At 67.5% G+C, this 115,343-nt stretch carries 95 protein-coding genes, 11 tRNA genes and 1 pseudogene (1 of these 107 running past the window's edge); 51 read left to right on the forward strand and 56 right to left on the reverse strand.

What is annotated here, in order from left to right; translation table 11 throughout:
- Both ACIQ51_RS02435 and ACIQ51_RS02440 read right to left on the reverse strand, forming a co-directional pair.
- A partial coding sequence (locus tag ACIQ51_RS02435; protein ID WP_396203418.1) for a carboxypeptidase regulatory-like domain-containing protein occupies positions 1-623 on the reverse strand: 623 nt, incomplete at its 3' end.
- Positions 624-975: 352 nt separating this feature from the next.
- Complete coding sequence (locus ACIQ51_RS02440; protein ID WP_396203419.1) at positions 976-1,170, reverse strand: hypothetical protein; 195 nt, start codon at positions 1,168-1,170, stop codon at positions 976-978.
- 154 nt (positions 1,171-1,324) lie between these two features.
- Between ACIQ51_RS02440 and ACIQ51_RS02445 the strand changes: the two genes are divergently transcribed.
- The 3 genes from ACIQ51_RS02445 (at position 1,325) to ACIQ51_RS02455 (ending at position 3,494) form a co-directional block, all read left to right on the forward strand.
- A complete protein-coding gene (locus tag ACIQ51_RS02445) occupies positions 1,325-1,657 on the forward strand; it encodes an FMN-binding protein (protein ID WP_396203420.1) in 333 nt (110 codons plus the stop codon).
- A 62-nt stretch (positions 1,658-1,719) separates the two neighbouring features.
- Positions 1,720-2,619, forward strand: coding sequence for an FAD:protein FMN transferase (locus ACIQ51_RS02450; protein ID WP_396203421.1), 900 nt, complete (start codon positions 1,720-1,722; stop codon positions 2,617-2,619).
- Positions 2,616-3,494, forward strand: a complete 879-nt coding sequence (locus ACIQ51_RS02455; protein ID WP_396203422.1) for an RnfABCDGE type electron transport complex subunit D — start codon at positions 2,616-2,618, stop codon at positions 3,492-3,494. The genes ACIQ51_RS02450 and ACIQ51_RS02455 overlap by 4 nt, the downstream gene beginning before the upstream one ends.
- Here the strand turns inward: ACIQ51_RS02455 and ACIQ51_RS02460 are convergent.
- Both ACIQ51_RS02460 and ACIQ51_RS02465 read right to left on the reverse strand, forming a co-directional pair.
- Positions 3,475-4,920, reverse strand: coding sequence for a M20/M25/M40 family metallo-hydrolase (locus tag ACIQ51_RS02460; RefSeq protein WP_396203518.1), 1,446 nt, complete (start codon positions 4,918-4,920; stop codon positions 3,475-3,477). The genes ACIQ51_RS02455 and ACIQ51_RS02460 overlap by 20 nt on opposite strands.
- Before the next feature lie 47 nt (positions 4,921-4,967).
- The gene (locus tag ACIQ51_RS02465) at positions 4,968-5,417 is read right to left on the reverse strand and encodes a hypothetical protein (protein ID WP_396203423.1); all 450 of its coding nucleotides are present in this window, start codon (positions 5,415-5,417) and stop codon (positions 4,968-4,970) included.
- A 7-nt stretch (positions 5,418-5,424) separates the two neighbouring features.
- Between ACIQ51_RS02465 and ACIQ51_RS02470 the strand changes: the two genes are divergently transcribed.
- Both ACIQ51_RS02470 and ACIQ51_RS02475 read left to right on the forward strand, forming a co-directional pair.
- Positions 5,425-6,840, forward strand: coding sequence for an amidohydrolase family protein (locus ACIQ51_RS02470; protein ID WP_396203424.1), 1,416 nt, complete (start codon positions 5,425-5,427; stop codon positions 6,838-6,840).
- Entirely contained in the window at positions 6,837-7,916 is a 1,080-nt protein-coding gene (locus tag ACIQ51_RS02475; RefSeq protein WP_396203425.1) for an alpha-hydroxy acid oxidase, read from the forward strand. The genes ACIQ51_RS02470 and ACIQ51_RS02475 overlap by 4 nt, the downstream gene beginning before the upstream one ends.
- Before the next feature lie 66 nt (positions 7,917-7,982).
- On the opposite strand, the gene ACIQ51_RS02480 is transcribed toward ACIQ51_RS02475, so the two are convergent.
- Positions 7,983-9,644 carry an amidohydrolase family protein gene (locus ACIQ51_RS02480; protein WP_396203426.1) on the reverse strand — a complete coding sequence of 554 codons (1,662 nt, stop codon included), beginning with the start codon at positions 9,642-9,644 and terminating at the stop codon, positions 7,983-7,985.
- Positions 9,645-9,810: 166 nt separating this feature from the next.
- Here ACIQ51_RS02480 and ACIQ51_RS02485 point away from each other — a divergent pair, with 166 nt between their 5' ends.
- A complete protein-coding gene (locus ACIQ51_RS02485; protein ID WP_396203427.1) occupies positions 9,811-12,459 on the forward strand; it encodes a DUF5916 domain-containing protein in 2,649 nt (882 codons plus the stop codon).
- Positions 12,460-12,504: 45 nt separating this feature from the next.
- Here the strand turns inward: ACIQ51_RS02485 and ACIQ51_RS02490 are convergent, their stop codons facing one another.
- Positions 12,505-13,008, reverse strand: coding sequence for a TspO/MBR family protein (locus ACIQ51_RS02490; protein ID WP_396203428.1), 504 nt, complete (start codon positions 13,006-13,008; stop codon positions 12,505-12,507).
- A gap of 164 nt (positions 13,009-13,172) precedes the next feature.
- Between ACIQ51_RS02490 and ACIQ51_RS02495 the strand changes: the two genes are divergently transcribed.
- A complete protein-coding gene (locus ACIQ51_RS02495) occupies positions 13,173-14,507 on the forward strand; it encodes a hypothetical protein (RefSeq protein ID WP_396203429.1) in 1,335 nt (444 codons plus the stop codon).
- A gap of 170 nt (positions 14,508-14,677) precedes the next feature.
- On the opposite strand, the gene ACIQ51_RS02500 is transcribed toward ACIQ51_RS02495, so the two are convergent.
- From ACIQ51_RS02500 to ACIQ51_RS02515, 4 genes are all read right to left on the reverse strand, one after another.
- Positions 14,678-14,751: transfer RNA gene (locus ACIQ51_RS02500), tRNA-Pro, on the reverse strand.
- A gap of 147 nt (positions 14,752-14,898) precedes the next feature.
- The gene (locus tag ACIQ51_RS02505) at positions 14,899-16,218 is read right to left on the reverse strand and encodes a response regulator (protein WP_396203430.1); all 1,320 of its coding nucleotides are present in this window, start codon (positions 16,216-16,218) and stop codon (positions 14,899-14,901) included.
- Between the two features lie 251 nt (positions 16,219-16,469).
- Positions 16,470-16,922, reverse strand: a complete 453-nt coding sequence (locus ACIQ51_RS02510) for a pyridoxamine 5'-phosphate oxidase family protein (protein ID WP_396203431.1) — start codon at positions 16,920-16,922, stop codon at positions 16,470-16,472.
- Between the two features lie 16 nt (positions 16,923-16,938).
- Positions 16,939-17,838, reverse strand: coding sequence for a cation diffusion facilitator family transporter (locus tag ACIQ51_RS02515; RefSeq protein ID WP_396203432.1), 900 nt, complete (start codon positions 17,836-17,838; stop codon positions 16,939-16,941).
- Positions 17,839-17,911: 73 nt separating this feature from the next.
- On the opposite strand from ACIQ51_RS02515, the gene ACIQ51_RS02520 reads away from it, so the two are divergent.
- The gene (locus ACIQ51_RS02520; RefSeq protein ID WP_396203433.1) at positions 17,912-18,862 is read left to right on the forward strand and encodes a lysophospholipid acyltransferase family protein; all 951 of its coding nucleotides are present in this window, start codon (positions 17,912-17,914) and stop codon (positions 18,860-18,862) included.
- Positions 18,863-18,873: 11 nt separating this feature from the next.
- Positions 18,874-19,578, forward strand: a complete 705-nt coding sequence (mtgA, locus tag ACIQ51_RS02525) for a monofunctional biosynthetic peptidoglycan transglycosylase (RefSeq protein WP_396203434.1) — start codon at positions 18,874-18,876, stop codon at positions 19,576-19,578.
- Positions 19,579-19,596: 18 nt separating this feature from the next.
- On the opposite strand, the gene ACIQ51_RS02530 is transcribed toward mtgA, so the two are convergent.
- Positions 19,597-20,376, reverse strand: coding sequence for a beta-ketoacyl-ACP reductase (locus ACIQ51_RS02530; RefSeq protein ID WP_396203435.1), 780 nt, complete (start codon positions 20,374-20,376; stop codon positions 19,597-19,599).
- 192 nt (positions 20,377-20,568) lie between these two features.
- Here ACIQ51_RS02530 and ACIQ51_RS02535 point away from each other — a divergent pair, with 192 nt between their 5' ends.
- The 9 genes and pseudogenes from ACIQ51_RS02535 (at position 20,569) to ACIQ51_RS02575 (ending at position 31,433) form a co-directional block, all read left to right on the forward strand.
- Complete coding sequence (locus ACIQ51_RS02535; protein WP_396203436.1) at positions 20,569-21,699, forward strand: hypothetical protein; 1,131 nt, start codon at positions 20,569-20,571, stop codon at positions 21,697-21,699.
- A gap of 73 nt (positions 21,700-21,772) precedes the next feature.
- Positions 21,773-22,657, forward strand: coding sequence for a hydroxypyruvate isomerase family protein (locus tag ACIQ51_RS02540; protein ID WP_396203437.1), 885 nt, complete (start codon positions 21,773-21,775; stop codon positions 22,655-22,657).
- Positions 22,658-22,703: 46 nt separating this feature from the next.
- Positions 22,704-23,309 (forward strand): TonB-dependent receptor plug domain-containing protein, encoded by a 606-nt coding sequence (locus ACIQ51_RS02545; RefSeq protein ID WP_396203438.1) that lies wholly within the window; start codon positions 22,704-22,706, stop codon positions 23,307-23,309.
- A 285-nt stretch (positions 23,310-23,594) separates the two neighbouring features.
- The gene (locus ACIQ51_RS02550) at positions 23,595-23,762 is read left to right on the forward strand and encodes a hypothetical protein (protein WP_396203440.1); all 168 of its coding nucleotides are present in this window, start codon (positions 23,595-23,597) and stop codon (positions 23,760-23,762) included.
- Between the two features lie 175 nt (positions 23,763-23,937).
- Positions 23,938-24,546, forward strand: coding sequence for a hypothetical protein (locus ACIQ51_RS02555; protein WP_396203441.1), 609 nt, complete (start codon positions 23,938-23,940; stop codon positions 24,544-24,546).
- A 693-nt stretch (positions 24,547-25,239) separates the two neighbouring features.
- Positions 25,240-27,639, forward strand: coding sequence for an Ig-like domain-containing protein (locus ACIQ51_RS02560; RefSeq protein ID WP_396203442.1), 2,400 nt, complete (start codon positions 25,240-25,242; stop codon positions 27,637-27,639).
- Complete coding sequence (locus tag ACIQ51_RS02565; RefSeq protein WP_396203443.1) at positions 27,636-29,726, forward strand: Ig domain-containing protein; 2,091 nt, start codon at positions 27,636-27,638, stop codon at positions 29,724-29,726. The genes ACIQ51_RS02560 and ACIQ51_RS02565 overlap by 4 nt, the downstream gene beginning before the upstream one ends.
- Positions 29,727-29,908: 182 nt before the next feature.
- Positions 29,909-30,169, forward strand: coding sequence for a hypothetical protein (locus ACIQ51_RS02570; protein ID WP_396203444.1), 261 nt, complete (start codon positions 29,909-29,911; stop codon positions 30,167-30,169).
- A gap of 154 nt (positions 30,170-30,323) precedes the next feature.
- Positions 30,324-31,433, forward strand: a pseudogene (locus ACIQ51_RS02575) (IS3 family transposase).
- 169 nt (positions 31,434-31,602) lie between these two features.
- On the opposite strand, the gene ACIQ51_RS02580 reads toward ACIQ51_RS02575, so the two are convergent.
- The 3 genes from ACIQ51_RS02580 to ACIQ51_RS02590 form a co-directional block, all read right to left on the reverse strand.
- Entirely contained in the window at positions 31,603-32,439 is an 837-nt protein-coding gene (locus tag ACIQ51_RS02580) for an HNH endonuclease (protein ID WP_396203445.1), read from the reverse strand.
- Positions 32,440-32,674: 235 nt separating this feature from the next.
- Positions 32,675-32,747: transfer RNA gene (locus tag ACIQ51_RS02585), tRNA-Gly, on the reverse strand.
- 53 nt (positions 32,748-32,800) lie between these two features.
- Positions 32,801-34,108, reverse strand: a complete 1,308-nt coding sequence (locus tag ACIQ51_RS02590; RefSeq protein WP_396203446.1) for a spinster family MFS transporter — start codon at positions 34,106-34,108, stop codon at positions 32,801-32,803.
- A 92-nt stretch (positions 34,109-34,200) separates the two neighbouring features.
- On the opposite strand from ACIQ51_RS02590, the gene ACIQ51_RS02595 reads away from it, so the two are divergent.
- Positions 34,201-35,106, forward strand: a complete 906-nt coding sequence (locus ACIQ51_RS02595; RefSeq protein ID WP_396203447.1) for a 5'-3' exonuclease H3TH domain-containing protein — start codon at positions 34,201-34,203, stop codon at positions 35,104-35,106.
- A gap of 42 nt (positions 35,107-35,148) precedes the next feature.
- Here ACIQ51_RS02595 and ACIQ51_RS02600 read toward each other — a convergent pair.
- From ACIQ51_RS02600 to ACIQ51_RS02640, 9 genes are all read right to left on the reverse strand, one after another.
- Positions 35,149-35,220: transfer RNA gene (locus tag ACIQ51_RS02600), tRNA-Thr, on the reverse strand.
- A gap of 28 nt (positions 35,221-35,248) precedes the next feature.
- Positions 35,249-35,330: transfer RNA gene (locus tag ACIQ51_RS02605), tRNA-Leu, on the reverse strand.
- 86 nt (positions 35,331-35,416) lie between these two features.
- Positions 35,417-35,491, reverse strand: a tRNA-Asp gene (locus ACIQ51_RS02610).
- A 45-nt stretch (positions 35,492-35,536) separates the two neighbouring features.
- Positions 35,537-35,608: transfer RNA gene (locus ACIQ51_RS02615), tRNA-Glu, on the reverse strand.
- A gap of 44 nt (positions 35,609-35,652) precedes the next feature.
- Positions 35,653-35,725 (reverse strand) — tRNA-Glu (locus ACIQ51_RS02620).
- Between the two features lie 123 nt (positions 35,726-35,848).
- Positions 35,849-35,921, reverse strand: a tRNA-Trp gene (locus tag ACIQ51_RS02625).
- Between the two features lie 42 nt (positions 35,922-35,963).
- Positions 35,964-36,037 (reverse strand) — tRNA-His (locus ACIQ51_RS02630).
- Positions 36,038-36,202: 165 nt separating this feature from the next.
- Positions 36,203-36,769, reverse strand: a complete 567-nt coding sequence (gene efp / locus ACIQ51_RS02635; protein WP_396203448.1) for an elongation factor P — start codon at positions 36,767-36,769, stop codon at positions 36,203-36,205.
- Positions 36,770-36,887: 118 nt separating this feature from the next.
- A complete protein-coding gene (locus tag ACIQ51_RS02640; protein ID WP_396203449.1) occupies positions 36,888-37,628 on the reverse strand; it encodes an arylesterase in 741 nt (246 codons plus the stop codon).
- 19 nt (positions 37,629-37,647) lie between these two features.
- Here ACIQ51_RS02640 and ACIQ51_RS02645 point away from each other — a divergent pair, with 19 nt between their 5' ends.
- From ACIQ51_RS02645 to ACIQ51_RS02655, 3 genes are all read left to right on the forward strand, one after another.
- Entirely contained in the window at positions 37,648-38,379 is a 732-nt protein-coding gene (locus tag ACIQ51_RS02645; protein WP_396203450.1) for an ABC transporter ATP-binding protein, read from the forward strand.
- The gene (locus ACIQ51_RS02650; protein WP_396203451.1) at positions 38,376-41,150 is read left to right on the forward strand and encodes an ABC transporter permease; all 2,775 of its coding nucleotides are present in this window, start codon (positions 38,376-38,378) and stop codon (positions 41,148-41,150) included. Before ACIQ51_RS02645 ends, ACIQ51_RS02650 begins: the two co-directional genes overlap by 4 nt.
- 124 nt (positions 41,151-41,274) lie before the next feature.
- On the forward strand, positions 41,275-42,294 hold the full coding sequence (locus tag ACIQ51_RS02655) for a tetratricopeptide repeat protein (RefSeq protein WP_396203452.1): 1,020 nt from the start codon (positions 41,275-41,277) through the stop codon (positions 42,292-42,294).
- Positions 42,295-42,343: 49 nt separating this feature from the next.
- Here ACIQ51_RS02655 and infA read toward each other — a convergent pair whose 3' ends face one another.
- Positions 42,344-42,565: a translation initiation factor IF-1 gene (gene infA / locus ACIQ51_RS02660; protein WP_396203453.1), complete on the reverse strand. Its 222-nt coding sequence runs from the start codon at positions 42,563-42,565 to the stop codon at positions 42,344-42,346.
- 118 nt (positions 42,566-42,683) lie between these two features.
- On the opposite strand from infA, the gene ACIQ51_RS02665 reads away from it, so the two are divergent.
- On the forward strand, positions 42,684-43,574 hold the full coding sequence (locus ACIQ51_RS02665) for an NAD-dependent epimerase/dehydratase family protein (protein ID WP_396203454.1): 891 nt from the start codon (positions 42,684-42,686) through the stop codon (positions 43,572-43,574).
- A complete protein-coding gene (locus tag ACIQ51_RS02670) occupies positions 43,571-44,029 on the forward strand; it encodes a hypothetical protein (RefSeq protein WP_396203455.1) in 459 nt (152 codons plus the stop codon). Before ACIQ51_RS02665 ends, ACIQ51_RS02670 begins: the two co-directional genes overlap by 4 nt.
- 39 nt (positions 44,030-44,068) lie before the next feature.
- On the opposite strand, the gene apaG is transcribed toward ACIQ51_RS02670, so the two are convergent.
- The 7 genes from apaG to ACIQ51_RS02705 form a co-directional block, all read right to left on the reverse strand.
- On the reverse strand, positions 44,069-44,479 hold the full coding sequence (apaG, locus tag ACIQ51_RS02675; protein WP_396203456.1) for a Co2+/Mg2+ efflux protein ApaG: 411 nt from the start codon (positions 44,477-44,479) through the stop codon (positions 44,069-44,071).
- Entirely contained in the window at positions 44,476-45,966 is a 1,491-nt protein-coding gene (locus tag ACIQ51_RS02680; RefSeq protein WP_396203457.1) for a glycoside hydrolase family 10 protein, read from the reverse strand. The genes apaG and ACIQ51_RS02680 overlap by 4 nt, the downstream gene beginning before the upstream one ends.
- Before the next feature lie 191 nt (positions 45,967-46,157).
- Positions 46,158-47,348, reverse strand: coding sequence for an aminotransferase class I/II-fold pyridoxal phosphate-dependent enzyme (locus tag ACIQ51_RS02685; protein WP_396203458.1), 1,191 nt, complete (start codon positions 47,346-47,348; stop codon positions 46,158-46,160).
- 5 nt (positions 47,349-47,353) lie between these two features.
- The gene (locus ACIQ51_RS02690; RefSeq protein ID WP_396203459.1) at positions 47,354-48,547 is read right to left on the reverse strand and encodes a homogentisate 1,2-dioxygenase; all 1,194 of its coding nucleotides are present in this window, start codon (positions 48,545-48,547) and stop codon (positions 47,354-47,356) included.
- Positions 48,548-48,585: 38 nt separating this feature from the next.
- Positions 48,586-49,710: a 4-hydroxyphenylpyruvate dioxygenase gene (hppD, locus tag ACIQ51_RS02695; RefSeq protein ID WP_396203460.1), complete on the reverse strand. Its 1,125-nt coding sequence runs from the start codon at positions 49,708-49,710 to the stop codon at positions 48,586-48,588.
- A 233-nt stretch (positions 49,711-49,943) separates the two neighbouring features.
- On the reverse strand, positions 49,944-51,980 hold the full coding sequence (locus ACIQ51_RS02700; protein WP_396203461.1) for an acetoacetate--CoA ligase: 2,037 nt from the start codon (positions 51,978-51,980) through the stop codon (positions 49,944-49,946).
- Positions 51,967-52,320, reverse strand: a complete 354-nt coding sequence (locus ACIQ51_RS02705; protein WP_396203462.1) for a hypothetical protein — start codon at positions 52,318-52,320, stop codon at positions 51,967-51,969. Before ACIQ51_RS02705 ends, ACIQ51_RS02700 begins: the two co-directional genes overlap by 14 nt.
- A gap of 143 nt (positions 52,321-52,463) precedes the next feature.
- On the opposite strand from ACIQ51_RS02705, the gene ACIQ51_RS02710 reads away from it, so the two are divergent.
- Complete coding sequence (locus ACIQ51_RS02710; protein WP_396203463.1) at positions 52,464-53,273, forward strand: LysM peptidoglycan-binding domain-containing protein; 810 nt, start codon at positions 52,464-52,466, stop codon at positions 53,271-53,273.
- A 23-nt stretch (positions 53,274-53,296) separates the two neighbouring features.
- On the opposite strand, the gene ACIQ51_RS02715 is transcribed toward ACIQ51_RS02710, so the two are convergent.
- The 4 genes from ACIQ51_RS02715 to ACIQ51_RS02730 form a co-directional block, all read right to left on the reverse strand.
- The gene (locus ACIQ51_RS02715) at positions 53,297-54,283 is read right to left on the reverse strand and encodes a deoxyhypusine synthase family protein (RefSeq protein WP_396203464.1); all 987 of its coding nucleotides are present in this window, start codon (positions 54,281-54,283) and stop codon (positions 53,297-53,299) included.
- Between the two features lie 112 nt (positions 54,284-54,395).
- Positions 54,396-55,844 carry a hypothetical protein gene (locus ACIQ51_RS02720; RefSeq protein WP_396203465.1) on the reverse strand — a complete coding sequence of 483 codons (1,449 nt, stop codon included), beginning with the start codon at positions 55,842-55,844 and terminating at the stop codon, positions 54,396-54,398.
- A 139-nt stretch (positions 55,845-55,983) separates the two neighbouring features.
- Positions 55,984-56,274, reverse strand: a complete 291-nt coding sequence (locus ACIQ51_RS02725; RefSeq protein ID WP_396203466.1) for a hypothetical protein — start codon at positions 56,272-56,274, stop codon at positions 55,984-55,986.
- 148 nt (positions 56,275-56,422) lie between these two features.
- Entirely contained in the window at positions 56,423-57,394 is a 972-nt protein-coding gene (locus ACIQ51_RS02730; RefSeq protein ID WP_396203467.1) for an alpha/beta hydrolase, read from the reverse strand.
- 61 nt (positions 57,395-57,455) lie between these two features.
- Here ACIQ51_RS02730 and ACIQ51_RS02735 point away from each other — a divergent pair, with 61 nt between their 5' ends.
- Positions 57,456-58,406, forward strand: a complete 951-nt coding sequence (locus ACIQ51_RS02735) for an NAD(P)H-binding protein (RefSeq protein WP_396203468.1) — start codon at positions 57,456-57,458, stop codon at positions 58,404-58,406.
- Between the two features lie 25 nt (positions 58,407-58,431).
- Here the strand turns inward: ACIQ51_RS02735 and ACIQ51_RS02740 are convergent, their stop codons facing one another.
- Positions 58,432-59,292, reverse strand: coding sequence for a LytR/AlgR family response regulator transcription factor (locus tag ACIQ51_RS02740; RefSeq protein WP_396203469.1), 861 nt, complete (start codon positions 59,290-59,292; stop codon positions 58,432-58,434).
- Positions 59,293-59,750: 458 nt separating this feature from the next.
- Between ACIQ51_RS02740 and ACIQ51_RS02745 the strand changes: the two genes are divergently transcribed.
- Positions 59,751-60,896, forward strand: coding sequence for a sensor histidine kinase (locus ACIQ51_RS02745; RefSeq protein ID WP_396203470.1), 1,146 nt, complete (start codon positions 59,751-59,753; stop codon positions 60,894-60,896).
- 8 nt (positions 60,897-60,904) lie between these two features.
- Here the strand turns inward: ACIQ51_RS02745 and ACIQ51_RS02750 are convergent, their stop codons facing one another.
- Positions 60,905-62,092, reverse strand: a complete 1,188-nt coding sequence (locus tag ACIQ51_RS02750; protein ID WP_396203471.1) for an acyl-CoA dehydrogenase family protein — start codon at positions 62,090-62,092, stop codon at positions 60,905-60,907.
- A gap of 121 nt (positions 62,093-62,213) precedes the next feature.
- Between ACIQ51_RS02750 and ACIQ51_RS02755 the strand changes: the two genes are divergently transcribed.
- Positions 62,214-62,975 (forward strand): pseudouridine synthase, encoded by a 762-nt coding sequence (locus ACIQ51_RS02755; protein WP_396203473.1) that lies wholly within the window; start codon positions 62,214-62,216, stop codon positions 62,973-62,975.
- On the opposite strand, the gene ACIQ51_RS02760 is transcribed toward ACIQ51_RS02755, so the two are convergent.
- The 11 genes from ACIQ51_RS02760 to ACIQ51_RS02810 form a co-directional block, all read right to left on the reverse strand.
- Positions 62,937-63,530, reverse strand: coding sequence for a TlpA family protein disulfide reductase (locus tag ACIQ51_RS02760; protein ID WP_396203474.1), 594 nt, complete (start codon positions 63,528-63,530; stop codon positions 62,937-62,939). The two genes, ACIQ51_RS02755 and ACIQ51_RS02760, sit on opposite strands and share 39 nt — an antisense overlap.
- Positions 63,523-64,770 carry a methyltransferase gene (locus ACIQ51_RS02765; protein ID WP_396203475.1) on the reverse strand — a complete coding sequence of 416 codons (1,248 nt, stop codon included), beginning with the start codon at positions 64,768-64,770 and terminating at the stop codon, positions 63,523-63,525. Before ACIQ51_RS02765 ends, ACIQ51_RS02760 begins: the two co-directional genes overlap by 8 nt.
- 101 nt (positions 64,771-64,871) lie before the next feature.
- Positions 64,872-64,945: transfer RNA gene (locus tag ACIQ51_RS02770), tRNA-Ile, on the reverse strand.
- A gap of 198 nt (positions 64,946-65,143) precedes the next feature.
- Positions 65,144-65,461, reverse strand: coding sequence for a hypothetical protein (locus ACIQ51_RS02775; RefSeq protein WP_396203476.1), 318 nt, complete (start codon positions 65,459-65,461; stop codon positions 65,144-65,146).
- A gap of 175 nt (positions 65,462-65,636) precedes the next feature.
- Positions 65,637-67,475, reverse strand: coding sequence for a translational GTPase TypA (gene typA, locus ACIQ51_RS02780; protein WP_396203477.1), 1,839 nt, complete (start codon positions 67,473-67,475; stop codon positions 65,637-65,639).
- Positions 67,476-67,580: 105 nt separating this feature from the next.
- Positions 67,581-68,510 carry a 4-hydroxythreonine-4-phosphate dehydrogenase PdxA gene (gene pdxA, locus ACIQ51_RS02785; RefSeq protein ID WP_396203478.1) on the reverse strand — a complete coding sequence of 310 codons (930 nt, stop codon included), beginning with the start codon at positions 68,508-68,510 and terminating at the stop codon, positions 67,581-67,583.
- Positions 68,507-69,907: a peptidylprolyl isomerase gene (locus ACIQ51_RS02790; protein WP_396203479.1), complete on the reverse strand. Its 1,401-nt coding sequence runs from the start codon at positions 69,905-69,907 to the stop codon at positions 68,507-68,509. Before ACIQ51_RS02790 ends, pdxA begins: the two co-directional genes overlap by 4 nt.
- Positions 69,908-70,026: 119 nt before the next feature.
- Positions 70,027-71,454 (reverse strand): peptidylprolyl isomerase, encoded by a 1,428-nt coding sequence (locus ACIQ51_RS02795; protein ID WP_396203480.1) that lies wholly within the window; start codon positions 71,452-71,454, stop codon positions 70,027-70,029.
- Between the two features lie 75 nt (positions 71,455-71,529).
- Positions 71,530-74,841, reverse strand: coding sequence for a transcription-repair coupling factor (gene mfd / locus ACIQ51_RS02800; protein ID WP_396203481.1), 3,312 nt, complete (start codon positions 74,839-74,841; stop codon positions 71,530-71,532).
- Between the two features lie 209 nt (positions 74,842-75,050).
- Positions 75,051-76,967, reverse strand: coding sequence for a BatA domain-containing protein (locus ACIQ51_RS02805; protein WP_396203482.1), 1,917 nt, complete (start codon positions 76,965-76,967; stop codon positions 75,051-75,053).
- Positions 76,968-77,035: 68 nt separating this feature from the next.
- Positions 77,036-77,944: a DUF58 domain-containing protein gene (locus tag ACIQ51_RS02810; protein WP_396203483.1), complete on the reverse strand. Its 909-nt coding sequence runs from the start codon at positions 77,942-77,944 to the stop codon at positions 77,036-77,038.
- Positions 77,945-78,622: 678 nt separating this feature from the next.
- On the opposite strand from ACIQ51_RS02810, the gene lepA reads away from it, so the two are divergent.
- The 14 genes from lepA to pckA all read left to right on the forward strand — a co-directional run bounded on the left by lepA (position 78,623) and on the right by pckA (position 92,940).
- Positions 78,623-80,419 carry a translation elongation factor 4 gene (lepA, locus tag ACIQ51_RS02815; RefSeq protein WP_396203484.1) on the forward strand — a complete coding sequence of 599 codons (1,797 nt, stop codon included), beginning with the start codon at positions 78,623-78,625 and terminating at the stop codon, positions 80,417-80,419.
- A gap of 4 nt (positions 80,420-80,423) precedes the next feature.
- Positions 80,424-81,461, forward strand: coding sequence for a glycosyltransferase family 9 protein (locus ACIQ51_RS02820; protein ID WP_396203485.1), 1,038 nt, complete (start codon positions 80,424-80,426; stop codon positions 81,459-81,461).
- A 22-nt stretch (positions 81,462-81,483) separates the two neighbouring features.
- Positions 81,484-82,494, forward strand: coding sequence for an ROK family protein (locus tag ACIQ51_RS02825; protein ID WP_396203486.1), 1,011 nt, complete (start codon positions 81,484-81,486; stop codon positions 82,492-82,494).
- 2 nt (positions 82,495-82,496) lie between these two features.
- A complete protein-coding gene (locus ACIQ51_RS02830; protein WP_396203487.1) occupies positions 82,497-83,534 on the forward strand; it encodes a PfkB family carbohydrate kinase in 1,038 nt (345 codons plus the stop codon).
- Positions 83,531-84,478 carry an ATP-binding protein gene (locus ACIQ51_RS02835; protein WP_396203488.1) on the forward strand — a complete coding sequence of 316 codons (948 nt, stop codon included), beginning with the start codon at positions 83,531-83,533 and terminating at the stop codon, positions 84,476-84,478. Before ACIQ51_RS02830 ends, ACIQ51_RS02835 begins: the two co-directional genes overlap by 4 nt.
- Positions 84,478-85,053, forward strand: a complete 576-nt coding sequence (locus ACIQ51_RS02840) for a hypothetical protein (RefSeq protein WP_396203489.1) — start codon at positions 84,478-84,480, stop codon at positions 85,051-85,053. The genes ACIQ51_RS02835 and ACIQ51_RS02840 overlap by 1 nt, the downstream gene beginning before the upstream one ends.
- Positions 85,050-85,418, forward strand: a complete 369-nt coding sequence (locus tag ACIQ51_RS02845) for a hypothetical protein (protein WP_396203490.1) — start codon at positions 85,050-85,052, stop codon at positions 85,416-85,418. The genes ACIQ51_RS02840 and ACIQ51_RS02845 overlap by 4 nt, the downstream gene beginning before the upstream one ends.
- Complete coding sequence (locus ACIQ51_RS02850) at positions 85,419-86,378, forward strand: PLP-dependent transferase (protein ID WP_396203491.1); 960 nt, start codon at positions 85,419-85,421, stop codon at positions 86,376-86,378. It abuts the gene before it with no gap.
- 12 nt (positions 86,379-86,390) lie between these two features.
- Positions 86,391-87,092, forward strand: coding sequence for a cell division ATP-binding protein FtsE (gene ftsE, locus ACIQ51_RS02855; protein ID WP_396203519.1), 702 nt, complete (start codon positions 86,391-86,393; stop codon positions 87,090-87,092).
- The gene (locus ACIQ51_RS02860) at positions 87,092-87,949 is read left to right on the forward strand and encodes a cell division protein FtsX (RefSeq protein WP_396203492.1); all 858 of its coding nucleotides are present in this window, start codon (positions 87,092-87,094) and stop codon (positions 87,947-87,949) included. Before ftsE ends, ACIQ51_RS02860 begins: the two co-directional genes overlap by 1 nt.
- Before the next feature lie 14 nt (positions 87,950-87,963).
- Complete coding sequence (locus tag ACIQ51_RS02865; protein WP_396203493.1) at positions 87,964-89,190, forward strand: murein hydrolase activator EnvC family protein; 1,227 nt, start codon at positions 87,964-87,966, stop codon at positions 89,188-89,190.
- 20 nt (positions 89,191-89,210) lie between these two features.
- Positions 89,211-90,215, forward strand: a complete 1,005-nt coding sequence (locus tag ACIQ51_RS02870; protein WP_396203494.1) for a deoxyribonuclease IV — start codon at positions 89,211-89,213, stop codon at positions 90,213-90,215.
- A 197-nt stretch (positions 90,216-90,412) separates the two neighbouring features.
- Complete coding sequence (locus tag ACIQ51_RS02875) at positions 90,413-91,117, forward strand: hypothetical protein (RefSeq protein ID WP_396203495.1); 705 nt, start codon at positions 90,413-90,415, stop codon at positions 91,115-91,117.
- A 203-nt stretch (positions 91,118-91,320) separates the two neighbouring features.
- A complete protein-coding gene (gene pckA / locus ACIQ51_RS02880) occupies positions 91,321-92,940 on the forward strand; it encodes a phosphoenolpyruvate carboxykinase (ATP) (RefSeq protein WP_396203496.1) in 1,620 nt (539 codons plus the stop codon).
- Positions 92,941-93,019: 79 nt separating this feature from the next.
- On the opposite strand, the gene ACIQ51_RS02885 is transcribed toward pckA, so the two are convergent.
- Both ACIQ51_RS02885 and ACIQ51_RS02890 read right to left on the reverse strand, forming a co-directional pair.
- The gene (locus tag ACIQ51_RS02885) at positions 93,020-94,627 is read right to left on the reverse strand and encodes a hypothetical protein (protein WP_396203497.1); all 1,608 of its coding nucleotides are present in this window, start codon (positions 94,625-94,627) and stop codon (positions 93,020-93,022) included.
- 62 nt (positions 94,628-94,689) lie between these two features.
- Complete coding sequence (locus tag ACIQ51_RS02890; protein WP_396203498.1) at positions 94,690-98,457, reverse strand: carboxypeptidase regulatory-like domain-containing protein; 3,768 nt, start codon at positions 98,455-98,457, stop codon at positions 94,690-94,692.
- A gap of 281 nt (positions 98,458-98,738) precedes the next feature.
- On the opposite strand from ACIQ51_RS02890, the gene ACIQ51_RS02895 reads away from it, so the two are divergent.
- Positions 98,739-100,019 (forward strand): HD domain-containing protein, encoded by a 1,281-nt coding sequence (locus tag ACIQ51_RS02895; protein WP_396203499.1) that lies wholly within the window; start codon positions 98,739-98,741, stop codon positions 100,017-100,019.
- A gap of 10 nt (positions 100,020-100,029) precedes the next feature.
- Here ACIQ51_RS02895 and ACIQ51_RS02900 read toward each other — a convergent pair whose 3' ends face one another.
- From ACIQ51_RS02900 to ACIQ51_RS02915, 4 genes are all read right to left on the reverse strand, one after another.
- Positions 100,030-100,719 (reverse strand): thioredoxin family protein, encoded by a 690-nt coding sequence (locus ACIQ51_RS02900; protein WP_396203500.1) that lies wholly within the window; start codon positions 100,717-100,719, stop codon positions 100,030-100,032.
- Positions 100,716-100,952 (reverse strand): hypothetical protein, encoded by a 237-nt coding sequence (locus ACIQ51_RS02905; protein WP_396203501.1) that lies wholly within the window; start codon positions 100,950-100,952, stop codon positions 100,716-100,718. The genes ACIQ51_RS02900 and ACIQ51_RS02905 overlap by 4 nt, the downstream gene beginning before the upstream one ends.
- 55 nt (positions 100,953-101,007) lie before the next feature.
- Positions 101,008-101,787, reverse strand: coding sequence for a Stp1/IreP family PP2C-type Ser/Thr phosphatase (locus tag ACIQ51_RS02910; protein ID WP_396203502.1), 780 nt, complete (start codon positions 101,785-101,787; stop codon positions 101,008-101,010).
- A gap of 65 nt (positions 101,788-101,852) precedes the next feature.
- Positions 101,853-103,745, reverse strand: coding sequence for an ABC transporter ATP-binding protein (locus ACIQ51_RS02915; protein WP_396203503.1), 1,893 nt, complete (start codon positions 103,743-103,745; stop codon positions 101,853-101,855).
- A gap of 55 nt (positions 103,746-103,800) precedes the next feature.
- Here ACIQ51_RS02915 and uvrA point away from each other — a divergent pair, with 55 nt between their 5' ends.
- The 3 genes from uvrA to ACIQ51_RS02930 all read left to right on the forward strand — a co-directional run bounded on the left by uvrA (position 103,801) and on the right by ACIQ51_RS02930 (position 107,851).
- On the forward strand, positions 103,801-106,641 hold the full coding sequence (gene uvrA, locus ACIQ51_RS02920) for an excinuclease ABC subunit UvrA (protein ID WP_396203504.1): 2,841 nt from the start codon (positions 103,801-103,803) through the stop codon (positions 106,639-106,641).
- A 117-nt stretch (positions 106,642-106,758) separates the two neighbouring features.
- A tRNA-Asn gene (locus tag ACIQ51_RS02925) sits at positions 106,759-106,831 on the forward strand.
- A gap of 72 nt (positions 106,832-106,903) precedes the next feature.
- Complete coding sequence (locus tag ACIQ51_RS02930) at positions 106,904-107,851, forward strand: alpha/beta fold hydrolase (protein ID WP_396203505.1); 948 nt, start codon at positions 106,904-106,906, stop codon at positions 107,849-107,851.
- A 37-nt stretch (positions 107,852-107,888) separates the two neighbouring features.
- Here the strand turns inward: ACIQ51_RS02930 and ACIQ51_RS02935 are convergent, their stop codons facing one another.
- Both ACIQ51_RS02935 and ACIQ51_RS02940 read right to left on the reverse strand, forming a co-directional pair.
- On the reverse strand, positions 107,889-108,764 hold the full coding sequence (locus tag ACIQ51_RS02935; protein ID WP_396203506.1) for an MOSC domain-containing protein: 876 nt from the start codon (positions 108,762-108,764) through the stop codon (positions 107,889-107,891).
- Positions 108,761-110,158 (reverse strand): APC family permease, encoded by a 1,398-nt coding sequence (locus ACIQ51_RS02940; RefSeq protein ID WP_396203507.1) that lies wholly within the window; start codon positions 110,156-110,158, stop codon positions 108,761-108,763. The genes ACIQ51_RS02935 and ACIQ51_RS02940 overlap by 4 nt, the downstream gene beginning before the upstream one ends.
- 70 nt (positions 110,159-110,228) lie before the next feature.
- On the opposite strand from ACIQ51_RS02940, the gene ACIQ51_RS02945 reads away from it, so the two are divergent.
- The 5 genes from ACIQ51_RS02945 to purK form a co-directional block, all read left to right on the forward strand.
- A complete protein-coding gene (locus tag ACIQ51_RS02945; protein WP_396203508.1) occupies positions 110,229-111,605 on the forward strand; it encodes a M16 family metallopeptidase in 1,377 nt (458 codons plus the stop codon).
- On the forward strand, positions 111,605-113,068 hold the full coding sequence (locus ACIQ51_RS02950) for a M16 family metallopeptidase (protein ID WP_396203509.1): 1,464 nt from the start codon (positions 111,605-111,607) through the stop codon (positions 113,066-113,068). Before ACIQ51_RS02945 ends, ACIQ51_RS02950 begins: the two co-directional genes overlap by 1 nt.
- Positions 113,069-113,082: 14 nt before the next feature.
- Positions 113,083-114,063, forward strand: coding sequence for a sulfurtransferase (locus ACIQ51_RS02955; RefSeq protein ID WP_396203510.1), 981 nt, complete (start codon positions 113,083-113,085; stop codon positions 114,061-114,063).
- 73 nt (positions 114,064-114,136) lie between these two features.
- Complete coding sequence (gene purE / locus ACIQ51_RS02960) at positions 114,137-114,622, forward strand: 5-(carboxyamino)imidazole ribonucleotide mutase (RefSeq protein ID WP_396203520.1); 486 nt, start codon at positions 114,137-114,139, stop codon at positions 114,620-114,622.
- 12 nt (positions 114,623-114,634) lie between these two features.
- Positions 114,635-115,343 carry the 5' portion of a 5-(carboxyamino)imidazole ribonucleotide synthase gene (purK, locus tag ACIQ51_RS02965; RefSeq protein ID WP_396203511.1) on the forward strand. Its footprint extends 497 nt past the window's final position, so the window shows 709 of its 1,206 coding nt (coding positions 1-709); the start codon lies at positions 114,635-114,637; the stop codon falls past the right edge of the window.

Consider the following 115,343-nt stretch of genomic DNA (forward strand, 5'->3'; position numbering starts at 1 on the left):
GTGGCCGTCGAGAAGCTCGCATTGTTGCTCGTCATGCGGATCCCGTCGATGATCCAGATCGGCTCGTTGTTCAAGCTGACCGAGTTCATGCCGCGGATACGGATACGGGCACCGGTCCCGGTCTGCGTACCGCTGGTTACGGTCACGCCCGCGGCGCGCGAGTTGAGCAGGTCGTTGAGGTTGCCGAGTGGCGCGCTCTCCACGACCTTCGCAGCATCGATGTTGGCGGTCGCGTTCCCAATCTCTACGCGGCGCTGTTCACCAGTGGCGGTGGTCACGACGGCCGCGAGATTGACCGCGGCGGCAGTGAGCGCCACGTCGAGCGACGCGCTGCCGCCCGCCGTGATCGTGATCGGCTTCGACTGCTCGGTGTACCCTACGCGAAGGATGCGGACCGTGTACTGGCCCGGGTTGATCGCCCGCAGTGTGATGCGCCCCTCGGGCGTCGTCTGCCCCGCTACGTTCGTGCCAACCAAGAACACCCTGGCCGCTTCGATGGGCCGTTGATTGGCCGTGTCGGTCACTCTTACAGAAAGCGTTCCGGGTTGCTGTGCCGCGGCCGGCGGACCGGCCAGGGCGAGCAGCACCATCAGCGCCATCGCTGGGCGCCATGAGTGAGACATAGATGTTTCCTCGACGGGTAAAGGGGCGAGCAACGACCAAGGGACAGCCGGGACAGACCTCCCCGCGATATACGCGCGGTCCCGCCCCGAATGTTGCCGTCCCGTTACCAAGCCGCCAGTCTCTCTCCGGCGTGGTGTCCTGGCTGCACGCTGGCGCCGGCGTCAACGCCCACCGCCCCCCGCGCGTGTATTCTGTGCGCGGCACCGTCTTCCACCTCACCCTCCTCGCGTTGCCAGATCCCGCCGCCTCCCCAGAGGCTCGTCAATCCGTGTCTCACCCTACCTCGGGGGCCTCTCCGAGGTTGCTGGCCGTCAGTGCCGCGGCCATCGTGGCAGTGTACGGTGCGGGGTATCAACGAACGCTAGCCGCGGCAGCGAGCCATGCCGAACGGTCGGCCCCATCCCGACGTCCGGCGGCAGGCAGAGACACCCGCGTGACCACCGCGACCACCGCGACCACCGCGACCACCGCGACCACCGCGGCCGCCCCAGTTACGCCGGCCGCCGTATTGGCGCCGCGGGGCCCGACGGCCACCGTTGAAGGCATCAGCCCAGAGATGGCTGCCACACCACGAGCAATGGCTCAGCCCAACGATTCGGCCGTCACCGCACCATTCGCAATTGGAGAGGCGAAGTCGGCGGCAGCAGGCCCCCCTCTTCCGGCGCCGGCGCCAGCACCCCCCGCGCCACCCACCCCGGTGGTGACACCACCTGCCGTCACCGCGCCGACCACCGCCGCGCCGATCACCGATGCCAGTGGCACGGTGCTGAAGTGGCGGGATGGCACCTTTTCGGGATGGGGCACCTCGCGACACGGTGACGTGGAAGTCACCCTGATTATCGAGCGCGGCCGCATCACCACCGCGGCCATCAGCCGCTGCCTCACGCGCTACTCCTGCTCGTGGATCGCCCATCTGCAGCCGCAAGTGGTCGAACGCCAGAGCCCCGAGGTCGACAACGTGTCCGGCGCCACCGAGAGCGCGAACGCGTTCTACTTCGCCGTGGTGGAAGCGCTGAAGAGCGCGAAGCCGTGAACGGCGCCCCGCCGGCGGCGTGCCCTGCGCCGCACACAAGCTACGAGTTGGCCACGACGGCGATGAGCACCGCCATCTCGATCCAGTTGATCGACGCCGGACCGGATGCGGAAGCGCTTGCGCAGCGCGCCCTCGAGTGGTTCGCGGTCGTCGAAGCGTGCTGCTCGCGGTTCGACCCCAACGCCGAAGCGCTGCGCGTGATGAACACCGTCGGTGCGCCCCAGCCCGTGTCGCCCCTGCTGTACGAACTCCTGCGCGTGGCGCTGGCGGTGGCGGAGGCCTCCGAGGGCGCCTTCGATCCGTGCGTGGGGCACCACCTGCACGCGCTGGGCTTCGATCGGCATTGGCGCTCGGGCGAGCCGATTCCCGCGTTGCGCGCCGGTGCAGCGGGCACGTGGCGCGACGTGGAACTGCTCGAGCGCGAGCCGCAGCTCCTGTTGCGTCGTGCGGTGCACCTGGATCTTGGCGCGATCGCCAAAGGGTTCGCGCTCGACCTCGCCGCACGCGCGCTGGCGGCGCACCCGCACCTGTGCGTGTACGCGGGCGGTGACCTCATCTGCCGCGGTCACAACGGTGCCGGCCGGCCGTGGCGCACGGGGATCCGGGACCCGAATGATCCATCGCGACTCGTGGCGTCGGTTTCGGTGGCGCACCAGCGCGACGTGGCGATCTGCACCAGCGGCGCCTACGCGCGACGGACCGAGCGCGGACATCATCTCATCGATCCACGCACGGGAGACGCGGCGATCCAGATGCACAGTGCCACCGTCGTCGCCCCGCAGGCCGCCATTGCCGATGCACTGGCCACGGCCGTCTTCGTGCTGGGTGTTGAGCGCGGCGCGGCCCTCCTGCGCGAGCAGCAGGTGGACGGCTTGCTGATCGATGCGCACGGCGCGCTCACGATGGTCCATGGGTGGGGCGCCTCGGAGTGGCAGCTCCCGTCGGAGGTCGCCTGGTCATGACGACTCGCTGGTCCGCGAGTGATTCGCCGCAGCACCGACATCTCCAGCGTTGGCTGCGATCTCCCAAGGGCCTCTTCACCGGGATCCTGCTGCTGCTCACCATCCCCGCCGCGACCGTGAGTGGCTGGGCGCTGGTGCTGCCGAACCTCACGATTGCCATCGTCGTTGCGGCGCTGCTCGATCTCCCGCTGCTGCGGTGGCGCGACGGCTCGTGGAGTCTCCCCGACGGGGCGATGCTCACGGGCTGGCTGGTGGGACTGATCCTCAGTCCGCACGTACCGATGGCGACCGCCGCGGCCACCGCGGCGTTTGGCATCGTGGCCAAGCACCTCCTGCGCGTGAAGCGTGCCAACGTGCTCAATCCGGCGGCCGCAGCCCTCGTGGCGAGCTACCTACTGCTCGACACGGGCCAGAGCTGGTGGGGCGCGCTCCCCGACCTGCCGCCCGCCGCTCTCGCCCTCGTGGCCGCCACCGGCGCGTTCATGGCCTGGCGGCTCCACAAGCTGCCGCTGGTGCTCACGATGCTCGGCGTGCACTTCCTGCTGGCCACCCTGTCGGCCTTCATGGGCGACCCGGCCCGCGTGGCGGAGCTGTTTCGCACGCCGGACGTGCACATGGCACTGTTCTTCGCGGGCTTCATGGCAACCGACCCACCCACCTCGCCACCGCGCGCTGGCGACCAGGTGCGCTACGGCGCCATCGCGGCCGCCGTGTCCTTCGGATTGTATCTGTGGATCGGTGCCGTGTATTTCCTGCCCGGCGGGCTGCTGGCGGCCAACCTGTGGGAAGGATGGCGCAAGTGGCAGCGTACGAGCCGCCAACGCCCGCCGGTTCCGCCACGCGTTGAGGCCCGCCTTACTGCCGCACCACGTTAGTGCTGAGCGCCTTCGTCAGGCGGTAGAGGAACTCCTGCCCTTCGTAGAAGCTCTTGACCGCCATCCGCTCGTCACGGCCGTGCGCGCGCGCATCCACCGTGGGATCGCTGAACAACCCCGACACGCCGAACGCGGGCACGCCGAGGGCGCGGAAAAAGCGCGAATCCGTGGCGCCGGTGCTCATGGTGGGAATGATCGGCATCTTCCCCCACAAGTCGGCGGTGATGCGCGTCACGTTGTTCATGACCTCGGGGAGCAGCGCCGATGCCGGCGTGGAAGGACGCTGCGAGCGGATGATCACCTTCACATTCGTATCCGCGATCGTCTTCTCCAATTCCGCACGCACCGACTCCGCCGTTTCGGAGGGATAAATCCGGCAGTTCACGTTGGCTTCGGCCAGCTGCGGCAAAGCGTTGGTGGCGTGGCCGCCCTTGAGCTCCGTGGCCACGCAGGTGGTGCGGAGCATGGAGTTGTAGCGTGGGTCCGCCGTAACCACGCGCATGGCGGCCGCATCAGACGGGTTGGCCACCAGCGCCTTCATCGCCTTGCCCATCGCCGGCTCCTCGAGCGCCGCGGTCTGTGAGAAGAAGGCCGTGGTGACCTCGTTGAGCTTCACGGTGAACTTGTAGCGCCCCACCTTGCTCAGCGCATCGGCGAGTTGCGTGATGGCGTTGTCGTCGCGCGGCACCGATGAGTGGCCGCCGCGGTTGGTCGCACGCAGCGTGAAGTTGGTGGTGACCTTCTCGGCGGCCTGAATGCCGTTGAAGAGCGGCTTGCCGTCACGCAGGGTACCGCCGCCCCCTTCGTTGATCACGAGGGCCCCGTCCACGAGCGCCTTGTGGTTCTTGAGCAACCAGTCCACGCCATTGGCGGGGCCGCTCTCCTCGTCGGCTGTCAAGGCGATGATGATGTCGCGATCGGGGACGAACCCCTCCTGCTTCATACGGAACACGTTGGCCACGAAGATCGAGGCCATCGCTTTATCGTCGGCGGTGCCGCGGCCGTAGTAGTAGCCGTCACGCTCCGTGAACACGAAGGGATCGAGATCCGGAGACCAATCGGCCTTGAGCGCTTCCACCACGTCGATATGCGCGAGCAGGAGCAGGGGCTTCGCGGCGCCCGCACCCCCCTTGCCGCGAATGCGCGCCACCACATTGTGCTTTTCCGGGCGCGGGCCACCCACAAAGATGTCGGCCTCGGGAATACCAGCCGCCTTGAAGCGCACCGCCATCGCGCGCGCAGCCGTGGTGATGTTTCCCGTCTCCACACCGGTATTGATCTCCACGAGCTCCTTGTAGATCTCGCGGGTGAGCTGCTGATGCGGCGTCAGCGCGCCAGCCTTGTAAACCGCCGATGCCGGCTGCGCGGCAACCCCCGACACGCCCGCCACACTGCCAACAACCAGCGACGCCACGGTGGAGCGCATCACCAACCGTAGCGACCGAGTGGACCTGAAAGACATCTCGTACTCCTTCAAAGAAACGTGAGGGGAAGGGAAGCCGGCAACGCCTCGTCGGCCACGTAACGCTGCACCACTTCTTCGGCAGCTGGCAAATAGGCCTCGACCGGCGGCAGACCGCCGTCGAGCAGCGGGCCGGTATCGCGTAGCACCGCCGCGATGCCGTCGGTCAGTGCCATCAGATCGCGATGCTCGTGCACGCAGGCATCGAGCAACAGGACCAGGTGACTGGCCAGCTCCTCGACGGTTGGCTCGCGCACGGCACGCCAGCCGATCTGAGCGAGTGCCCGCTCGAGCGCCGGCGCCGCACCGGTCCCACCTGGACGGGTATCGGCGACATAGCGGTCCCGCAGACGGGTATAGGTGACGATCATGCGCAGACCATCGGGCCGCAGGCTCGGTGGCACCGAGCGATAGGCACGAGAGAACGGGCGGAAGGCGAAGAACGTGGGCGGACGATACAATATGCGGATGAACCCCACTCTTCGTGCATGGCGCCCGTTGGGCGCCGCCCTCCTGCTGGCCGGCGCCTCCGTGGCCGGCGCATCGCTCGCAGCCGGCTCGCCGAGCACCCCGCCCCGCGCCGTCCCGCGCCCCGCGGCCGGTGTCCAGCGCGCCACGCTCGCACTGGTTGGCGGCACCCTCATCGACGGTCACGGCGGCGCACCGATCCCCAACAGTGTGGTGCTCGTGGACGGGGCCCGCATCGTGGGCGTGGGGCGCGTGGGCTCGCTCGCGGTGCCGGCCGGCACCACGGTGGTGTCCACGGAGGGGCAGTACGTGCTCCCCGGCCTCTGGGACATGCACGTCCACGTGATGCTGGTGGGGCACGGCAACTACGCCCACTGGGACAGCGTATCGCCACCGGAGTGGGAGCGCGCGATCATCCCCGCTGCCGCCAAGCAGAGCCTTATGAACGGCGTCACCAGCATCCGCGATCTCGGCGGACCGCTCGAGCAGATCATCGCCGTGCGCAACCGGATTGCGCGTGGTGAGCTGCAGGGCGCCACGATCTATACCTCAGGGCCCTTCCTGCAGCACGCCCCCTACCCCGGCACTGAACAGTTTCGCTGGGGGATCGACGGGGTGGCGGATGCCCGCGCCAAGGTGAAGAAGCTCGCCGATGCCGGCGTGCACGTGATCAAGCTGATTGATCAGGACCAGATGACGAAGGACGAGATCCGCGCGATCGTCGACGAAGCGCATGCGCGCAAGCTGCCCGTGGTAGCGCACGCGCACCGACCGGAGGAGGTCCGGCTTGGGCTCGAGGTGGGCGTGGACGACTTCGAGCACACCGGGATGCAGGCATCGCCGCGCTACCCCGATGACGTGATGCGCCTGCTGCACGAGCGCACAGCCCAAGGGGCCCGCGGTCCGCTCTGGTGGACGCCCACGATTGATGTCCTCACCAACTACACCCGGCGTCGCGACGACGACGAGTATCTCGACGATCCCCGCTGGTACCAGTATCTCCCCGACGCGATCGTGCGCGACATTCGGGCGTCGCTGCGCCGCCTCGACACGTTGCAGTACTACCGACTGGTGCCCGACCGTGGCCCGACCCTCCAATCCAAGTTCCGGCAGCTGCGCGAGAGCGGTGCGCGCCTGCTGATCGGGACCGACGCCGGTGTGCCCGGCAACTTTCACGGCTATGCCACGGCCGAAGAGATGATCACGTGGGTCCGCCAGTACGGCATGGATCCCATGGAAACGATTCGCGCCGCCACGTTCTGGCCGGCCATGTCGCTCGGCCTGCAGGACAAGGTCGGGACGGTGTCCGTCGGCAAGACCGCCGACCTCATCGTGGTGCGCGAGAACCCGCTCACCACCATCGAAACATTCCGCAACGTGCAGACGGTGATCAAGCACGGAGTACGGGTGAAGTGACGACCCCACTCGTCAACCTGCAGCAGTACGAGGCCGCCGCCGCCGAGGTCCTGCCGCGCATGGTCTACGACTACTACGCCGGCGGCGCGAACGACGAGATCCTGCTGCGCGCCTCGCGCACCGCGTGGGACGACATCGCCGTGCGGTATCGCGTGCTGCGCGATGTTTCCGCGCGCTCGCTGGGCGTGAACATTGGCGGCCACCACCTGGACTGGCCGGTGATCGTGGCGCCGATGGCATTTCAGCAGATGGCGACAGCCGATGGCGAGGTTGCCACGGCACGCGCCACGGCTGCGATGGGGTGCGGCATGATTCTCAGCACCCTGTCCAACCGCACGATCGAGGATGTGCGGGCCGCCTCCAACGGCTTGCTCTGGTTTCAGCTCTACATCTATCGTGACCGCGAGGTCACGCGCGCCCTCGTACAGCGCGCCGAGCAGGCCGGGTGTACGGGGCTCGTGCTCACGGTCGACACACCCATTCTCGGCCGGCGCGAGCGGGACCTGCTGAACGGCTTCCACGTGCCGTCGCAGTTCGAGGCCCCCAATCTGGGCGTGGACATGCGTAGCACGCTGGCCAGTCAGCAGGATACGGCATCGGCGCTGGCCACCTTCATCGCGCATCACTGGGACAGCGGTATCGCCTGGCGCGACCTGGAGTGGCTGCAATCCATTACCACGCTCCCGATCTACGTGAAGGGCGTGGTGCGGGACGACGATGCGCTGCTGGCGCTGGAGCACGGCGCTGCGGGCGTGATCGTATCCAACCATGGTGGCCGACAACTCGATACGGCCTTGCCCACCGCGCGGGCACTCCCGGCCATCGCGCGCACCATGAATGGGCGCGGGCTGCTCCTGGTGGACGGCGGCATCCGCCGCGGCACCGACGTCCTCAAGGCCTTGGCGATGGGAGCCAACGCGGTGCTGCTCGGTCGCCCGGTCCTGTGGGGGCTCGCCACGGGGGGCGAGCAGGGGGCGCGCACCGTCCTGCAGCTGCTGCGCAATGAAATCGACCTCGCCTTCGCGCTGGCGGGGGTGCGCACGCCGGCCGAAGCGACGGCCGACCTGCTGGCCTAAGCGCACAACTTCGTAGGGCGGCACGACACTCGGGCCGGGCAATTTTGCCCGGCCCGTGGTGGTTCATCAGTGCTTGCCGGCGCCGCCGGACACCTTGAACGGATCGCGCACCGGATCGGCCGCTGGCGCAAGCGTGCGTGACGCCTTCACCATGCGTTCCACTTCGCGCATCAGGTTGGCGTTCTCGAGCACCACGCCGTCCTTGATGGTGTGCACGATCCCCTTGGTGCGGTACATCGCGCCGTTGCGGTCGAGGGTGAGATCGCCGAACGAATACAGGAACTTGAGATTGGCCGCCGGATTGCCGTCGACGATCAGCAGGTCCGCCTTGTAGCCGGGACGCACGAGCCCAAGCTTCGGCTCACCGAGGGTAAGGGCCGAATTGTAGGTGGCCGACCTGATCACCTCGAGCGTCTTCATCCCCGTCTCGCGCCCCAGCTGCAGCTCACGCACCGTGGAGAAGCCCGGGGTCGCCCAGATGTAGTTGTCGTCGGTGCCGAACGCCACGCGACCACCACGCTTGTTGAACTCGTAGATCAGATCGCCCCAGAGGCGATAGGCTGCGGTCCAGTTGTACTCGTCATCGCTCGTCCAGTCGTAGTGGTACGCCCCATGGAAGGCAGGATTCGGCAGGTTCCAGTTCCACAGCGCCTGATGGGTGTACTTCTCCGTCCACGGCAGTGATGTGGCACGGATCACGTCGCGGTTGGCCTCGTACACCACGCGCGTCGGGAGCATCGTCACGCCGCACTTGAGCAGCGAATCCACGACCGCACCGAGCAACCGCTCCTTGTTGGTATAGGTCCAGACACGCCCCGCCTCGCGGAAGCGGTCGTTTTCGTTGCCGTACTCGTAATTGCGCGGGAAGTCCTGCGTGTGGTTGTCGAGTGCCGACTCGGCATAGCCGTAGTGGTGCTCGATCATCGTCACGCCGGCGCAGGCGGCACGTACCGCCTGCGTGACGGCCGTGTTGGCCGGCTGCAGATGGAACGAGGTGATCATGTTGTTGGCCTTGGCCGCCTTCGCAATGGCGGCGACCAGGTCGAGCGACCACCCCAGCGGGTCCATACTGATCACGCGGTTGCCGTTACCGGCCATCGCCTTCACCACCTGCGGCGCGAGCGCGGGATCATCGAGTTGCAGGCGCGTGAAGCTGGTCCCCGCGCCGTAGCTCACGAGCGGATACATGCGCGGGGCGATGATCTCATTGGCCTCGCTGCGCTTGGCCTCGCGCATGCCGTCGGCGTAGCCACGGTCCGCCGCGTTGACCATGGTCGTCACGCCCATGGCCAACTTGAGGTAGTAGACGTACTCGATTTCCTGCGGCAGCGTGCGGATGTGCGTGTGCAGGTCGATCATGCCAGGCATGACGAACTTGCCGGCGGCATCGATCACACGGTCGCCGGTCATCCGCGGACGGGCACCGGCGCGTTCGGCGGTGACGGGATCGAACGGCACCATCTCGGTGATGGTGGTGCCTTCGATGCGGATGTCGTACGGCCCAGCCGGTGGTCCGCCGTGCCCGGGGATCACCATCGCGTTGCGGATAACCAGCGAGCGATAGGGTCCTTCACCGAGATCGCCGAACTTCTTCGTCACCACGGACGGGGCGGCAGCCGCTGAGGTGGCGGGGGCCTTCTGTGCGCCGAGCCGGCCAGAGACGCCGACAGGCGAAAGCGAGGCCACGGCGGCCAGCGCGGCCGTCGTACGGATCGCAAAACGGGACATGGAGGGCGGATGGAGTGTTCGCGGGGAAGTGCTGCTCGTCGCGTGAGAATACGCCTCGCCCCGGCAACCCGTAAGCCAATCATCAGAGGAACATCGGCTCACGAACACCGGACGGGGGTCGTGCGTAACCTCCTTCTGTACGTCGTCCCCTCCCCTTGCCTCTCGCGTGTCCTCTCTCGCTGCCCCCTCCCGGTCACGGGTCCCGCTGGTCCTCGTGGCGGTCGTCACCGTCCTCGCCGCCATGGGCGCGCGTGTGCTACGAGCGCAGCCGTCGCCCAAGGTGGCGCGCGCGCAGCGGGTGAGCCGCGCCCCCCGGATCGACGGCCGCCTCGACGACGCGATCTGGTCCACGGTCTCCCCAGTCTCCGACCTGGTGCAGCGCCAGCCACGCGAAGGCGCAGAGCCGACCGAGCGCACCGAGGTGTATATCGCGTACGACGACGAGGCGATCTACATCGGTGCCCGCCTGCACCGTCAGCGCCCCGAGGAGATTTCCCGCACGTTCACGCGGCGCGATGGCTTCGGCAATGCGGAACGGCTCAACATCATCTTCGACACGCAGCAGGATCGTCGGACCGCGGTGGGCTTCGGTATCTCCGCCGCAGGGGTGCGCTCGGACTTCCGGCATACCCAGGACGACGACATGCGCGGGCGCGAGAGTCAGTTCGATCCCGTGTGGAACGCCTCCGCCGTGGTGGACTCCGGCGGGTGGACGGCAGAAATGCGTATTCCGTTATCGCAACTGCGCTTCCCACCGGACGCCCAGCAGCGCTGGGGATTCCAGATCGATCGCTGGATGCCCGACAAGAACGAAACCGTGCAATGGGCGATGATCCGTCCACGCGAGACGGGATTTATCTCCCGCTTCGGCACGCTCGAAGGGATCGCCGAGGTGCGCAACACGCGTCCCGTGGAATTCGTGCCGTACGTGGCCGGTGATGCCACGCGCACGGCAACGGCGGCGGCGGGCAATCCTCTCGCGCGCCCCTACGCCAGTCGGGTGGGGCTCGACACGAAGCTCGCCGTTGGCAAGTACCTCACCCTCGATGCCACGGTCAATCCGGACTTCGGGCAGGTCGAAGCGGATCCCGCCGAAGTGAACCTCACGGGATTCGAGACCTTCTTCGACGAACGTCGACCGTTCTTCGTGGAAGGCAGTGAGATGGTGCGCGGCAATGGGGCGCAGTACTTCTACCCGCGACGCATCGGCGCGCCCCCGCGCGGGGCGGCCAGCGGTGATTTCGTGGATCGCCCGCGCGCCAGCACCATTCTCGGTGCCACCAAGCTCACGGGGCGCCTGCCAAGCCGCCTGTCGATCGGCGGCATCGCGGCCGTGACCGCGGCTGAAGATGCGCGCGTGTACCACGTGGACTCGAGCATCACGCGCACGGTGGCGATCGAGCCGCGGACGACCTTCGGCGTACTGCGCCTACAACAGGACGTGGGGAACCAGGCCTCGACGATCGGCGCCGGCTTCACCACGGTGCAGCGCCACTTCGGTGGCGTCGAGTCCCTCTCGTCGCTGTTGGCGCGGGAGTCGTATTTCGGCGGGCTGGATTGGCGCCTGCGCTTCCAGCAGGGGAAGTACGCCATCAGCGGCTTCGTGGCGGGGTCGCACATTGCTGGCGACACGGCCGCGATCCGTCGGGTGCAGACGGCCAACGCGCATCTCCTGCAACGCCCCGATCGCCGCCGCGCCCTCTATGATCCCACGCGCCGCAGCCTCTCTGGCTACTCCATGCAACTGCGCGCCGACAAAGACGCCGGCCGCTGGGTCCTCTGGGGCGCCGAGGTGAAGGCCGAATCCCCAGGCTTCGAGGTCAATGATCTCGGGCGTCTGCAGAGCACCGATGACATCGAGTACAACGCCGACCTGCAGATCCGCCAAACGATACCGGGGCGATATCTGCAAAACTGGCGCCTCGGCTTCGAGACCCGCGGCGCCTGGAACTTCGAAGGCGCGCACCAACTCAACACCTGGACGCAGAACAGCTCGGTCACCTTCCGGAACTTCTGGAACGTGAACGTGCGCTCCACCATCCAGCTGGCCGCGATCGACGATGCGCTCACGCGCGGTGGGCCGTACATGGGCACCCCCCGCGAATTCCGCCAGGAGCTGCGCGTCAACAACAACTTCGGCGCAAAGACCGGGTGGCGGCTCAACGCCGGCTGGGAACACGACGAGTTCGGTGCCGCCCGCTACAATGCCGGCGGCCAGCTCACGCTTCGGCCTACGCCGCGCCTCACCGTATCCGCCGAACCCACATATCAGACCGGCGCCGATCCGCGTCAGTACGTGACGACCATCGCCGGCGGTACCGCCACGTACGGCAAGCGCTATGTGTTTGCATTCATCGATCGCACCACCATTTCCACCAAGCTGCGCGCGAATGTCGGGTTCTCCCCCAACCTCACGCTCGAGGGGTACGCCGAGCCGTTCGTGGCCAGTGGCACGTATCGCCGCTTCGGCGAGCTGACCGCGCCCCGCAGCAGTGCCCTGCGCGAGTACGGCACCGAGGGCACCACGATCGTGCGCGACAGCGCTGGGGTCCGCACCGTGACCGATAACGGCAGTCGCTTCACCATTGGCAACCGCGATTTCCACGTGCTGTCGTTCCGCTCCAACCTGGTGATGCGTTGGGAGTGGACGCCAGGGAGTACGCTCTTCGTGGTGTGGCAGCAGAACCGCCGCTCCGACCTGATCTTCGGGGACCCGGCCCGCACCTCGGAACTGCTGCGCACCACACGTGCCGCCGGGGACAACTTCCTGTCGGTCAAGTTCACGTACTGGCTGCCGGTCCGGTTCGGCCGCTGAACGGCCGACGCCGTGCGAGCGGCCACCAGCCGCTCACCGCACGCGCTAGAGCAGTGACGGATTCCGCTGCCAGACCGCGATCGTGAGCGCCGTCGCGAACGACACCCACAGCAGGTAGGGCGCCAGCATCGTCGCGGCCACCCGGTCATGCCGGCGGAACAGCACGATGGTGGCCACGATGCTCCCCCACAGCACCAGCACTTCGGCTGTGGCCCACGCGCCGTCGCGCCACACGAAGAACAGCCACGTCCACAGCGCATTGAAGGCCAGCTGCACCAGGTAGAGCGCGAGCGCCGGCCGCGCCGCGCCGAGGCCGCTTGCGCGCCACACCCGCCACGCCGCCACGGCCATGAGCAGGTACAACACGCTCCAGACCGGACCGAAGAGCCACGCCGGCGGTGCCCATGACGGCTTGTCGAGGATGCCGTAGAACTGCGCCGAAGTGCGCGATGCGACCGCGCCCCCGAATGCTGCCAGCCCCGTGACGGAGAGGGAGACGAACAACGCGGGGAGACCCGCTCGCGGTCGGGGGGTTGTGGCAATGGTCATTCACTAAGCTCACGCACCGCCCCATGATGCGATAGCCCGGACGTTCACGTCGACCACATTGCCGCCGCCCTTCCCAAGGCACAGCTTACCGTAAGGCCGCAGGCCCGCCACCCCTCCACGGTCCCTCGACCCTTCATTCGGGAGCAGCAGTGCCATTGACGCGATTGGCTCGGCTTTTCCTGCTGGGCTTGCTTGCCGCCTGTGGCGGCAGCGACCAACAGGTGGGGACACCGGTTTCGCCGGATGGCACGTTTGCGCGCATTCAGCGGACGATCTTCGAGCCGCAGTGTGCGGGGTGTCACCGAACGGGAGCGAGCGATGCACGGTCGTCCCAGCTGGTGCTCACCGCCGATTCGGCCTACCAGCAGCTGATCGGTATCACCTCCGCGCAATCACTCGCGCGCGCCGATGGCCTGCTTCGCGTGAAGCCGTATCGGGCCGATAGCTCCCTGCTCTATCACAAGGTGGCGTGGACGCCCGGACACCACAGCCGGGACTACGGCACGCTGATGCCGATGGGCACCACGCGCGGGCTCACGACCGGGCAACTGGAATACCTGCGTCGCTGGATCGAGGCCGGCGCGCCACGCGCGGGTCACGTGGTGGACACGCTCGTCCTGGCCGATGCGCGGATGCAGTCGGCCACCTTCACGCCCTTGGCGCCACCGGCGGCGGCGGCAGGCATGCAGCTCGGCGTCGACAGCTTCGCCGTGGCGCCCACATCCGAGCGCGAGCTCTTCGTGTACCGCGGCCTCGGCAATGCGAATGCGCTCTTCGTGAACCGCATCGAAACGCGGATGCGGCCCGGCAGCCATCACCTGCTGCTGTACACCTTCGACGACACCAAGACCGCCTTCCCCTGCAACGTGCGTCCACCGCTCAATGCGGTGCGCGACCTCCGCGACACCGACGGCTCGCTCAATCTGGTGAACATGCTGCCCATGGCCTGCCACGTGTTCTTTGCGGGGGCGATGACCCCGGATCTCGACTTTCGCTTTCCCCCCGGGGTTGCCCTGCGGCTGCCACCGAATGCCACGCTCGACTTCAATGTGCATTACGTGAACCGCTCACCGGCGCCGCTGCCCGGACAGGCCACGGCGAACCTCTACACGGTCGACGCAGCGCAGGTCGCGCGCGTGGCGCGCACGCTCAACCTCGCCAACACGAATTTCTCGTTGCCGGCGAGACAGCGCACCACGGTGCGCACCGTCTTCCCGGTGTCGGTGCGCACCACCGTCCTGGCGCTCACCTCGCACATGCACAGCCTCGGCGAGCGCTACGAAATCCGCGTGCGCCGGGCCGACGGCACGGAAACGTCGGTGTACATGAACACCGACTGGGAGCATCCGGCGTTCACGAGCTTCGACACCCCGCTGGTGCTTGCCCCTGGCGATGCCCTGGTCTCCGTGGTGACGTGGAACAACGTGACCGACCGAACGGTGGCGTTCGGGCTCTCGGCGTCGGACGAGATGAACATCATCTTCGGGTACGCCTATTGAGGCGCCGCGGTGGCCGCTGCTCTGGTGGCCGCTGCTACGGAGGCGGCACCACCGTGACAGGGGCCGCACCTGTTCCGCATGGTGCCCACCTGGTTCCCACGCACGCCACCACCGAAAACTCAAAAGCCTCGCACCGACCGAAGTCGGTGCGAGGCTTTTGTTTACGACCATCGGGATGACAGGATTCGAACCTGCGACCCCCTGAACCCCATTCAGGTGCGCTACCGGGCTGCGCTACATCCCGTCACGGCGCAGTCGTTTCCGACCACGCGGTGAACAGTCACGGATTGTAAACCCGCACACGCCACCAGACCAGCCCCCTGTACCCCCAAACGGCCACAGACCGTCGTTTCCGGTGTACCGGCATCCCCACCGACAGCCGCCCCCACGGTCAGCACGGCCGTGCCAGCGCCTCGTCCACCCGACGCTTGAGCTCCACGAGTTCTACCGGTTTGAGCAACACCGCGTACGGGCGCGCGGCCTCGATCCGCTGGGGCGTGAGGCCGTGACTGAACCCGGTGAGTATGAGCACCGGCAGGTCGCCGCGCACCGCATGCACCGCCTCCGCCAGCCGGTCGCCGGTCATACCCGGCATCGTCTGATCGGTTATGAGCAGGTCCGCCGCGAGCGGCTGCTGCTGGATGAACCGCAGCGCCTCGGCAGGCGCATTGAACAGGTGCACGACGTGTCCGTAGTGCTGCAGCACGCGTTGCAGCACCTGTGCCACGGCCGGCTCGTCGTCGACCACCACGATCGTCACACCGACAACTGGACGCTCGGCCGGCACAACCTCTGGCACCGCCATGTGCGACTCCTCCACGCCCGCCGCCTCCGGCAGGCCAGCATCGGCGGTGGGGGCGAGGCCCTCGTCCCACAACCCGTCAATCACGGCCAGCGGGAAGCAGACCTCGACGGTTGTCCCCTGCCCTGGTCCACTCCGGGCCTCCATGCGCCCCTCGTGCGCCACCACGATCCCCTGCACCACCGCCATCCCCAAACCGGTCCCCTTACTCGCATGCTCGCTCGTCCCCTCACCGGTATCCCGCACCTGCAACACCACCAGATCGCGTGGTGCCGTGCCGGGTTCTGCGACCGTGCGCGAGGAGAGCGCAAGCGTCAGGACCCCGTTGGTTGTGCTCCGCATGGCGAATACGGCATTGGAGGCCAGGGTGAGCAGCAACTGCCGTAGCTGGATGGGATCACCCTTCAGCAGATGCGCCGCGTCGGCTCCCTCGACCGTGAGCTGGACCGTGCGCGGGACCAAGCGCCGCAGCAACGGCCGCAGGTCGAGCAGCAGCTGCGACAGGTTCACGTACTCACGCGTGGGCATCGAGCGCTGCGAGAAGGCGAAGATCTGTCGCACGAGATCACTCGCGCGATCGGAGGCCTCGAGGATCGCGCCGAGGTTGTCGGCATGACTGTGGCCGCGCGTGAGCGCCGAGCGCGCCAGTTCGGCGTTCCCACGAATCACCCCAAGGAGATTGTTCAAATCGTGGGCCACACTACTCGCCACGTCCCCCAGCAGCTCGAGCTTCTGCGCCTCACGCACCTGCGCCTGCCACCACGCGCGCTCAGCGTCGGCCATGCGCCCCTCATCGTCGCGGTCGCGCGGCTCGCTGACTAGACGCGCCGCGTCGCGCTGCCGACGGGCGCGCCGGCGCCGGCCAGCGGCAATCGTGAGCACCAACACGATCCAGACTACGATGCTCACCCCCACCGGCCGCATGCTCCACGCTGAGACGACCGCCAAACTGCGCCGAGCGAAAACAGTCTGCGCGGACGAGGTGCGAGGGACCACGAGCGAAAACGGCGCCGAAGAAGCATCAGGTCAGGTGAAGTGGCGGGCCGCGTCGCGGACGGCGGGTAGAATGGCTGGATACACGGGCTCCGTGTTGCCCGGTGGTACGCGGTGCGCCGCGTCGACCGGGTCGACGCGCAGGGTATCGACCGCCCCGATGCCCATCAGCCCGGCCCCGGCCGCGCCGCCCGTCCCTCAATCTCCGCCGCGGGGATCATGAATACGAGCTCCCGCGAGGGCGTGGGATCGCCCACGGCGAAGGCCTCCGGAACGAGGGTACGGAACGCCTCCACGCCGCGCGCGAATCGCTCCTGATCCTGCATGGAGCCGTCGGGGTCAGGAAACTCCACCCGCCCGTGCACCACCACACTCTGCCAGGTGAACAGCGCGTCCACCCGGTCCACCTCAAAGGCGACCCAGGGGTGGTGCGCCAGCATCTCCACCTTGGTGCCGTACTGCGTGCGCCCCCAAATCCACCCGTCGCGATAGACGTAGTGAATGGGCTCGATATTCACGCGATCGCGAAACGTGAAGGCCATGCGTCCCACGTGCTGCGATGCCAGCAGGGTCTCGCACTCCGCGTGCGTCAGCACCGTGAAGACCGGGTTCGCTCCCATGCTGCCTCCCTCCGAGTCACTGCGGTTCGTAGGGTTCCATGTGAATGAGCACACCGGCGGCGGCCGGGATTTGCCGACGGATCGACGTTTTCACCCGCCCCGACAGTATGTGCGCCTCGTGCAGCGACATCGCGGGATCGGCCTGCACGTGAATGTCCACGTAATAGGCGGTCCCCGTTTTCCGGATCTTGAGCTTCTCGATGGCACGCACCCCCTCCGTCTCCAGCGCAGCCGTGGTGACGGCATCGTGGATGACCGGCGCCGGGGCCCGGTCCATGAGATCGCCGAGCGCGGTGCGCAGCAGGAGCGTGCCATTCACCACGATGACCGCCGCGGCCACCAGCGCCGCCCAATCGTCGGCCGGCTCCCAGCCCGGCCCACCAACGATCGCCACGGTAATGCCCACGAAGGCGGCCGCCGAGGTGATCGCGTCGGCGCGATGGTGCCACCCGTCTGCTGAGGCCGCCACACTCCCCGTCCGTTCACTGGCGTGGAGCACCTTCTTCGCCAGCAATTCCTTGACCACGATCACCAGCCCGAGCACGGCGAGCGTCCACGGAGCGGGCGCATGATGCGGCGTGCGGATTTCGCGGACCGCCTCGATGGCGATGCCGGCGGCGGCACCGAGCATGAGCGCCGCCACCACCGCCCCCGCGAGTGCTTCGGCGCGACCGTAGCCAAAGGGATACCGCTCGTCCGGATCGCGGCTGGCGATACGCAGTCCACTCCACACCACGAGCGAGCCGATCATGTCGGTCGCGCTTTCGATCGCGTCGGCCACCAGCGCGTAGGCGTTGCCCAGGATCCCCGCCACCAGCTTCACGACGGCCAGCAGCGCGTTGATCACCAGGCCGACTTGCGCCAGGCGCTGCGAGGCCTGGGTGCCGGGAACGATCGTGGGCGGTGGGGCGGTCATGCCACAATATGAACGCCGGCATGGCCTCGCGTGGCGGGGAGAATGCCGTCGGGATCGGTTAGATTCCCTGATCATGAGCACGGCCGTATCGACTCCGGCGGCAGACCCCGCCCCCACCTTGTCCCACCGCCTGGAGTATCTGGCGACCCGCACCGCGGTGTTCGCGCTCCGGCTCGTAGGCTGGCGCGCCGCCAGCTGGATTGGTGGGCGGCTGGCACGGCTGGCGTACCGTCCATTGGGCATCCGCGCCGGTGTGGTCGAGCGCCAAATCGCCGCCGCCTTCCCCGACCGCACGCCCGACGACGTGCGCACGCTGGCCGGTCGCTCCTACGAGAGCCTCGGCCGCACTTCGATCGAGACGGCCATTCTACCCGGCACGCCGCAGGCGGAAATCCTGGCCCGCGTGGAACGTGTGGAGGGATGGGAGCACATCGAGGCCGCGCTCGCCAAGGGCCGAGGGATCGTTGCCGTGACCGGGCACCTCGGCAACTGGGAACTCGGTGGGGCCTACGTGGCGGCGCGCGGCGTGGGAATCGATGCCGTCGTGCGCGGCGCCGCCAACAAGCTGTTCGAAGCCTATGTCACCAAGGCCCGCACCGACATCGGCGTGGAGGTGGTGCACGATCGCGATGCGGTCCGTCGCACACCGCGCGCGTTGCGGGCCAATCGCATGGTGGCCCTCCTGGCCGACCACGATGCGCTCGGTCTGGCCAGCACCTTCGTGCCCTTCTTCGGCCGACCGGCGAAGACGCCACGCGGGCCGGCCGTATTCGCGCTGCGCTTCGAGGTGCCGATGGTGTTCATCGCGATCGTGCGCCAGCCGAGCGGCCGGTATGCATTTCTCGTGGAGCCGGTGGAGATCACGCCTACCGGTGATCGGGAGCACGACGTGGACGCGATCGTGCTGCGCTATACCCAGATGCTCGAGGAGCGGGTGCGCGAGTATCCCGACCAGTACTTCTGGCAACATCGGCGGTGGCGTCGACAGCCGCCGGATACACCGCCGCACCTGCGCGAACCCTGAGCGTGATGGCCGTGACGACCTCTTCCTCTCGTGGTGTGCGCTTCTGGCTCATACGGGCCTTGCGCATCGCCACCGTCGCCGCGCTGGCGCCCCTGCCCTTCATCCTGCTCTTCGCCGTGGTCGACCCGCCGGTGACGATGGTGATGCTCGGCCGCGTGGCGTCGCGACTGGCGGCGGGGGAATCACCCGTGTGGCCGGAGCATCGCCCGGTATCGCGCCGCGAGATGGCCCCAGCGCTACGGCGCGCGGTGCTGGCCTCGGAGGACGATCGCTTCTATCTGCACCACGGCATCGACTTCGTGGAGCTCGACAAGGCCCTCGACCGTCGCAAGCGCGGCGGGAAGCTGCGCGGTGCGAGCACGCTGTCGCAGCAGGTGGCCAAGAACATCTTCCTCTGGAACGGCCGCTCGTTCGTGCGAAAGGGGATGGAGGCGTATCTCACGCTGTGGCTCGAGTTGCTGCTCTCGAAAGAGCGGATCCTCGACCTGTACATCAATCTGGCGGAGTGGGGCCCCAATCAATTCGGGGCTGAGGCGGGGGCGCGCCATCACTTTCGCAAGAGCGCAGCCAAACTGACGCGCGAGGAGGCGGCGCGCATGGCGGCGATCCTGCCGGCGCCGCGCCGCTGGTCGCCACGTGGCAGCGTGGCCACGCGACGTATTCCCGCGATCCTGCAGCGCATGCAGTACGCGGCCCCGAAGACGGAACCCCAATAGCAGCGCCGTCGCTCGTGATCAGGTACCGATCACGAGCCCGCCATCCACGGGCAGCGTGGCGCCGTTGATGAACGCGGCGTACTCCGAACAGAGAAAGCAGTAGGCATTGGCCACGTCGTCGGGCGTGCCCAGACGTCCGACCGGCGTGTGTGCCATCATGCCATCGAGGACCTGCGGCGGCATCTTGGCGGTCATGTCGGTCGCGATGAAGCCAGGGGCGATGGCATTCACCGTGATGCCGCGCTTGCCCAGCTCACGTGCCCACACCTGCGTCATGCCAATCACCCCGGCCTTGCTGGCCACGTAGTTGGTCTGCCCGAAGTTGCCATGGCACGCCACCACCGACGAGGCGTTCACGATCCGGCCGCCGCCACGCGCGATCAGGTGCGGCACTACCGCCTGCGTGCAGTGGAACACCCCCTTGAGGTTGACCGCGATCACCGCGTCGAACTCGGCGTCGCTCATCCCGCCGCTGGCCACCCCATCCTTCACCTTTACCAGCTGCGCATCCCGTGTGATGCCGGCGTTGTTAATGAGGATGTCGATAGCCCCGTAGTGGGACACCGTGCGCGCCACTGCCGCGTCAACGCTGGCCCGATCGGTGACATCGGTGGCGACGAACAGTCCGGCGTGACCGTCAGCGGCGAGTCCCGCCACCGCCGCCTCGCCGGCGTCCTCCACGCGATCCCAGATCGCGACTTGCGCGCCGCTCGCAGCCAGTCGCCGTGCCGTGGCGAGGCCGATGCCGTTGGCGCCGCCCGTGACCACGGCCACCCGAGACGTCAGATCGATATGCATGGGGCGGGAAGCTATGGAGCAACCCTTGGGGGGCAACTCTTGGGGGCAACCGTTGGGGTCACGCAGACGGCCGCCGGCATGGTGCGCCACGACCGTTCCCACCCTTTGTCGTGCGGGATTGCCCGTTTACACTCCCACGCAGCCCTCCCGAGTGCGCCGAATCCGCGAGCACTTTTCCAATTGCCTCCTTCGATGACCACCATCGCTTCGTTGTTGCCGGCGCTGCGGCGCCCGGCCCTCATGCTCGCCGTCGCGGGCGCGCTGTTTGCCTCCCAGACGGCGGTGCCATCGGCGCACGCGCAGAGCAGCGACGGCGCCCGCACGTCGGCCCAGCCGAAGGCCAAGGCTCCGTCGAAGGCAAAGGCCAAGGCCGCGTCATCCAAGAAGAAGCGATCGGCGGGGAAGACGGCGGGCGCCGCCGACACCACGAAGAAGCGTCCCGTCGGCTCGCTCGGCCCCTCGTCGGGTGACCGTCACCTTGCCTTCAGAGGAACCGGCAGCGATCTCGACTCGCTATGGCCACCGGCCATGCCGGCGACCCTTCCCGGATCGATCCTCCCCGCCAAGCGCATCATTGCCTACTACGGCAACCCGCGGTCGGTGCGCATGGGCATCCTGGGCGAGTTCGCCCCGGACGAGATGCTGCGCAAGCTCGATGCGGAAGTCGCGGAGTGGAAGCGGCTCGATCCGCAGCACCCGGCGCAACCGGCGTTACACCTGATTGCCGTGGTGGCCGCCGGCGACAAGGGGTTCGACGGCAAGTATCGCAACCGTATGGACAGCACGTTGATCGAGAAGGTCTACGGCTGGGCGAAGAGCCGGAACGCGATCATGTTCGTGGATGTGCAGGTGGGGCTCAGCACGCTGCAGGACGAGCTGCCCCGGCTCGAGCGCTTCCTCAAGCGCCCCGACGTGCACCTCGGGATCGACCCCGAGTTCTCCATGAAGGACGGCACGCGCCCCGGCAAGAAGATCGGTACGTACGACGCCGCCGACATCAACTATGCCTCGCGCTACCTCGCCGAGCTGGTGGACAAATACAAGCTCCCCCCCAAGGTGCTCGTCATTCACCGCTTCACGCAGCGCGGCGTGACCAACGCCAGCAAGATCCGTCTCGATCCGAAGGTGCAGATCGTGATGCACATGGACGGCTTCGGGCCGCCGTATCTCAAGCGCGATTCGTACTACAGCTACATCAAGAAGGAGCCGGTGCAGTTCGCGGGCTGGAAGCAGTTCACCAAGGCCAAGAATGACAAGCCGCGCACCTCGCGCGAGGAAATCTTGCGCTTGTGGCCGCAGCCGCTGTACATCCAGATCCAGTAGCCCCAGCGGCCACGCCCACCCGACCCGCGGAGAGACCGTGCCAGAGCCGACGCCGATCCCTGCCCCAGCCTCCGTGCACCGTCGCACGGTGCTCACCACCCTCGGCGCCTCGGCGGTCGCCGGCGCGATGGGGGTGATGCAGCCATCGGTGCTCGCTGCGGCCGGGTCGGCGGCAGCGGGATCGGACCGAGCGGCTGTCGGTGCTGGGCGCCTTCGGCAGTCCGTGGCGCGCTGGTGCTACTCGCGCACGCCGATTGCTGACCTGTGCAGGCTGGCCAAGCAGGTGGGGCTCATGGGCATCGACCTCCTGGGTCCCGAGGAGTGGGACGTGCCGAAACAGTTCGGCCTCGCGTGCACCATGGGCAACAGCTTCGGCACCATCCCGGTGGGCTTCAACCGCGTGAGCCATCACGACAAGCTCGTGGCCGACGGTGAGCCGTACATTGCTCGTGCCGCGGCTGCCGGCGTGAAGCAGATCGTGGTGTTCAGCGGCAACCGTGACGGCATGAGCGACGGCGAAGGCATCGCCAACTGCATCACGGGGCTCAAGCGGCTCATGCCCACCGCCGAGCAGCATGGCGTGGTGCTGTGCATGGAAATGCTCAACAGCAAGGTCGATCACAAGGATTATCACGCCGATCACACCGCGTGGGCCGTGGAGGTCGCGAAGGGCGTGAACAGTCCGAGCTTCCGCCTGCTGTACGACATCTATCACATGCAGGTCATGGAAGGCGACGTGATTGCGACCATCAAGGCGCATCTGCCGTGGATCGCGCACTTTCACACCGCGGGCGTGCCTGGACGCAACGAGATTGATGCGGCGCAGGAACTCAATTACCGCGGCATCGCCGAGTACATCGCGAGCACGGGGTTCACCGGGGTGTTTGCGCACGAGTTCATCCCCAAGCGAGACGGAGCCGCCTCCCTCGCCGAAGCCGTTCAGCTCTGTACCGTCTAGTCCGTTAGCCCGAAGCGCCACTCATCTCGAACGGAGACACCGCACCATGACCGTACGCGTACGACCGGCCTCCCACCGTATTGCCAGACGCACCATTGGTCTCGTGGTCGCATCGGCCGCCCTACTGGCCGGGTGCGGTGCCGAATTGCCGACCAGTGCCGAACTCGAAGGCATGGATGTAGCGGCGGCTGAGCGGCGACTGGGCGTGCTTACGTCGAATCCGACCTCGGTGACGTACATGCTGAACGGCAAGGAGATTTCTGCCGAAGAAGCGCGGGCGCTGTCTGCCGTCAACATCGCGAGTCTCGACGTGAGCCGGCTGGATGGGAAGCGCAACGTGATCAGTATCCGCACCAGCGCGGCAACGTCCACGAACTCGGCCACCGCCGTCGCCGAGCGCATCGTGGTGACCGTGAGGCCCGATGGCGCCGCCGACACCACGCGTCGCATCACGCTGTCTGCCGCGGGCGCCCCGTCGAAGCCGTTCGAGGGCCTCATCTTCATCGATGGGGTGAAGAGCTCGAGCGCCGCAATGAACGCGCTCGGCCCGAACAAGATCGCGGGCGTGGAGGTGATCAAGGGTACCGCCGCCGAGACGCTGTACGGTCCCGAGGGCGCCAAAGGCGTGATCAAGATCACGACGAGGAAGTAGGGACGAAAGGCTGGGACGACTTGACTTTCTGCAGGGACATTCCGAGACTTCATGCGATGACCGCGCCGCATTTCGCCTCGGCCCGACTTACCAGCCTTATTCCCGCCGTCGCTACGATTCGTGTAGCGACGGTCGTCGTAGTACGTAGCACTCGGGAGCAGGGCCGCACCGTCGCCATGATGTGACGCAACCGCAGCCCCTCCCGAGACCAACGGGAGGCGGCGACCTGGTCCACACGACAAGGCCCCTCCCACGGAGGGGCCTTCTTCGTATCGGGAGGTTCCCATGTTCATGCCCTTCGATCGTTCCCAGCAGGCTGGCCGGCAGAGCCAGTTCACCCCGATGGCCGATGCCACCGGCACCCCGTTCGTCACCCGCACGATGGCCAATGGCGGCCGCCCCAGCACGGCCGAGCGCCGCGACTACCGCGAACAGGCCGACGGCGCGCCCTGACGCGGCCGGCCATTGGCCACGCCGGTGGCGGGAGGGCGGAATCCACCGCATCGTTGTTCGTGGACACGCGCGTCACGAGGAAAGAGCCGTCCGTGCATCAGCCGGCGGCCACGCGGCCACGGTGCGGGTCGAGTTGCTCGGCCATGGCACCCCGAAATCGCTCCAGGACTTTTCAATGCCTCGCCTTCACAAGTACGTCAATCGGGATGCCCACTATGTCCTGACCAGCATCAATGACTCGGTCGTCACGTATCAACTCACGCCGAACGGCGAGCGGCGGCTAGCCGTCGCCGGGATTGAGGCGGGCCAGAATTTCGAACGCGCGCTCCTGCTGGACCTCTATCGGACAGGGGACGCGTATTCCCAGGGGCATGAGTTCCCCGAGGCCGTCCTCGCGAATCAGTTGGTGATGGACTTCGCGGGCGACCCGCATCCGGAGAGCGCCTTCCCGGTTTGTGATGCATGCCGGCGCCCCACTGACCTGCACCTCACGCTCACGGGGACAGCCGCCGACTTCTCCGCGCGGCTCCTCTGCGGGGTCTGCCGCGCGACACCCGGTGGCCACGCCGATACCAGCATTCCGGTGTCGCTGCTTTCCCGAACCCTGCTGGGGAGCCTCTACGCCAGTAAGCCGGTGACTTCCAAAGCGGAGAATGTGCTGCGCCACGAACGGTTGCTCGATGCGGCCTTCACGCAGCGATGGGAGGCGGTGCGCTCGCAGCGCACGATCGCGCAGGCACAGCTCTTCGGCGAGAGTGACCTCGGCGGTCTGGGGCTCGGCTGAACGTCGTCTGCACGTGAGATAGCACGTCGAACGCACGGCACCACGAAGGCGCTGGTGAGCTCGACGCGACGATGGGATTCAGGCTGGGCCAACGACAACCATCAACCTGCCGACGTTTCCCGTCGCTCTCGTTGACGCCTGAGGATGTGCCGCCCCCTCGGCCACCGTTTCTCACGCGCTGAGCGCGCAGCGGTCGCCGCCTCCCTCAGGAGGCCTGCTGGTGGCGCAGGCACCTGCGGACAAGGGCGGCGAGCGCCGCGCGCTGGGTGATCGCACCCCGGCCAAATTTGCTGCATCATTCACCAACACGGATCACCCTACTCCATCTCTCACATAATTGCTGGACCTGAGATGGGGGAACGCCGAACGCTGAACTTGGGAGAGGCTAGGTACCGAGTGGTCAATGCAGAGCGACCCACATCAGGAACAAAGAAAGGCTCCAAAAGAGCCGTCGTCGTCGCCAGTGTCAGTAGCTGTTGCATCGCTTCTGGCGTCCTAGGTAGATGGCGGCTCATATCCCAGGCTCAATCGAGAGCACCACCAAGCTGGGCTACGATCCTGCAGCGATCACAGGCGCCGGGCTCGGCGGCAGCCGTTCTGCTTGCCGTAACGGCACAGGACGCGTACATCATTGCACACGAGTCCGCTTCTGGTCAGCCGAACGCATCGTTAAATGCATCTAGGAGCAAGTTAATGGGTCATTCATTCCGCCCCCCGTCACTCGCATTCGCACTCTTTGCCCTCGTCGTGACCGGGTGCGGCAGTGGTGGGGGTACCGACAATCCAACGCCGATCACGGCCCCGCCGGTACCGGTACTGACTACAGTCTCGGTCTCGCTGCCGTTCACAACGATCGAGGTCGGCCAAACGGTCACTGCTAGTGCCTCGGGGTTCGACCAGAATGGTGCGGCGATCGGCATCGGAACGGTGACGTGGTCAACGGGTTCGCCAACCATCGCCACGGTCAGCGGCGCGGGGGTTGTCACCGCGGTCGCACCTGGCCTGGTGTCCATCAACGCGACTGTGAACGGGCGCTCTGGCTCCGCATCGCTGACGGTAATCCTTGTGACGGTAGCCACGGTGTCACTCACGCCGGCAACTATAAACAACTTAGAAGTCGGTGCCACGCGCCAGTTCTCGGTGACGGTGACCGGGACCCAGGGATCGACGTTGACGGGTCGCTCCATCACGTGGAGTTCCTCGAGACCTACCGTGGCAACGGTGAGCGTGGACGGAACAGTCACGGCGGTGGACGCGGGGAGCACCACTATCCGGGCGGCGGTCCAGAATGCCGACGGCAGTGCGGTGACCGGATCGGCCGAGGTGAGCGTGGTGCGACCGCTGGTCGTGGGGGTCGCCCCACAGGTTGGGACGATGCAGCTGCCGAGCGGCGTGGTGGGGAGTGTCTACCGGCAGCAGATACTGGCGACGGGAGGCGATGGGCGATACAGCTTTGCGACGTCGCGGGGGCAGTGGCCAGCGGGGGTGACGATGGGGGGCGACGGTGTGGTCTCGGGGACACCAACGGCAGCGGACAGTGTCGAGGTGATGGTTCGGGTGACGAGCGGGGGGCTCACCAGCGAGAGGGGCATCCGGCTCGTGGTCTACCCGCGGGATGTGACGGGGAGTGCGGGAAGTTGTGCCGACGTGTGGGTGGTGACACCGGCGACGGGGGGCGCTCTCACGCTCGCTGCCCCCGCCTCGGGAAGTCGCGAGCTGTGCGTGCGGCTTCCGCGATCGACCACCGGTCGCACACTCGTGGTGCTGTCGCCCGATACCTGGGCGGGTTTCATCGGCTCAAGTGGGGGTGATATCACCCCGGCACGGCTGAGCTATGAGCTGGTACCGGCGCGCATCGATGCACGAATCATCGGGACGCTCGACGCCATCCCGAATCCGGCGACGCGTCCACCACGAGTTTGGCAGCCGATCGTGTCCCCGGGAGGGGTGCGTGAGCCTCCCTCGGAGTACCGTTGGCAGTGGATTACGGAGACGGTCCCCTCGCGGCTGGTGTACCGGGGTACGTATGTCAACTACTACGAGGACACCACCGCGGCGCCGTCACAGCGCGGCACGATATCAGAATGGCGCGCGATCGACTCGATTTTGACCATTCATTGGACCCGATTGGACACGCTCTATGGTCCGCTGGTCGATCTCGACCGGGACGGGAAGTTTGCCATTCTTTCGAAGTTGGGGATCTCCGGAGCGAATGCCTACTACTCGGTCTGCGCGCTGGCGCCAAACTGGCTTGGTACCGTGGCAGATACGGCTCGCTACAACTGTGGATCGGAGAAGACGCGGGACCATGCCGTAATCCCGGTAGTCGGAAACTTCCGTCAGCAAAATCCAACAGCGACCGCCCAATTCATTGTTTCGCAGGTGCTCCACGAAACGGTCCATGCACGACAGCACATGCTGACGTTGCAGGTGGCCGGACGCGATGCGCGAGAGAATCCGTGCGGTATGGTGATGTTTTTCATGGCCAAACCCGCTGTCCCGCCGGTAACGTGTGGCAACTACGCGCCGTCGATCCAGTCCACGCTCCTGTTGGAGGGGATGGCCAATTCGCTCCTGCCGATCCTCCTGAATACCAACTGGACCAACGGTTGCCTATTTGGTACGCTGTCGGGGCAGTGCAACCTGAATTTTGAGCCGTACAACAACGGCCAGTTTTTCGGCGCCTGGATGATCCTTCGCGCGGGGCGGAGCATCTGGCCGGAGATGTTACATGCCGGGCTGTCCTCCACGACGGCGGTGGACGGGTTGCGGCAGGTAACTGGCGTGGCCGAGGGGACCTGGTTTGCCATGTTCCTCGCGTCACTGATGCTTGATGACACGGCGCTCGGAGAGCGACTCGGGCTGCATTGGCCCGGGATCCCGCTGGCGTCACGCATGGGCTTTGCCTCAAGTGCAGCCCAATGGAGTGCGCATCCGGCACTGGGCAGCGGGGCCTATGAAGCCATGAAGCTCCGTTATGGCGGGGGCACCGTGTTGCGCGTGGATCACACGGGGGAGCTAGCGCTGCGGCTTCGCAGCTTCGCCGGCGGGAATGCCGCAAGCGTGCTGATCATTCCCGAGGTGGCCAAGTGATCGCGCGAGGACCGTGGACCAGACCGCTTTGGCAAAGTGCCTGGAGCGCTGCCCTGGTATTGACGGCGGCGGCCTGCGCCGGCTCCGATCAGGTCGGGGCGCCACAACAGCGACGGCTGGCAATTGCCGGCGTCAGCAACGGAGAGCTCCCGCTCGCGACGGGAATCGTGGGCGAGCGCTACGAGCAGCAGCTCACCGCGACCGGTGGCGACGGGAGCTACCGGTGGACATTGATCAAAGGCACGCTGCCTCGCGGCATGACGTTGTCGAGCACCGGGGGCATTACAGGAACGCCCTCGGACACCGGGACCACGCGCGTGACCGCCACCGTGGCCAGTGCGGGCGTTACCGCGGATGCGAACCTGATCGTCGCGGTGCTGCCCCGTCTGACGATCATCCAGCCCACACTCCCTTTCGGCATTACCGGCCAGCCGTACCGTGTACAGCTCGAGGCCACGCGGGGAGCGGGGAGCGTGCGCTGGTCCGTAGTGCGAGGGCAACTCCCTACTGGTATTGCGCTTTCAGCGGATGGGTTGCTCGATGGGACCCCTACCGTGCCCGACTCCATGCTGCTGACGATCGAAGCGGCCGGCAACGGACAGGTGGCACAGGTGACGGTGCCGCTGGTGATTCAGGGCCAGGGCGCGATTTCCGTCCTCCAGCAAAGCGGGGTCACCTTTCATGTGATGAGTGACAGCCGCCGGAGTCGTCGCTTCCTCCTTTCGACCGGCACGGCACCGGTCGACAGCGCCCTCTACCTCGGCCTCTCGGCGGACGCAGCATCCGATTCGCTCGATCTGTACGGGGCCAACAGCACCGCCGTCTCGATCCTACTCCGAGAGCTGCAGGGGACGCTGACGCTCGGGGACACGATCGCCCCATACCGGGCAACCCGCCTTCCCACCACCACCTTCACTGCTCCCTATCAGGTTCCCTTTCGTGGGGTGGCCGATTCGTTGCAATTCTGCGGTTACTACTGGGTGGCACCGACCTGTCTCACCGGAGTGCTGGTCCATGCCGACAGCCATTACGCCTACTACGAAGACACGGCGCTGGGGTCGGGACAGCGGAACAGCGCGAGTTGGTATCGCGAGGTCGCGCGCTGGAATGCGGTCACGGAGCCGATTCTCCGCCGCATCTGGGGGGTCGCATCCGATGTGGATGGCAATCGCCGGATCAACATCTTCGTGACGAACAATATCGGTCCGGGCGGATTCATGTGGAACAACTGCGTGGGTCCGGGTCCCATCGACGTGACGCTCGCCCTCGATGGGTGGATCTGTCTCCGATCGGCCGTTCAGGAGCTGTTCAATGCCGGTCCAATGGCCGTGGTCACCGCCCAGACGGGCGAAAAGGCAAGTGCAGGCTTCTTCGCGATCACCCAGACCACCGACGCGCAGGAATACGTGTTGTGGACCCAGGGGAGCCGCTTCGCGGGCTCCACCCTATGGGGGGGGATCTGGCGGTCGGAGACGTATAGTCGACACAACCGCTATCGTGGCGGTTGGGACCCGACCCTCGGCAACGGCATTTCCAACATGGTGCGCTACATCGTTACGAAGGCCGTTGATACCCTCCCCGATGGCACCAACATCGGCGGATACTTTCAGGCGGATGGGTGGCGATACTCCTGCCTTGCGTCCCTGCGAAGCTGTCGGGTACACAACGATACATACGTGACCCCCGGCATGTTCGGCTACTGGCTCTGGCAGCACTTCGGTGACGGCATCGGCGACCGCTATACGCGCGCCAAATTCGGCGACTACTACGGCGATGTCTGGGAGCAGGCCGTCGGTCTCCGCGGCGCACACCTCTTCAACATGTTCTTCCTGTCCACGGTCCTCGACGACACTCCGATCGGCCGAGCGAGTGGGCTCGAGTGGCCGGAGACTCCGGTTCCGCAAAAGCTGCCCGGCGTCCGCTCGCAGATGCATGAGCTACCGCTCGGTACCACCGGCACCTACTTCGCCACCTACAGTGGCCCGGAGATCGTCCGAATCAGCAAACTCAAACCCAATACCAGCTACATCCTCGACGTGGAGTTCCTGAGCAGCACGCGGACGGCGCTGACGATCGTAAAGCCCTAATGCCCCCCGTACAACCCCGTTGGCTTCCTGCTTCCTGAGGCCCTGCTCCCTGTTTCCCGCGCGATTCTGGAGCCTGACGACGACCAACTGGCGCGGAGCGCTTCCACATCCCAGGAAACGGGGAGCCGGATTTCCGGAGGCGGGGAGCCGATCAGGATATCAGCGGAGGACCAGATTCTCGTTTGTCACCCGAGCCATCCGTTGAACAGCGCCTAATCGACGCCGATGCACAGCTGGTGCTGCATCCGCACCAGCGGCTGCCCCAGGATCAGCGGCTCATCCGCCAGAATGCTCCGCCACCTCTCCTCGCCATAGAGAGCCGTCCGGAGTCCCAGCTCGGCGAAGCGTTTCGACTAGCGATGGAGCAGCGCCTCCACGCCGAACTTCTGCGCGAATTGGCGGAGCTCGTCCAGCGACGCCGCGCGTTCAGCGAGATCCACTAAATGGGTCTTAACCCTACGCTCCGCTTACTGTGAAGGATTGCTGTTCAAGTAGCAACGAAGGTTCTTTGAATTTTCTCTGTTTCACGAAGCGGCGTTCCCACCGTAATGAGATCCAGAAGATATGTGAGTCAGACCCCGGCAAGCAGGAGGACTCATGCGGAAATCGCGGTTCACGGACGAGCAGATCATTGGCGTGGTGCGCGAAGTTGACAGTGGGGCGAAGCTGAAGACGGTGTGTCGTCGGCTCGGCATCACCGAGACGATGTACTACCGCTGGAAGGCGAAATTCGGCGAAATGCAGGTGCCTGAGGCGCGGCTCCTCCGAGCGCTCGAAGAGGAGAATCGTCGGCTCAAGCGTCTCGTGGCGGATCATGCGTTGAATACTCAGGTGCTCAAGGATGTCGCGGGAAAAGACTGGTGACTGCCGAGCGGCGGCGCAGTGCGGTCACCTATGTCCAGGAGAGCGCCGCGGTCAGTGAGCGCCGCGCCTGCCGCTGGCTTGGCGTGCATCGGACCCCGGTGCGCTACGTCGCCATGCCACGACGCGACGACGGCCCATTGCGGGAGCGCCTGCAGCAGCTGGCCGGCGATCATCCACGGTGGGGCACGCCGTTGCTGACGTGGCAGCTGCGGCGCGAGGGCTGGGGCGACAATCACAAACGCATTGAGCGCGTGTACCGGCACGCCGGTCTCGCGGTCCGAAAGCGGGATCGTCGAAAGCTGACGCGGCCGCGGGTACCCCACGAAGTGGCGACCAGCCCGAACACGCGATGGTCGATGGACTTCATGCGTGATACCTGGCGACTGGCCGCGTGTTTCGGTTGTTCAACGTGGTCGACGATTGCACGCGCGAGCCGCTGGCCATGGAAGTGGATACGTCGTTCCCGGGTACCGCGGTCGCCGCGGTGCTAACGCGTCTAGTCGCGGCGCGCGGACGACCGAATCGCATCGTCTGTGACAACGGGCCAGAGTTCATCAGTCGTGCGCTCGCGGCCTGGGCGGCGGCGCACGGCGTGACGTTGCACATTTAATCGGGTAAACCGAATCAGAACGCATTCGTGGAAAGCTTCAATAGCCGCGTGCGCGATGAGTGCCTGAACCAACACTGGTTTCTTTCACTCACGGATGCCCGTCGCACGATTGCAGCCTACCAACACGAATTCTGCACGGCACGTCGACACAGCGCGCTTGGGATCGCACCCCAGCCAAATTTGCTGCATCATTATTCACCAACACGGATCACCCTACTCCATCTCTCACATAATTGTTGGACCTGAGATGCGGGGGAACGCCGAGCTAGTCTGCGCCCAAACCCGTATCGGCAGCGTTGATGCGCCCCGAGCACGCGTGATTTATTTAGTTAGCATTTCGTATTTTCCCATCCGTAGCCAGTCATGACTCCGGCGCAAAACCGCGCCCCACCAATACCGCGCTTACGTAGCGTCCGACTGAGCCTCAAGCGCGGCAATGCGTTCAGCAACACGGCGATTCAGCTCATGGCCCTTCTGCCCGTGATGAATACACCGATGGCACGCTGGGCATAGCGCGGCGACTGAAGCGATGTGATCGGGACCGCCGTCAGCCATGCGCAAAATGTGGTGTGGCTCAAGGTACGGCGATCCATCGTGCCGGAGAAACGGTGCAGCATCACCGCACCCTTCGCAGATTCCGTTAGCACGAGCGAGGACGTAGTCTCTCACCGCTATGCTTCGCTCATACACGCGACGACTCCCCTCTGCCGGTTGCTTTCTTGGCCGCGCAGCATCTGCGAGGGCGATGTCTTTCAGCTCGGCCAGTGACCGAGACCGGCGTTGACGACCCTCCTCCCTGACGCCCAAATCAGGCACGTCGGCGCTGCGGACCTCACCCGTTGCGAGCTCGAATTCAAACACGAAGATCCGGCGATCAGTCTCATTTCGATCGGGGCCCCTAGTGCTGTGATATCCAATGCAGCGAGCTTCCCCTTCATAGCGCACGATGGCCTTACGCACTTGACTGAACAGGTGAATGGTCTTGCCGGATACCTCCGCGTCAGCCAGCGCAAGATTCCCTGCCGTCATCTTCTGGTCGCCTACTTGGCCCTCTCCTGAGTAGAAGAAGACACCATTCGGTTGCGGGCCATCTCGATATCCGTGTTTCTCGCCGCCTTGACCAGTAAAGACGAAAATCAATGTGGAGCCGCGAGGAGTGCTTATCCCGCTCTGCGCCTGTCCACCGAATGCTGCGTGAATCTCTGCCCGCCGATATTCACGGCCTAGAACGAATTCCATAGCACCCATCTCCGTCAAGATTCTTCGCCCGTGCACGCGTACTATGATGTTATTGGCGATTTGCTTTCCGGGTGATCGCTAGGCATTCCACCGTACTCGCCAGCGATGAACCTCACCCAAAGTCATTCCCAAACTGCGCCAAGTGGTTACCGGATGGTTACCCACGCAACCCCAAGGAGCACGAACAAAAAAGCCACCACAACCTAACTCGTTGCGGTGGCTTTACTTGTATCAGAGCGGGCGACCGGACTCGAACCGGCGACGTCCAGCTTGGGAAGCTGGCATTCTACCAACTGAATTACGCCCGCGATGTGAATCGGTAAGGTAGTGCCGTGCGCGGACCAAGACAACGGGTCCGCCTCTACGCCGCCACTTCCACCCCGTCGCGCCCCGGCCGCTTCGATGCCAGCCACAGCAGCAGTGCCGCCAGCAGGTAGAAGCTCGACCCGTAGTAGATCGCCCACCGCATGCTTTCGGCACCGTACGTGGGCGCCAACAGGTCCGACAGGTAGCCGAAGATCCACAGCCCCACCGCCAGGCCGAACAGGTTATTCACCAGCAGGAACAGCGCACTCGTTGTGCTGCGCATACTGGCCGGCGCGAGCTGCTGCACCGCGGTCACCACAGGGCCCAACCACGCCAGGTTGAGCCCCGTGGGCACGAGGAACAGCACGAACGCCCAGCCAAGGTGCGACGTGTTCATGGCCAGCAGAAAAATCGGCAGCGCCACGAGAAAACAGACCGCCGGCGTGAGCGCGTACGCGCCGCGATGCGTCTTCCCCAACCGGTCAGCGATCGCGCCGCCCAGCCAGATGCCGGCCACTCCGCCGATGAACTGAATGAGGCCGTAGTACATCGAGGTCTGGGCCAGCGTGAGCCCGAAGCTGCGCATGAAGAAGCTGGGGAGCCAGAACGCCACGCCGTATCCGCACACCGACGCGCAGGCCGCGCCGATCGCCAGCAGCCAGAACGTGGGGGTGGGGAGCACCGTGCGCACCACCGTCATGAACGTGGGGGCCACCGTCGGCGGGACCGACCCCCCGGCCCCATCGAGGGCCCCGCGCAGCGGGTCGCTCACGACCCACTTGAAGACGGGCGCCAGCAGCACCCCCGCCCCACCCACCACGAAGAAGGCCCAACGCCAGTCCACGTAGGCGGCAATGAGACCGCCGACAACGAGCCCCAGCGCGGAGCCGAGGGGAATGCCGAAGGAATAGGCGGCGAGCGCCCGCGCGCGCTGCGCCGGGGGGAAGTAGTCGCTCACCAGCGAATAGGCGGGCGCCACGCCACCGGCTTCGCCGAAGCCCACCCCCACGCGCGACAGAAACAGCGACCAGAAGCCCGTCGCCGCGCCGCACAGCATGGTGAAGCCACTCCACAGCGCGAGCGCCAGCGTGACGATCCACGTGCGGCTCACGCGGTCGGCGAGCCACGCAATGGGCACCGCGAGCGTGGTATAGAGCATCGCGAAGGCAAGGCCGCCCATGAGCCCGAGCTGGGTGTCGGTGAGCCCGAGATCGTGCTTGATGGGTTCCTTGAGAATGCCGAGGATCTGGCGGTCGAGGAAGTTGAACGCGTAGGTGAGCACGAGCATGGCGAGTACCACATAGCGGTAGCGCGTGCTCGGGGTGGCGACGGCAGACGGCGCAAGATCGGTCGGGGAGGCCATGCGGGGAATGTGCATGGTCGGGCGCGTTCGCACAGGGCCGACAGCGGGGCCACGGTTTGCCACCGTGCTGGCGGCATCGCTACGTTCAGCGCATGGCTGCCCCCCACCTGCTCGTGATCGATGCCCAGTCCCTCGCCGCCCGTGCCGTGCACGTGGCCGGCGACGATCCGGTTGCCGGTGTCCGGCTCTGGTGTCAGATGGCGCGCGGGTCGGCCAGCGATCTTGGCGCCACGCACCTGATTGCCGCCTGGGATCACGACGGCCCCACGTTCCGCCATGCCCTCTTTCCGACCTATAAGCATCGGCGAACGGGCGAGACGCGGGCCCGGGTGGCGCCCATTCGCACCGCCCTCGAAGGCGCCGGCGTGATGAGCGTGAGCGTCGAGGGGTTCGAAGGCGACGACGTGGTGGCCTCGATCATGGCCGGCTTCCGCGCGGCACTGCCCGTCACGCTGCTCTCCAACGACTCGGACCTGCTGCAGTTCGTCGATGCGCACGTGCAGGTGGTGTCGTACGTGGGCGTGGGGAAAGGCACCGAGGGGTTGCGCGTGCGGAAGTGGCAGCCGGCCGACGTGCACGAACGCTTCGGCGTGCAGCCCGCGCAGCTTCCCGACTTCAAGGCCATGTGCGGCGAAGACGGCGACGATATCCCTGGCATCAACCGCATCGGCAAGGGCACGGCGGTCAAGCTGTTGCGCCGGTGGCAGTCGTTGGAGAAGGCGCTCGAGGCCAGCGAGTTCGTGAGCCATCGCGACGAAACCGCCAAGCTCGCGGGGCAGCATGAGCACGCGCGGCTCATGCGCCGGCTCACCACCATCCGCCAGGATGCGCCGCTTCCGCTTTTCGATCTGGCGCGCTGCGCGATCGACGCGGTGGCGTGGCCGGCGGGGAGCGTGTCGCGCGCGCGCGCCGCAGCCAACGGCGCGGACAGCGCCGCGGGACCGGTCAGGCGCACCGCCGCAGGCCCTGGGCTGGAAGCGGTCCCCTGGCCGGAGTGAACGCACAAGTCCCCGGCCAGCGAGGCTGACCGGGGACTGAAGAGCCACAGATCGGGATTGAACCGATGACCGCCCGATTACGAATCGGGTGCTCTACCACTGAGCTACTGTGGCAATGCTGCAACTGCACTGAGGACCTGCATGCTCTGGCGCGGACTCGAACCGCGACGCCTTGCGGCACCGCCCCCTCAAGACGGCGTGTCTACCAATTTCACCACCAGAGCGAGGGGCTCGGCTTGCGACCGAGTTCCTGCGTACTGCAACCGCGTACAGCACCACCACCTGCAACCTGCTGAGCCCGATACTACGACGGGAGCGACGGGGCTCGAACCCGCGACCTCTCGAGTGACAGTCGAGTGCTCTAACCAAACTGAGCTACGCCCCCCAACTACAGTTGCCCTGCCTCCTGCAACGACTCTGGCGAGTCGAGTAGCTCCAACGGGAATCGAACCCGTCTCTCGACCTTGAAAGGGTCGCGTCCTAACCGATAGACGATGGAGCCGTAGATGTGACCTACACCATCTGCCTGCAGCAACGTCCAGCGAGTAGCGGTAACGGGATTCGAACCCGTGTTCCAGCCTTGAGAGGGCTGTGTCCTAGTCCCCTAGACGATACCGCCGAGGCGTTTGCCAAGGCGCATGCCTCAGCGATGAAACCGTTTCCTGTCGCGAGCGCTGCTTGCGCTCGCTCCCCGTTCGTACCAGTCCGCCGGGAAACACAGCGAACCACGGTCACGCAGAAGCAGGCCCGGAGGGAATCGAACCCCCAACCGCCGGTTTTGGAGACCGGTGCTCTACCAATTGAGCTACGGACCTCCGGAGAGCGGCGAAAGACTCGCTGCCCGCCAGTGTGTTCAGGGTGACCGACGGGAATCGAACCCGCAACCCCCGGAACCACAATCCGGTGCTCTAACCGATTGAGCTACGGCCACCATGGACGAGAGAGCGACTGCCAGTTGCTGCAGCATCTCACCCGCTCCTCCAGGCGGCCCACCGCGTTGCCGCGGTTTTCGCCGGGAGACGCCAATTGTAACCGACCGAAAGATCGATTTCAAGTGGCGGCCTCGAACGGGTGTCCGCCCGAGGCCTACTCCGCCTCAGTCCTTCGCGCGATCGAGGTATTCACCCGTGTTCGGATTCACACGAACCCGCGTGCCCTGCTCGACGAACTCCGGCACGTTGACCGTGACGCCATTCTCCAGCTTCGCGGGCTTCGACGACGCGGTCTTGGTGGCACCACGCACAACCGGCGCCGTCTCCACGATCTCGAACACGAGCGAATTGGGCAGCTGAATGCCGATCGGCCGGCCGTTGTAGTACTCGGCCAGGATCTTGAGCCCCGACTGCATCCACGGCGCCGAGTCGCCCAGCGCCTCTTCGTCGAGCTCGATCTGGTCGTAGTTCTCCGCGTTCATGAAGTGGTACGAATCACCACCCTGGTACATGAACTCCAGCTCGTGCGTTTCCATGTCGGCCTTCACGATCGTGTCCGCCGCACGGAACCGATGCTCGAAGCTCGAGCCGGTGCGCAGGTTCTTGAGCTTCGCCTGCACCATCGCGCGCAGGTTGCCCGGCGTATGGTGACGGAACTCGATGACTCGGCACGGGTCGCCCTCGAACACGAGCACCATGCCACGGCGGATCTGCGTAGCGGAGAAAGCCATATTTGCGACACCTGCAAGCAGGGATTTGGACACGGACAGCACCGGGATCTCCGGCACAGCCTCGGAAGCTAACCGGACGGTTGGTCCGCTGGAAGTGATCCCGGGCGATCGCGCGCCGTCAGGGCGAGGGGAGGGCGCGCAGCGCCGGCTCCATCGACGTCCACATGGTCGCGGCGACACGGCGCGATCCCTGAGGGTTGGGGTGAATGCCGTCGGCCTGATTGAGCCGCGCCACCCCTGCCACGCCGTCGAGCAGGAACGGCCAGAGGGGCACCGCCGTGGCCTTCGACGCCCGGACGTACGCCTCGTGAAAGCGTCGGGTGTACGCGCGCCCCAAGTTGCTGGGTGCCTCCATTTGGACCAGGGCAATGCCGGCCTCGGGTCGCTGGGCCCGCACGGTTTCCACCAACTGCACGAGGTTGGCGTAGGTGGAATCCGGGTCCACGCCGCGGAGCCCGTCGTTGGCGCCCACCTCCAGAATCACCAGGGCCGCCGGCTGTTCGAGCACCCACGCGGCGCGGCGGAGTGCCCCGGCGGACGTTTCCCCGCTGAGCCCGGCATTGACGATCGTGACCGGTAACCCCGCCGAGTCGGCCTTCGCCTGCAGCAGCGCCGGATAGGCGTCGTCGGGGTCGAGCCCCAACCCCGCGGTGAGGCTCGTCCCCAGCACCACCACCCGCCGGGTGCTTCCCCCGGCCGCGGTGCCATTCCCCGCCGCGGGTGTATTCTCCGCGGTCACGGCCGATGCGCCCACCGGCCCGCCGGCCCCGCTGGCGGAATCCGATGGCGACCCGTTTCCGTTGGTCCCGGTGGACCCGCACGCTGCCAGCAGCGCCAGACCGGCGATCCCCAGCCACATCCTCTCTTTCTGCACTCGCATGCTCGTTGCCCGTGGGTTGACCAAGGAATATCTGAGCGGCACCGAGCCGCTCACCGTGCTGCGTGACGTGTCGTTCGAAGTGCCGGCCGGCGCCTTCGTGTCCATCGTGGGCCCGTCCGGCAGCGGCAAGACCACGTTGCTTGGCCTGCTCGCCGGACTCGATACCCCGTCACGGGGCTCGGTATCCCTCGACGGCCGCGACTTCGGCAGCCTCGACGAAGATGCACGTGCGCGCCTCCGCGGGGAGAAAGTTGGGTTTGTGTTCCAGAGCTTTCAATTGATCCCCACCCTCACGGCGCTCGAAAACGTACAGGTGCCGCTCGAACTGGCCGGCGTGGTGGGCGTGAAGGAGGCCGCGGCGCGCGCCCGCGACCTGCTCACCCGCGTGGGACTGGGGGACCGAGTGCACCACTTTCCGCAGCAGCTCTCCGGTGGCGAGCAGCAACGCGTGGCCCTAGCGCGGGCCTTCGTGAATGATCCGCGCATTCTTTTCGCCGACGAACCCACCGGCAATCTCGACGGCGCCACTGGCGAGAAGATCGTGGAGCTGCTGCAGCAACTCAATCGCGAACGCGGCTGCACGATCGTGCTGGTCACGCACGACGTGAGCCTCGCGGCCCGCACGCAGCGCACGATCCGCCTGCGCGACGGTGTGATCGTGGAGGACGTCATGCACGGCGCGTCGCTCCCGACGCCCCCGACTCCCACCACCTCCACGGCCCACGCATGACGGCGCAGGCCCTGCTCCGCCTCGCATGGCGCGAGAGCCGCACGGCGCGGCGCCGACTGGCGCTCTACATGTCGAGCATCGCCTTCGGGGTGGCGGCGCTCGTGGCCATCGACTCCTTCGCCGGCAACGTCACACGCTCCATCCGCGAGCAGTCCCGCACGCTGCTGGGCGGCGACATGGCGCTTCAGGCGCGCGCCGCCTTTCCCGCCGTGATCGACACGCTCGTGGACTCGCTCACCGCGCGCAACGTGGTGGCGTCGCGGGTGACCACCTTTGCGTCGATGGCGCTCGCCGAGCCGTCGGGCGGCACCCGTCTCGTGCAGGTGCGTGCGGTCTCACCAGGCTTTCCGTTCTACGGCGCGATCGAAACGGTTCCCGCCAACGGCTGGCAGCGCGTCCACGACGACACGGTCGTGTTCGTGGACCCATCGCTGCTGATCGCCCTCGATGCGCAGGTCGGCGATCGGCTCGCGCTGGGGCAGCTCACCTTCACCATCGGCGGTACGCTGGGCAACGTGCCCGGCGACGCGGGCATCACGGCGGTCATCGGGCCCCGCGTGTATGTGTCGGATCGCTGGCTCGCCGCCATGGGACTGCTCACATTCGGCAGCCGAGCCGAGTATGACATCGTGCTGCGGCTTCCGGCGGCACTCGAGTCGCCGAAGGCCGCCGCGCAGGTGGCGCGTGCCCTCCGGCGCCGCATCGATCCCGCCGAAGCGGCGCGTCTCGAGGAGCGGGAAGCCCGCGGCGAGCGAGAGCGCAGCGGCCCCGGCGGCGAAGGCAGCGAGGCGCAGGACACGCTCGCCACGCTGCCGGTCACGGCGGCGCTCTCCGCCGCCGACTCGTCGGCCGGCGGTACCCCCGACAGCACCGCTGGTCCCACCACGCTCTCGGCACCACGCACCCGCGTGCGCGTCCGCACGGTGGCCGACACGGAGCGGGAGTTCACCGAGGCGGTGGCCCGACTCGCCGACTTTCTCAGCATCATTGGCCTCATCGCGCTGCTACTGGGCGGCATCGGCGTGGCGAGCGGCGTGAACGCGTTTGTATCGGCCAAGATCGATACCGTGGCCGTGCTGCGTTGTCTCGGCGCCACGAGCCGGCAGGTCCTCGCACTCTACGTAGTGCAGGCAGCGGCGATGGGGCTCGTGGGCGCCACCGCTGGCGCGGCGCTCGGTGTGGGGGTGCAGTTCCTGCTTCCGCGCGTGATGGGCGAGTTCCTCCCCGTCGACGTGGCGATCATGCTGGAGCCGCGCCCGCTGCTCTTGGGACTCGCCACCGGCGTGTGGGTCTCGCTGGTGTTCGCGCTGCGACCACTGCTCGCGCTGCGCCGCGTGTCGCCACTGCAGGCCATCCGTCGCAACGCCGACCCGAGCGCCATGCCACGCGAGTGGCAGGATGGCGCACGGCTGCTCGTGGATGCGCTGCTGCTGGCCAGCATCGTGGGGATCGTGCTCTCGCGCATCGGAACCGTGCGCGAGGGCTTGGCCATCACCGGCGGCATCATCGCGGTCGTGGCGGTGCTCTGGGTGGCCGCCACGTCACTCATTGCGGTCGCCCGACGCACCACGCGCCCGTCGTGGCCGTTCCCGTTGCGTCAGGGGATTGCCAACCTCCACCGCCCGGCCAACCAAACGCGTGCCGTGACGCTGGCGCTGGGCTTCGGGGCCTTCCTGCTGAGTACCGTGTACCTCGTGCAGGCCAACCTGTTGAGCAAGGTGCAGACAAGCGCCGACGCTGCCGCGGGCAACTTGCTGCTCTTCGACGTGCAGGAGGATCAGGCGGCCCCCCTCGACTCCATCTTGCGCGCGCGACAGCACCCCGTCGTGCAGCAGACGCCGATCGTCACGATGCGCGTGGATGCGATCAATGGCAAAAGTGTGGTCAGCATGCAGCGCGACACCACGGTGCGGCGCGCCGGCTGGGCGTTGCGGCGCGAGTATCGCTCGACCTACCGCGACGCGCTGCAGCCATCGGAGAAGATCACGGGCGGAGCGTGGTTCGCCTCGGCGGACGAGCGTGCGACCGCGCGCGCTGCACATCCCGAGGCCCCCTTCGAACTATCGCTCGAACAGGATGTCGCCCGCGAGATGGGCGTGACCCTTGGTGACACGATCACCTGGAACGTGCAGGGCGTGCCGGTCACCACCGTGCTCACGAGCACGCGCGAAGTGAACTGGGGGCGGTTCGAGGCCAACTTCTTCGCGGTGTTCGAACCGGCGGCGCTGCGCCGCGCCCCGCAGCAGTTCGTCATTGTGGCCAGCGTGCCGGCGGGAGCACCGCTGGCCGCCATGCAGCGCGACGTGGTGCGCCGCTTCCCGAATGTGTCGAGCCTCGACCTCACGCTCGTACGGCAGACGATCGGCGCGATCGTGGATCGCGTGACCCTCGCCATTCGCTTCCTCGGACTCTTCTCGCTCGCCATGGGTGTGCCCGTGCTCTTCAGCGCCGTGGCCGCCACGCGGCGTGCACGCCTGCGCGAAGGCGTGCTGCTGCGCACCCTCGGCGCCTCGCGCGCGCAGGTCGCACGCGTGCTGCTCGCGGAGTACGGCGCACTCGGGGCGCTCGGCGCCCTCACCGGCATGCTGCTGTCCTTTGCCGGCGCGTGGGGGATCACCCACTTCGTGTTCGAGGACCGCTTCGATCCCGCCGTGGGCCCCACCGTGTTCATCGCGGCGGGGATGCTGTTGCTCACCATGACGATCGGATTGCTCACATCGCGCGACGTGTACCGGGAGACCCCGATGATCGCGATCCGCGAGCCGGGCTAGGACCGGCTGTGGCATATTCCTCCGGCAACCGGGTCGCCGCACATCCGTGGGCACCGGCGTCACATTTCCGGCGTGCAGGGGCGCCCCCCGGTGACGTCGCCTTCCACGACGCGTCAACCAACGCATGACTGATTTCTCGACAGGGCCCACCGATCCCCCCCCAGGGCGCGACGCCTGGCAGGACGACAACGACCGCGGTCTGAGGCTCGCGGCAGACGGCGACTGGAGCGAGGCCCTCGACGCCTTCGCGTCGGCCGCCGATGTTCTCGGACGGTCTCCGTCGCCAGGCGCTCAGGACCCACTGGCGCTGGCTCTGGGCAATCTCGCGCAGGCGTGTTTCCGCGTGGGGCGGCTCGACGACGCGATCCAGTACCAACAGCGCGCGGCGGCCTTGCGTGTGACGCTCACCGACGAGGAGAGCATGCCGGTCGCACGGGCCCGCATGGACCTCGCGGTGATGCTCGCCTCGGCCGGCCAGCACCACGAGGCCTGGGCGCTCATGCAGCACGTGATCACCTCGGTCGAGCATCATGTGGGCGCGGAGGATACCCGCCTGGCCATCGTGCTCGAAAATGCCGCGCGCATCGCCCTCGCGTCGGGCAACACCGCCGACGCCAGGCCGCTGCTGGTGCGCCTCCACGCACTACTCACCCAACACCAGCGACCCACGGCGCCCGCGGACTCTCTGCTCGCGGAGATTGCCTCGGGCCACGCGCCGTTGGCGCAGACGCTGCGGGTCCAAGCGTTGCAGACTGAGGAGCAGGCGCCGGTCACCGCGCTGGAGGAGTGGGAGGACCAGCCGTTACGCGATGCGGTATCGGTGACGGACGGGCTGCTCCGCGCCACGCCGTCGGGGGTGCCGATCATTCCACCAACGACGGTGATCGAGCCGCCCCTCCTCGACGCCGAGGTGCTGGCACCGGCAGCCGACGGCCACGATGCGGCCCTCGATCGGTCGGTGGCCGAGGCACCGCGGGACGACAGTACGCCCGTGCGTGCCGCCGCACCGGTCCGCCGCGCGCGTCCGCCGGCGCGGCTGCGTCAGCCGCCGACCCAGACGGGCGACGGCTCCACGCTTTTGTATTTCCTCACCGGGGTGGTGGTACTCGGCGGCAGCGTAGCGGCGTACGTGCTGCTCCGCTGACTTCTCGTGCGCGTGACTCGCGTGGCGACCGCGTGGCGACCGCGTGGCGTCAGTTCTTGTGGCGGAACGTGATGCGGCCGCGGGCCAGATCGTACGGGGACACTTCGACCGTGACACGATCACCGGCCAACACGCGGATCCGATTGCGACGCATATTTCCGGCGAGCGTCGTGAGTACTTCGTGGCCGCTGTGCACGGTCACGCGAAACATGGCATTCGGCAACAACTCGGTGACGGTCCCTTCGAGTTCGATCGCGTCCTGCTTCCCCATTGTATGCTTCGATCCTGTCCCCTTAGGTGGGACCGGCGCGGGAGTCGTGCCGGCCAAGGTGCCCCAATGTATATGGCCGCCCCGCTGGGCGGCCAGCGCATGTGCGGGGGAGTGACTCGTGACTGATGTGCTGGTGGTAGGCCCCGGTTGGCTGGGGTCGCCCGTGGCCGTCGCGCTCGCCGAAGCGGGGCACCAGGTGTGGACGCTGTCCCGTTCGGGGAGTGCGGCTCCCGCGGGGTGCACGGCGGTTGCCGGTGACATCGCGCTCGCTGTGACGCGGGAGGGGCGTGCGTCCCTGCTGGCACGACTGCCGCATACGATTCGCCATCTGGTGGTGTGCGTCGCGCCGTCGTCGTCACGCGGCGACAGCTACGCCATCTACCCTGCCGCGGCCCGCGGTGCGGCGGCCCTGGCGGAGGCACTCGGCGTCACGTCGGTGGTGTACGTGTCGAGCACCGGCATCTACGACCGTCAGGATGGGAGCGAGGTGAACGAACACACGCTGATTGAACCGACCAACGATCGGGTACAGGTGCTCTTCGACGCAGAACGCCTCATGCTCGCAGCGGCCACTGCGTGCCGGGCGGTGCACGTGCTGCGTGCGGCGGGGCTGTACGGCCCCGGGCGCGACCCCGCCGCGCGCTTCGCCGCTGGCGCCACGCCGTCCCGGATCTGGTGCAACTTCTCATGGCGTGATGATGTGGTATCGGCCATTGCGCATTGCCTCGCGCTGCCGCCGAGTGGCGCAGGGGCGGTGTTCAATTGCACCGACAACACGCCCGTGCGAGCCGGCGACATTGCGCAGGCGTTGACTGGTCGTCCCGCTGACGACACAGTGACCGCGGGTGCCGCCGGCGCCGTCGCTGGGCCGGTGCGCGCCGGCCGCAGCAACCAGCGGATCAGTAGCGCGGCACTCCTCAACGCCGGGTGGCGCCCGGAGGTACCGGATGTCTATGCGGGGCTGCGTCGTCTCGGGCATGCCCTGCCCGGACGGGATGGTGTGTCGTGAGGGCGCCGCTCTCGCCGGGCCCTGAGACGTATGGCCCCAACACCGCGGCCATTCGTCGGTTTCTCGTACGGCTGGCGGGGCTGGGTATCGAGGCGCGCTCGCGGGTGACCGACGCCTATGCGGCGGAGGTATCCACGCGCGCCTGGGTGCTGGCCGAAACGGCGCTCGCCACGGCGATCGAGCGGAGCGGGCGGGAGCCGCAGCGTGACGCGCTGAGTGGGCCGCTGTTGCAGTTGGTGCAGCGGGACCGCGGAGCGGCGGCCACCGCCACGGCGGCCGAGGCGACCGACGAGGATCGGGTGCTCGACACGCTCGATCCGGTGGCGGAGCCGGCGCTGGCCGCGCTGCTGGCGCTGCTGGTGTGCGACCTGCTGGATGGGGCGCAGCTGGCGCGGCTGATGGCGCCGTTCGAGGGCGTCATTGCCCTCACCGAGGTAACGACGGGCGCTCGGTGATCGACCGGCGCCCGGCGCGCGACCGTGTCGCCCGTGCCCTTACGACACGGTGTCGGCGCGCGGCTCGGCCGCGAGCGTGAAGCGCGGGATCGCGGCGAGGAAGCTCGAGCCGTCATCGCCCACGAAGCGGTAGGTCCCTTCCATCCAGCCATTCGGTGCCTTGAGGACGCAGAAGCTGCGGTACTCGTGCACCTGCCCCGGCAGGAGATGTGGCTGTTCGCCCACCACGCCTTCGCCTTCGACCTCGGTGTCACCGACGGCCTCGTCGTGAATGAGCCAGCGGCGCGTGCGTAGCTGCGCCGCCTGATCTCCCACGTTCTCGATGCGGATGTGATACGCGAAGACGAACTGCCCGAGCATCGGATTCGATCGCTCACGCAGATAGGACGGGCGCACCGTAATGCGGATGCCCGACGTGATACGATAGTAGAACGGGACGCGTTCGGTCATCGGGGCCGTTCGGCAGGCGACGAAGTGGAAGCGGATGGCAGGGACAACGACACCGGGGCGCTCTCAGTGCCCACGCGGTTGAGGGCGGACACCGTGACCTTGGTGGGCGACAACGACGCAGGGATGGTCCATCGGGAGGTCGCCCCCGGCAATAGCATGGTAATCCATGCCGTGTCCGTGCGCAGCCGCACCAGCCACTGCCAGGGCGCGGACCGTCCGTCCGGGGTGAGTCGCAGGGCCATGCCGTCGCGTGCCTGAACCACGTGGGGGGTGGGCTGCGGCGGTGGCGGCGCCTTGAGCCACGGCGTCGCCGGCGGCAGCGCCGCCGCGCGATACGGTCCGACCCGCAGGGTGTCGTTCATCCCCGCCTGATTCTTCAGGAACGACGTCATGCTGAAATGCACGTTCCCTGACGCCAGCGGCTGCAGGCGGGTGAGCCGGATCTGCTCGAGCAAATCACTCACCGGGAACGCACTGGCTCCGGGCATCCCCGCCCGCGACGTGAAGTTGCCAGGCCAGAGGTGCCGCTGCCGTACGTTCTCCTGGGCCCACCAGTCGAGCAGCACGGGATAGGCCTGCCCCTGCTTGGTGGTGGGCCAGTAGAGCTGCGGGACGACGTAGTCCACCCACCCCTCGCGAAGCCAATGGCGGGCATCGGCATACAGCTTCTCGTACGCATCGAAGCCGCGCACCTGCGCCGGGAATCCGGGCCGCCAGATGCCGAAGGGACTGATGCCGAAGCGCACCCACGGCTTCGTCTTGTGGATCTGCTCCTCCAGCGCGCGCACGAGCACGTTGACGTTCTCCCGTCGCCAGTCGGCGCGCGACAGCCTGCCGCCGGCGCGCCGATACTTCTGCCAGCTCCGGGCATCGGCAAATGGGAGCTCGCGACCGCGCCGGTCGTTCTCCGGATACGGATAGAAGTAGTCGTCGAAGTGGATGCCATCCACGTCGTAGCGCTTCACCACATCGAGCACCACCCGCACCGTGCGCTCGCGCACCGCCGGCTCCCCCGGATCCATCCAGAGATAACTGCCGTACCGGCTCACGAGCGCGGGATGGGTGCGCGCCAGATGGTTCTTGGCGAGCGGTGACTTGCCCCGCGTGAAACCGGCGCGATACGGATTGAACCACGCGTGCAGCTCCATCCCGCGCGCATGCGCCTCGTCGATCGCGAACTGCAGCGGATCCCAGAAGGGGTCGGGGCGCTTGCCCTGGGTGCCGGTGAGGAACTCGCTCCACGGCTCGATGCGGCTGTCGTACAGCGCATCGCCAGCCGGTCGCACCTGAAAGATCACGGCGTTGAGGCGCAACGCCTCGGCCCGATCGAACAACGCCCGCAACTCGGCCTGCTGCTCCGCGGTCGAGAGCGTGCGCTTCGAGGGCCAGTCCATGTTGCCCACCGTGGCCACCCACACGCCGCGGAACTCGCGGAGCAGCGGCGGCGCCTCCGCGCTCGCCACCGGCGGCGGCACCGGCGGCGGCACCGGCGGCGAAACCGGTCGCGGTGCCGGTCGTGCCGCCCCTCGGGCAGGAGCTGGCCGAGCGGGCTCGCGCGACGCGCTGGCCACAGCGGCCGGACGTGGCGCAGGATCCGGGGCGCCCGACGACACCGGGCCGCGACACGATGCGACCGCTATCGCCAACGCGGCGAGCCATACGTGTCGCGCCCGGACCATCACGCCGTCACCGGCTCCGCCAGCATATCGCGGAGCACGAGCCCCGCACGACGGGCGGCTTCGGCGATACGCGCGCCGGACTGGATGAACGAAATCCGGAAGAAGCCTTCACCACCGGCCCCGAAGCCCGACCCGGGCATGGCAATGACCCCCTGCTCTTCGCGCAGCCGATCGCAGAACGCCGCACTCGCGATGCCGTCGGGGAGCGGAATCCAGAGGTACATCGTGGCCGTGGGGCTTTCGCAGGCAAACCCGTGGGCGCGGAACGCCGCCACCGCCGCATCACGACGCTCGGCGAACACCGCGAGATTGCGCGGCACGAACTCAGCCCAGCTTTCGATCGCGGCCACGCCGGCCGCTTGAATGCCCATGTACTGCCCCGTATCGGTGAACGACTTCACCTTGGTGAGGGCCCCGGCGATCTCCGGCTTCGCCACCGCCCACGCACATCGCCAGCCGGTCATGTTGTACGTCTTGGACAACGAGTGGAATTCGATGGCCACGTCGCGTGCGCCGTCGATCTCGAAGATGCTGGGCGGCACGTAGCCGTCGAAGCCCATCTCCGAGTACGCGTTGTCGTACACCAGCAGGATGTCACGTTCCCGGCAGGTACGCACCACGCGCTCGAGATAGTCGCGGGGCGCGATCGCGGCGGTGGGGTTGTTGGGGTAGTTGAGGTACAGCACCCGGGTCCGCGCCATCACGTCTGCCGGGATCTCATCGAGATCCACGAGAAAGTTCGTGCGTGGACGCAGCGCATACACGTAGGGGGTCGCATCGCTCATGAGCGTGCCCCCCAGATACGCCTGATAGGCCGGATCGGGGATGATGGCCACATCCCCCGCGCTGAGATACGCGAACGCGATGTGGGCGAGTCCCTCCTTGCTGCCGAGCAGCGGGACGATCTCGGCCATCGGATCGACGCGCTGGCCGAACCGCGTCTGCATCCAGCTACTGATCGCCTCGCGGAACGGCACGTACCCCATCCCGAAGCCGTAGCGCTGCATGGCCGGCACGTCGGCAGCCTCCTTGAGCGCGGCCACCGCCCGTGGCGGCGGCGGCAGGTCGGCATCGCCGGCGCCAAGATCGATCACGTCCACACCGGCGGCGATGAGGGCCTTCTTGCGGGCGGGGATGTGCGCCAGCGGATAGACGGGAAAGGCGGAGAATCGCGACGAGAAGCGCGGCATGCCGATTACGACGTGGGCGGGCTGAACTGCGCGTGCTGCGCGTCGATCCAGCTCTGGTGGTACTTCGGGTCCTCGATGTCGACGGCGGCCTTCGCCACCTTGAGCGGGCGAAAACTGTCCATCATCACCGCCAGCTCATTGGTGTACTTGGCCCCGATGGAGGCTTCCGTGCGCCCCGGGTGCGGCCCATGGGCCAGCCCATCGGGGTGATGCGTGATGGACCCGTACTCGATGCCCTTGCGGCTCATGAACTCGCTCGAGGCGTAGAAGAGCACCTCGTCGGAATCCACGTTGCTGTGATTGTACGGCGCGGGGATCGCCTCGGGGTCGAAGTCGTACGGACGCGGACAGAAGCTGCAGATCACGAAGCCGTCACCCTGGAAGGTCTGGTGTACCGGTGGCGGCTGGTGAATGCGCCCGACGATCGGCTCGAAGTCATGGATGTTGAAGATCCACGGATAGAAGTAGCCATCCCATCCGACCACATCGAACGGATGGTGATCAAGCACAAGCTCATTGATCGCATCGTACTGCTTCACGTAGATCGGGAACTCGCCCTTCTCATCACGTGGCTCGAGCCGCTGTGGGCGACGGATGTCGCGCTCGGAGAACGGCGCGCCCTCCAGCAGCTGACCGAATTCGTTGCGGTAGCGCTTGGGCGTGCGCACGTGGCCGCGGCTTTCCATCACCAGCAGCTTGGTCGCCCCCTGCGCCGCATCGAGATGCCAGCGGTGGGTGATGTTGCGATGAATCACCACGTAATCGCCCGGCTTGTAGGGCAACGCACCGAAGACCGACTCGAGCACGCCGTGCCCCTCCACCACGTACACCACTTCGTCCGCCTGGGAGTTGCGGTAGAAGTGCGCATCGGTCACATCGGGTTCCACGTACGACATGCCGATGTCGCTGTTGAAGAGCAGCGGCAAGCGGTCGAGCGAGGCGGATCCCCCCTTCGTCGCGCGCGACGTGAGGAAGTGGCGATGCCGGAGCGAGGTGTCCTTGTCTTCTACCCAGGCACAGTCGCGGATCTTGCGCGCGGCGATGTACGTGGTGGGTGGGTGCGTATGGTACAGCAGCGAGGACGTACCGACGAATCCTTCGTGCCCCATGAGTTCTTCGGCGTAGAGACCGCCGTCGGGGCGTCGGAAGACGATGTGGCGCTTGCGCGGGATGGAGCCGAGCTGGTGATAGTTGGGCATGGCGTCTTTGGAGGATGCGAAGAAGGGGAGCTGCCAGCCTACAGGTTGCCGCGGCGCTCCTGCTCGCGCTCAATGCTTTCGAACAGCGCCTTGAAGTTGCCTTTGCCGAAACTCGTGGCGCCCTTGCGCTGGATGATCTCGTAGAAGAGCGTCGGGCGGTCTTCGACGGGCTTGGTGAAGATCTGCAGGAGATAGCCGTCGGGATCGCGATCCACGAGAATGCCGAGCTTCGCGAGCTCCTCGACCGGCTCGTCGATCGTCCCCACGCGCGCCTGCAGCTCGTCGTAATACGACGTGGGCACCGACAGGAACTCCACGCCGCGATCCCGCAGCGCCTGCACCGTCGACAGGATGTCATCCGTGGCGAGGGCAAGATGCTGCGCCCCCGGTCCGCGATAGAAATCGAGGTACTCTTCGATCTGCGACTTCTTCTTCCCCGAGGCGGGCTCGTTGATCGGGAACTTGATCTTGTCGTTGCCGTTGGCCATGACCTTCGACATGAGCGAGGAATACTCGGTGCTGATATCGCTGTCGTCGAAGGTGATGAGGTTCCGGAAGCCGAGCACGTTGGCGTAGTACGCCACCCACTCGTTCATCTTCCCGAGCTCCACGTTCCCCACGCAGTGGTCGACGAACCGGAGTCCCACGTCGGCCGGCTGATAGTGCGGGGTGACCGGCACGAAGCCCGGGAGAAACACCCCGCGATAGTTGCGGCGCTCTACGAGCGAGTGGATGGTGTCGCCATACGTCCCGATGGCGGCAATCACCACCTCGCCGTGCTCGTCCTGCAGGACCTGCGGCTCCTGCACGGGGATGGCGCCGCGCGAGAGCGCCGTCTCGTAGGCAAGGCGTGCATCGTCGACCCAGAGGGCATAGTCCTTCACCCCGTCACCATGCCGGTGCACATGCTGCGCGATGGTCGACTCGGGGGCCAGCGGTGTGGTGAGCACGAGCCGGATCTTGCCCTGCTGCATCAGATAACTGGCGCGGTCACGCACCCCGGTCTCAGGGCCGCGATAGGCCACGAGGGAGTAGCCGAACGCCGAACGGTAGTAATGACTCGCCTGCTTGGCGTTGCCAACGTAGAACTCGACGTAGTCGGTCCCGTTGATGGGGAACGCGTCCTGGTCGGCCGCCGATTCGGGGAGCGTGAGTGTGGCCATGCGTGCACCTGGAGTGTAGATCGTGAGGAGGGAAACAACGCGGACACGCGTGCGCCCTGACCGGACGTCACGCGGCGTACAGCGACCTCACAACTCTCAGATGTGGGACCTGGGCAGCGCACCGATCCACGCGCGCTGCCGCTGATCCGCTGCCGGCGGGGAAAGAAGCATGTCCGAAAGCTATCGACGGGGATACGGCTTGGCGATGACCCTGACCACCCGGGCGGCGGGGCTCACTGCAACTCGGGGCGATTCCGGAAGTGCTCGAGCGCCTGGGGGTTCGCCAAGGCATCCACGTTGCGCACGGGACGGCCGTGGATCACCTCCCGAACCGCCAGCTCGGTGATCTTGCCGCTGATCGTCCGGGGAATATCCGGCACCGCCACGATGACCCGCGGCACATGGTGCGGGCTCGTGTGCTCGCGGATGCGCGTGCGAATCACTCGTTCCAGCGCCTCGCCAAGAGGTATGCCGGCCCGGAGCCGCACGAAGAGCACGATGCGCGAATCGGTTCCGGCCGCTTCGCCAACCGTCTGCTCCACCACCAGCGACTCGACGATCTCGGGGATCTGCTCCACCTGCCGATAGATCTCCGCCGTCCCGATGCGCACGCCCCCGGGATTGAGGGTGGCATCGCTGCGGCCGTGGATGATCAGGCCGTCGTGTGGGGTGATCTCCGCCCAGTCACCGTGCCGCCAGACACCCGGGATCTGCTCGAAATAGGCGGCGCGGTACAGGGCGCCGGTGGGATCGTTCCAGAACGCCACCGGCATGCTTGGGAACGGGCGCGTGCACACAAGTTCTCCCGGTTCACCACGGCACGGCGCACTGTCCTCGCCGTACACCTCGACGGCCATCCCGAGCCCGCGTAGCTGCAGTTCTCCGCGATACACGGGACCCGTTGGATCGCCAAGCGCGAAACAGCTGACGATGTCGGTCCCGCCGCTGATGCTGCACAGCCGCACGCGCGGTGCGATGGCGCGGTACACGAAATCGTAGCTGTGCGCGGCAAGCGGGCTGCCAGTGGAAAGGATCGTGTGCAGCGCCGACAGATCGGCGATCTCAGTCGGCACGATCCCTTCCTTCTCCAGCATGGCGAGATACTTGGCACTGGTGCCGAACACCGTGATGCCCGTCTGCTGCGCCATGCGCCAGAGCAGCGAGGGCTCCGCGGGCGGCATCGGGGAGCCGTCGTACAGGACCACTGTCGAGCCGAGCGCCAGCCCGGACACGAGCCAGTTCCACATCATCCACCCGCAGGTGGTGAAGTAGAAGAGCACGTCCGATGCGTGGACATCGGTGTGCAGGGCGAGCTCCTTCCAGTGCTGCAGCAGCGTGCCACCCGCACCGTGCACCATGCACTTGGGCAGCCCGGTGGTGCCGCTGGAGTACAGGATGTACAGCGGATGATCGAACGGGAGACGGGTGAACGTCGGCGTGTGCACCTGGGCGTACCGTGCGAGCACGTGATCGAAGCGCTCGGCATGCACGATCCCATCCAGCGACGGCTCGGCACTGGTGTACGGCACGACCCACACCGCGCGCAGCGCCGGGAGCGAGGCAACGATCTCGCGAAGCCGAGGGAGGCAGTCCACATGCTTGCCCGCATACCAATACCCATCGGCGGCAACGAGCACCGTGGGGGCGATCTGACCGAAGCGATCGAGCACGCCCTTGGTACCGAAGTCGGGCGAGCAGCTCGACCAGGTGGCCCCGAGTGAGGCGGCAGCAAGCATCACGATCACCGTCTCGGGGAGATTGGGCATCCAGCCGGCCACCCGGTCGCCCTCCCCCACCCCGGCCGCTTCGAGCGCCGCCCGACAGCGGGCCACACGGACGGCTAGCTCCGCGTAGGTCATGCGCGACTGCTCGCCGCCTTCGTTCCACGCAATCAGCGCGACGGTGTCGTCGCGCGTGCGCAGCAGATGCTCTGCGAAATTGAGTCGTGTGCCGGTGAACCAGCGCGGCCCCTCCCAGCGATCGCCGTGCCGATGCGGCGGGCGCATCGCCTGCCCGTTCTCCAGCACAGTGCGCCACGGTGCCGTCGGTTCGCCGGGCCCGTCGGCCATGATGTCGGCGGCCCGCCACACCTCGGCCCAGAACACCTCGAGCTCCTGCACCGACCATCGCTGCAGGGCGTGGGCATCCGTCACGCCGTCGGGAAGAATGCCACGCGCACGCAGCGACCGAAGCAACTGCCAGAGGCGTGTGGCCTCAGTCTCCTGCGCGGTCGGCGCAAACAGCGGCCCCGTCGTGTCAGCGTGCGGCATCGTCGAATCCGATCTGTTCGTCACGTCCGTCTAGGCGTACCTCGTCCACCCGGACCTCCTCGCGCGCCAGGGTGACGGTGTGACAGGTGGGCCCGTGCGCTTCGCAGTACCAGCCGTGACGATCATGGAAGATCAGGTGCGGCGCGTCGTTGGGCCGGAGCCGTACGCGCACGAGATGCTCCACGCCGGTGCGCGGCCCCACCACAGCGCGCGCGTCGAGGACGTCTACGACCGGCTTCACGGGGAAGAGGTCGAACTGCGTCGGGGCGAGCGCCGGATCAGCGGCCGCCTTGCGGGCCGACTTGGCGACCGAGGCAGGTGGGCGGCGGGGGCCGCTCATGAGCGGTGGGGCTGCGGGCGCAGTGGCGCGGACATGCCCAATCCTCGCAAGGTCACGCGTTTGGCGCCAGAGCCGCATCGATAGTCCGTGCCAGCCGACCGGGCCGCTGCATCCGGCGCTCCCTGCTCCGCTAGCTTTCGCAGATGCACGCCCCCCGCGCCTCCAAGGCATGGCTGACTGCCGCCGCCCCACCAGCGCGCCGGCAGCGCTCACTGTGGGTGCGGCTGCTGGTGAGCCTCACGTCCACGACGGCGGTGCTGGCCACGGCCGGGCTGGTGGCCGCGGCCGCGATCGTACCGCCGATCGGTGCGCGCCGCACGGCTCGCGAAGCAGCGCTCCGCGAGGTGGCGGCGCAAAGGCAGACGACCGAACGCATCGTGGCACAAGCCTATGTGTCCCAGCGCCGCTGGACCGACCTGTGGCGCGAGTCGTTCGGCGTGCTGGTCGCCACGGATCGTCGGTTGCTGTATGTCGGCGCACCGCCCACCCCACTGCTGCGCCCGCGCGATGAGGGGCCTCTCGAACTGCAGGTCGAGAGCTTCCCCCACGACGCCGCCTTCACGCTCGAACCACGCACGATCGTTCGCGACCGCGACCGCGACCGCGACCGCGGACTCGTATTGCGCACCCCCGCCGAGCAGCTGGACTTCATCGTGGACGACGCCACGTGGCGCGCTGCGCTGTCGGTCGCTCAGGCGAGTGCCTCCGCGCGCGCCGCGGTCACACGCGAACAACTGGCCCTCGATCGCACGATCCGTACGGCCCCAACCCGCGCCGAGGAACACGTGCTCTACCAAGTGCGCCGGGGCGAGACCCTCACCGGGCTGGCGCGTCGCTTTCGCACCTCGCCCGACGTACTACGCCAGCTCAATCGCCTCACCTCAGACGAGATCGAGGTAGGCCAGCGCCTGCGGGTCCCGAAGGTCGCGGCACCCGACTCCGTGGAGCGCTAAGGCTCAGGGGCAGGAAGCCGCGCTTACTGCCCCAGCACGATCGCGAAGACGAGCGGGGCCACGATGCTCGCATCGCTCTCGATAATGAACTTGGGAGTGTCGATCGCGAGCTTGCCCCACGTGATCTTTTCGTTGGGCACCGCGCCCGAGTACGAGCCGTACGACGTGGTGGAGTCGCTGATCTGGCAGAAGTAGCCCCAGAGCGGGACCTCGGTGCGCTGCAGATCCTGATGCAGCATGGGCACCACGCAGATCGGGAAGTCACCCGCGATGCCGCCACCGATCTGGAAGAAGCCGATCGTTGAGGTCTTGGTCATCTCGGTGTACAGCTCGGCGAGGTACATCATGTACTCGATGCCGCTGCGCACGGTGTGGACATTCTTGATGTCCCCTTCCATGCAGTGGCCCGCGAAGATGTTTCCGTTGGTGCTGTCTTCCCACCCCGGAACGATGATCGGGATGTTCTTCTCCGCCGCCGCCACCATCCAGGAGTCCTTCGGATCGATCTGATAGAACTCCTTGAGCTTCCCGCTGTTCAGGATGCGATACATGAACTCGTGCGGGAAGTAGCGCTCCCCTGCGCGGTCAGCCGCCTGCCACTCCTCGAGCACCGCCTTCTCGATGCGACGGATCGCTTCGGCTTCGGGGATGCAGGTGTCCGTCACACGGTTGAAGTGTTGCTCGAGCAGCTTCTGCTCGTCTTCGGGCGTGAGGTCACGGTAGTTCGGCACGCGCGCGTAGTGATCGTGCGCCACAAGGTTGTAGATGTCTTCCTCGAGATTCGCGCCCGTGCAGGTGATCATGTGCACCTTGTCCTGGCGGATCATCTCGGCGAGCGAGATGCCCAGTTCGGCGGTGCTCATCGCGCCGGCGAGCGTGACCATCATCTTGCCACCCTTATCGAGGTGGCTCACGTACGCATCGGCCGCATCGATCAGCGCCGCCGCGTTGAAGTGCCGGTAGTTGTGGCGGAGAAACGCCGTCACCGGCGCGGAAGTGGACTGGGCCATGGGAAAGTCGGTGTCTGACGGTCAGCGCGCCCACGGGACGGAACAGCCGTTCTGCATCCGGCGCGATCGGGGAATCTAATCGGTTCCGGGCGACCGGCGTGGCAGCCAGCGCTCAGGGTTGACGACCGGAGGCCAGCCAAAGCGCGCCCCCCACCAACAGCACCGCCAGGAGCGGCACCGCCAGGAACGGCACCGCCAGGAACGGCACCGCCAGGAACGGCACCGCCACGGGGCGGCTGGCCGCTACGCCGCGCGGCGCCTCGCGGGAGCCCAGCAGCGACAGCCCGAGGCGCACGGGGATGAGCGGATCGGGCGGAGATACGTGGCGATCGAATGCGAGCGGCTCCGGCGATACAGAGACACTGGCGCCTCCCCCATCGCCTGCACCGTCGTCCGTACCAACTTCGACACCACCCTCGACACCACCCTCGACACCATCCTCGGCACCATCCTCTGCATCATCGTCTGGCCCCTCGTCCGCACCATGGTGTGGGGCCCCCGCGCTCGCGACCACGAGGACCTCGAGCAGCCGTCGCACAGACGCCGGCACGGCGCCGCCCTGGCGTCGCAGCAACCGTACGGCGTCGCGCCGTCGTCGAGCTGGCCCGCGTTCATCATGCTCGGGCGCCGACGCCTCCTCTGCAACGCCGCGCAGCAATGGCCAGAGTTGCGCCACGAGCGGTGTGACGGCTGACGGGGGCCCGAGTTCACCCTGCACGACTACAATGAGCGATGACAGCACGGAACGGGCTGCGTGCGCCTGTTCCGGTGTGCAGGCGCTTACCAGCGCCCCGCCGCTCGAGCAGGCGCGCATCAGGAAGCGCGCTGTGCGCACCACATCGTCGGGCTCCATGTCCGCCAGACGCGCGCCAAGACGGCCGACGGCCGACTCCAGGATATCCCCGCTCGCCTCGCACGCGTCTGCCGGCGATGGCCACCAGGTGATCGGACCATCGTGGACCACGCTGCGCGCCCAGTGGAAGGCCGGGTGATCAGCATGGAGCACCGACAGGCGATCGAGGTGGCCGATGGCCTCATCAGCGTGTCCTAGCCCGGCGAGCACCACAGCCTGTTGGGCGCCAAGCACCGGATCATCAGGCGTCGCGTCGAGCGCAGGCGCCAGCGACGCGCGCGCACCGGACAGATCCCCCATGAGCGCCCGCGCCACCGACTGCACGAGACACAGGGCACAGGACGCGGGACGGCTGACCAAGGCCTCTGCCGCCACTCGATCCGCTTCCCCGGGAAGTCCCAATACCGTGAGCCCCCCCGCACGGAGATACCAGCCCTCCTCGGTGTGCTGCGCACGCGCCCACACGGCGTCGAGCGCCGCCAGCGACGCGTTCGGCAGCTGACGCAGCAGCAGTCCACGCGCCTGCTCCAGCCCCATCGCCATAGCCACCCCGCCAACGGCCCCCCGCCTTTCGCGCACGTCGGGGCGGAACAGCAGGTCCACGAGCGACACACCACTTCGCCCGAGCGGCGCGTGTGCGCCGCGGACGGCACTGGCGTCAATCCCGTCCACCGGGACCGGCGCGCGCGCCGGCAGGACCGGACGCACGGGGGCGGACGGCGGTATGTGGACGCGTGCTGCGCCCCCGTTCACCCCGGTGACATCTGACGGCATACCGCCAGTATCGGCGGATCAGCGGTGGCGCTGCAGTCGGCCAATGCCCGTTCCCGGGGTCCCGCCGGTGGTGTCAGACGAGCGTCTGGACGAGTGCTTCTTCGTCGTCGATGCGCACATACGCGCGGACGGAGTCCATCCAGTGGTACGCGCCGCCCTGCGCGTCCAGCACCAGCATGCGACGCGTGGCGCTGTGCTCGTACAGCCGGAGCGCTCCCACGTCCACCGGCCCTCCGGCGAACCCCACGAACCAGAACGCGGCCGACGCATCGGCCGCGGCTGCACCGAAGACCGTCGTCAGCGCGCGCTCGAGCGGAGACCAGTCCGGCGGTCGGTACGGAGGGAAGGCATCGTCTGATGACATGGGCACGGTCGTTGTGCGCTGGACGCGTCGTGCCAGCGCACGTCACGAATCGTCACGACGGGGGTCGTGCCTGTTCCCTCGTGTCAGTAGGCGCCGGGCGTGACACGAATTCCCCGGTCGGCATCCGGCGGGCCGGGCGCGCGACGCGTCACCCGAGGTGCCGAGCCACGAACTGGCGGGTGCGTTCCAGCGAATCGCGCGCCTCGGGGATGACCGCCGCGAAGAACTGCCACACGTGTGGCACCCGCTGCCATAACGTGAGCTCCACCGCTACACCGTGCGCCCGCGCACGCTCCGCCACGCGCACTGCGTCATCGCGCAGCACCTCGTCGGTGGACGCGTGCACCAGCAGCGGCGGCAGCCCCCGAAAGTCACCATACAGGGGCGAGACAAGTGGATCGCGGGCGTTCCCCGCCCCCACGTACAGCGGGGCGGCGCGACGAATCGTCTCACCGGCAAACATGGCGCACCGTTCACTGTTCTCGTCGAGTGATGGTCCGGTGGCCGCCATGTCGGTCCAGGGCGAATAGGTGACCACAGCCGCCGGGAGCGGCCATCCACGATCGCGCACGGCCAGCATGAGTGAGAGCGCGAGCCCACCGCCTGCCGAATCGCCCGCCACGACCAGCCGCGCCGGGTTCACGCCCGCCTCGGCGAGCAGGTAGTGGTAGGCGCCGAGCGCGTCGTCGAGTGCGGCAGGATAGGGGTGCTCGGGTGCGAGGCGATACCGCGGCACCCAGGCCCGTGCGCCAAGGCGCCGCACCAGCGACCCTACCAGAGGCCGGTGCGTTTCCGGCGAACAGGCGATGAAGCCCCCGCCGTGCAGGTAGAGCAGCGCCGGGGCATCACCGTGCGGCAGGCGCGCAGCCCGCGGACACACCACCGTCTCGCCACCCGGCCAGGTCCCGGTCGCCGCCATCCGGCCGAAGTGGGCCCCCGTGGCGTGCGCCATCAGCCGGCGCGCCGCCTGTGGCCTCCCCATGTTGGCCCGCACCCAGAGCGGATCGATCGGTTTGCGGGCATGCGGACGCATGCGGGCCGCAACCAGCCGATGCACAAGCCGGGTCTGCCAACTCGGGCCGGAGTTCGGTGTAGGGGAAAGCGTGATAGCCGAGGTCATGGTCCGATGAGACACTGTCATCTGTCAACGCGCCGCGCAGATCGCATCTGAGGAGTTCTCTATGATACTCGTGACCGGTGCCATGGGTCGCATCGGTACCGCCGCCGTGGCCGCCCTGCATGCGCGCGGCGTCCCGACCCGGGCACTCGTGCCTTCCCGCTGCCGAGTCCCCTGGCTGGCCGCATACGACCTCGAATACCTCGAGGGGGACTACGACGACGGTCGCACGCTCGAGCAGGCGCTGACTGGAATCTCGGCGGTGATCCTTATTGCGCGCCCCACGGCCGACCAGGTGGAATGCCAGCAGCGGGTGATCGATGCCTGCGCGGCGCGCGGCATCGGTCGCGTGGTAAAGCTGTCGATCGCGGGCGCTGCCGACGAGACAGCACTCACGGCGGCGCAAACGACGGCCGCACGCTGGCACTGGCGGACCGAGCAGTATCTGCTGCGCACGGCAACCGAGCCCTGTATTGCACGCACCGGCCGCACGATGCAGGACCTGCTCTTTCAGGTGCCGCTGATCCTGGCCCATCATATGGTGGTGGGGTGCCAAGGCACCGGCCTTACCGCCGACGCCGATGCGCGTGATGTGGGGGCCGTGTTGGCGGGCCTCGCGACGACCGCCGTGCCCCCCAAGGATCCGGTGCTGGTGACCGGCCCGGTCGCCCTCTCCCGCGCCGAGATGACCGCGCAGCTGAGCCAGGCGCTCGGCTTGGCCCTTCGCTACGTGCCGTGTACGTCGTTGGAACTCGAGCAAATGCTGCTGGCGGCCGGCATCAGCCGATGGCAGGTGGAGGATCTCGTGTCGTACGAGACCTCGGCCCGGGACGGACGTTGGAGCAGTGTGACCGACGCGGTGCTGCAATGGACGGGGCGCCCCGCGCGCCGTCTCGACGCATTTGCCAACGAATTGGGGATGTCGTTGCGCTACCAGCATGGGATCGGCACGCCGGACCCGCTCGTCGGCACAACCGGTGGCGCCCTCCCCACTCCGGCGGCGCCGCTTCGCTGACACCGCACCGACGCGCGCGGGCCGATTACACGCCGACCTGCTTCTCCACGCGATCGCGGTAGTGGCGACTGAGACGCAGACGCGTGCCGTCCTCGAGAATCACCACGTAGTCCCCCGAGAACCACTGCTGCATCTCGCGGACGCGATTGAGGTTGACGATCGTGGAGCGATGAATGCGGGCGAACATTCGCGGATCGAGCGTTTCCTCGAGATGGCTGATCCGCTCGCGAATCACGTGCGCGGTCTGGCCGACATGCAGGCGCACATAGTTGCGATCCGCTTCGATCCAATCAATCTCGGCGGTCTTCACGAAGAACATGCGGCCGTCCTGCTTCACGAGGATACGGCTGGCATGGCGTCCACCGCCATTGGCCGCAGCGGCCGCGGCCCCCGCGGCGCCAGTGGCGCCGGCGACGGCGGTGATCAACGACGCGGAGTCGCCGCGGGGATCGCCGCGACCGTCGGCAAGACGGCGCACCGTCTCGAGCAATTCCCCGAGCCGCTCCGCCGCCACCGCATGCGCGCGCTGCTTGCGCGCCTTGTCGAACGCCGCACGGAAGCGATCCGCATCGACCGGCTTCAGCACGTAGTCGACGGCGTGCACATCGAAGGCCCGCTGGGCGTGCTCGTCATACGCGGTGACGAACAACACCATGGGAACGTGGCCACCGTCGATCTCACTCAACACGCCGAACCCATCGAGCCCAGGCATCTGCACATCGAGGCAGACCAGATCCGGCTGCAGCTCCCGAATCATCGCCACCGCTTCATGCCCGGACTCGGCCTCGCCCACCACATCAACGTCGGCTTCGTTCTGCAAGAGCCGGCGCACTCGCTGACGGGCCAGCGTCTCGTCATCCACGATCAGGACTCGCACTCGTTCCATCTCCCCTCCCGTTGACAAAGCGGAGACGCTCGCGGAATCACGCGTGGAGGCATGGCGTGACGAGCGGACTCCGACCATCTGGCATCTTGCATCGAGCGACCTCGTTACCCGCCACGGAACAGACCATCCTGTACTTCCCTGCCCGGTGGGTTCATCGTGGGGCACATGACCGAGCCGAGCCGTCCCGTGCTCATGGGACCCAACGCAAAACGCCGCAATGTGGTTGCCGCAATTGCGAAGTCGGCAGCATTCGCCACGTTTCACCAACGTCAACAGTACCCAACGCCCTGCGTCAGAAACATGACGTGTCTCGAGTCCGCCGCAATCGCTGCGCTGCTACCGTCGGGCTCGCCAAATGTTCCGTGTGCTCCTCGTTACGATCGTCGCGGTGACACGCCACTCGGTGCCACCGCCCGCTGCCGCCGCTTGTCGCGCTCAACCTGCGTCTTGTCTCATCCATGGCCGTTCTGTCACACTCCATGACCTTCGCCGATGAGGGTCAGCGCATTCGCCGGCTCACTCGGTTGTTGTTTTCCATTATCTGGGTCGTGCCCGCCACGTTGGCCGCACTCCAGATGACGGTGGTGGGCGATGCCTCCGGAACGCACTACGGCATCGGAACAGCCATCGTCTGGCAGGGCTCGGCTTGGATGCTCTGGGGCCTGTGGGCGCAGCTGATCCTCACGCTCGTCGATCGTGTGAAGCTCGACACGGCCCGCGTGCTCCCCTGGCTCTTGCTCCATGTTGGAATGACGGTCCTGCTGAGCGCCGCCAACGTGCTGGCGATTGCCTGGCTCGATCATGTGTTCGGTGCCGTCGGTCAGGTCACGAGCTATGCCTTCGCACTCCGAGTGGTCCTGGTCAACCATCTCGACATTCAGGTGGTCCTCTACTGGGCGGTCCTTGGCGTGGCGTACATGGTCGAGTTCGTGCGACGCTACCGCGAGCGGGACCGCGCCGCCACTGAGCTCGAGCAGAAGGTGGCGCGCACGCAGCTCGAAGCGTTGCGCATGCAGCTTAATCCGCATTTCCTCTTCAACGCGCTCAACTCGGTCGCCGAGCTGATGGAGATGGACGTCAAGGAGGCGCAGCGCATGCTGATCCGCGTGAGCGACCTCCTGCGCCTTTCGCTGCGCAGTGCCGGGCACTCACTCATTCCGGTGTGGCAGGAGGTCGAGCTGGTGGAGCTGTACCTCCAGATCGCGCGGGTACGCTACGGCGCGGGGCTGGACGTGGACATCGAGGTGGACCCCAACGCCGTGGACCTCATGGTGCCGAGCTTCCTGCTGCAGCCGCTGGTGGAGAATGCCCTCAAGCATGGCCTCGCTCCGGGGCATCCGGACCAATCCATCGCCCTGCGCCTCGTGCGCGTGGGGGACGGACTCGAGATTGTGGTGGAAGACAACGGCAAGGGGCTCGATGGGCTGCTCACCACCAGCGGCAGATTCCTCGCCGCGGTGCCCTCGGTCGATGGGCTCGGCATCGGGCTCACCAACACCCGCTCGCGACTCGCGATGCTCTACGGCGATCGCTATGCGTTCCGCATGAGCAACATGGCGACGGGCGGCTGTCGGGTGGACATCCGGTTACCGGTGGAGGACTGACTACCGGGTTACACGAAGGCCGAGTGCCCGGTGATGGCGCGCCCCACGATCATGGTGTTGATCTCGTTGGAGCCTTCGTAGCTGTAGATCGCCTCGGCATCGGCAAAGAGCCGCGCCACATGGTACTCCAGCAATACGCCATTGCCGCCGAGCGATTCGCGCGCCAGGGCGACGGTTTCGCGGCACTTGGCGGCACAGAACTGCTTGGCCAGAGCGGAGAGTTCGTCGCGCGGCCCGAGGCGGTCCTGCAGCTCTGATGCCCGAAGTGCGAGGCCAATCATCGCGGTCACGTTGCCGAGCATCTTCACGAGCATGTTCTGCACGAGCTGGAAGCCGGCGATCGGCTTGCCGAACTGTGTGCGCTCCCCCGCATACCGCAGCGCGTACTCGTACGCGCCCATGGCACACCCCACGCCCTGCCATGCGGTGCCGCAGCGGGCCGTCACCAGCACGCGCTGGGTGTCGGCAAAGCTGTGGGCTTCCTGCAGGCGGTCGCGCTCGGCCACCCGCACGTCACGCAGCGTGATGAGCCCGTTGTGCACCGTACGCTGCGCAATCTTCCCCTGCATCATGTCTGCCGAATAACCGGGGAGCGAGGTGCGCACGATGAAACCCTTCACTTGCTGATCCGCTTCGTCGCGGGCCCAGATCACGACGATATCGCACCACGTGGCGTTGCCGATCCACTTTTTCTGGCCGTTGAGGATCCAGGTGTCTCCCTCACGGCGACAGGTGGTGGTGAGGCCACGCGCCACCCCGGAGCCCACGTCGGGCTCGGTGAGGCCGAAGGCCCCCATCACGTCCCACGAGCGCATGCGCGGCAGCCACTCCTCTTGCTGCTCGACCGATCCGCAGAGTGCGATCGACCCCATGCACAGTCCCGCGTGCACGCCGAAGAAGGTGGCAAGTGACGGGTCCACGCGGGCGAACTCCATACTGAGCAACCCATCGCCCACGGTGGCCATCGGGGCGCGCACCGGTGTGTAGACATCGCGCAGCAGGTCGAGCTCCTTCATGCGCGCGATCAGATACGCTCGCGGAAACTCGGCCCGCTCCCAGAAGCCGTTGGCCTGCGGCTCCCACTCCTCGCTCATGAAGCGCCGCAGCCGCAGCCGATCCTCGTTCACCACGTTGGGGAGCGTGGAAAACCAGTCATAGAAGTCACCGGTGGTGATCGCGGAGCGCTGACGGGACATGAGGCGGGCGGGAATCGGGAACGGCGAGAGGACAGGCCACGGACAACGTGCGGCGTGCCGGACGGCGGGAGTATAATGCGCAAGGCCGCATCCCTGCTCCCTGTTCCCCTTCCCGGCACCGGTGTCACTCGCCCGCTACCTCGCCCGTCTTGGCTACGGCACTCGCAAAGAGGCCGAACGGCTGCTCGTTTCGCGTGCGGTGACGACGGCCAGCGGCGCGCCGCTCACCGATCGCGACCAACCGCTGCACGCCGATATCCGGGTACGCGGCGAGCCACTCGATCCACCTCCCGGGTCGGTCGTCCTGCTCAATAAGCCCGTGGGCTACGTGTGCTCCACGAGCGACCGGCCTCCGCTTGTGTACGAGCTGCTGTCGCCCCGCTTCCTCCAGCGCGATCCCGTGATGGCTACCGTCGGACGGCTCGATGCCGACACATCCGGGCTGCTGCTGCTCACCGATGACGGCGCCCTCAACCACCGGCTCACGTCGCCGAAATCACACGTGGCCAAGGTGTACGAGGTGGAACTCGCCACGCCCCTCAGTGGCGACGAGGCCGCGCGCTTTGCCGCGGGCACCCTGGTGCTGCAGGGGGAGCGCGACGCGCTGCTCCCGGCGCAGCTGGCGGTGCGCGGTGACCGCCTGGCGCGGCTCACCATTCACGAGGGGCGCTACCACCAAGTGCGGCGCATGTTCGCGGCCGTGGGTAACCACGTGACCGCGCTGCGCCGGGTGGCCATGGGCCCCCTCGCCCTTGGCGATCTGGCCGACGGGCACTGGCGCGTTCTCTCGGATGAGGAGAAGGCCGCCCTCGTGCAGGCGTCCACGAAAGCGGCAGCCAAGCCCTCAGCGAACGCCTTCCGCCACAGTGCTGTCGGCGAGTAATCGCCGGATCGCCGGCCGCAGGGTGAGCGGCGCCACCGGCCCCATCACGGTGTGCTGGACCACCCCCTGCCGATCCACCAGAAAGCTGGTGGGGTAACCACGCACACCGCCAAAGGCGGCGATGACCTGGTCGTCCACGATGGCTACCGGGTAGGTAATCCCGCGCTCGGCGAGAAACGCATCCACCTCACCAGCGGACCCGCGATCCACCGACAGCCCGAGCAACACCATGCCCTCGGCGGCATAGGCATCGGCCAGCTGCTGCAGCGCCGGCATCTCAGCGCGGCAGGGCGGACACCACGTGGCCCACACGTTTACCAGGACCACCTTGCCGCGCAGCGACGCACTGGTGAGCAGCTCGCCACTCCTCGTGGTAACCATGTAGTCCGGGCGACGCGCGTCACGGGCGCGCACACCGACCAGCGCCTCTACATGCGGCCAGCAGCGCGGTACAGCCCAGACCACGACCGCCACGGTGATGGCGTTGGAGAGAGTCAACCACCGCGACCAGCGCCGCGGTGCGGGGAGCGTGCTCTCCGCGGTCGGTTCAGCCACCGCGGACCGCGCCGATTACCTTGAAGCGTTGCCCGTCGTGGGCCGTGCGCACCTCGCCAAACGTCTCCTCGATGAGCCACTCGTAGGGAAGCGTGCGGTTGGCCACGAGATACAACCGGCCCCCAGGCAGCAATCGATCGTAACTCTGCGTGATGAAGGCCCGCGGGATGTGCAGATCGGTACCCTTGCCCAAGTGGAAGGGCGGGTTGGTCACCACCACATCGAAGCGCTCGTCGCCTGCGGCCTGCGCCACGTCGCTGGCCCGCACGTCGATCGCCGTAGCACCCGCCTGCTGGGCCGTGCGGGTCGCACACCGCACAGCATCAGCATCGGCGTCGAGCAGCAGCACGCGCGAGGCCCCATGCCGTGCAGCGACCACGCCCAGTGCGCCAGCACCGCACCCCAGGTCGAGCACCCGCTCGCCCGCATCGATACGCATGACGCCAGCCAGCAGATTCGTGGCCTCATCGAGGTGCTGCCACGAGAACACCCCGGGGCGGGTGTACAGGGTGAAGGCAGCGCCGCCCGTGCGTACTGGCACCTCATGAAAGTGCCCTTCGTCGAGCCAAGGCGAGGCAATCGCGTCGGGATCACGCGGCGCGTCCACCAGTTTGCGAGCCGTCAGCAGACGATGGCTGCTGTGCTGGGCATCGAGCCGGGCGTGACCGAAGACGCGTTCGAGCATCTTGGCAGCGGGCTTGGCTCCCTCGTCGTTACCGCCAGCCAACATGCAGGTACCGCCCGGTGCCAGCACGCGGAAGGCCTCGGCGATGGCCAGCTGTACGCTGAGCTTATCGGTGGGAATACGGATCGTGACGAGCGTACAGGATGCATCGGGCACGAGCGCCCCCGCGAGCGCGGCATGCGCGACGACCGCGCCCTCGCGGTCGTGCAGCGTGCGCTGCGACGCTTCCACATTGCTTTGATACCGGTCGAGCGCCATCGGCTGGTAGCCGCATCGCGCCGCGACGGCCGGCACGAAGCCATTGCCGCTGGACAGGTGAAGCGACCGGCCGCGCGCGCCCATCTGTGCAGGGGCCCCATCCGCGACCGTTTCGCCCACCGCCACGATCGCCTCGGCCAGCATGCTGGCGGCCGGATCGAGGTGCCCATGGGCGAACACCCCGGGCTTGGAGGCCACCAGTACCACGCAGTCGCCAGCGCGTGCGGGGCCCATTTGCCAAGTCGTGTACGGCGACGCGGGCAATGCGGCAGAGCCGCGGGAGTCGGAGGCAGGCATTTGCGAAAGCTACCCACGTGCGAGGCGGGTGTCCCCTAGCTCCACCACCACCCGCAAACAAAACGGCCCCGCCGAAGCGGAGCCGCTTTGTTGTACTGAAGTGGGCCTGAGAGGAGTTGAACCTCTGACCTCACGCTTATCAGGCGTGCGCTCTAACCACCTGAGCTACAGGCCCAGTGCACGGCAGCAACGTCGAGAATGCGCCGCCGATCCACCAGAGCCGCATAATGTATCGGCCCAACGTCCCTGAGTAAAGGGACCCCGCCCAATTGGTTTCCCCTGCAGGGCCGTGCGCTGCCGGCGGGGGGTGAAACGCGAAACGGACGGCCCGCAAAGCAGGAGCCGTCCGTGACCGGATTATGCGGGCATCCACTCAGGCGTCGGGATCATCCTCTTCGCCGTAGCCGAGATCTTCCTCGAACTCGTAGTCCTCATCGTCTTCGTCGTCGTCCTCGTCATCCTCGTCGTCGAAGTCATCCTCGTCGTCGAGGTCATCGAGGTCGTCATCGTCATCATCGAGATCGTCGTCGTCGAAATCGACGTCGTCATCCTCGTCCTCGTCCTCGTCGAGATCATCCTCGTCGAAGCCCTCGTCATCGAAATCTTCGTCGTCGGCCGCCATCATGACTACCGAGGACTGCACCTTCTCTTCGAGCGCGTCCATTGACGACGACCCGAACCGCTCCAACATGGGACGATTCTCCTGCGAGTGTTTGAAAAAGGCCTGCAGTTACTAGTGTGCGGGAGTATCGGCAGGACCACCGTTTGGCGCAAGCCGACAGCGTGCACCGGTGCCGAACAAACGAGACCCCCGCAGCGCCAACCGGCACTGCGGGGGTCTCATCACACGGAATTGCGCGGATCCGTCAGGCCGATGCAGCGCGCTCGCGCTTGACTTCGCGCGTGACACGCTTGCGGTCGCTGGCGGCAAGCATGCGCTTGCGGAGGCGAATGCTCTGCGGCGTCACCTCGATCAGTTCGTCATCCTCGATGTATTCGAGGGCGATCTCGAGCGTGATCTGGCGGGGTGGCTCGAGGGTAATGGCTTCGTCGGCCCCCTTGGAGCGCATGTTCGTGAGCTTCTTTTCCTTGCACGGATTCACGTCCATGTCGCCCGGACGCGAGTTCTCGCCGATCAGCATGCCTTCGTACACCGCGTCGCCCGGCGTGACGAAGAGCGTGGAGCGCTCCTGCAGGGAGAAGAGCGCGAACGCGATGATCGTACCGTTCTCCATGGACACGAGCACGCCGCGCGAGCGCCCGGAGAGCGGTCCCGCCCACGCCCCGTACTCGAGGAACCGGTGGTGCATGATGCCGGTGCCGCGGGTATCCGTGAGGAATTCCGAGCGGTAGCCGAACAGGCCACGCGCCGGCACGCGGTACAGCAGGCGCACGAGCCCCTGCCCCGGGTTCTTCATCTCGATCATCTCGGCCTTACGGGGACCGAGCTTTTCGATGACCACGCCGAGGTAATCCTCAGGCACGTCGATGGAGAGCTCTTCGAACGGCTCGAGCCGCTGGCCGTTTTCGTCGAGGCGCGTAATCACGCGCGGACGCGACACTTGGAATTCGAAGCCTTCGCGGCGCATCGTCTCCATGAGGATGGAGAGGTGCAGTTCGCCGCGGCCGCTCACGCTCCACGCGTCGGTCGTGTCGCTGTCTTCCACGCGCAGCGCCACGTTACGCTCGAGCTCCTTGTACAGACGCTCACGAATCTGGCGCGACGTGACGAACTTCCCTTCCTTGCCGGCGAAGGGCGAGTTGTTGACCACGAAGTCCACGCTGATCGTGGGCTCTTCCACGCTGATGCCGGCGAGCGCCTCGGGGGTGTTGGGATCGGTGAGGGTCGTGCCGATGTCCACGTCTTCGAAGCCGGCCAGCTGCACGATCTCACCCGCCGACGCTTCCTGGATCTCGACGCGATCGAGCCCTTCGTAGCCGTACAGCTTCGACACGCGGCCGCGCACCGGCGGCGCGCTGTCGTCCGGGGTGACGAGCGAGATGCTGTCACCCATGCGCACCGTGCCGCGCTCGATACGCCCGATCGCCAGACGGCCCAAGTAGGCCGAGTAGTCAATGGTCGACACGAGCATCTGGAACGGACCGTTCGCATCAGTCGGCGGCGGCGGCACGGTCTTCACGATCGTGTCGAAGAGCGGCTCGAAGTCCACCGCTTCCTTGTCAAGATCGAGCGTGGAGATGCCGTTCTTAGCCGAGCAGTAGACCACGGGCGAGTCGAGCTGCTCCTCATTGGCTTCGAGCTCGATGAAGAGCGACAGCACCTCGTCGTGCACGCGCAGCGGATCGGCACCCGGACGGTCGATCTTGTTGATCACGATGATCGGGGTGCGCCCGAGTTCGAGCGCCTTGCGCAGCACAAACCGCGTCTGCGGCATGGGGCCGTCGAACGCGTCCACCACCAGCAGCACGCCGTCCACCATGCGCAGGATGCGCTCCACCTCACCGCCGAAATCGGCGTGCCCCGGCGTGTCCACGATGTTGATCTTCGTGTCCTTCCACCGGATGGAGGTGTTCTTCGCGAGAATGGTGATTCCACGCTCTTTTTCGAGCGGATTGGAATCCATCACGCGTTCTTCGACGACCTGATTTTCGCGGAAGGCTCCAGCCTGGCGGAGCATTTTGTCGACGAGGGTGGTCTTCCCGTGGTCGACGTGCGCGATGATGGCGACGTTGCGAATTTCCATAGCCTTCTAAGATAGCGGGGTCAGGGATGGCAATACAACGGCTCAGGAGTCCGGAATGATCCCTCCGAACCCGATGCCCCCTGCCAGCCGGTCACCGGGCGTGGGTCAGCCCGCGCGCCCCCGCCGGCGCCGCACCATGTCCACGGCCACCTGCATCGCCAGAATCAGGCTCTCGGCGCTCGCCACCCCCTGCCCCGCAATGTCGATCGCCGTGCCGTGATCGGGGGACGTGCGCACGAAGGGGAGCCCCAGCGTCACGTTCACGGCGCTGCCGAAGCTGGCCACCTTGATCGCGGTCATCCCCACATCGTGGTACGGCGCGATCACCGCATCGAATTCGCCGCGCAGGGCGCGCACGAACACCGTATCGGCGGGAAACGGCCCGTCCATGCCGCAGGCGCGGGCGACGGGGCCGAGGAGGTCGTCGTCCTCGTGGCCGAAGCGGCCGTGATCCCCGGCGTGAGGGTTGAGCGCGCAGAGCGCGATGCGCGGCGACGCAATCCCGAAGTCACCGACAAGGCCGTCGCGCGTGGTGACGAACGCCTGCTCGAGTGCCTCGCGCGTGACCGCGGCCGGCACGTCTCGCAGGGCGATGTGCGTGGTGGCCAGCACCACCCGGAGCCGGTCACTCGCCAGCATCATCGCTACCGGTACGCCGGCAATGGCCGCCAGCATCTCGGTGTGGCCGGGGAAATCGTACCCGCCCGCCTTGAGCGCCGCCTTGTCGAGCGGCGCGGTCACGATGCCATCGAGATCGCCGGCCAGCGCCAGGCGCGCCGCCGTCTCCACCGCGCGCCCGGCACAGCGTCCGCCGGCGGCCTCATCGGCCGCGGCATCCCCCGACGGTGCCCACTCTCCAAGGGCGTCGTCCACCGCCACGCCGGTGCCGCGTGGCCCCACCACGCGCCAGCGCACCTGCTGGTCCTCGTCGCGCGAAGCGCCCAGTGCCGCGATACGCGGATCACTGAGCGCCTTGGCCACGATTTCCGGACCGATGCCCCGCGGGTCGCCGAGGGTCAGTCCTAGCCGGATCACGGCTGCATGGCCTGCTTGGCCGGGTCGTACCGCACGCTCACGTACGTCTGCTTCTTCAGGTTGTCGATCAGGCGGCGCATCTTGCGCTCCTCCGACAGCTGGTCGCGGATCCGGTCGCGATACTCCGCCAAGGTCCACTGCCCCGCTTCGTCGAGGAAGGTGACCTGCGCGACCACAAACTTCGACACGCCCGCCGACGGGTCGGGCATCGCGAACGGATCGACGATCTGGTTGATCGTCGCCCCTTCGAGCGCATTGCGGTACGGCTCGGGGAGCTCGCTGCGCGGGTACTCGGGGATGGACTTGTCTTCGCCGCTCCCGTTGTCGTGATACTTCACGCTGAGCGAGTCGTAGCTGCCGCCGGCACGCCAGACGGTGGCGATGCTGTCGGCGAGAAGCTTCGCGCGCCGCTCGTCGGCGGTGTCGACCCGGGGACGGATCAGGATGTGCCGCGCCTTCACCTCGGCCGGCTGCACGCGGTCCACCCGGATGATGTGGAAGCCGAACGCGGTTTCCACCACCGGGCTGATCACGCCCGGGTTGAGCGCAAACATCATGCGGTCGAACTCGGGCACCATGCGCCCGCGGCGATTCCAGCCGAGGTCACCCCCGAGCTCGCGCGAGCCGTCCATGGACTCCCGCTTGGCGATGAGCTCGAAGTCCTCGGGGCGCTTTTCGAGTTCCGCGTGCAGCGAGTCGATCTTGTCGCGCGCCTTCTTCTTGGCGTCTTCGCTGGGGCGTGTGGCCACCACGATCTGCCGCAGGCCGATGCGCGCTTCCTTCTTGGGGAGGCGGTCACGGTACGCATTGAACGCTTCCGTGATTTCCTCCTCGGACACATTCACCGAGGTGACCTTGCCGTCGCGCTGCAGCTTCTGCATGACGCCCTGCTGCAGCTTGGTGCGCTTGACCTGCTCGCCCTGCAGCTTGCGCCATTCTTCGAGCGTGCCCATGCCGGCTTCCTTGAGCGCGGTCTTGAACTCGGCGTCGCTCTTGAACTGCTGTCGGATCTTCTTTTCCTGATCATCGACCGACGAGAGCACCTCGGCGTCCTGCACCTCAACCTTCTCGAGCTTGGCCTTTTGCACGAGCAGTTCGGCATCGATGAGCTGCTCGAGGACGTCGGCTTCGAGCTTGGCGAGATCCTTCGCCGACTCGACCTTGGCACCGCTGGCCCGCGCCTGATTTACGGCGGTCACCACCTCGGAGACGAGGATGACCTGATCGCCCACCACCGCGGCAATACCGTCGAGCGGCAATCCTTTCGCGGTGGTATCGACGGCCGGCTTCGCGTCGGTCTTGGCGGCGGGCGGCGTGCCCTGCGCGAGAACGAACGAAGGCGCCGCGAGGAGGGCGGCGCCGGTCAGCAGGAGGGTGGGAGCGAGTCGCAGCATCATCCGGGTCAGTACCCGATTCTCGGAACAGGGTTGCACAAGGGCGTGTGGAGCATCCGGGGGCGGAACGACACGCCCCGGCCGTCTAACGGGCCGGGGCGTGCACTCCTCCACTGACTGCCTTACTTCTTGACGGAGTCTGGCGCGGGGGCCGGCGCGGCCGGAGCCGGGGGCGTCGCCGGGGCCTGCTTGGCCTTGAGCGAGTCGGCCGTGGCGCGGACGGCCTTGGCCTTCTCGATCACCTTGTCGAGGGCGACTTCGTTGATGCCGAACGAATACTTCTTCTGCACCGCGCGGGCGACCGGGTACGGCACGTCCACGAAGGGCGCCTCGTTCTTCACCAGCTTGCCGAAGAACTCCTCGATCTTGGCGCCGGCGATCTTTTCCTTGTCGGCCCCCGCCTTCGTGCTGTCGACGAGCGCGGCGGGCTCCACGCCGAGCTGCGTCCACGTCTGGGTGACGGCGTTCTTGAAGTTGAGGAACAGGTTCGACATCTCGGCCGTGTCGACCTGCGCCTTGGCGCTGTCGGCCTGCTTGAGCACGAGCTCGTTGCGCACGATCTGCTTCACGAACTTCTCGACGAGCGTATCGGGCGCCTGGGCCAACTGCGGACGGATCTGCGATGACGGCGGGTAGGCCGCGATCCACTCGGCGAAGCGCGACGCGGTGAGCTTCCCGCCCTTGTAGGTGGCGATGGCGTCGTTGTTCTTGGCGTAGCCCATCGGATTCTTGGCGATCGCCTTGGCCGTGATCATGGCGTTGCTCTCGAGCTTCACCTCGTTGCCGGTCTCGAGCTTCGCCAGGTAGGTGCTTTCGGCGATGGCCACGTTCCGCTGCTTGGCGATCGGCGCGAACTTGTCCTTCACCTCGGCAAACGGGCTGCGGTAAATCACGTGGAAGCCGAATGACGTCTGGCAGACGTCCTTGCTGATCTCGCCAACCTTCAGGGCCACGACGCACTTCTCGAACTCGGGCACCATCATGCCCTTGCCGAAGATCCCGAGGTCGCCGCCCCGCTCCTTCGCGCCGGGCTCGTCGGAGCGGGCCGCGAGGGAGGCGAAGTTGGCCGGGGTGGCCTGCTTGAGGATGCCTTCCGCCTTGGCCTTGGCCGCGGCGAGCTGTTCCGGCGTGGCGCCCTGCTCGGTCTTGATCAGGATGTGGCGGGCCGCCATGGCTTCGCCGCCGTTGTAACGCTCCTCATCGGAGCCCGGCGACTGCTCCGCCCAGCCCTTCGACACGTTGTCGTAGAACTTCTTGACGCGGATGTTGTCGAGGTTCGACCAGAGCGCGTCCTGCATGACCTTGGGGTCGTTGAGGCTGTCGCCCTTGGCGGCGGCCACGGCCACCAGCTGGTAGTTCACCCACAGTTCCGCGATGGAGCGCGCGACGTCCTTCTCAAGCGGGGCCTGGGAGGTGCCCAGGACCTCGGCGAGACGCGTGACCGAAAGCTGCTGATTGCCGGCGGTCGCCGCCACATCGGGGTTGGAGGCCGCACCACAGGCCACGGCAAACGCGACGGCAGCGAGCACGGACAAACGATACGATTTCATCAGGTCAGACTCCGGCAGCGGAGTAGAGGGTGATTGAGAACTGCGAGGCCCCTGTACGACACGACAGGGGGACCGTCAGGGGACGAGGGCCTTGAGTGCACGGATTAACCCCTCGAGCATCTCCGCGCCCCCTAATCGGGTGAGCTTGAGAGCCAGTGGCTGCGCGCGACGGACATCCACCTGGAATTGTACCCCGTGGAATGCCGCCGACAGCCCCTTGAGGCGCGGAACAGCGTCAGCCCTGAAAGTAATACGTGCCTCAGAGGCGCGCACAAGCACCCCCTCCACGCCGAGTTCGGCGCCGATCACCCGGAGCATGGCGCTGCCGAACAGCGCGTCGGCCGGCCCCGGGAGGGCCCCGAAGCGGTCGCGGACCTCGGTCCTGAGCCCCTCGATCGCCGCCACGTCGCGCATGTTGGTGAGGCGACGGTATACGTCGAGCTTCGCCTCCTGCGACAGGATGTAATCGTCGGGGAGGTACGACGGGAAATCGAGGGTGACGTCGGCCGGGATCCACGCCTTCCCCCCGCCCCCGTCGGACAGCTGGCGGACGGTTTCGTCGAGCAAACGCAGGTACAGGTCGAAGCCCACCGAATGCACAAAGCCGGACTGCTCGGGGCCCAGCAGGTTGCCGGCCCCGCGCAGCTCGAGATCCTTGAGGGCGACCCGGTACCCGGCGCCCAATTCCGTATGGTGCTCCAGCACCGCCAGGCGACGCTCGGCGTCGTCGTCCACCCGGTCGGGCACCAGCAGGTAGCAGTAAGCGCGCCGGTGGGAGCGCCCCACCCGGCCGCGCAGCTGGTAGAGCTGCGCAAGCCCCAGATGGTCGGCCCGGTTCACGAACATGGTGTTGGCGTTGGGCACATCGAGCCCGCTCTCCACGATCAGCGTGGACACGAGGATGTCGAGCTCCCCCTCCACGAACTGCTGCATGATCTTCTCGAGCTCCCGCTCCTTCATCTGCCCGTGCCCCACCCCCACCCGGGCGCGGGGGACGATGCGGCGCAGGTGGTCGGCGATCGCCTCGATGGTCTCGATGCGATTGTGCACGAAGAACACCTGCCCGCCACGATCGAGCTCGCGGCTCACCGCTTCCTCGATCAGCGCGTCGTCGAACGGCTCCACGAAGGTGAGCACCGGCGACCGATCGCGCGGCGGGGTCTGCATGAGCGTGAGGTCGCGCAGCCCGGCCAGCGACTGATGCAGCGTGCGCGGGATGGGCGTGGCCGTGAGCGTGAGCACGTCGGTGCTGAGCTTGAGCTGCTTGAGCCGCTCCTTGTGCTTCACCCCGAAGCGGTGTTCCTCGTCGACGATGATCAGTCCCAGGTCGGCGAACGCCACGTCGGGGCTCAGCAGGCGGTGGGTGCCGATGATGATGTCGATCTGCTTCGTCTTGAGCTTCTCCACCACCACGGCCTGCTGGCTGGCCGACTGGAAGCGGCTCATGACTTCCACCGTCACGGGAAAGTCGGCGAGGCGGTCGCCGAAACTGCGCGCATGCTGCTCGGCCAGAATGGTGGTGGGCACCAGCACCGCCACCTGCCGACCGCTCTGCACCGCTTTGAACGCGGCGCGGATGGCAATTTCGGTCTTGCCGTAGCCCACGTCGCCCACGAGCAGGCGATCCATGGGGCGTTCGCCCTCGAGGTCGCGCTTCACATCCTCGGTCGCCTTGCGCTGGTCGGGCGTATCCTCGAAAAGGAAGCTGCTTTCGAGCTGGCGCTGCCACGGCCCGTCGCTGCCGTGGGGCGGGCGCGTGGTCACCTTGCGACGCGCATAGAGCTGCAACAGCTCCTGCGTCATCTCGAGGATAGCCATGCGCGTTTTCTCGCGCTGCGCCTTCCACTTGTTGCCGCCCAGCTTGTGCAACCGCGGCGCCGGCATGTCGTCCGACACATCGGTGGCGCTGCGATAGCGCTCGATCTGGTCGATGCGATAGAGCGGCACATTGAGGCGGTCACCGCCCTCGTACTCGATGACGGCGCTCTCGATGGTGCTCTCGCGTACGAATACCTTCTCGATGCCACGGTAAATGCCGATCCCGTGTTCGAGGTGCACCACGTAGTCGCCCGGCTTGAGCGCGCCCAACGCATCCAGCGAGGCCCCGGTGCTGTAGCGGCGCGTGCGACGCAGCCGCCGATCGCGGCGGAAGATCTCGTGGTCCGTGAGCACGCGCACCACGTTGGGCACCACGAAGCCGCCGCCGAGCACCCCAATGGCGAGCGACGCGGCCACGGGCCCGTCTTCGCCGAGCAGTTCGTCGAGACGCTCGGCCTGGCCGGCATTGTCGCAGAGGATGACCGTATGCAGCCCGTCGCGCTGGAGGCGGCGCAGCACGCGCAGGTCGCGCGAGATCGTTTCCGGGTTGCGGATGGGGAAGGCCACATCCGGCTCCGGGCCCACGGGCGCGAGATCGGCCGCGTTGGTGCTCGCCGCCTTCTGCGGCGGCGGGTTGACGCGCACGGTGCCGAAGCGCGCGAGGGTGCTCGCCATCACGGGCGGCTCCACGAAGAGCCGATCGCGATGGGTGTACTCCTCGCCGCGGCGGAGCGCGAGCTCGATGTGGTGCTTCGCCTCATCCCAGGTGCGCACGAGCTCCGGTAGCACGCTGGTGCCGGCGGGCATCACCACGAGGGTGTCGGCGGGCCAGAGCTCCGGGAGCGTGACGCGCTCGTCCGTGTCCTCGGCGGCCTGCACGCGGCCGTCGACGGGGAGGATGAGCGCCACGTCGGCGTCGCGTGTGCTGCGCTGGGTGTTGAGATCGAAGTGGCGGAGCTCGATGATGTCGTCGCCCCAGAACTCCAGGCGCACGGGCTCGGCCATACCGAACGAGTAGATGTCGAAGATGCCGCCGCGCACGCTGAACTGCGCCACGTCTTCGACCATGGGCACACGCTCGAAGCCGATGCTCTCGAGATGCGCCGCGAGTTCCTCGGGGCGCCGTACGTCGTTCTTGCGGAGCTCGAGGCGGGCGCCGCTCAGGGCCTTGGGGAGCGCGGTCTTTTCGAGGACGGCGCGCGAGGTGGTGAGCAGGATACGCACGCCGCTGCGCCCGAGCCTTTCGAGTGTCTCCACGCGCTCACCGGCGACCTCGGCGTGGGGCTCGACTTCGCCGAACCCTTCGCGCGGCGGGTAGAGCGCCACGGGCACGTCGTCCACGAGCGACTGGAGGTCGGCGAGCCACCGTTCGGCGTCACCCACCTGATCGGTGATGACGACCACGAGCCGCTGGGGGATGGCGCGCGCGAGGGCGGCGACGAGGACAGCGTCGGAGGAGCCGGGAAGGCCCCCAACACGAAGAGACCCACCCGGACCGGGGAGGGTCTTGAGCACGCGATCGAAGGCCTGGAGGCCGGCGACCGCGTCGAGCAGACGTGGGAGTCCCATCTTTCCTTCTGGTTCTGACCTGAACGGCGGTCCTGCGGTGGCACTACTACCTGAGCGGGGTGAACGGCCGAGGTGGGCGTTCGGGTCCCGTTGGGGTGGAAGGTAGTGGGGGAGGCGCGGAGTGGGGGGAACCGCGGAAGCCCGCGGACACACACGGGAACGCGCGGATGTCCGTCACGACGGCGACCATCGGCTCGCGGGCAGCGCGGTCACCGCCCGCTGATCCACGCCTCCGCCAGCAGCGCCGCGAGGGCGAGGGCCACGAGGGGGAGGAGGAGCGCCTGCCCTGCCGCCCGAGAAAAGACCGCCTGCTGCCACGCGCTCGGCGTGGGCTCCACGTTCACATCCTTGCCGGTCACGAGTCGGGCGAGCAGCGCGTTTCCCGCGGCGGAATCGGCGGCGGTGCCGGTGCCCAGGCCGACCACGTCGGACTCGGAGGGTTCGCCGTTTACTACCAGCGCGCCCACGCGCGCGGTCTGGCGACGCAGGAAGTACACGCCGGCCTGACCGGGCACGGTGAGGCGGTCGGTGCTCACGGGGAGCACGGTGCCGTCGGGGCGTTCGAGGCCGGTCACGCCGCGCAGACCGTCGATGGTCTGGCCCGGCACTGACTCGATGTAGCGGCCGTCGTCGCCAAGCCGGCGCGCGAGCGCTTCCTGCAGCCAGGGCACAAACGCGGCGTCGAGCGGGAGGTCGGTGGCGTCGGGGTCGATGGGGGAGCCGATCAGCACGTAGCCGTCGCCGGCCACCACCCACGGGGCACCGCCGGCGGTGGCGATCGTGTCAGGGGCGCTCGCGGGCGTGGCGCCTGCGCCTGGCGAGTAGAGCAGCGGATACCGCAGCCGCACCGGCGTGCCGTCGAAGGCGCGGGCCGAGGGGGAGGTGGTGTCGACCGATGCGCCGCGCACGGTGGGCACGCGCGCGAGCACCTGCGCGCGCGCGATCGCGCCGAAGCGCCACGGGATGCCGAGGCGTTCGAGCTGCCGGTTGGCATCGCCCACGCGAAGAGGATCGCGCGGGGCGGTGAGCAGCACGGGGCCCTTGAGCGCCGGGGCATCGGCGCCGGCGACCGTGACCGCGCGCGGGTCACCTTCGCGGCCGCGGGCGAGGCGCTGTTCGTCCACGAGGGTGGCGAGCGCAGCGCCGAGGAACGGGCCGCCTTCAGGGCGCACGCTGACCATTGGCGGCGGCGCCACGCGCACGGCGAACCAGCGCGTGTCGTCGGCACGGAGCGCGTCGGCGTCGAGCTCCACGCTGCCGCGCACCCACCCGCTCGCAGTGCTCGCGAGCTTCTGCGTGATGCGCGTGGGCGCGTCGAGCGTGGCCGGGGCCGCGGTGCCGCGCGCGACGGTGCGGCCGTCGAGCGCGAGGCGCCAGGCGGCGCTGTCGGGCGACGTGACCGCGAGCGTGACGGCGCCGCCGGGGGTCCAGCGGACGGGATCGGCGCTCGCTTGCAGCACCGCGCGATTGCGCGTAAGCGATGCGCCGTGACGGAGCAGCAGTACGGGCACGTCGCCCGCCTTCACCACACTGTCGCTGCGGAAGGTGCTTTGCTGGCCGTCGCTCACGATCGCCACCACGGGGGTGCGCGGCGCGCCGCTGCGCGCGAGGCCGATCGCGCGTTGCGTGGCGATGGCGAGATCCCCGCGGCCGCCGAGGGGCGTGAGCGCGGTGAGCCCTGCCTCGAGGGTGGCCGGCGTGCCGCCGATCACGCGGCCGTCGGCGGTCACGATCCACGCGCGGTCGTCGCTGGTGAGTTCGCCGAGCAGGCGGCGCGTATCGGCGCGGAGGCTGTCGAATACCACGCGCCCGTCCTGCACCACGCCGCTGCTGAGCGAGTTGTCGAGCACCACCGCCACGGCGATGGGCGCGTGCCCCACGCCGATGAGGCGCATGATGGGGCGCGCGGCGGCGAGTGCGAGCGCAATGACCGCGAGCAGGCGAAGCAACAGCAGCAGCCGGTTGCGGAGCTTGAGATCCTTGCTGTGCTCCTGCTCCATGCGCTCGAGGTAGCGCACGGCAGGAAAGTCGATCGTGCGCGCCACTCGGCGGCGCAGCAGATGGACCAGCAACGGCACCCCCGCGAGGGCGGCGAGGGCGAGGAAGGCGGGGGCGAGGAACGCCATGCGTGCAGGGTAATCGGTGAACTAAGGACGACGTGTCGCGCGCGTACGCCTGCGAAGCGGGACGCCCGTCAAATCAATGCCCCGCGCCCGTTCGCCCCGATCAGGTGGCGCAGCGGCCGGCCGAACGGTTCGTCGGTGTACGCCAGCGCATAGCGGGCGCCGGCGCGGCCGAGGGCGCTCTTCCATTCTGCCAGCGCTTCCTGCACGGTCGTGCGGTAGGTGGCGCGCACGTCGCCGGGGCTGGCGGGCACTTCGTGCAGCGACTCGGGGTCGCGGTACAGCGCCTCGCCGGTCTCGGGAAAATCGCGCTCGGCGGGGTCCATCACGTGCAGCACCAGCACCTCGTGTCCACGCGCGCGCAGGGTTCGCGCGGCATCGGCAGCCGGCGCGGGATCGGTGAGCAGGTCGCTCAGCAACACCACGAAGCCGGGGCGGCGCACCAGCTTGCCCGCGGCCAGCAGCGCGTCGCCCACGTTGGACGCCGTGCCGCCACCGGGCTCGCTGAAGGCGGCCATGAGCCGGCGCCACTGGGTGCGCTGCGAACGGGGCGGCACTACGTCGCGAAGCCCCGCATCGAAGCGCACGAGCCCCACCGCATCACGCTGCCGGAGCAGGAGCAGCGCCATTGCACTCGCCAGCCGCTCGGCATAGGCGAGCTTGGTGAGCCGCGCGGGGTCGCCGGCCCACTGCATGGAGGCGGACACGTCGAGCACCAGCATGGCGCGGGCGTTGGTCTCCTCCTCGAACTGCTTGACCACCCAGCGGTCGGCGCGGCCGGCGATGCGCCAGTCGAGGTAGCGGAGGTCGTCGCCCGGCATGTACGGGCGGTGCTCGGCGAACTCCACGCTGAAGCCTTTGCGGGGGGAGCGGTGGAGGCCGGTGATGAAGCCGTCCACGACCCAGCGGGCGACGAGCTCGAGGTGGCCGAGTGCGGCGAGGACGGCGGGATCGAGTTGGTCGGCGCGGGGCTGGGACATGCCACAAGCTACGCGAACGGCGCGAATTTCGTTCTTCGTGTTGGGGCGGACGGGGTGGGTCGGGGTTCAGGGGTCGGGGTCGCGGTACTGCCACCACGGTCGGAGTACGGCCACGACGGTCTGGGCGCGGCCACCACAGTCGGGGTCTTCCTGCGGTCGGAGTCGCTGCCCGGGCTGGCGCGGCGCTTCGCTGGCGCGGTCGGGGTCGCAGTCGGGGGCGGGGGCGGAGGTGCTGGGTCGTGAGTCTCGCGTCATCGTCCGGCTGGCCGGGGGTGTCGCTGGTGGCGGATCGGGACGCGCACACGGTCGTCGTGGCGGTCACGCGCGGCCCCCGGCAGACGGCGATTCAGGTGTTGTCGCCGGGCGAACCCACGCGGGCGTCGGCCGTCCGGAAGGGCAAGCGGCTCCCGGTCCGCTCGCTCGCCGCGAACGCGCTGACGCACCGACTCCGACCCCGACGCGCCAGCGAAGCGGCGCGCCAGCCCACGCAGCGACTCCGACTGTGGGAAGACCCCGACCGTGGTGGCCGTGCCCAGACCGTCGTGGCCGTACCCCGACCGTGGTGGCAGTACCGCGACTACGACCCCGACCCTCGAGCCCCGACCCGCTTGGGCACCACCGACTGCCCTGCTATGTTCAGAGGTTATCCCCGTATCGGTACTCAAGAGGACGGCCCCGTTGCATCTCAGCCACATCCGCAATTTCTGCATCGTCGCGCACATCGATCACGGCAAGTCCACGCTGGCGGACCGCCTGATCGAGAAGACCGGCACCCTGCAGAAGCGGGAAATGAAGTCGCAGGTGCTCGACACGCTCGACCTCGAACGTGAGCGCGGCATCACCATCAAGTTGAACGCCGTCCGCATGAGCTACACCGCGGGCGACGGGCAGAACTACGAGCTCAACCTCATCGACACCCCCGGCCACGTGGACTTCACGTACGAGGTGTCGCGCTCGCTGGCCGCCTGTGAGGGCGCTATCCTCGTGGTCGATGCGTCGCAGGGCATTCAGGCGCAGACGCTGTCCAATCTCTTCCTCGCCATGGACGCCGGGCTCGAAATCATCCCGGTGCTCAACAAGATCGACCTGCCCGGCGCAGAGCCCGAGCGGCGCCGCCAGGAAGTGGTCGATCTCATTGGCTGCCTGCCGGAAGACGTGCTCTGTGTGAGCGGCAAGGAAGGCACCGGCGTCCCCGAGCTGCTCGAAGAGATCGTGAAGCGCGTACCGCCGCCGAAGGGTGAGCTCGACGGCCCGCTGCGCGCGCTCATCTTCGACTCGTACTACGACAAGTACCGCGGCGCCATTCCCAGCATTCGCGTGGTCGACGGCGAGATGCGCAAGGGAATGAAGATCACCTTCGGCGTCTCCGACAACGTCTACGAAGTGGCCGAAGTGGGGTATCTCCAGCTGCGACAGGTCCCCACCGACGTCCTGCGCGCCGGTGAAGTGGGCTACGTGCTCGCGGCTGTCCGCTCGGTGCGCGAAACGCGCGCCGGTGACACGATCTTCGATAAGGACAATCGCGCCGCCGAAGCCCTGCCCGGTTATCAGGAAGTGAAGTCGTTCGTGTTCGCGGGCATCTACCCCACCGACACGACGCAGTACGAGACGCTACGCGACGCGCTCGAGAAGATGAAGCTCAACGACGCGTCGCTGCAGTACGAGCCGGAAACCTCGACCGCGCTCGGCTTCGGGTTCCGTTGCGGCTTCCTCGGACTGCTGCACATGGAAATCGTGCAGGAGCGGTTGGAGCGCGAGTACGACCTCGATCTCGTCACCACCGTGCCGAGCGTGGAATACCACGTGACCAAGACGGACGGCACGGAGCTGCTGGTGGAGAACCCGGCGCTCATGCCGGCGGCGGTCGTGATCGACGACGTGCAGGAACCGTACGTGCGCGCGCGCATCATGTGCCCCGCCGAATACATCGGGCCCATCATGACGCTCGGCATGGAGCGTCGCGGCATCTACAAGAACACGCGCTTCCTCGACACCGTGCGCGTGGAGCTCGACTGGGAGTTTCCCCTCGGCGAAATTATTCTCGACTTCTTCGACAAGATGAAGACGGTGAGCCGCGGGTACGCCTCGCTCGACTACGAGATGCTCGAGTACCGCTCGAGTGATCTGGTGCGCCTCGACATGCTGATCAACGGGGACGCGATCGACGCGTTCTCGGTGATCGTGCACAAGGACAAGGCGTACGAGTGGGGCCGCAAGGTGGCGGAGAAGCTCAAGGAGCTCATTCCTCGCCAGCTGTTCGAGGTGGCCATTCAGGCCACGATCGGCCAGAAGGTCATCGCCCGCGAGACCGTGAAGCCGCTCCGCAAGGACGTGCTGGCCAAGTGCTACGGCGGCGACATCTCACGCAAGCGCAAGCTCTTGGAGAAGCAGAAGGAAGGCAAGAAGCGCATGAAGCAGGTCGGCAGCGTGGAAATTCCGCAGGAAGCGTTTCTCGCGGTGCTGCAGGTGGACTGACGGCGTGATCTCCGCCGTCCTCCAGACCAGCTTCTTGGGCGACATGGTCCTCACCACCCCGCTCCTCGAGCGGTTGGCTGGTGAGGGCCTTGTGCATGTGGTGGCCACGCCGGCGAATGCCGCGGTGCTGGCCAACCATCCGGCCGTGGCGAGCGTGATCGTGTTCGACAAGCGTGGGGCCGATCGCGGGATCGGCGGGCTGCGTCGCGTGGCTGCGCGCCTCGCCGCGACGGGCGCGCAGCGGGCGTTCCTGGCGCAGGGCTCGAGCCGCACCGCGGCGCTCGCCTGGCTGGCACGAATCCCCGAGCGCGTGACGTTCGACACGAGTGGCGGCCAGTGGCTCACGACCCGTCGCGTGCCGTACGACCGCACACAGCACCATGCCGTGCGGCTCTGGCAGCTCGCGAACGCGCCGGGCGACCGCACGGTCCCGACGGCGCTGCGGCCGTCGCTGTATCCCGGCGGCACAGAGAACGCCGCGGTGGATACGCTCCTCGCGGCACATGGCGTTTCGGAGCAGGAGCGACTCATCGCCCTCGCCCCTGGCAGCGTGTGGGCCACCAAGCGGTGGCCGTCGTACGCCGACCTCGCGGCGGCGCTGGTGCGCAGCCACACGTACGCCAGCACCCGTCTCGTGATCCTCGGCGCTGCCGGTGATGCGCCGCTCGCCGCGGCCATCGTGCAGGCTGCCACCGCCGCGCGCCCCGATGCGCCGCCGCCCATCGATGCGACGGGGAAGCTGTCGCTGCTCGGCTCGGCCGCGCTGCTCGCCCGCTGTGCCGTGCTCGTGACCAACGACTCCGCGCCGCTGCACCTCGCGAGCGCGATGAACACGCCCACGGTCGCGATCTTCGGCCCCACGATTCCGGCGTTTGGCTTCGGCCCCCTTGCGGAGCGCGCGAGGATATTGGGGCGCGAGACCCTGCCCTGCCGGCCATGCCATGCGCATGGTCCGATGCAGTGTCCCATGGGCCACTGGCGGTGCATGCGCGAGCTCACGGCGACGGACGTTGTCGCGGGGGTGGCGGGGGTGGTGGGGTAGTTCACGCTGTTACCTTTGTGGCATGGCCTCGCCCTCTCCGGAATCGCATTTCATCATCGGTGTCGACCTTGGCGGCACCAACATCGTCGTGGCGGCCATGGCCCGCGACGGCTCGCGGCTGTTCGGTTCCCAGACTGAACCCACGCTGGCGCTCGAGGGAGCCGACGCGGTTGTCGGCCGCATGGCGCGCATGGTGAACACGACCGTGGCGATCACGATGAAGGAAGCCGGCGTCCCGCGCAGCGCCTTCCTTGGCGTGGGAATTGGGGCCCCCGGCACGGTGGACCGCGGCGCGGGGCTCGTGCTCGCCGCCCCCAATCTCAAGTGGTACGACTTCCCGCTTGTTGCGCGCATGACCGAACTCACCGGCCTGCCGGTGACGCTCGACAACGACGCCAACTGCGCCACGTACGGCGAGTGGTGGCTCGGCGCCGCACGCGGCGGGCGCAACGTGATCGGTGTGACGATCGGCACCGGTGTCGGCGGCGGCATCATCGTGGACAAGCACGTCTACCATGGCTCGAGTGACGCCGCCGGCGAGATCGGGCACATCACGATCGATCTCCATGGCCGCCGCTGCGGCTGCGGCAACTACGGCTGCCTCGAAGCGTACGCGTCGGGCAGCGCCATTGCCGAACGCGCGCGCGAGGCGCTGCACAACGATGAATCGTCGATCCTGCCGTCGCTCGTGGGCGGCGATCTCGCGAAGATCACGGCCGCCAAGGTCTACGATGCCGCCGGTCAGGGTGATGCCCTCGCGCTCGAAATCGTGCGCGATACGGCCAAGTACCTTGGCGCTGGTCTCGCCAACTTGCTCAACGTGTTCAACCCCGACGTGGTGGTGATCGCGGGTGGGGTCACGCAGGCCGGTGAAGCCCTGTTCGCGCCGCTGCGCACGGAAGTCCGTCGGCGCGCCTTCAAGAGCGTGTCCGATGCCTGTCGCATCGTGCCGGGCACCCTTCCCGGCACCGCCGGCGTGGTCGGCGCCGTGGCCTCATTCATTTCGCAGACCACCGGCCACCCGCCGGCGTGAGCATGACGGCAACCACGGGCACGCCCCGCAAGCGCCGCGTGGGCGTGATCGGATCATTCGTGTGGGATGTGCTGCACGGCCGTGACGGCCGCAGCGTCCCCATCGAAGAGTGGGGCGGCATCACCTACTCATTGTCGGCGCTCGACGCCGCGCTCCCCGACGACTGGGAGATCGTGCCGCTCGCGATGGTTGGCCACGACCTCGTGGAGCGCGCGCAGCTGTACATCCACCGGTTGCGCCGTATGGCGCCCGATGCGCAGCTGATCGGCGTGCCGTACCCCAACAACCGCGTCGAGCTGCGCTATCTCGACGACGAACGGCGCACCGAGCATCTCACCGGTGGGGTGCCGGCCTGGACGTGGCTGGGACTCAAGCCGGTGCTGGAGGCCGCCCGGCTCGACGCCCTGTACATCAATCTGCTGAGTGGCTGGGAGATCGACCTCGAGACGGCGCAGCTCATTCGCGCGCACTTCCAGGGACCGATCTACTGCGACCTGCATATGCTGGTGATGGCCGTGCAGACCGACGGGCTGCGTACCCCCCGCCCACTCCCCAACGTGGCGGAGTGGTGTGCCTGCTTCGACGTGATGCAGGTGAACGAGGACGAGATGCGACTCATGGCCCCCGATGCCATGGCCCTCGCCGCCACAGCGATGGCCGCAGGCGTCTCGGTGCTGGGCGTGACGCTCGGCAAGCGCGGCGCGGCGTACTTCGCGGCGCCGGGGATCGAGCAACTGAGCGACCTCCCGTCCCGGCGAGGTCACAACGTTGCCCTGTCCACATCCCCCCGCGGCGGGGCCGGGGCCCTCGGCGCGGTGCGCACCGCGCTCGTGCCCGGCGTGGCGCCGCGCGTGGATGGCCCGGGTGATCCCACCGGCTGCGGCGATGTGTGGGGTGCGACCCATTTCTCCAGACTGCTCGCCGGTGATAAGTTGACGGACGCGATCGCTGCGGCGAATCGCGCGGCATCACGCAACGTCGAACATCGAGGGGCCGCCGGCCTCTCGAACCATCTCCGCGGAGAGCTCAGCACCACGTGACGACTGTCATCAGCGTGCCGCATTCGCTCGACGAGCATTCCTTCGAGCAGGTGATCGAGCAACTGGCCGCCGTGCCTGAAGGCTCGAAGATCCTGCTCGACGCGCGTCATGCGCGCTGGGCGTCGCCGTACGGGCTCACCGCGCTGCTCTGCGTGCCTCAGGCGCGCCCCGAGAAGCTCGCCTTTGCTGTGCCCGAACATCCGGACACGGTGTCGTACTGGTCGCGCGCAGGCTTCTTCCGGCATGCCGCCGAGCTCTACGAGCTGCACGGCAGCGTGCCGCGCGCTCGCGACGCGCACGAGAGCGACGTCCTGCTCGAGATCACGCCGATCACCAAGAGCGACGACGTGCACGGCGTGGTTGGGCGCATCCAGAGCAAGGCCGCGGATATCCTGCATGGTCAGCTCAATCTCGACACCGCGGTCACGGGCGTGTTCGGGATGACGTTGAGCGAAGCCTGCCAGAACATCGTTGAGCATGCCGGCCAAGGCGGCTGGGTGGCGGTGCAGACGTACAAGTACACGCGTCGCCTTGGGCGTCGCGTGGTGGTGATTGCTGTGTGCGACGCCGGCGTGGGCTTCCGCAAGTCACTCGAGAGCGCGCCCAATCATCGCAAGAGCGATCGCTGGGACGATGCCATGGCCCTCGAAGACGCCGTGCTGCGCGCCATCTCGCGCTTCCGTCACGGCGACGCCGGGCGCGGTCAGGGCCTCGCCGGCATCCGCCGCTTCGTGGGGCGATGGCACGGCAAACTCACCGTGCGGAGCGGCACCGCGCGCATTGCGATCACCCCCGAGTGGGACGAAGACGTCCCCATGACGGAGCAGCTGCCGTATTTTCCTGGCGCGCAGATGCAGATCATCATCCCCGAGCGCATCGGGGACGCTCCGGCGCGCCCGCGGGGCGCGGCTCCCGCGTCGCCGCGCTCACGGAGCCGGTTCTGATGCACATCGATGTGGGCACGGTCCTGCGCGGCACGGTGTGTGACTTGTATTCCAACCTGGTTACCCGCCCCACCGGGGCCGCCGTGCGCACCGCGATCGAGCAGCAGGTGCGCGATGTCGGCGCGCCGCTCCTGACCACGATCGACTTCTCGCAGGTCAACCTGCTCGACTTCTCCTGCGCCGACGAGATCGTCGCCAAGCTGCTGTTGCGCTACACCGCCGACGGCGGTCCGGACGGGTATCTCACCTTCCGCGGGATCCACGAGGGCCACATCGATCCCATCGAAACGGTCCTCGAGCGTCACGCGCTCGCGTTGGTCTCGTGGCACGAGGGCGAGGCGGAGCTGTTCGGCTACGTGGACGATGAGGAGCGCGCGCACTGGTGCATCGTGCGCGATCATGGGCCACTGCAGGCCGAGCAGGCGGCGGTGCTGCTGGGCGTGGCGGCGGCCGTTGCGGAGGGGCAGCTCGAGCGGCTCGTCCGCCGGCGCCTCGTGATGCGACGCGATGACGGCTATCTGGTCCCCGGCGTGGTCCATGGCCATCTCCCGGGGCCCGGCACGGGGGTGCAATGAGCGACGACAAGAAGCCGTTGGGGGGGCCCGGCGCGGGCACCCGCAAGCTCGGGATGTTCAGCGGGTTCGCCCCGCCGCTGCAGGTGGTGGGCTTCATTGCCACGCGAAAGGGGGATCCCGATCGGGGGCCCATGGTCCGCCTGCGCCCAGACGACGCCCTCGTCCGCCTCGTGACGGCGGGGGAACTGGTGCGTGTGGTATCGGAGCGCCGCTCGGAACTGGCGGTGCTCGAGGTGGACGAGAGCCTCCCACGGGGGGGCTGCGTGCTCCGTGACGTGGCGGGGGCCTCTCCCTCGGAGGTCATCCGGGTGCTCCGGGTGGACAGCCAGCCGCGTAAGCCCCAGGACCCTTCCCCCGCGCGCTGAGTGCCTGCCCTGCTCCATCGCCGCCTGGCCGATCTCGAAGGGGCCGAGTCGGCGCTGCTGCTCGCCAGCGGCCGCGCCGCCGTGGCCTGCACGTCGCTCGCCCTCCTGCGCCCGGGTGATCACCTCCTCGCGTGCAGCTGGCTGCGCGACGACACCCGTCGCTTCTTCGAGGAGGAGCTGCCGCTCCTCGGCGTGCAGGTCACCTTCGTGGACCCGCGTGAAACGCGCGGCTGGCGGCGCGGACTGACCCGCACCACGCGAGCGCTCTACGTGGAGTCGCCGGTCCTCGAATCGGGGCGCATCGTGGAGCTGCAGGCGCCACGCACGCTCGCACAGGAACTCGGATTGGCGCTCATCGTGGACGCCAGTGCCGCATCACCGGTTCGCTTCAGACCGATCGCGCACGGAGCCGACATCGTACTGCACGATACGGCGATCTTCCTCGACGGGCAGCCCGACGGCAGCGGCGGGGTGGTGGCGGGCACGGACGGGCTGGTCGAGGAGGTGCGCCGCAAGATGGAGCGGTGGGGCGGCGTGCCACACGTGCTGGCCAGCACGCAGCTCGAGCGCAGCCTCGCGACGCTGCAGGTGCGTGTGGAGCGCCAGACCGAAACGGCGGGACAGCTCGCCTGCTGGGCCCAGCAACATCCCGCCGTCCGTGCTGTCTCATACGCGGCCCTCCCCTCGCACCCGGACCACGACGTGCTGCCCGAATACATGACCGGCGCCGGCGCCATGTTGCAGTTACAGCTGGCCGGCGGTCACGACGACGTGCGCGTCGCCACCGTCGCGACCGCTCGCATGGCCGGCGCATCGCGCCTGAGCTCCATGGTCACGCAGGTCACGCCTGGCGCCGTGGCCGGGTGGGTGCGCGTGCATGTGGGGCTCGAACCCCTCGACGCCATCACGGCCGCCCTTTGCGCGGCCCTCCCTGCCACGGCCAACCCGACCGAGGCGTAATCGATGTCGGGCATTCTCCGGGTGTCGAACGTGTCGAAGGAGTATCCGCGGTCGGGGATGGCGCTCCGCGATGTCTCCTTCGAGATGCAGCAGGGTGAGTTCGTGTTTCTCGTGGGACATTCCGGTGCCGGCAAGAGCACGCTCCTCAAGCTGTTGACGATGGCCGAACGCCCCACGACCGGCGAAGTGCGCGTCTCGGGGTATTCGAGCCTGTCGATCAAGGCGCGGGACATTCCGCAGCTGCGTCGCCGTCTGGGGATCGTGTTCCAGGATTTCCGTTTGCTCCCCGACCGCACCGCCGAGCAGAATGTGGCCTTCGCCCTCGAAGTGACCGGCGTGCCGCCGTCAGCCATCGCCCCCAAGGTCGCGCGACTGCTCACCCAGGTGGGGCTTGCGTCGCGCGCCACCGCCTACCCGCACGAATTGAGCGGCGGCGAGCAGCAGCGGGTGGCGATCGCGCGGGCACTGGCCAACGATCCGTTCCTGCTCCTCGCCGACGAACCCACCGGGAACCTCGATGACCGCACCACCCACGCGATCTACCTGCTGCTTCGCGAGATCAATGCGCGGGGGACCGCGGTGCTCATGGCCACCCACGACGTGGCGATGATCCAACGTGCGCAACAGCGGTGCATCGAGCTCGATCACGGACAGGTGGTCTTCGATGGCACCGATGTCGGCATGCTGGTGGCCAACATGCGGGGGCGTCGCTGATGCGCCTGGCGTTTCGCGAGGTGGTCCTCGCCTACCGTCGTGCGCCCCTGCTGGGCATGCTCGGCGTGATCACGATCGCTTTTTCTCTCTTCGCGTTCGGCCTGTTTGGCCTCGTGGCGATCAACATCCGCGCGGCGCTGCGTGACGTGGAGGCCCGCGTGGAAATCCGGGCCTTCCTCGTGGAGGGTGCGCGCGATGCGCAGATCGACGACCTCATGCAGCGCGTGGAGCGCAATCCGGCGGTCGCCGCGGTGGGCTATGTGTCGCCCGACTCGGCGCTCGCCCGCGCACGCGCCGAACTCGATGAGTTCCGTGATGTGTTGAACGGCGCCTTCCTCCCTGCGTCGGTTGAACTGCGACTCAAGGAGGGGCAGCGCGACCCGGCCACCGTGGAGGAGATTTCCCAGAGCCTGCGCACCTATCCGATCGTGGAAGACGTCCGCTACGGTCGCGAGTGGGTGGAGAAGCTCTATCGCATCCGCAACATCGCGGCGCTCGCCGGCACCGTACTGGGTGGTGTGTTCGCGCTGATCGCCGTGATCATCATCGGCAGCACCATCCGCATGGCGATTCTGGCGCGCACGCGCGAGATCGAGATCATGCGCCTCGTCGGTGCCACCAACGGCTTCGTGCGCCTGCCGTATCTCCTCGATGGCCTACTCAAAGGGGTGGCCGGCGGAGCGCTGGCTCTGGCGATGGCCTGGGGCACCACCGCGCTGCTCACCGCGTCGCTGATGCGCACCCAATTCTTCACCACCGAGCAGATGCTGCTCGGCGTGGCCGCCGGCGGCGTGATCGGGCTGCTCGGGAGCTGGTTCTCCGTGGGGCGGCACCTGCGTCGGGTCTGGCGCGACTGACGCCGGGACAGCGCGTGCCCCGTACCCTGTCGATTGGCGCATGCCTTGCCGCGCTGAGTTTTGCGGCCCCCCTTGAGGTCGGCGAATGGTCGCCGGTGCCGGTGGCCGCCGCCCAGCAGCCGCCCACGTCGGCGCAGCGCCTGCGCCAGCAGCAGGATGAGCTGGACAAGATCCGCCGTGAGCGTAGTGACCTCGAAACACGCATGAGCGCGTTGCAGCGCACGGCACGCACGATCGCCGACGAAGTGAACAACCTCGAGGCGCAGCGCCGCACCACGAAGCGACTGGTGCAAGCCCTCGACCAGCAGCTCGAGACGATCAACGAGGAAGTCGTCACCGCCAGCGCAGAGCTCAGAAAAGCGGAGAATGAGCTCAAGAGCAAGCGTAACGCCCTGCAGCGGCGCATGGTCGAGATCTACAAGCGCGGGAGTCTCCGCGACGTGGAAGCGATGCTGTCGGCGCAGTCCTTCGCGGGCCTCATGGCACGCTACAAGTACCTGCACGAACTCGCGCTCAACGACCGCACGCTGGTCCGCCGCGTGGAAGGCCTGCGCGACCAGATCAACCGCCAACGCCTCCTGCTCGTGCGCCTGCAGGAAGAGGTGCAGCGCAACCGGCAGGAGAAGGATCGCGAGGCGCGTCGTCTCGCCGAATTGGAATCGCGGCGGCAGCAGAACCTCACGGCGGTGCAGCGGACGGCGCAGCGGACCCGCGAGCGGCTTAAGCAGCTCGTGCGCGACGAGTCACGCATCGCCAACGCCATCGCCACGCTCGAAGCCGCGCGCCGTCGTGCGGCGATGGCTCCCAACGCCCGGCCGGCGGCCCCCTCCACGATCCGCACGTCGGATCTCGGGAAGTTGAACTGGCCCGTGGACGGGACGATCCTCTACCGCTTCGGGCGCGTGGTGAACCCCAACAACACCACCACCCGCTGGAACGGCATCGGTATCGGCGCCACGGTGGGGACGGCCGTACGCGCCATCGCGGCGGGGGAGGTCGTCCTGGCCGACAACGTGGGGACCTACGGTCCCACCGTGATCGTGCAGCACGGTGGCGGCGACTATTCGGTGTATGGTTCGCTCCAGCGTATCGACGTGCGGCGCGGACAGCAGGTGACCAACAGTCAGGTGCTCGGCACCGTCGGCAACACCGACCCGGAGTTGCCGCCACACCTGCACTTCGAGATCCGCCCCAAGGGGCGTGCGATCGACCCACTCGAGTATCTGCGCGCAAAGCGCTGATCGCTCTCACTCCATCGTTCATGCCTGCCAAGAAGACCGCGCCCGCTGGCTCGACGTCGTCGGTGCCCACCGCTCCGGCCAAGACGCCGAAGCCGAGTACCCGCAAGGCCGCCTCGCCGCCGGCACCGTCGATCAGTGCCCCCATCACCGTGGATGCCGGCGACTGGACGGTCGATGTCGCGCCGCTCGGCGCGCATGTGTCGATCGCCGGTGGCACCTGGGAAGCCGCCGCGCGTGCCCGAGAGATCAGTGCCACGGCCGCGCAGCTATTCACCAAACAGGCCAACCGCTGGGCCGAGCGTGAGATCGAGGCGGAGGAAGCCACGCGTTTCCGCACGGCGATGGCGGAAACGAATGTGCGCTGGCTCTGCGCGCACGATTCGTATCTCATCAACCTCGCATCGCCCGATCCTGACCTACGCGCCCGCTCGATCGACAGCTTCCGTGCCGAATTGCGACGGTGCCACGCGCTGGGCCTCGATGCCGTGGTGTCACACCCTGGCAACTTCATGGACGACCGCGCGAGCGGGCTTGCGCGCAACGCCGACGGGATCGTCCAAGCCCTCGAACTGGAACAGGGCCCCACGCGGCTCCTCATGGAGCTCACCGCCGGTCAGGGGACGGTGCTGGGCTCCACGTTCGAAGAGATGGCCGACCTGCTGTCACGCATTCCGTCGCCCCTGCGCGCGCGCGTGGGCGTGTGCCTCGATACCGCCCACATCTGGGCTGCAGGCTATGATCTCGTGACCGATTACGACGGCGTGTGGCAGCGCTTCGGTGATGAGGTGGGCTTCGAGCACCTCGGCTGTCTCCATCTCAACGATTCCAAGGCCGCGCTCGGATCGCATCTCGATCGCCACGAACTGATTGGCGAGGGGACGATCGGCGGGGAGGCATTCCGGCGCATCATGACGGACGGGCGGCTGGCCCACGTTCCGCGCATCATCGAAACGCCCAAGGGCGACACACCGGCGGAGCTCGACGGCCGCATGCTGCGCACGCTACGTGGGTACCGCGCCGCCTGACCGGCGAACGGCGCCGGGTCAGAACAGCCGGCGGAGTACCACCGGAAGTGCGCCACCTCCCGTGCCGCGGTCGCGCCATGGCCCTGCCCGTACTCATATTGCGGCGGGCGCCACGTGTGGTGGCCCCTGCGGGAAACGCCGAGCCTCGGACCATCTACCCAATGCCCTGGCAGTCATGCTGGCGATCAGTCGGCCGGATGATGCAGTACGTGTCGCGCGGCCGGCGCTGGTCGCCGCCGCTCGTGCCCGTGGCGTTCGCGGTCTCCGGCCTGTTGCTTGCCGGCGGGTGTGACGCGCCGTCCACGGCGCCCACCAGCTTCGCCTACGACCCCACCGCGCTCACGGCGGGGCAGCGGTACCGGTGGAGCAATGGCCGCCGGGTCAACGTGTACGTGGTGCCGACCAGCACGGGCCCGTACGATCTGTCGGCGACCGTGAATGGCGCGATCGCCCGCTGGAACGCGGTACCAGACCGCGAGCGCTTCACGCTGCAGCGGACCACGAATATCGCGCAGGCTAACGTGATCGTGTTCGAGCGCGGGAGTGCCATGCCCGTCACGCCCCCCCCCGCCTGCCCCTACTCGACCACGGGGGCGTCGGGGTACACGTACCTCTGCCCGATCAACGGGAGAGCCGCCCTGCTGCCGCTCACGACCGACGGTCCGAGCGGCACGGCGACCGTCCTGATCCGGATCGATATGGGGCGCATCACCCTGGCACCGCTCTTCGACGCGGTCGTCACCCATGAACTCGGGCATGCGGTCGGTATCGGAGGACACAGCGACTCCGAAGCGGACGTGATGTTTGCCTCGCCGCGAACATCAGCCATCAGTGGCCGCGATACCCAGACCTTGCGGTGGCTGCTGGCGCAGACAGCCGACGTCTTGCTAGAGCGGATGTAACACCATGAAACAGCAGAGCTTCGTCTGATTCCCCAGCGCTTGAGACGAAGCCGCCACGGGTACATCTTGTTCTATTGGCGCGGCCGCAGCCGACTTTCGGCTCGGCCGCCTCTCCTTCGTTTGCTGTTCCGTTGCAGGGTGACCTCGCGCCTCGTGGGCGCCCGGGGTCCCCTGCTGAACGTTTATTTCATGAGGGTCGCACCATGGCGACACAGATCACTCCGTCGTCCCCTGCTCGTGAGAGCGCCGACGGTCTTGCTCCGCAGGGCATTGCCCCCAAGGGCAGGGTTCACTGGAACTATGTCGCCCCTGAGCTGATCGAGAGCGCCATCCGGCGTGGCGAAGGGACACTCGCCGACATGGGCCCGTTCGTCGCCGTCACCTCGCCGCACACCGGCCGCTCCCCCAACGACAAGTTCGTGGTGAAGGAGCCCGCCAGCGAAGCCGACGTGGATTGGGGTAAAGTCAACCAGCCCATCTCGCCTGAGCATTGGGCCACGCTCAAGGCCGATGTGCAGCAGTACCTCAACGGCCTCGACGACCTGTACGTGCAGGATCTCTACTGCGGTGCGGACCCGTCCACGCGCCTGAGCGTGCGCTACGTCCTGCCCAACGCGTGGCATGCGGCGTTCGTGCGCAACATGTTCATCCGCCCGGACATCGCCGAGCTCGCACAGTTCGCGCCGAACTTCACGGTGTATCACGCGCCGGAGATGCAGGCGGATCCCGCCAAGCATGGCACGCGTACGGGCACGTTCATCGTTTTGAACCTCGCCGAACGTGCCATCCTGATCGGCGGGACGCGCTATGCCGGTGAACTCAAGAAAGCGATGTTCACCGTCATGAATTACCTGCTGCCGAAGCAGGGTGTGCTCTCCATGCACTGCTCCGCCAACATCGGCGCGGACGGTGATACGGCCCTCTTCTTCGGTCTCTCCGGCACCGGCAAGACGACGCTGTCGGCCGACCCTGAGCGTGGCCTCATTGGCGACGACGAGCATGGCTGGAGCGCCGAGGGGACGTTCAACTTCGAAGGCGGCTGCTACGCGAAGGTCATCAACCTCTCGCCGGACAGTGAGCCCGACATCTTTGCGACGACGCAGATGTTCGGCACGATCCTCGAGAACGTGGTGCTGCACCAGCCGGCGCGCACCGTCGATTTCGGCAGCCAGAGCATTACCGAAAACACGCGCGCGTCGTACCCGCTGCCGTACATCAAGAACCATGTCCCGAGCGGCCGCGGCGGACACCCCAAGAACGTGGTGTTCCTCACCGCCGACGCCTTCGGCGTGCTCCCGCCGATCGCGCGTCTCACCCCCGAACAGGCGATGTACTACTTCCTGTCGGGCTACACGGCGAAGGTGGCCGGCACGGAGCGCGGGGTGACCGAGCCGCAGGCCACCTTCTCGGCGTGCTTCGGCGCCGTCTTCCTCGTGTGGCACCCCACCAAGTACGCCGAGATGCTCGGCGCGCTGCTGCGCGAGCACGGCTCGCAGGTGTGGCTGGTCAACACCGGTTGGAGCGGTGGCCCGTACGGCGTGGGTAAGCGCATGAAGTTGAGCTACACCCGTGCGATGGTGCGTGCGGCACTCGGTGGCGCAATTGATGGCACCGAGTACCAGGCCGATCCCGTGTTCGGCCTGCAGATCCCCCAGTGGATTCCCGACGTGCCCGGTGAAGTGCTCGACCCGCGCGGTACCTGGGCAAATCCCGGCGAGTACGACGTGCAGGCGCAGAAGCTCGCCGCGATGTTCCGCGAGAACATCAAGAAGTTCGGCGACGCGGTGTCGCCCAGCATCCTCGCGGCCGGCCCGCGGGGCTGACACCACGGCGACCGCATGAACGAGACGAGCCCCCTGAAGTGATTCAGGGGGCTCGTCTCGTTCCGGGATAGCGCCGCCGTTACTTGGCCTCAGCCAGCCTGACGGTTTCGAGATACATCTGCCGCCCCTCGCGAGCCGCGAGGAAGATCAGGCCGTTCGGGCCGAAGCCCACGAGCTGCCGGCCGCTGGGGAGCTTCACGCGCTCGCGGAGTGTGCCGTCGGGACCGATCACGTCGTACACCAACGGGGGCTGATTCATCATGGCGCCCATCATCGCCATCATGGCCGCCGGCGGCGGCCCTTGGCGCGTGCTGTCGCGCGCCGCGCCGCGCTGCCCCGGCTGGCCACCGGCTGCCCCGCCCATGACGCCTGGCGGCGGACCGCCGCGCCCGCCCATGCCGCCCATGCCGCCCATCATTGTCTGCGCGAGCTGCGAGGCAAGGTTCGAGGTGGAGGGCACCACCCAGAGGTTGCCGCTGCGATCAGCGATGCTCGAGCCCTGACGCACCGGCGGGTAGTAGTCGGGAAACTTGTCGGCCGCGATCGGTTCGAACGACATCCGGAAGCCGCCCCCACCACCCTGACCCGCCCGTTGGCTCGCCGCCTTGGCGAGCGTGGAGAGCGAGTCGACCAGCTTGGTCTTCTCATCGTCGGTGATGCGCTTCCAGTCGAACGGCAGCTTATCGGACGCGGCGTGGGTGCCATCCGGACGATAGAAGTCCACGTGGTAGTCCAGCACGCGCATCACCGCCACCGTGCCGTCGCTCAGGAGCGCCCAGTCATCGGCCTGCGGGAGGGGATTGATCTTGATGGTGAGACGGGTGCTCCCGTCCTCGCCACGCGTCATCTGCGACTCGCTCTTCGGCACCTTCACAAAAGTGACCGTGTCGGCCCTGCGGGTGTCGAAGTCCACTCGAACGATCGGTACCGAATCGGGCTGGTTGGCGGGATTGAATCCGCGACCGCCCGGGCCGCCGAACGGCTGACCACCCTGCCCGCCGCCGGCCGGCGGACCACCGAAGTCCCCACCGCCGCCGCGATTGTTGGGCTGCTGGCGGTTGTTGTTGCCGCCCTGGCCGCCGCCACGGTTGCCACCGCGATCGTTGCCGCCACCGAACATCATGGCCATGCCAGCGCCGCCAGGACCTCCCTGTCCCCCCTGCCCGCCCTGCCGATAGTACAGCCGGCCTTTCGCGTCGAACGCGTGCGAGCCGAGGTTCATGTTGCTCAGCGTATTGATGTCGTTCGGCCGCGGCGACGCCATCACGCGCACGATGCGTCCATCCTTGTCGAGTACCACCAGCGACAGCGTGGACGCATCCACCACGATCGTGGAGTCACCACCGCCCGGAATGAGTCCGATCGGACGCTGGCCGTACGGCATGAGCGCCCCGGGAGCCGTGTCGGCCACCACCGTCACATTCTTGAGCGAGGCATCGAACTTGAGCAATTGACGCCGCTGCACGTCGTTCACGAACACGGAGCCGTCGCTGAGCGGGCGCACCATATTCACCCCGGTTACTGGCTGCGCTGCACGCGCGACCACCGCCGTCACGTCGCGCAGCGGCACCGTGGCCACTGGCGACGTGGGTACGCCCTGTGCGAATGCCGTGGAGGCACTCAGCACCACGCCCGCCGCGCTCCAGCGCAGGGCCGACGCGATTGATCCACGCGATGTCTTGGTCATGCCTGCGGCCCCTCGGCCATCAGTGAAGGTCGGCTTCACGAGCGTTCGCATCGGAATCATGATCAGCGCCCCCGACCCATGCCCATGCCGCCGCCGAAGCGGTTGTCACCCTGCGTACCCGAGCGGATACCCTGCAGGTTCCGCTTGTCCATGAACGTGACCAGCGACGTCGGCAGAATGCGAATCTGTTCGGCCGTCAGCATGTCCTTCACGCCCGGGGCAATCCGGATGAGAATGTCGACTGTCTGTTCACGCGCTCGGCGATAGCGCTCGTAGGCCGCGTCGTGATTGAACTTGTCCGGCAGGTCCGCGAGGAAGCGCGCCACCGGCGTCCAGATGCTGTCGCTCTTGAGCACGTAGAGGCGGTTGAGCGTGGCGAGGCTGTCGGCCTGCTTACGCGTGAGTTTGAGCGTATCCGCCTGCTGGAGCAGCTGCTGCATGGGATTGATGAGGCCCACGTTGGCCGTCTGGCGGAGCTGCTGCAACGTGGGCTTGTTGCCCGGGCGAGACCGGCCACGATCGAGCTGCTGCAGGAGTTGCTGCTGCTCACGCGACGGCGCGAGATCCCAGCCCATCTGCAACGTGAAGGTGACCGGCGCCGAGCGCTGCGTCGTCTGACTCGGGCGCGTGCTACCGAAGCGTTCGTTCACCTCGTACTTGTAGCCGTTCGTAACCGGATCGAAGCCGCGCACGAAGAGGAGCGCGCCGTTGGACTGCGGGTTCACGAACGAGCCCCATCCCTTCAGGCCGCTCTCACCATTGAGCAGTCGATCGAAGCCGTTGAGGGGATTGGCGATCTGGAAGGAGATATTGGCGCGCTGCGGGAGCCCCAGTTTGAGCGAGTTGAACGACACGTTCAGGTTGCCCGAGAAGGTCCACGGCCCCTGGCAGCTGTTGCGACCGGCAAAGGCACCGAGCTGACTGCGCACGCAGGCCACCGCCTCACTCGTGCCGGTCGCCAGGAAGTTCTCGAGGCCCGCCTTGAGCGCGGGATCAGACACCGTCGCCGGATCGAAGATGAACGCGCGGTCGTTGCCGTAGCTGTCGCCGTTCACGTCCTGATTGATCGTTGGCGTGTAGTAGATGCCCGAGCGCACGTTGCCGAACCATGAGATGCGCACGGCGTCCCACGCGTTGTACGACAGCGAGTACTGGATCTGGTGACGGGAGAAGTTCCCGCCGCGCGACCACTCGCTCCCCACGGGCGAGCCCACGGTGCTGTTGAAGCCCAGGAACTCTTCACGCACGTCGGCCAGCACATAGGTGGTGTTCCAGAACCAGCGCGAGTTGAAGACCATGGGGCGGAGGCTCACCGAGACCTGCTTGCTCTCCGACTCGAGTTGTGACGTCTGCGCCGTCACGCGACCGTACGCATCCACCACGCGGGCCTGGCGCCACGCCACCTGACCGGTGGTCGGTACGATCGCCGAGGGCGTCACGAACATGGGGCGGCCCCCCTCGCTGGCCAGCGTGAAGCGCTGGAGGTCGGGGAAGTTGAGATCCACGCCACCCTGCTGCCGCTGGTTGCGCGACATCGTCGCATCGAACGAGAGGCTGAAGCGGTTCTTCAGCACCGGTCCCTGCCACCCGAGATTGCCGCGCAGGGAGCGCTGGGCGTAGTAGTCGGGGAGGAACAGGTTCACGTTGGGCGCACTGTTGGAGAACACCGTGCCGTTGGTGCCATCGACGCAGGTGCGCGGGATGTTGTTGGGATTGTTGGCGTACGACTGCCAATCCGGGAGCGGTGTGGCCGCGCCGAGGCAGGTGAGCTGCTGCAGACCGGTCGGGAGACCGGTGTTGTCGATCGCGCCAGAGATGAGCTGTGTGCCGGGGGTGTTCTGGAACACGCCCACACCGCCGCGGACCACGGCGCGCGGCGCGCGGATCATACCGGGGAGCAGGGCCATCTGGTCGGCCTGCCCGATCGTCCACGAGAAGCCCACGCGCGGGCTCACGTAGAGACGGTTCGGCACCTCGGCGTTGTCATGTCCAAACTTGGCTTGGACGTCGGGATTCTGGTTCGGCCCCATGCTGAAGTGGTTGCCATCTACCCGTACGCCGTACTGGACCTGCAGGTCATTGGTGGGACGCCACGCGTCACCGAGCGACACCGCGCCCACGATCTGGCTGCCCTTGCGCGTGCGCGGTGAGAGCAGCCGCGTGAAGGACGCCGGGCGATTGCCCTCGAGATCGGCAAGCGTATTGTACGAATACGATCCGAACTCGTTGAAGTTGAAGAGCGACGTGAACTCGTCGCGCCGCAGTTCACTGGTGAGCTTCACGCGATGGCGATTATCGCTCGAGAACCAGGACAGGGTGTTGTTGGCGGCGAGCGACGCATTGGAGTTGGCGTTGTTGAGCGCCGTGCTGCCGGCGAACTGCAAGTTGGCCACCGAGGCGCCGCCGGTGGCGAATTGCGAATTCACGCGCACGCTCCCCGAGGGGAGGATCGTGAGCGGATCGCCTTCGCTGCGGTTGGTGCTGTAGCCGATCGTGGTTTCGGTGAAGACGCCCTTGAAGCCCAACAGGCCACTGTGGCGCGCCTGGGCGGCACCGCCCCAATTGGTGCGCGAGCCGTCACGCGAGGGCGTAATGAGACTGGTGCCACCGCCGCCGAACCCACCGAAGCCACCAAACCCGCCGCCACCACCAACGGGCGAGGTCCGATTGAAGTTGCCCGACAGCGTGAAGGTGTACGTGCTCCCGCGCGACGAATTCTGCGGCACCCAGTCGAAGCTGTTGAGCGTGTTGAAGCTCGTGCGAATGCGCTGCGGATCGTAGCCGGCAACCGTGAAGGGGATCTGGTCGGAACCAAGAATGTCGAGCAGGCGCGCCACGGAATCGGCCGACACACCGGCCGCCTCGAAGCCCGAGGCATCGCTGTTGATGAGCGTCTGCAGGTCCTGCAGTCGCCGGTCGAATTGAAACGACGTGTTGTAGAACATCTGATCGGGCTTGATCGGGCCGGAAGCCGATCCCCCCATCGACATGTTCGTGTACTGCTGGCCGGTGGCGATACCGATGCGGTCCACCCACTGCAGCTGCGGTGACACGAAGTTGCCACTGAAGCGACGGCTCAGAAAATTCGAGCCCGAGCGCGTACGCACCTGCAGCTGCCCACCGGAGAAGCCGCCCCGTGATACGTCGTAGGGGGAGGTGGACAGCGACGACATCACGTTGGCGTCACGCGGCAGCTGCGAGTCGCCGAAGTTGAGGCCATTGAGCTGGGTGCTGTTCTGATCGCCGCCAAGCCCGAACACCGAAAACGCATCGGCGGCGCCATCAGCGCCAAGGAGGAGCTGCACGCCGGGGATCGCCGACGCCATGGCCGCGAGGTCGCCCATCTGCTCCGCGGAGAGGAATCCCGCCGTTTCGTCACCCACCGACTTTTCCGTGCCCGACACGTCGGAGACGGTGTCCGTGCGGGACGCGGCCACCCGCTCGGTCACATTCACGGCGTCGAGAGTGATCGCCGCCGGCGACATGCGAGCGTCGGCAATCAGGATTTCCTGATCGGCAGTACGCTTGACCTGATAGCGGCGCGGCGCGAGCCCGATCCCGGAAAAGGTCACCCAATAGTCACCTTCGCCACCCGGGAAGGAGATGGTATACCGACCATTTTTGTCGGTGCGCTGGGTGCGACTCACATTGCCGGTGAGCGTGGTGGCCGTCACCAGCACATTGGGGATGGGAAGCGAATCCGTGCCGACGACACGTCCACGGATGATATCCACCTGCTGCGCCATGGCCGACGACGCACTGGCCACGATCGCCAGGCACATCGTAAGCGCGCACGCGAGGCGGCGAAACACGGGCGATGAAATAGTCACGACGATTGAGACGAGTGTACGCCGGCATTCGTTAAGTCGGGCGCCGACGGCGACCGTGCCGGCCCGTGCTGCGGGCCGCATTGCCTGTGCTCTTTATGCGGCGTGGGCGTGTTTCGTTGTGATCGCCCGGGATGCGAGCCCGTCCGTAGTTGCGGGCCAGCCCCGTCACGCCCATTCCGCCCCCCTCAGCCCCTCCAGGCGGCCACTCGGCGCTCCGCGACGGCGTGTCGACGGGGATGCGGCTGATGGAGCAACAACCGAGGCAGTGCATATGTTTCAGCATGGAAATTCTGCGCGATCCGCTCTGGAACAACATCCGCCTCGACCCCCTGGCGCTGTCGCTCCTCGAAACGCCCGTGATGCAGCGCCTGCGGTATGTGCGGCAGCTGGGGCTGGCCTTTCTCGTCTATCCCGGCGCCACGCATTCGCGGTTCGAACACGCGCTCGGGGCTTGGCATCTGGCGGGGATGGCACTCCGGCTGCTCGATGAGCGCGGAGCGCTGACCGGTGTACCGCTCCGCGAGCAGCAGATCGTCCGGGCCGCCGCACTGCTCCACGATGTGGGACACTACCCCTTCTCCCATGCGCTTGAGGAGATTGGCGTTACCGACCACGAGGAGGTCGCCCGCCCACTCATCACGGCGGGGGAGATCGGCCACTGCCTGCGCGCCCAGCTCGGCGACACGGCCCCCGATGAGGTGTTCGCGCTCATCACGGGCCGGAGCACGCATCCGCTACAGGGGCTGATCTCCGGCTCCATCGATCTCGACAAGATCGAGTACCTCAAGCGCGACGCCACTATGTGCGGCGTGCCGTACGGCGAGATCGATGTGGACCGGCTGCTCAATTCACTCGTCGTGGTCACGCTGCCCGAGCATGGCCCGGCGGTTGGCGTGCACGAAAAGGGACTCTCGGCACTCGAGTCGCTGCTCTTTGCCAAGTACCAGATGTACCGCAACGTGTACTGGCATCATGCCGTGCGCAGTGCCACGGCGATGTACAAGCGGCTGGTTGCCGTAGCGCTCGATACGGGAGCCGTGGCCGCCGACCGCGTGGCCCGCTTCACCGACGAAGGGCTGCTGGTGCACCTCGATACCCCCACGCTCGTCCCCGAGGCGCGCGCGCTCCTCGACGCCATCCGCGTGCGACGGCTGCACAAGCGCGCATACGAATGCCCGGCCGCCATCCTTGGCGACAACGTGGGAGAGTGGATCGCGAGCGACTACGCGCTCACGCGCCGCGTGGAGAACGCCTTCGCCGAGGAGCTTGGGCTAGCGGAGGGGGCCGTGCTGCTCGACTATCCGGCCAAGACGCAGATGCTCGGGGTCGATATTCCGCTCCAGCGCCGCGACGGGCGTGTGGTGCACCTGACCGCCGAAGGGTGGGAGGGCGCGATCAACCTTCCACGGCTCAGCGACGAGCTGTATCGCAGCGCCAGGCGGTTGCGCGTCTTCACCGCGAATCGCGCGCCGGTGCCCTCGGCGGCGGTGCTGCACACGCTACGCCTGGAAGCTGATGCGGTGCGCGACCGGCTGGACCGCGGGGCGCCCCTTCTGCGCTGAGCGCGGACGGTTACTTGGCCACGCCGCGGTCGCACATCGTGCGCCCGGCCAGAGCGGCCTCCAGTAGCTCCACGACTTCGAGGGCCATCGAGGCACCCTGGTCTTTGGCATAGAAGGCCCGGATACCGGCGTGGACCGAGTCGAGCGAGGCCCGGCTCCGCTCCGCCGACGACCACTCCCGGAGCGCGCGGGGCTGTTCCACGAGACATCCACGTTCAGCGCCGGATGGGTCGAGCAGCACGTAGGTCGGGGTGGCCGTTCGGCCGTCGAGCGAGCGGTGCGCCTCCTGCACCGCTCGTCCCTCGCGGGGGTGCACAATGCGAAGCGATACGCCTGCCAGAGCGGCCACCTTGGCGGCGTACGGGACCGTGTTCATCGAATCGCCGCAGGAGTCCACCGCCACCACGAGGAGGCGCCAAGCACCGGCCCCGGCTGATGCCAGCGCCCGCGCCCGTGTCGCGAGCGCATCGGAGACCACGGCACTGTCGGCAAGGCGAAGCCACCCCTCGCGGCGTGCCTTGGCGGCCGCCACGAAGTCGGGGAAGCTCATCCCTGAGGCGTGCAGCGCCGACAGCGTGCTGTCGGGGGCCGCCGCACAGCGCCCCCCGCGGGGCACCACTGGGTCGGGCGTCGCGGCGTGGGCCGGGGCAGCGCCAACCAGCGCGAGCAATACCACGAGCGAACGAAGGCGAGCGGTCATCTCTGGAGTCCCGGATCGGGGTCGGTGGACGGCGGCGACCCGGCGGCCGCGCGGTCGCGGTCGCGGTCTCGATCGCGGCCACGTGCGTCGGCCAGTTTACGCCCGATCCCCCGGTAAAAGGCGGCGTCGAGCGGCTTCCCTTCGGCGTCGAGCGACAGCGCACACCGCTCCAGCGCGTACAGCAGGTTGCCCAGATACAACTCGGCCACCGGGCCGACCGATTCATCCGCCATGTGTCACCTCATCAGAGTGCGGACGGGACAACGCTGACCTGCCGCGCACGGCCGCTCAGGGTGCGAGAATCGCCGGCATTTCACCGGTCGCCACGCCGGTCACCTTCACGACCTGCACCACGATCGCGGTGATGTTGTCGAGCCCGCCCCGCCGGTTCGCTTCGGTGATCATCGTGTCCACCATGCGCCCGGGCGTCTGCTTCGACTCGAGGATCTTCTTGAGCTGGGGATCTTCCACCATGCCCGTGAGACCGTCCGAGGCCACAAGGTACAGGTCACCTGCCTGCAGCTCACCGGTCAGCACGTCGGCCTCGACGGCCGCGTTGGCTCCCACGCAGCGGGTGATCACGTTGCTGTAGGGGTGATAGCGCGCCTGCTCCGGCGTCAGGAAGCCGGCGTCGACCTGCTCCTGCACATAGGAGTGGTCCTTGGTGATCTGGCTGAAGATGCCGTCGCGCAGGCGGTATACCCGCGAGTCGCCGATGTGGCCGATGACGTAGCACCCCTGTCCCATGAGCAGGCACGAGGCCGTGGTGCCCATCCCCTGCTTGTCCGCTTCCTGGATCGTGCGCTCGTAGATCGCGCGATTGGCGGATTTGAGCGCCTCCGCCATGCGCTGACGGGCGCTGGTCGTTGCCGGTTCGCGCACGTCGGTGAGTTCACGCGCGACGATCTGCACCGCCATCTCGCTCGCCACTTCACCGGCGGCGTGTCCACCCATGCCGTCCGCTACGATAAAGAGCCCGCGCTCCTGATCGGCGTCCGCATAGAGACTGTCCTCGTTGCCTGCCCGAATGCGTCCGACGTCGGTACCGGCGGCGACAGATAGCTGCACGTGGGTGGGTTTCGTCTCAGGGGAAACGCAGGGAACTTCAAGGCGTACTTCAGAGTGTTGCGAAGCTACCCGACCGTTACGTCGCTTGGCAAGCGCGTCGCGGCGGCCGAAGACTGGTCCTCAAGCCCCACCCCCCCAGCCTGAAGGCGGAAGAGCCGTTCGTACATCCCCCCTGCGGCGGCAAGCACGCGATGCGTACCGCGCTCAATCACCTCGCCGTGGTGGAGGACGAGAATCTCATTGGCCCCCACGATCGTGCTCAGCCGGTGCGCAATGGCAATGCTGGTACGTCCCGCCATCAAAGTGGACAGTGCCTGCTGGATCTCCGCCTCGATCTGCGAATCCACCGCGCTGGTGGCTTCGTCGAGCACCAGCAGGGCAGGATTAGCCGCAATGGCTCGGGCAAACGCGAGCAGCTGGCGCTCCCCGATGCTGACCCCACCGCCACGCTCCCCGAGCACATGCTGCCAGCCCCCGGGTAACCGGCGCACCACCCGGTCGGCGCCAACGCGCGCCGCAGCGGTCGCGAGCCCCTCGTCCGAGAGCGGAGCGGACAACCGCACGTTGGCCGCGACGTCCCCGGCGAACAAGAAGATGTCCTGCTGGACGTAGCCGACCACCGCCCGCAGCACGTCCAGGGGGATCTCGCGGATGTCCGTCCCATTCACCAAAATCCGGCCGCGCTGGGGTTCGTAGAAGCGCAGGAGCAGATTCACGACGGTGCTCTTTCCCGCCCCGGTAGGCCCCACGAGGGCCACCGACTGCCCGGGCGCCACCCGGAAGGAGATGTCCCTGAGCACCCACCGAGACGGCGACGGTTCCTCGTCGTTTGCCCCACGGGTCGTCTCGTAGGCGAACCAGACCCCCTGAAACTCCACCGTCACCCCCACGCGTCGCAGCGCAGCCACGCGCGCCTCACGATCGGGCGTGGGCGTTACACCGGGAGCCGCCGGCGTATCCAGCAGGTCGAAGATGCGTTCGGCCGCCGCCATCGCCGCCTGCAAGATGTTGTACTTCTCCGACAGGTCCTGGAGCGGCTGGAAGAAGCGACGCACCAGCTGGAGAAACGCGGCCACCGTTCCCACCGAGCGCGCGCCGCCCATCGCCTCGCCCCCCGCCGTGACGAGGAGGCTGGCCAACGCGAGGGTCGTCAGCAGCTCGATGACGGGGAAATACAGGGCGTAGACCGTGATCGAGCGCAGCTGAGACTCGAGATGGGCCTCGTTGAGGCGGGCAAAGTGTGCCGCCTCGCGGTGCTGCTGGCCGAACAGCTGCACGATGCGCATGCCGGCGAGCCGTTCGCCAACGAACGCATTGAGTCGAGCGAGCCGGGTGCGAATGTCGCGATACGACGAGCGCACGCGCCGCTGGAACACCCGCGACGCGAGGAAGACGAAGGGGATCACCGCGAACGCGGCCAGTGCGAGCCGCCAGTCGATGAGCACCATCGCCACGCCAATCGCCACGAGCGTGAAGAGATCACCCAGTCCCGATACGACCCCGGAGGTAAAGAGCTCATTCAGCGCTTCCACGTCGCTCGTCACGCGCGTTACGAGGCGCCCCACGGGCGTACGGTCGAACCACGCAATGGGTAGCTGCTGCAACCGGACGAACAGCTCGTGCCGGAGATCGCGCATCACGCGCTGGCCGAGCAGCGAGGTGAGCATCGTTTCGCCGTAGGAGGCACCGAACTGGGCCAACAGCAGCGCGGCGTAGCCCAGCGCCGCCCGCACAACCAGCGCCGGGTCACGGGTCGGGAGCGCTTGGTCGATCACCCAGCGGGTGAGCAGCGGCCCGGCGAGTTGCATGCCGGCAGCCACGGCGATGCAGGCGAGCGCCGCCCCCACGAGCGCGGCGTAGGGACGCACGTACGCGAGCAGGCGCCGCACGAGGCGGGCGTCGTAGGCTTTCCCGAGGGCGTCGTCTTCGGGCGGGGCGGATGCTGCGGGAGCGACCATGCCCCGGGAAATCTAAGAGCGGACTCCACTTGGCGGTCCCGATAGTTTTCCCAAGATGAAGGACAAGATCCGCATCCTGGGTGCCCGACAGCACAACCTGAAGGGGTTCGACCTCGAACTGCCGCGCCGGGCGATAACGGTGGTAACCGGGGTGTCTGGCTCGGGCAAATCCTCGCTCGCCTTCGACACCCTGTATGCCGAGGGGCAGCGCCGGTACGTGGAGTCGCTGTCGGCCTATGCCCGGCAGTTCCTCGAGCGCATGGAGAAGCCCGCCGTCGACGCCGTGGAAGGGATGTCGCCGGCGGTCGCCATTGAGCAGAAGAACCCCACACGCACCTCGCGGTCCACGGTCGGCACGGCCACCGAGATCTACGATTACCTGCGTTTGCTGTGGGCCCGCGTGGGCCGCACGTCCTGCCGCCTGTGCGGTCGGGAACTGCGCCCCGACACGGTGCAGTCGGTCACCGACGTGGCGCTTGCCCTCCCGGAGGGTACGCGGTTCATGGTGGCCTGCCCGCTGGTGCGCTCCAGCGAGGTCACGCATGCGGTGATCGCCGAGAACCTGCGGGCCCGCGGGTTCGTACGGGTGGCCGTTGGTGATGCGGTGCATCACCTCGACGACGTCAGCGACGAGACGCTCGACCTTGCCAAGACCCCCGACGTGTTCATCGTGGTGGATCGGCTGCGGGTGGACGCAGCAGGACGTGGGCGCATCGCCGACGCCGTGCAGACGGCCTTCACCGAAGGCGACGGCGATGCCACGCTGCTCTTCCCCGAGCCGGTGGTACCGCCGCCCCGGCTGTCTGCTGGGCCCGACGGCATGCCGGTCACGCGCCTGGCATTTACCGAGCGCTTCGAGTGTCCCAACGACGGCACCCGCGCCCCCACGCCGTCCCCACAGCTCTTCTCGTTCAACAACCCCCGTGGCGCCTGCGCCACCTGCAACGGGTTCGGCGCCACACTCGACTACGACGAAGCGCTGATCGTCCCCAACCCGGATCGCTCGGTGCGTGACGGAGCCATCGATCCGTGGACGGCCCCCCGCTACGAGAAGCAGCGCCGGCTCGTGGTGGATCAGGCCCGTGCCCTTGGCGTGTCCCCCGACGCGCCATGGAAGAAGCTCCCTGCGAAGGCGCGCCGCGACCTGCTACACGCCCGCACACGACAGTACACGGGGATCTATCCGTTCCTGCAGGCGCTCGAGGAGAAGCGGTACAAGCAGTACATCCGCATCTTCCTGCGCAAATACCAGAGCGCGCAACCTTGCCGTGACTGCGGCGGCAGCAAATTGCAGCCGGACGCGCTGCAGGTGCGGATTGCGGGTCGCACGATCGCCGAGGTGGCGCAGCTGCCGGTGCGCGATCTGCGCACGTGGCTCGACCAGCTCGCCCTCGCGGGCAGCGAAGCGCAGATCGCCGACACCGTGTTGCGAGAGGCACGGGCACGTACCCGCTTTCTCGCCGATGTAGGGCTCACCTATCTCACGCTCGATCGCGCCACGCGAACGCTGAGCGGCGGCGAAGCGCAGCGCATCACCCTCGCCAATGCCCTTGGCGCCGCGCTCGTCGATGCCACCTACGTGCTCGACGAGCCGAGCATCGGGTTACATCCGCGCGACCTCGATCGCCTGCTGTCGCTCCTCGTGCGACTGCGCGATCTGGGGAACACCGTGGTCATGGTGGAGCACGACCTCGAAGCGATGCGCATTGCCGACTTCATGGTGGAAATGGGACCGGCGGCCGGGGAGCACGGCGGCCAGGTGGTGTTTGCCGGGCCGATGCGCGATGTAGAGCAGAGCCCGCTCACCGGCCAGTACCTCACCGGCGCGAAGCGCATTGCGGTGCCCGCGACACGAAGGCCGCTCGGCTCGCGTTGGCTCGAGCTGCGCGGTGCACGCGCGCACAACGTGCAGGGGGTGGACCTTCGCATCCCGCTGGGGGCCATGACCGTCGTCACGGGCGTCTCCGGCTCTGGCAAGTCCACCGTGGTGCACGATGTGCTGTTCCATGCACTCGAGGCCCGCCTGCACGGCGAGCACTCCGCCAAGGAGCATCTCGGCGAAACGGTGGGCGATTTCACGTCGCTCACCGGCGACGAGCATCTCGACGACGTGGTGCTGGTGGACCAGAGCCCGATCGGCAAATCACCGCGCTCGAACCCGGTCACCTATGTGAAGGCCTACGACGAGATCCGACGGCTGTTCAGCGAGGTGCCGCTGGCGCGGACACGCGGGTACGGCGCGGGGCATTTTTCGTTCAACGTGGCCGGGGGACGCTGCGAGCATTGCGAAGGCGCCGGGGCACTTGAAGTCGAGATGGTGTTCATGGCCGACGTCTTCGTGCCCTGTGATGCGTGCGGCGGCAAGCGCTTCAAGCCCGAGGTGCTCGAAGTACGCCTCAAGGGCCGCAACATCGCCGACGTCCTCGCGCTCACGGTGGACGAGGCCATCAAGTTCTTCCCGCGCGAGGACAAACTGGCGCAGGCACTCTGGCACGTGCAGCAGGTAGGGCTCGGGTACCTCAGGCTTGGGCAGCCCGCCACCACGCTGTCGGGGGGCGAAGCGCAGCGCCTGAAGATTGCGCGCGAACTCGCGCTCACAGCGCGCGGCGGCGCCCGCAAGCTGTATGTGCTCGATGAGCCCACGACGGGGCTGCATCTGGAGGACATCCGAAAGCTGGCGCAGGTGTTCGATCGGCTGCTCGACCAGGGGCATACCCTGCTGCTCATCGAGCACCATCTCGATGTGATCAAGCTGGCCGACTGGATCGTGGACATGGGGCCAGACGGCGGCGACGGCGGCGGCCACATCGTGGCCATGGGGCGTCCTGAGGAGATCGTGCGCGAACCGGCCTCGCATACCGGCCGGTGGCTACGGACGGTACTCACACCGGCGTGAGGCGCCGCACGGTTGCGCGACGAGCGGCCCCCGCTTGACGGGGAGGCATCAGCCGGCGATTATATGAGGCTCTGGCGCGCCCGTTGTTTGGTCGGCCGGAGCGATGTACCCGAGTATTCCCGGGTAGCTCAGGTGGTAGAGCAGGTGACTGTTAATCACCCTGTCGGGGGTTCGAGTCCCTCCCCGGGAGCTATACAGAAAGCCGTCGGCGCAACCTTCCCGGTTGCCCCGACGGCTTTTCTGTGTGCGGCAGACCGGGCGGATGCGCCGTATGCTCAGCGCGCCGCAGCTCGGCAATCCTCATGCGGACGACGCAACGGCGCTGGCCAGCGCCAGTCGGCCAGTAGAAATGCCGCTGGCATGGAGGGCATTCTTCGGTGTGCCCGATTCCATGCCCGCATCGCTGCGCATCATCCAGCGAGCCAATCGTACCCTCGGTCGTGTTGCGCCCCGCACCGTGGCGCGGCTCAACCAGCGGCTCTTCGCGAGCCCACGGCGATTCGCGCCGCGGGAGTGGGAGCTGGCGTTTGAATCGATCGGCACGCGAAGCCGGCTGCCGAACGGGGCGTCGGTACTCACCGTCGGCGCGGGTGCGCGCACGGTGGCGCTCATCCACGGCTGGGAGGGGCGCGCCACGCAGTTCGCCGCCTTTGTGCCACCCCTGCTGGCGCACGGCTTCCGGGTCATTGGTATCGACGGTCCTGCGCACGGCCACAGCCGCGGCGCGCAGGCAGATCCCTACCGCTTCGCCGAGACCCTGCACGAGGCGAGCGCGCGATTCGGTCCGTTGCACGGCGTGATCGGGCACTCGATGGGGGGAGGGAGCGCGGTGATCGCCCTCGCCGCAGGCCTCGATGCCGCGCGAGCAGTAATCATCGCCAGCCCGGCGTCGCTGCACGAGGTACTCCATCGCTTCGCCACGGCGATGCACCTGCCCCCCGGCGCCACGACCCATTTCGTCGAACGGATGCGCGCCCAGGTGCTCGCGCGCGGCCATCGCGATGTGGACGTGCTGGCGCTGCTGCGCGAACTACGTACCAGCGCCCTCGTGGTGCACGCCCGCGATGATCGTGACGTGCCGTTCGGCGACGGCCAACGCATTGCAGAGACGTGGACGGGCGCCCGGCTGCTTCCCGTGGATGGGGTGGGGCATCGCCGCATCCTGCGCGACCCGAGCGTGATCGAGCAGGTCGTCGCCTTCCTCGCCTGACCGGCGGTCCTGCGGCCGTCCGTGCGCGACCGCGGCCTCAGGCTTTGGTCGCGTGCACCTGCACCGCATCCCCTACGCGAATCACCCCCTTGCGGGCATGCGTGGCGTTGACCCCGAACACCACGCCATCAGCGGTGCGGCGATAGGCGTTGAAGCTCCGCAGCGGCTCGGGGCCCTGTTCTAGCGAATTCGGATCGACCGTGGTGAGCACACAGCGCGTGCAGAGCGAACCCACCCCCAATGGCACCTCGCCGATCGTGACAGCTGCCCACCGGTCCTCTTCGTGCGGCATGAGGCGATCCAGCCAGACATTGGCACGGAACCGGCGACGATCCATCGTCTCGGCGTGCCCCTGCTCTACCAGGCGCGCATTGAGCGCATCGACACTCGGGTAGCCGAGGAGCAGCAACGGCGCGCCATCGGTGAACGCCACCCGCCGCGCAGCATGGGGCAGCGGCCCCGCGTACTTGGCGCGCAGCGGGCGCTGCGACGCGTCGCTGAGGTATACCAGTCGGCACGCGCGACCGATCGCATCACTGCACCAGGCGGCGGCCTCGTCACCGGTATCGAGGGCCGCCACGGCATCGTCCCACACCTGGACGTGGCGCTGCGGCGCATCGGCACCAGGCACCACCGCCGTGAACGTGGGACGGTGCGGGGCGTCGAGCCGCAGCGCTCCGTTCCGGTCCGCGGTCGCGAAGCGCGGCACCACATGCAACAGCGCGTGACAGGTACGCGCGGTGATGGCCACGCCCTCGCCGTCGACGAGCAGCCACCGCCGATCACCCATGGCGCCGCGATCATCGAGCGTGAGCTGCTCGACCGCGATGCCAGCCGCCGACTTGAGCGGATATACCGTCAGTGCCGCCACCCGCGGCAGGTCGTGCCCGAGTGTCTCCGAATGCTCCGTCATCCGCCGTGCCTCGCCATCTCCCCGCCTCCAGAACGCCGACGCGCATGCCAATACCGATAGACCGGGACACCAAGCAGCAGCAACCCGGCACCGCGTGCCGCGTTGCCCGGATTGGACACGATGGAACCGATCACCACATACACGGCGGCCATCACGAACAGGACCGTCCCCGCGGGATGCAGGGGCGAGCGCACCGGCGCGTGCACCCCCATGGCATCGTCGCGCCGCCGCAGCACGAACAGCGATGCCGCGGTGGAGCCGAAGAATATCCAGTCCGCGAACACCACGTAGTCCAGCAATTGGCCGTACGTACCCGTGAGCAGCAGCAGCAGCGCCACGCCCCCCTGCGCCAGGAGTGCCGCCACCGGCGTGCGGGTCCGCGGATGCAGCGCCGCCATGCTCCGAAAGAACAGACCGTCGGCCGCCATCGCCTGATACACGCGCGCCGACATGAGGATGACCATGCTCAAGAAGCCCACCGTACTCGTCACGATGCCGGCGGTGATCAGCGTCCGTCCACTGGCGCCGAGATACACATACATCGTGTCCGCCGCCGGGGCTCGGCTGGCCGCCAGCCCCTCGAGCCCCAAGGCGCGGAGGTAAGCGACGTTCACCAGGAGATAGGTAGCGGCCACGATCAGCACGCCGAAGACCAGCGCCCGCGGCAGCGTGCGCTGCGGGTTCACGAGTTCCTCGGCCACGGCATTGGTCTGCTGCCACCCGCCGAAGGAAAAGAGCACCGGGACGAGCGCCGCCCCCATGGCCATCACGGTGTCCGTCAGCCCAACCGGCGGCGAAAGCGGCAGCGCCAACACCGGGGTCGGCGCGGGATACTGCGGCGTAAGCACCAGCGCCGCGCTCACCAGCGTCCCGATCGCCGAAAGCTTGAGGACCGTGAGGATGTTGCCCGTAGTCGCCCCGATCCGCACCCCCAGCACATTCAGCACCGTGAGCACGACGATCAGTGCGATCGCCAGCGCACGCCCCGCCCCGGCCCCGAGCTGCAGCAGGTCCGCCAGATAGTTGGCGCCGGTCATCGCCACGGCCGCAATGGCACCGGTGGCCATGATGAGGAACAGGGCCCAGCCGTACAGGAAGGCGGGGAACGTGCCAAACGCGTCACGTAGGTACACATAGGTGCCCCCCGCGTGCGGCCGCCTGGCCCCGAGTTCGGCGTACACGAAGCCGCCGATGACCGCCACGACGGCGCCGAGCCCCCACGCCGCCAGGGTGAGTGCCGATGTCCCCACCCGCTGTGCCACGACCGACGGTGACAGAAAGATGCCGGCGCCGATGATGCCGCCCACCACCAGCATGGTGCCGGAAAAGGTGCCCAGGCTGGCGGCGTACCCTACCGGTCCCGGTCGCCCGTGGTGTCCCGATTCGTGTGCCATGCGCCAAACTGCCCCGTGTACATTTCGTTCGCTACCCGTGGTGCCTCATTGTGCTTCTCTCCCGCGAACCATGAGTCTCAATTTCCGTCGCGTGGCGCTGGCCCTACTGGCCGGTGCCGTTCCGCTCACGGCGCAGAAAGCGCCGACCATCCCGCACGAGAAGTACACGCTGCCCAATGGGCTCGAAGTCATTCTTCATGTGGATCGATCGGTGCCCATCGTCACCGTCGAGAACTTCTACAAGGTGGGATCCGGCGACGAAAAGCCGGGGCGCACCGGCTTCGCGCATCTGTTCGAGCACGTGATGTTCATGGGCTCGCAGAACGTGCCGGTCGGCAAGTTCGACGAATGGCTCGAAGCGGCGGGCGCCAGCAACAACGGCTCCACCAACTTCGATCGCACCAACTACTACGAAACCGGCCCGTCCAACGCCCTGCCCCTCATGCTCTGGCTCGACGCCGACCGCATGGGATGGCTGTTGCCCACCATGGACAAGGCGAAGCTGGACCTGCAGCGCGATGTGGTGAAGAACGAGCGCCGGCAGGGCGTCGACAACGCGCCGTACGGCATCGCCGATGAGCTCATCCTTCCCACGCTCTTCCCCAAGGGACATCCGTATTCCTGGGATGTGATCGGCAGCATGGATGATCTCAGTGCCGCCGCGGTGGACGACGTGAAGGACTTCTTCCGCCGCTATTACGCGCCCAACAACGCCACCATCACGATCGCCGGCGACTTCGAACCCGATTCGGCAAAGGCGTGGATCCGGAAGTACTTCGGCCACATTCCGCGTGGCACCAGCGAGATCACCCGCCCCTCCGCTCCCGCCATCACCCTTCTGCGTGACACCCTGCTCACCGCGGAGGATCGCGTGCAGCTTCCGCGCGTGTACTACACGTGGCCCGGGGTGAAGGCGTTCTCTCCCGACGATGCGGCGCTCGACGCGCTCGCCGAGATCGTGGCCGGGGGCAAGAGTTCACGACTCTACCGCACGCTCGTGTACGACAAGCAGCTCGCTCAGGACGTGCGCATGAGCAACCAGTCGCAGAAGCTTGACGGCATGATCCAACTCGTGAGCACGGCGCGCCCCGGTGTGGCGCTGCGCGATCTCGATGCGGAAATCACGCGCATCTTCTCCGACATCGCGACAAACGGTGTGACCGAGCGCGAACTCACGCGCGTGAAGAACGGCATGCGGGCATCGATGACCGACCGCCTGTCGAGTGTATCGGGCAAGGCATTCCAACTGAGCTACTACAACTACTTCACCGGCAATCCCGATTATATGGCGCAGGATCTTGCGCGCTACGAGCAGCTGACCCCGGCCCTCGTGCAGCAGGCGGCGCGCCGCTATCTGGCGGGCACACCACGCGTGGTACTGAGCATCGTACCCACCGGCAAGAAGGAGCTGGCGCTCACGACCACGACGCTCGGAGGGATCCGCTGATGCGTCACGCCCTGACGAATCGCTGGCGCATCCTGTGCGCCATGGCTTTCCTCCCTGCGCCGGCCATCGGCGCCCAGCAGGCCCCGCAGGCTGCCAGCGCTACCCCCCCCAAGCTCGGCGCTCCCACACCGCTCACGCTGCCCCGCGTGGTACAGCGCACCCTGCCCAACGGACTCACGCTGCAGATCGTGGAGCAGCGCGAACTGCCCGTCGTGGACGCCGTGCTGGTGGTACGCACCGGCAGCGAGGCCGACCCTGCGGGCAAGGCGGGACTGGCCACGCTCGTGGCCAACATGCTCGACGAAGGCGCCGGCTCGCGCGACGCGCTCTCCCTTGCTGAGGAGATCGGCTACCTCGCGGTACGACTCGGCACCAGCGCGTCACTGGAGCAGAGTAGCGCCGTCCTCCATACCACGCGCGCCACGCTCGACAGCGGCATGGCGCTCATGGCCGACGTGGTCCTGCGCCCGACGTTTCCCGAGAAGGAATTCGCGCGCCTCAAGAGCGAGCGCCTCACCGGACTGCTGCAGGAGCAGGACCGCGGACCCGCCATGGCCGACCGCGCCTTTGCGGCGCTGCTGTACGGCGAGTCGCACCCGTATGGGCGCAGCGCAAGCGGTGCCCGGGAAAGCGTAGACGCCATCACACTCGACGACGTGAGGACGTTCTGGCGCAGCTGGTACCGTCCCAACAACGCCACGTTGGTGCTGGTTGGCGATCTCACGGTGGCCGACGCCGAGGCCCTCGCCTTGCGCGCCTTCGGCCGCTGGGAACGGGGCCCGATCGCGCCACCCGCGTATCCCACGGTGGCCACCCAGCGCGCCGGCACCGCCATTCACATCGTGGACAAGCCCAAGGCGGCGCAATCGAGCTTCCGCATCGGCAGCATCGGTGTCCCCCGCAGCACGGCGGACTACTACCCCCTCATGGTCATGAACACCGCGCTCGGCGGCTCGTTCACCTCGCGGCTCAACAACACCCTGCGTGAAGTGAAGGGGTACACGTACGGTGCCGGGTCGGGCTTCAGTATGCGCCGTGCCGCCGGTCCGTTCACGGCCCGCGCCGAAGTGGTGAGCGCCAAGACCGATTCCGCACTCATCGAGTTCATGAATGAGCTGCGCAGCATCCGGAAGCCGATGCCCGCTGAGGAGCTCGCGAAGGTGAAGCGCTACCTGCGGCTCGGCTACGCCGACGGCTTCGAGAGCACGAGCGATATCGCCTCGCAGATTGCCAACCTCGTGCCCTACAACCTGCCGGCCAGCACCCTCAGCGCCTTCGATGCCGGTATTGGCAAAGTCACCGCCGCCGATGTGCAGCGCGTGGCTATGAAGTATCTCGACCCCTCGAAGCTCACGATCGTCATCGCCGGCGACCGTGCCAGCATCGAGACGCCGCTCAAGGCCACGAAGATCGCGCCGGTCGATGTGCGCGACATGCGTGGCCGTCCCGTCATCGTCCCGTGACCCGGAGACCCACCATGCTCAGCCTGATCGCTTCCGCACGACCGTTCGCGGTTGCCGCGAGCGCCCTGCTCCTTGCCTCCCCCCTCGCCTGTCGCAGTCTGTCGGGCGCGTCGTCGGCCGGTGCCCCAGCTACTGCGCCAGCCACGGCCGCTCCCAATGCGCGCAGTGCCAGCGCGGCACCGATGCTCGTCTCCACGGCGTGGGTCGCCGAGCATCGTGCCGATCGCGACCTCGTGATCCTGCACGTGGGCACGAAGGCGCAGTATGACAGCGGCCACGTGGACGGCAGCCGGATCGTCTCGCTCGAGGACATTGCCCTGCCGCAGCAGCAGGGGCAGCTGACGCTGCAGATGGCGGGCGCCGAGCAGCTCACGGCATGGGCCGTGCGCAACGGGATCGGTGACCGCACGCGCGTGATCGTGGTGCCGCACGACTTCAACCTGCAGTCTGCCACGCGCGTGTACTTCACACTTGCGTACCTCGGTGCCGGTGACCGCGCCTCGCTGATGGACGGCGGGTATCAAGCGTGGAAGAAGGAGGCGAGGGCCGTGAGTACGGCCATGCCCGCTCCCGCCGCGGCCGTCACGTTTACGCCGCGCATCCGGCCGGAACTGATCGCGCTCATGTCGCAGGTCGCCACCGCCACCCAGGACGCGTCGCGGCACATCGTGGATGCGCGCCTTACGCGCTTCTACAATGGCGATGGTGGTGGGTATCCGCGCGCAGGCCACATTCCCACGGCGGTGAATATCCCCATCTCCGCGGTGAGCCAGAACGGCTATTTCCTCCCCAGCAACAACCTCGCGGAGCTCTTTGCCGCGCAGCAGGTGGGCAAGAGCAAGCCGGTCATCACGTACTGCCACATCGGGCAGCAGGCGACCCTCCTCTGGTTCGTGGCGACGATGCTCGGCCATGACGCGCGCATGTTCGACGGCTCCTTCCAGGAATGGAGTGGCAGCACCAACCCCGTGGTGGGGCCCGGCGACAAAAAGTAGGTAGATTCCCTCGAACCCCTCTCCCGGAGTTGCCGTGACCGCAGCTGCTGCCACGCCCCTCGTTGGTGTGGTCATGGGCAGCGCGAGCGATTTCGATACGCTTGCGCCGGCCTGTGAGATTCTCGCCGAATTGGGCATCCCCTACGAGGCGCGCGTGGTATCGGCGCATCGCACGCCGGATTGGCTGTTTGACTACGCCGAGCAGGCACAGGGGCGTGGTCTGCGCGCCATCATCGCCGGTGCCGGCGGTGCGGCGCACCTGCCGGGTATGCTCGCCGCCAAGACGCTCGTACCGGTCCTCGGTGTGCCCGTCGTAGCCACCCCGCTCAACGGTATGGATGCGCTGCTCAGCATCGTGCAGATGCCCGCGGGCGTTCCGGTCGCCACGTTTGCGATCGGTAAGCCGGGCGCGGCCAACGCGGCACTGTATGCGGCCCAGTTGCTCGCCGCACACGACCCTGCCTTGCTGGACCGCCTTGCCGACCGCCGCGTGACCAAGGCGGCCGAAGCGCTGGCGCGGCCACTCCCTGCGCCGAACGCCATCGCCCCCACTGCGTAACACCGCCACCTCGTGACCAACCCGACCTCTCCCTCACCCATCCTGCCGGGCGCGACCATCGGCTTCCTCGGTGGTGGCCAGCTGGGGCGCATGACGGCCTTCGCGGCGCGCTCAATGGGCTACGATATCCATGTGCTCGACCCTGAGGCGGCCTGCGCCACCCGCGCCGTAGCGTCCCGCACCATCACGGCGCGCTTCGACGACGTGAAGGCCGCGATCGATCTGGCCTCCCAGTGCGACGTGGTGACGCTCGAGATCGAGCAGATCCACCCCGACGTGCTCGACGCCGTTGCGGCTCGTACGCAGCTGCGCCCGGGACGCGCGCCGGTGTATATCATCCAGGATCGCATCCGGCAGAAGCAGTGGCTCAAGGCGCAGGGGTTTCCATTGGGACCCTTCGTGGCGGCCCAGCAGGCCAGCGACATCGCCGACGCCGTGCGAGCGCATGGCCCCTGCATCGCCAAGAGCACGCACGGTGGCTACGACGGCCGCGGGCAGGTGCGCCTCTCCGAGCCGTCGCAGGGCGTTGATGCGTGGACCGCGTTGGGGTCACGCGAGTGCCTCGTGGAGAAGAAGGTCAGTATCCACTACGAGCTGTCAGTGCTGGTGGCGCGCACGCCCAGTGGCAAGGTCGCCGTGTATCCGCCGTCGCGGAATCACCACACGAGCGGTGTGCTCACATGGGCTGTTGTCCCCGCGGTGATCAGCGACGCCATGACGC

Source organism: Gemmatimonas sp. (assembly GCF_044344655.1).
GTDB lineage: Bacteria > Gemmatimonadota > Gemmatimonadetes > Gemmatimonadales > Gemmatimonadaceae > Gemmatimonas.

What these genes read in the sequence shown, in the direction of transcription:
- ACIQ51_RS02650 (WP_396203451.1), top strand. Translation starts at nt 38,376, where the DNA reads ATGACGGCGCAGGCCCTGCTCCGCCTCGCATGGCGCGAGAGCCGCACG.
- ACIQ51_RS02460 (WP_396203518.1), bottom strand. Translation starts at nt 4,920, where the DNA reads ATGCGCTCCACCGTGGCGTCGCTGGTTGTTGGCAGTGTGGCGGGCGTG.
- ACIQ51_RS02900 (WP_396203500.1), bottom strand. Translation starts at nt 100,719, where the DNA reads ATGACCGCTCGCCTTCGTTCGCTCGTGGTATTGCTCGCGCTGGTTGGC.
- ACIQ51_RS02515 (WP_396203432.1), bottom strand. Translation starts at nt 17,838, where the DNA reads ATGACCGCCCCACCGCCCACGATCGTTCCCGGCACCCAGGCCTCGCAG.
- uvrA (WP_396203504.1), top strand. Translation starts at nt 103,801, where the DNA reads ATGAAGGACAAGATCCGCATCCTGGGTGCCCGACAGCACAACCTGAAG.
- ACIQ51_RS02725 (WP_396203466.1), bottom strand. Translation starts at nt 56,274, where the DNA reads ATGTCATCAGACGATGCCTTCCCTCCGTACCGACCGCCGGACTGGTCT.
- ACIQ51_RS02735 (WP_396203468.1), top strand. Translation starts at nt 57,456, where the DNA reads ATGATACTCGTGACCGGTGCCATGGGTCGCATCGGTACCGCCGCCGTG.
- ACIQ51_RS02915 (WP_396203503.1), bottom strand. Translation starts at nt 103,745, where the DNA reads ATGGTCGCTCCCGCAGCATCCGCCCCGCCCGAAGACGACGCCCTCGGG.
- ACIQ51_RS02870 (WP_396203494.1), top strand. Translation starts at nt 89,211, where the DNA reads ATGCCTGCCAAGAAGACCGCGCCCGCTGGCTCGACGTCGTCGGTGCCC.
- ACIQ51_RS02440 (WP_396203419.1), bottom strand. Translation starts at nt 1,170, where the DNA reads ATGCCTTCAACGGTGGCCGTCGGGCCCCGCGGCGCCAATACGGCGGCC.
- ACIQ51_RS02640 (WP_396203449.1), bottom strand. Translation starts at nt 37,628, where the DNA reads ATGTGGCTGGGGATCGCCGGTCTGGCGCTGCTGGCAGCGTGCGGGTCC.
- ACIQ51_RS02480 (WP_396203426.1), bottom strand. Translation starts at nt 9,644, where the DNA reads ATGTCCCGTTTTGCGATCCGTACGACGGCCGCGCTGGCCGCCGTGGCC.
- mfd (WP_396203481.1), bottom strand. Translation starts at nt 74,841, where the DNA reads ATGGGACTCCCACGTCTGCTCGACGCGGTCGCCGGCCTCCAGGCCTTC.
- ACIQ51_RS02705 (WP_396203462.1), bottom strand. Translation starts at nt 52,320, where the DNA reads ATGAGCGGCCCCCGCCGCCCACCTGCCTCGGTCGCCAAGTCGGCCCGC.
- ACIQ51_RS02690 (WP_396203459.1), bottom strand. Translation starts at nt 48,547, where the DNA reads ATGCCCAACTATCACCAGCTCGGCTCCATCCCGCGCAAGCGCCACATC.
- ACIQ51_RS02645 (WP_396203450.1), top strand. Translation starts at nt 37,648, where the DNA reads ATGCTCGTTGCCCGTGGGTTGACCAAGGAATATCTGAGCGGCACCGAG.
- ACIQ51_RS02745 (WP_396203470.1), top strand. Translation starts at nt 59,751, where the DNA reads ATGGCCGTTCTGTCACACTCCATGACCTTCGCCGATGAGGGTCAGCGC.
- ACIQ51_RS02845 (WP_396203490.1), top strand. Translation starts at nt 85,050, where the DNA reads ATGAGCGACGACAAGAAGCCGTTGGGGGGGCCCGGCGCGGGCACCCGC.
- ACIQ51_RS02875 (WP_396203495.1), top strand. Translation starts at nt 90,413, where the DNA reads ATGATGCAGTACGTGTCGCGCGGCCGGCGCTGGTCGCCGCCGCTCGTG.
- ACIQ51_RS02595 (WP_396203447.1), top strand. Translation starts at nt 34,201, where the DNA reads ATGGCTGCCCCCCACCTGCTCGTGATCGATGCCCAGTCCCTCGCCGCC.
- ACIQ51_RS02455 (WP_396203422.1), top strand. Translation starts at nt 2,616, where the DNA reads ATGACGACTCGCTGGTCCGCGAGTGATTCGCCGCAGCACCGACATCTC.
- ACIQ51_RS02700 (WP_396203461.1), bottom strand. Translation starts at nt 51,980, where the DNA reads ATGCCGCACGCTGACACGACGGGGCCGCTGTTTGCGCCGACCGCGCAG.
- ACIQ51_RS02715 (WP_396203464.1), bottom strand. Translation starts at nt 54,283, where the DNA reads ATGGCCCAGTCCACTTCCGCGCCGGTGACGGCGTTTCTCCGCCACAAC.
- ACIQ51_RS02740 (WP_396203469.1), bottom strand. Translation starts at nt 59,292, where the DNA reads ATGGAACGAGTGCGAGTCCTGATCGTGGATGACGAGACGCTGGCCCGT.
- ACIQ51_RS02775 (WP_396203476.1), bottom strand. Translation starts at nt 65,461, where the DNA reads ATGTTGGAGCGGTTCGGGTCGTCGTCAATGGACGCGCTCGAAGAGAAG.
- pckA (WP_396203496.1), top strand. Translation starts at nt 91,321, where the DNA reads ATGGCGACACAGATCACTCCGTCGTCCCCTGCTCGTGAGAGCGCCGAC.
- ACIQ51_RS02730 (WP_396203467.1), bottom strand. Translation starts at nt 57,394, where the DNA reads ATGACCTCGGCTATCACGCTTTCCCCTACACCGAACTCCGGCCCGAGT.
- ACIQ51_RS02490 (WP_396203428.1), bottom strand. Translation starts at nt 13,008, where the DNA reads ATGACCATTGCCACAACCCCCCGACCGCGAGCGGGTCTCCCCGCGTTG.
- ACIQ51_RS02535 (WP_396203436.1), top strand. Translation starts at nt 20,569, where the DNA reads ATGACCACCATCGCTTCGTTGTTGCCGGCGCTGCGGCGCCCGGCCCTC.
- ACIQ51_RS02810 (WP_396203483.1), bottom strand. Translation starts at nt 77,944, where the DNA reads ATGTCCCAGCCCCGCGCCGACCAACTCGATCCCGCCGTCCTCGCCGCA.
- ACIQ51_RS02590 (WP_396203446.1), bottom strand. Translation starts at nt 34,108, where the DNA reads ATGGCCTCCCCGACCGATCTTGCGCCGTCTGCCGTCGCCACCCCGAGC.
- infA (WP_396203453.1), bottom strand. Translation starts at nt 42,565, where the DNA reads ATGGGGAAGCAGGACGCGATCGAACTCGAAGGGACCGTCACCGAGTTG.
- ACIQ51_RS02930 (WP_396203505.1), top strand. Translation starts at nt 106,904, where the DNA reads ATGCGCCGTATGCTCAGCGCGCCGCAGCTCGGCAATCCTCATGCGGAC.
- typA (WP_396203477.1), bottom strand. Translation starts at nt 67,475, where the DNA reads ATGGAAATTCGCAACGTCGCCATCATCGCGCACGTCGACCACGGGAAG.
- ACIQ51_RS02655 (WP_396203452.1), top strand. Translation starts at nt 41,275, where the DNA reads ATGACTGATTTCTCGACAGGGCCCACCGATCCCCCCCCAGGGCGCGAC.
- ACIQ51_RS02765 (WP_396203475.1), bottom strand. Translation starts at nt 64,770, where the DNA reads ATGCCTGCCTCCGACTCCCGCGGCTCTGCCGCATTGCCCGCGTCGCCG.
- ACIQ51_RS02710 (WP_396203463.1), top strand. Translation starts at nt 52,464, where the DNA reads ATGCACGCCCCCCGCGCCTCCAAGGCATGGCTGACTGCCGCCGCCCCA.
- ACIQ51_RS02840 (WP_396203489.1), top strand. Translation starts at nt 84,478, where the DNA reads ATGCACATCGATGTGGGCACGGTCCTGCGCGGCACGGTGTGTGACTTG.
- ACIQ51_RS02510 (WP_396203431.1), bottom strand. Translation starts at nt 16,922, where the DNA reads ATGGGAGCGAACCCGGTCTTCACGGTGCTGACGCACGCGGAGTGCGAG.
- ACIQ51_RS02945 (WP_396203508.1), top strand. Translation starts at nt 110,229, where the DNA reads ATGAGTCTCAATTTCCGTCGCGTGGCGCTGGCCCTACTGGCCGGTGCC.
- purE (WP_396203520.1), top strand. Translation starts at nt 114,137, where the DNA reads ATGGGCAGCGCGAGCGATTTCGATACGCTTGCGCCGGCCTGTGAGATT.
- ACIQ51_RS02795 (WP_396203480.1), bottom strand. Translation starts at nt 71,454, where the DNA reads ATGAAATCGTATCGTTTGTCCGTGCTCGCTGCCGTCGCGTTTGCCGTG.
- ACIQ51_RS02935 (WP_396203506.1), bottom strand. Translation starts at nt 108,764, where the DNA reads ATGACGGAGCATTCGGAGACACTCGGGCACGACCTGCCGCGGGTGGCG.
- apaG (WP_396203456.1), bottom strand. Translation starts at nt 44,479, where the DNA reads ATGACCGAACGCGTCCCGTTCTACTATCGTATCACGTCGGGCATCCGC.
- ACIQ51_RS02470 (WP_396203424.1), top strand. Translation starts at nt 5,425, where the DNA reads ATGAACCCCACTCTTCGTGCATGGCGCCCGTTGGGCGCCGCCCTCCTG.
- ACIQ51_RS02825 (WP_396203486.1), top strand. Translation starts at nt 81,484, where the DNA reads ATGGCCTCGCCCTCTCCGGAATCGCATTTCATCATCGGTGTCGACCTT.
- ACIQ51_RS02555 (WP_396203441.1), top strand. Translation starts at nt 23,938, where the DNA reads ATGCCTCGCCTTCACAAGTACGTCAATCGGGATGCCCACTATGTCCTG.
- ACIQ51_RS02955 (WP_396203510.1), top strand. Translation starts at nt 113,083, where the DNA reads ATGCTCAGCCTGATCGCTTCCGCACGACCGTTCGCGGTTGCCGCGAGC.
- ACIQ51_RS02560 (WP_396203442.1), top strand. Translation starts at nt 25,240, where the DNA reads ATGGGTCATTCATTCCGCCCCCCGTCACTCGCATTCGCACTCTTTGCC.
- ACIQ51_RS02895 (WP_396203499.1), top strand. Translation starts at nt 98,739, where the DNA reads ATGGAAATTCTGCGCGATCCGCTCTGGAACAACATCCGCCTCGACCCC.
- ACIQ51_RS02450 (WP_396203421.1), top strand. Translation starts at nt 1,720, where the DNA reads ATGAGCACCGCCATCTCGATCCAGTTGATCGACGCCGGACCGGATGCG.
- ACIQ51_RS02790 (WP_396203479.1), bottom strand. Translation starts at nt 69,907, where the DNA reads ATGATGCTGCGACTCGCTCCCACCCTCCTGCTGACCGGCGCCGCCCTC.
- ACIQ51_RS02545 (WP_396203438.1), top strand. Translation starts at nt 22,704, where the DNA reads ATGACCGTACGCGTACGACCGGCCTCCCACCGTATTGCCAGACGCACC.
- ACIQ51_RS02530 (WP_396203435.1), bottom strand. Translation starts at nt 20,376, where the DNA reads ATGCATATCGATCTGACGTCTCGGGTGGCCGTGGTCACGGGCGGCGCC.
- ACIQ51_RS02830 (WP_396203487.1), top strand. Translation starts at nt 82,497, where the DNA reads ATGACGGCAACCACGGGCACGCCCCGCAAGCGCCGCGTGGGCGTGATC.
- ACIQ51_RS02750 (WP_396203471.1), bottom strand. Translation starts at nt 62,092, where the DNA reads ATGTCCCGTCAGCGCTCCGCGATCACCACCGGTGACTTCTATGACTGG.
- ACIQ51_RS02580 (WP_396203445.1), bottom strand. Translation starts at nt 32,439, where the DNA reads ATGGAATTCGTTCTAGGCCGTGAATATCGGCGGGCAGAGATTCACGCA.
- ACIQ51_RS02905 (WP_396203501.1), bottom strand. Translation starts at nt 100,952, where the DNA reads ATGGCGGATGAATCGGTCGGCCCGGTGGCCGAGTTGTATCTGGGCAAC.
- ACIQ51_RS02950 (WP_396203509.1), top strand. Translation starts at nt 111,605, where the DNA reads ATGCGTCACGCCCTGACGAATCGCTGGCGCATCCTGTGCGCCATGGCT.
- efp (WP_396203448.1), bottom strand. Translation starts at nt 36,769, where the DNA reads ATGGCTTTCTCCGCTACGCAGATCCGCCGTGGCATGGTGCTCGTGTTC.
- ACIQ51_RS02940 (WP_396203507.1), bottom strand. Translation starts at nt 110,158, where the DNA reads ATGGCACACGAATCGGGACACCACGGGCGACCGGGACCGGTAGGGTAC.
- hppD (WP_396203460.1), bottom strand. Translation starts at nt 49,710, where the DNA reads ATGGCCACACTCACGCTCCCCGAATCGGCGGCCGACCAGGACGCGTTC.
- ACIQ51_RS02550 (WP_396203440.1), top strand. Translation starts at nt 23,595, where the DNA reads ATGTTCATGCCCTTCGATCGTTCCCAGCAGGCTGGCCGGCAGAGCCAG.
- ACIQ51_RS02805 (WP_396203482.1), bottom strand. Translation starts at nt 76,967, where the DNA reads ATGGCGTTCCTCGCCCCCGCCTTCCTCGCCCTCGCCGCCCTCGCGGGG.
- ACIQ51_RS02520 (WP_396203433.1), top strand. Translation starts at nt 17,912, where the DNA reads ATGAGCACGGCCGTATCGACTCCGGCGGCAGACCCCGCCCCCACCTTG.
- ACIQ51_RS02860 (WP_396203492.1), top strand. Translation starts at nt 87,092, where the DNA reads ATGCGCCTGGCGTTTCGCGAGGTGGTCCTCGCCTACCGTCGTGCGCCC.
- ACIQ51_RS02685 (WP_396203458.1), bottom strand. Translation starts at nt 47,348, where the DNA reads ATGCCGCGCTTCTCGTCGCGATTCTCCGCCTTTCCCGTCTATCCGCTG.
- ACIQ51_RS02885 (WP_396203497.1), bottom strand. Translation starts at nt 94,627, where the DNA reads ATGACCAAGACATCGCGTGGATCAATCGCGTCGGCCCTGCGCTGGAGC.